We start from the raw sequence: 115,343 nt of genomic DNA on the forward strand, positions 1-115,343 counted from the left end.
CGAACAATGAACGAACAATGAACGAACAATGAACGAACAATGAACGAACAATGAACGAACAATGAACGAACAATGAACGAACAATGAACGAACAAATGACGGTGCGAACTGCACGGGCAGATAATGAATAAACGAGGGAAGGGTGGGGGTACGTTGAGGTTAAGAGGAGGATTAAATTAAGGTAAAGTGAAATTTTTACTTATTTATGACTCTTTTTGGAGTTTATTCACTACTTTTGCACCCGATTTTTGGATAAAATATTAGTAAGAATAAAAAGAATCTTATTAATATTCAGTGTGGTAGCGCTGTTGTTTACAACCTATGGTTGTTCGTATGTAAGCACTTACGAAGAATGTTCGACTAATAAGGTAACAGCATTAATGATAGTGAACTCGCTACCAATTATACCCTTTAAAAATAGCAAATCAGCAAATTTGTCAATTAGCAAATTAACTTTATGTCTTTACAACAAGAAATACAAAAACGCCGTACCTTCGGCATCATCTCTCACCCCGACGCGGGAAAGACAACCCTTACCGAAAAACTCTTACTCTTCGGGGGGGCTATCCAAGAAGCTGGTGCGGTGAAATCGAATAAAATAAAGAAAGGAGCTACCTCCGACTTTATGGAGATTGAACGCCAACGCGGGATTTCCGTAGCTACTTCGGTGCTGGCTTTTAACTACAAAGAGCATAAAATAAACATCTTAGATACCCCCGGGCACAAGGATTTCGCCGAGGATACCTTCCGCACTCTTACGGCTGTGGACAGTGTAATCGTGGTTATTGACGTTGCCAAAGGGGTGGAAGAGCAAACCGAAAAACTCGTTGAGGTGTGCCGTATGCGCAATATTCCTATGATTGTGTTCATTAATAAGTTAGACCGTGAAGGGAAAGACGCCTTCGACCTGTTGGACGAAGTAGAACAGAAGTTGGGCTTAAAGGTTACTCCGCTGAGTTTCCCCATAGGGATGGGGTATGATTTCAAAGGGATTTATAACATCTGGGAGAAGAATATCAACCTTTTTTCAGGCGACAGCCGTAAGAATATAGAGGAGACTATTGCCTTCAACGATATTAACAGTCCTGAATTAGAGAAGATTATATCCGAACAATCTACCGAGAACCTCCGTTCCGATTTGGAGTTAGTGTATGAAGTATATCCTAAATTCGATAGGGAAGCCTACCTCAGAGGAGACCAACAACCTGTATTTTTTGGCTCGGCATTGAATAATTTTGGGGTAAGAGAACTCTTGGATTGTTTTGTGGAAATTGCTCCTTCGCCACGCCCGAAAGCCAGTGAAGAGCGCATCGTAAACCCTGAAGAACCTACTTTTACGGGCTTCGTCTTCAAGATTCACGCAAATATGGACCCTAACCATCGCGACCGTTTGGCGTTTGTGAAAATTGTTTCGGGCACTTTTGAGCGTAACAAACCTTATTTACATACGCGTTTGGGTAAGAAGTTGAAGTTCTCCAGTCCGAATGCTTTCTTTGCCGAAAAGAAAGAAGTAGTGGATATCTCGTATGCGGGGGATATTGTAGGTTTGCACGATACGGGGAACTTTAAGATAGGCGATACACTTACCGAAGGTGAAGTATTGCACTTTAAGGGGATACCGAGCTTCTCTCCTGAGCACTTCCGCTACATTAACAATGCTGACCCACTGAAATCTAAACAATTAGAAAAAGGTATCGACCAGCTAATGGACGAAGGGGTGGCACAGCTCTTTAAGTTAGACTTCAACGGTCGCAAAGTAATTGGGACGGTAGGAGCACTCCAATACGAGGTAATTCAGTATCGATTAGAACACGAGTATGGGGCAAAGTGTAGTTATGAAAACTTCCCTATTTATAAAGCTTGTTGGGTAGAGACGCCTGAAAACCCCAAAGATGCTGAGTATCTTGATTTCTTACGCGTAAAACAGAAGTTCTTAGCACGCGATAAGCAGAATCAATTAGTCTTCTTAGCCGACTCAGCTTTCTCTATTGAGATGGTAAAACAAAAATATCCGAACTTAAAGTTGCACTTTACATCGGAGTTTGAGTAAGAAGAAGTATTGATATACATAAAGTATCAGAATAGAAAAAGTTTCCTCATATTAAAATGTAGGAAACTTTTTTTGTTTATAAAGTTTATTTGCTGTACTTTTGCACCCGCAAAAAACAAAATGATGAAATACACTTTATTTATAATGCTCTTGGCTATTGCGACACCTATTTTTCCTCAGGAGGTGGAGAATGACACATTGCAGGAACTTCCTAAGACAGGAATAAAAGCCGATAGAAGAGCCCAGTTAGAGAGGACTATTTCTAAGCTATGGGAGCTTGACCGAGAAGACCAAAGAGGTACTTTTAAATTTGTGGATTACTTACCTATGTACGTAATGCCTTTCCGTTTTACGGATAAACCTACGGAACAACCTATAAGTTTGAACCCCGACCGACCTATACCCGAATGGCGCGACTACCAGCACGTGGAGGTAAAATTTCAAGTGAGCTTAAAAGCTAAGATTATGCAAGATGCTTTTGGGAAGGGTGATGTGTGGGTAGCTTTCACTCAGCAATCGTATTGGCAGATGTACAATGGTGAGCTTTCACGTCCGTTTAGAGAAGTGAATTACGAACCTGAATTGATATTTACTTATCCGCTGAACCTCTCGGTGGGGAATTTTAAAATGAAAATGGCAGGACTATCCGTAAACCACCAATCTAATGGTAAAGAAGCGGCACATTCCCGCAGTTGGAACAGAATTATTTTATCAGGTATTTTTCAATGGAATGACTTAATGGTTAATAGCCGTTTTTGGTGGCGTTTCTCAGAAAAAGCAAAAGAAGATGACAATCCCGATATTGAGAATTATATAGGACGTTGTGAATTGGGCATTGCTTACCTCTTCCGTAAAAATGTTTTTAATTTGCGAGTGAGAAATAATTTAAATTTTAATCATAATCGCGGGCACGTGGAGCTGAACTGGGTATATCCGCTGAGTCGCGACCTGCGTATTTTGTTGCAAGCCTCTCACGGTTATGGCGATTCTCTTATCGATTACAATTACAAACAAACTATTGTGGGAGTAGGCTTTACTTTCTTGAGTCTTTAAACAGATAAGAAGTAAGAGGTAAGAGGTAATAAAGGAAACTTTTTTTGTTTATTAAGTTTTTTTGTTATACCTTTGCCCCCGAATTTAAAGATGAGAGAGATGAAAGAAGAAATCGTGAAAAGAGCCTTAAACGACTTTATACAGTATGGGTTTAAAACCTTTACTATGGATGATTTGGCTAACAAAATGGGGATATCTAAAAAGACGCTTTACGAGTATTTTCCTTCTAAAAACGACTTGGTAGAAACTACATTAGATTACGCTTTAGAGATAAGTTGTAAAAATGCAGATATTTTTGTACAAGGAGAAGGTTCGGTGATAGAAAATGTATACCGTAACCAAAAAAAAGTTCAAGAAGTTTTTAACATCAATAGCGACCGTCCTATTTGGGAATTGAAGAAATACTATCCTAAAACATACGAACGTATGAATGTAGAGACTGCCAAGGCAGATGCGATTTTTATAGATAAAGTAATGGAAAGAGGTATACAGGAGGGACTTTTTAGAGAAGATATCAATCTTGAATTCTTTAAGATTTTCTATACGGCTGTACAACGAATGAAAGCACAATCGGAGTTATTTCCTGAAACTGAGTTTTCTTTTTGGGAAACTATTTATACTATTATAGAGTATTTTTTCAGGATACTTGTCAATGAAAAAGGACTTAAAGAATTGGAACGAGTGCTTGAGGAGGTAAAAGATAAAAGATAGAAGATAGAAGGTTAATTTAATATTATAATACTAAAAATGCCAATAATACCAATCACCAGAGGTGAAAAAGTAAGGTCAGTGAGAGAAGGGTATCTGAATAAATAAAGTAAAAAGAAGTTACAACAGAATTAAAAGGACAATATAAATAAGCCTATTAATAGGCAATTGAATTATTATGAAAAAAATCATTACGAGTGCTTTGTTGTGCCTCAGTTTTATGAACTTTGCACAACAAAAAGAATTGACTTTAAAAGACGCTATTCGTTATGCTTTAGAGAATAAAGCGGACGCTGAGAAAGCGCGATTGGAAGTAACCAAAAGCGAATACAAAATACAAGAAGTACGCGCTAACGCACTGCCTAGTATTTCGGCTTCGGGCGGTATGGTGTACAATCCTAAGTTACAAGCTACTTATATTGATGCCAGCACTTTTGCTTTCCCGGGTATGCCCGCAAGTAATGAGCCTATAAAGATGGAAATGGGGCAAAAATGGTCGGCTAATGCTGAGGCTAAACTTACCCAAGTATTGTTTAATCAAACCGTGTTTATGGGCTTGAAAGCGGCTCGTACGACACGTGAGTTTTATATGCTTAACCAACAGCTTACCGAGAATGAAATCATTGAGAAAGTAGCACAAGCCTACTACCAAGTATACCAAACCCGACAAACATTAGAAAATATAGAAAGCAATTTGGCTCTTACCGAGAAAACGGCTAATGTTGTAAAAGGTTTGAACCAATCGGGGTTATCAAAGAAAATAGACGTTGACCGCACTACCGTGGCTGTAAATAATCTCAAATCGGCACGCCAACAAGCCCTTAATGGGGTACAACTATCGGAGAACGCGCTCAAATATATGATAGGTATGCCGATGAATGAAGTAATTACTTTGCCTAAAGAAGGCTTTGAAGCCAATTACGATTTGGCTTTTGAGAAAGGCAATAGCAATACTCGTATAGAGCTACAAGTGCTAGAAAAACAAAAGCAACTCCTTGACCTCAATACCAAAGTACAACGCGCAGCACTTTATCCATCATTAGCGTTGCAGGCTACTTATGGTTATTTGAGTATGGGACCTAAAACACCGATTATTTACGGCAAGAAAGATAAAGTGTACGGAGCTGACTATTCGGCTATTACATTGGGAGTGAATATACCTATATTTTCGGGTTTTGGTACACGTGCTAAGATACGCCAAGCACAGATAGAAAGTCAAGCACTTGAAGCGACCCTTAAAGACACCCGTTTGGCAATGGATTTGGCTTATGAGAATGCCCACAGTCAGCTTACTAATAACCTTCTTACTATAGATTCGCAAAAGGAGAATGTAAAGCTTGCAGAAGAGGTATTGCTCAACACCCAAAACAACTACCAACAAGGTTTGGCTTCCCTTACAGATTTATTGGAAGCAGAACGCTCTTTATCGGATGCTAAGAACAATTACACCAATGCTTTGTTGGACTACAAATTAGCAGAAATACAGTTGCTAAAATCACAAGGGAAGTTAGAGACAATGAAATAAGAAATCCCATAATATCTATATAAGAAAGAGACAGTACAATATTAAAAGTACTGTCTCTTTTATTTTGTTATTTGTATGTTACTTTTTCAAGTGCTCAGCTATAAGCTCTAACTCTTGATACCACTCTTCTCCAAACTTTCTAATAAGAGCCTCTTTTACGAATTTGTAGATAGGCACTTGTAACTTTTTACCCAAGACACAAGCATCATCGCATATAGGACTCCAACGATGGTAATTGACTGCTGTGAAGGAGCTGTACTCTTGTAATCGTATAGGATATAGGTGACACGATATAGGTTTCTTCCAGTCTATCTTTTTATCGTTATATGCTTGCTCGATAGCACAAAGAGCCCAACCTTTTTCATTGCGTACTACATAAGCACATTCACCTCCATTGATGAGAGGAGTTTCCCATTCGCCGTCTTCTCCTTTGATGTATACTCCTTGTTCCTCAATAGCTGTACGACCTTCCTCGGTAAGGTAAGGAGCTACTTCGGGATAAATGCGCTTCATCACTTTTAGTTCGCTTTCTTCTACGGGAGCTCCTGCATCACCTTCTATACAACAAGCACCTTTACAAGCATTGAGATTGCATACAAAATCGCAATCTATGATATCTTCTGAAATAATGGTATTGGCTACTTGTATCATATTTTAAACGGCTTTAATAGCTTTTTCAAAAGGAATGCGCTGAGTAATACTTCTGCCCAAAGTTACCTCATCAGTATATTCGAGTTCGCCTCCTACGGCTATGCCTCGGGCAATGGTAGAAATGGTGATATGGTAAGGCTCTACTTGTTTGTAAATATAGAAATTGGTAGTATCGCCCTCCATTGTATTGCTCAGAGCGAGGATTAACTCAGTTACTTTACCTGTCTTTACTTTTTCTATCAGTGAGGCAATGTGTAGATTGGAAGGAGCGATGCCATCAATAGGGGATATTTTGCCTCCTAAGACGTGATACTGACCAAAGAATTGTCCTGTGTTTTCTATTGCCATTACATCTCTAAAATCTTCTACAACACAAACGACTCCCGTATCACGCATAGGGTTAGCACATATCTCACACAAATCTACATCGGAGATGTTGTGGCAGTTTTTACAATACTGTATATGGGTGCGTAAAGCCACAATAGCTTGTGCCAATTGCAGTGATTGCTCTTCGGGTTGTTTGAGCAGGTGCAAGGCTAAACGCAAAGCCGTACGTTTGCCTATACTAGGCAATTGGGCTATTTCGTAGACAGCGTTTTCTAAGAGTTTAGATGAAAAGTCCATTTTAGGAGATAGTAGTTAGGGGTTAGGAGATAGTTTGTGAGCAACTTTTGTGCAAGCTTCGTCAATGAGCTGATAGACGTTTTCGAAATCAGCTTCTGTGCCGTAATAAGGGTCGGGGATTTCGTGTTGTGTCATTCCACCCAAAGCATCAGCTAAAAAATGTACTTTAGCACGCTCTTTTTCGTTCTTAGCAAGCCGGATAACGTTTTGGTAATTGCTTTTATCCATTACGAAAATATAATCGAAAAGGGCAAAATCTTTGGCTGAGAACTGACGACCTCTAAGCATAGAGATATCTACTCCGTGTTTTTTGCCAGAGGCGATAGAACGAGTGTCAGGAGCATCGCCTACGTGATAGTTGGCGGTACCAGCTGAATCTACTTCAAAGTTATCGGAAGGGAGTTTGCTCCTCATCACGCCTTCGGCTAAAGGAGAACGGCAAATATTGCCTAAGCAAACCATTAGTATTTTCGTTTTTTTCATATATTAAAAAAGAGATAAGGCTTACGCCTTAGAAATTAAACAAAGAGATTATTGGTTTTAACTTAGCCAAAGTGTGAAACTTTGGCTAAGTGTGTGACGCAAAAATGTTACTTGTTACTTGTCAATTGTTAATTAAAATAGAGTCCTAATTTATCAATATATTGCCATACTTTTTCGGGGAGGAGTGGGCGTATATTGCGTCCAGCTTTGATTTCTTCACGGATAAAGGTGGCTGAGAGTTCGATGATAGGGGCGGGTACACGGGTGATATGCGGGTGCTCAGTTAAAGATTCGGGCACTGTACCTTCTGAAATACGAGGATAGACATAAATAGGGTAATTTGCTAAAATATGCTCGTAGTTCTTCCATTTGTGAAAGCTTTTTAGGTTGTCTTCCCCCATAATTAGGGCAAAGTTAGTATTAGGGTGTTTTTCCTCTAAATAGGCTAAGGTATTAACTGTGTAATTAGGTTGTGGCAAGTGAAACTCGATGTTTGAGGCGCGTAACTTGGGATAGCTCTCTATTGCCAAATTGACCATTTCCAATCGCAAGTGGTTGTCTAATAAGGATTGTTTTTCTTTAAACGGATTTTGAGGTGTTACCACAAACCACAGTTCGTTCATTGCACTGTGCTCTACCAAATGATTGGCGATAATGAGATGCCCTATATGAATAGGGTTAAACGAGCCAAAGAATAAGCCTATTTGTTTTTTCATCGGTTGATAAAATCGGTTACTATGCGCTCAGCCTCTTGTAGGGCTTGTTGTAGATTATCGTTTTTGATAATCACATCAAACTGGTGAGCAGTTGCCATTTCTTGTTCGGCTTTGTTGAGACGCATTTGTATTTTCTCCTCTGTTTCAGTCTTACGGTTGCGCAAGCGTTCTTCTAAGGCAATAAGGCTTGGCGGTTCAACAAATACTGCTAAGGTTTGTTCTGGATATTGTTGTTTGAGACGGAGACCTCCTGCGACATCAATATCGAATATCACATTCTTCCCCATTGCCCATAGGCGTTCTACTTCTGATTTTAATGTGCCGTAATAACAACCTGTGTATACCTCTTCCCATTCCATAAATTCATTGTGCTGAACACGTTTTTTGAATTCATCAGCAGAAAGGAAATAGTATTCTTTGCCGTGTTGTTCTTCTCCACGAGGGGCACGAGAAGTAGCCGAAATAGAAAAGGCTAAGTTTAGTTTTTTGAGCGAGAGTAAATGCCTCACTATGGTAGTTTTGCCACTCCCAGAAGGAGCTGAGAAAATAATTAGTTTGTTCATTTTTTAATTATCAAATTGGTAAATTAGCAGATTATAATACATTTAATACTTGTTCTTTAATCTTTTCGAGTTCGTCTTTCATTTGGACTACTAACTGTTGCATAGGGGCGAAGTTAGCTTTTGAACCTAAGGTATTGATTTCCCTGCCTATTTCTTGTGCAATAAAACTTAATTTACGTCCGTTAGAATCTTCGCTGTGAAGGGTTTCGAGAAAATAGTCTAAGTGTTTTTTGAGTCGGATTTTTTCTTCTGTGATGTCCAATTTTTCTAAGTAGAAAATGAGTTCTTGCTCAAAGCGGTTGGCGTCTACACTCTGGATATCAGCTACCGCTTTTTCCAAGCGTTCGCGAATGAGCGCTAAGCGTTCACTATCAAGAGCTTGTACCTCTTGCAGTAAGCTATTGATGTTACTAATACGCAAAACGAAGTCTTTTTCTAAGACTTTACCTTCTTGAATGCGGAAGGTTTGCAAATCGGTAATGGCAAGGCTGATATGTTCGAAAATAGCTGAAAGTTCTTCTTCGGAAACGCTTTCGGTAGTGGTTTGTAAGGCATCGGGCATACGTACTGCCATTTTTAGCAGTTCGGTAAGGTCACCATCAACAATAGTACGCATTTGCTCGATATAGGATTTTACGATATTAGGATTGATTTTAGAGGGTGTTTGTGTGCCTGTATTTTCTACAAAGATACTAAAATCTACTTTCCCGCGTAAGAGTTGCTCGGCAATGAGTTTACGGAAATCGAGTTCTTTTTCGCGATACGCTTGTGGAATACGTGTATTGATATCAATACTCTTACTGTTTAGGGATTTGATTTCTATACTAATATGTTTATCGGTGAGAGATAGTACACTCTTGCCAAAGCCTGTCATTGACTGTATCATAATATCGTTTTTGAAAATAAGTGCAAAGGTATAAAATAATTAGTAATTGACAATATTTGTGAGGTGAGTATGTTTATAAATTTTCATCAAGACTTTTATTTCATCAATACGTTTGGTTTGTATCGGTGAATTAAGAATTGCAAATAACAAATAACGGAAATAATGCTAATGTTGGTTAGAATTAGCAATTAGCTGTTTATTAATGCGTTTTATAAGACCTGCTCCTTCGTAAATGAAACCTGTATAGAGCTGGATAAGTGAGGCTCCTGCTTCTAACTTTTCGAGGGCATCGGTTTCACTAAATATTCCTCCAACGCCAATGATGGGAAATGCGTGGTTGCTCTTTTCACTTAGAAAACGTATTACCTCAGTGGAGCGATTTTTAAGAGGTTTCCCACTAAGTCCGCCGGTTTCTTTTTGATTATCGGATACTAACCCTTCTCTACCAATCGTGGTGTTGGTAGCTATTACGCCTGCAATATGAGTTTCTTGTACGATTTCAATAATATCTAACAGTTGTTCGTCGGTAAGGTCAGGGGCGATTTTTAAGAGGATAGGCTTAGGTTTTTTATGGGTTAGGTTTGTATTTTGCAAAGTGCTTAAAAGCTGTTTTAGAGGTTCTTTTTCTTGTAATGTACGCAAATTTGGAGTATTGGGTGAACTTACATTTACTACAAAATAATCGACATAATTAAAGAGTTGTTCAAAACAAATCAGGTAGTCGTTTACCGCTTCTTCATTTGGGGTGGTTTTATTTTTACCAATATTTCCTCCTATCAGTACATTGGTATTCTTTTTAAGGCGCTTTACAGCAGCTTCAACTCCTTCGTTGTTAAAGCCCATACGGTTTATAATTCCTTGGTCTTCTATGAGTCTGAACAATCGCTTTTTGGGGTTCCCCAGTTGTGGTTTAGGGGTAATGGTTCCGATTTCGATAAAACCAAAACCTAAATTGGCTAACTCTTTGTACAATTTAGCATCTTTATCTAAACCTGCGGCTAACCCTATGGGATTTTTGAAGTGTAGCCCAAAGACTTCGCGATGTAGAGAAGGGTGTTCCACATTGTATATTTTGCGAATGAGCAAAGGCACTAAGGGGATTTTGTGAATAAACTTTAAGTATTTAAATGTAAAGTGATGAGCTTTCTCGGGGTCGAGACTGAAAAGGAATGGGCGAATGAATAGCTTATACATATCTTGGAATTTGAGAAAAAGGGTTAGATTAGGGTTGTGCCATAAAATTGCGCAAGGCTTCTATGGTTTCAGCTTCGTTCTCAATATATACTAAATGTCCGCCTGAAAGCAAGGTATAGCTTGCACCTGCTTTTTGGGCTAATGCTATCAAACTATCGGAAGGGATAAGAGCGTCTTTTTTACCCATAATGATATGCTTTTTAGCGGTTAGATGTTCGAATAGTTCAGTGCGGTCGGGGCGTTGTTTCATTCCTAAGGAAGCTGCTTTGATACCTTCGTTAGGGGTGTGCATTGCTATATCGATTAGTTTGTTGAGCGCCGGTTTCATCAGCGTTTTGTTTTCATCGCTAAATAGGTTTGTAACGGCAGTGCGCACGAAGAGTTCTTTCTCTTTATCGATTACTTTCAGCACTCGGTCTCTATTCACTTTTTTCTCTGGCGAATCGGGTAGGGTAGTGGAGTTTAACAATACTATTCCTTCTACTTTTTTGGGGAATAATTCGGCAAAAGCTAAGGCTACATACCCACCCATTGAGTGCCCCACGATGGTGCAATGTTCTATTTCTTCTTTTAGTAAGATATCGTTTACTTGGTTTGCCATCATTTCCATTGTGTGTACTGGGGCGATAGTGGGGCTCTGCCCGTGCCCTAAAAGGTCGATGGATAGTGTGAAATATTCGGTAGAGAGAGCTTTAGTAATAGGTTGCCATATAGTATGGTCTTCTAAAAAGCCGTGAAGGAAGACAACTGTCTTATTCTTTCTTTTTCCTTCTTTTTGATAAAAAGACTGTTTCATTGTGATAATTAGTTTGTTAGGTGCTTTTTTGGGTTTGTTTTGCTGTTGTTGTAAGAGCTTGATAGTTAAGGGATAGATATAGAAAGCTTATAGGAAGCTTATACGAATCTTGGACGATAGATATAGAAAAGCTATACAAATGGTATAAGGTAGTAATCCCTATTCTAATTTCGTTTTATATAAGATATATTTCGTTTTGAGAGATAAAGTGCTTTTTAGAGCTGTTTAATAGGAGGTTATTCTCTTGGAAAAGAGGTGTTTAGTAATCGTTCTTTACTCAGTACGACGCCTCCTTCGTCAGCTCCTTGTCCGCCTGCGTAGTTTACCCAATTAACGGTTTTCCAATGAGGGGTAACTGTAACGATGCGGGTAGAGCCAAAAGCCATATAGTAAGTAGTTTTAATGCCTTCGTGGCGGACGTCCATACCAGCTTGTATACCTACTTTGGCGTTGGGGGTACTTGGGTCGAGACGTATCTCTACTTGCATATACACGCCTTCGACTTTGCTGGGGGTGAACTCTCCCACAGGTTTCATAAGTTTAGAACCAAAGTGGTTTACTAATATTTTGGCATCATACCATTTGCCGTCGTATTTTCCTGATTTGGCAATAGGGATAGTGGAATAGTTTTTTTCTTGTATTACTTTAATCTTCCCATTGCCTGCTTCTGTTACGATATCTTTATAATATGTAGCCGCCCACGTGATAGGGGCTTGGTCGGTAATATCAGTTTCAGGAAAATGAACTCTCCGCCATACGTTTTCACCTTTGTAAAGCACGTAGAAGCGGAAGTTTTTTACATTTATCAAAGCGTTAGGGTTCTGATTGTTCTTTTCAGAAAATAGCACCCCCCAAAGGTTGTACAATTCAAAATATCGGTTTTCGTTGGGGTACTTGCAATAGCCTTTTTTGCCATAAAGCTCCCAATAACAACTTTTATAAATGATTTTGTCGTGATTAAGAGACGCAAAATTTAAAGCAGCCCCGATGGATATATTACCTCCTTTTTCGAACAATCTGTTGGAAGTATTACTATAACCATTGAAAATGAAGGGAGTGTTGTCACTAAAATTTGTGTCGTGCCCTGCTTCGGTATTGCGCATAGCTTGTTGTAGCATTTGTTGGGAATGCTCAGAAAGGTTATTGCTGTTGCTGTCTTTATTACAGCTTATCAGTGTAATAACCGAGAAAATGATACTATAAGAGAGAATGTTTTTCATTTGTTGTGATTATAGATTGTTGAGATATACGCGACAAAGGTACAAATAATTAATCATTTAATACTATAAGTATGATGAAAAAAATATACCTTTGCAATCTGTTAGTAATGTTGATACAAACAACGATGGGAAATATTTATTTAATACCGAACTTATTAGGGGGTGTTGCTCTTGATGTATTGCCAGCACAGGTGGCAAATGTAGTGCAATCACTTACTTATTTTGTAGTAGAAAACGAAAAGTCGGCAAGGAAGTTTATCAAGCTCGTTACTCCGGACAAGGTGCAAGCAGATTTAAAAATAGTTGTGATAGATAAGCACCATCAGGATACTGACTATCAGAGTTTTTTAACCCCTTGTATGGAAGGACACTCGATAGGGATTATTTCGGAGGCAGGTTGCCCAGGGATAGCCGACCCAGGAGCTGATATTGTGCGGGTGGCTCACCAAAAAGGACTGAAAGTGATTCCGCTGGTAGGACCTTCTTCGCTGTTATTGGCAATGATGGCGAGTGGACTTAATGGGCAGAATTTTGCTTTTAACGGATATCTCCCTATTGATAAACAAGAGCGAAAGAAGGCACTTAAAACCTTAGAGCGCAAAGCACGAGAAGGACAGTCGCAACTATTTATAGAAACGCCTTACCGCAATAAGCAGATGCTTACTGACTTGATAGAGACATTACAGGCTAATACTCTTTTATGCGTGGCTTGTGATATTACGCTTCCTACTGAAGAAATTAAAACACTCCCTGTGCATCGTTGGAAGAAAACGAATATTGATGTACAGAAGAGACCTACTATTTTTATTATAGGGAGCTGAAATGATATGTAACTTTATAGAAAAAGGCTATCTGAGATTCTTCTCAGATAGCCTTTTTTGTAAATTCTTATTGTACTGGCATTGAAGAAACAGCTGCCGCTGTTGCAAAAACAGTAGCTAAAAGAATAAGGATAACAAGCCCAATTAAAGAGAGCACAAGCCCTGCAATGGCTAATCCTTTAGGAGTTTTAGTAACACCTACACCTGAAAGAACAAGTCCTAAAAGCCAGATAATCCACCCTAAAACAGGAACCCACCCTAAGAATACAGCTATTAAAGCTAATACGAAACCAGCGGTGCCTATTCCGTTGCTCTTAGAGGAGTTTTGGATAATGATAGTTGGGTTGTTTTCTTTGGCAGTTTGCTGTTCTTGAGGAACAGATTGCTCTTGTGTTGAAGTTGTATTTTCTTCCATAAAAAACTGAAAATTAAAATTACTCCCTACTCTGTTAAAGGCTTTTCGGGGTATCGCCTTTTGCTATTTAAAATCGGTTGCAAAGATATGAAATATTATGATATGAAGGAAATTATTTTAACAAAAAATTAAGTTTTCTTTTATAACAAGTGTTTTTTCCACTCTTTCCAATGGTATTTCTTGGCGTAGATATACAATAAAAGAGGGAAGCAGAGCAATAGAGGAGCCCATATACTGAAGCCTAAAGAGGGTTCTGAGACATCACGCAAGACAGAAGGAACTTGGAAAACTGTCCAGTCGGAAGTTACTAAAAGAGCTGTAAAAAGGTTGTTGGCGGTGTGAAAACCTAAGGCTAACTCTAAGCCATCGTCCATTAAGGTAGTGATACCTAAGAACAAGCCTGTACCTATGTAATAGATAAGCAAGCTGTATCCTAATTTTTCTACCTCGGGGTTGGCAATGTGCATTAGTCCGAAGGTGATAGAGGTAAAAAGCAAAGGAAACCACGCATTACGCATTACAAGTCCTAAGCCTTGCATTAGGTAGCCCCGAAAGAATATTTCTTCAAAAGCGGTTTGCAAAGGAATGAACAGCACTACTATCACGAGCAGTTTTAAGAAAGGTATCCACTGAAAATCCCAAATATAATCATCTGGGTTAAAAAATAAGTAGTCGATACAAGTCATTGCTATAGTTACGCCTCCCCACAGCCAAAAAGCAAACCAAAAACGCTTCCAACTGATACGTGGTCGCGCCGTAATAAGTGCTACCAAAGGCTGGCGATGTATGAACTTCACCCATAGTAACAATAACCCTAAGAAGATAGCAAAGACAACTAAGTTCTCAAACAAGAATTGTAATTCTCCTTTTTGGGCAATTTCCGACTGTATAAGTGTAGTAGTATCAAAAAATTGTGCTACTAAAAAGTTCAACCCTGTAAAGGCAAAGAACAGGGTTGGAACTATAATATAAAGCCACTTAGGGCTCTGTGATAATCTTCCGTTTTTAAGATACATAACTTTATTGTGTAATAATACCTATTTCGGCATACGATACTCTATTGGTATCATCTACAGTTTTGGTAGCGGTAAGCTTGATATAACGGGCTTTCTCGGCAGGGAAAGTAATGCGTTGTTCAATAGGATTGTTCTTGATATTGCCAAATTCTCCCTCACTTAGCTTCTTCCAATGAACATTATCAGTACTCACTTCAAAAATGTAATGACTGATAGTTCCTTCAGCCCAGCGGTCCTGTGAAGGCAAATAGGTAAATCCTTTTAGGTTTAACAGCTCTCCTAAATCAATAGTAATGGCAGTTGGTGTATTGCCCTTTTCTTGAGCAAACCACGTATTAGGTTTCTCATCAATTACTTTCTGGATATCAGAGGAAGCAGAAGATAACACTTTCCACTTTGCTTTGGGGATATCCAATGCGTAAGAAGCTACTTCACTGTACAATTGCTGCTTGCCGTCATAGGCTACAAATTTTAAAGAAGTAGGCTGAGTAACAGGGAAAGGAGTTGTATAGCGTAACGACTGTTTAGTAGGCTGACTGCCGTCTAAGGTATAATAAATTTCAGTTTCAGTATCAGCGGGAGTGAGGGTTACTTGACCATTCTTATCACGAGAAAGCTGAGGAGTTACCAATAACACAGGTGCATTGTATAACCCTATATTGCTAATCAATGGTGAACCTTTAGCTTCTAAAACTGTGAAACGAACCTTAGTAGCCGTTACTGATGGGAAGCGGAGTAATCGCTTGTAGCCAATAGTTGTTTGTTCATCTATAGTTTCCCATTTGCCATCTTTTTGGTATTCTAATTTAAACTTCTTTACACGTTGCCCCAATGGGATATACTCTTGTGCCATAAAGCGGTTGAAGGTAGTAGGCTTGGTAAAGTTTAGTTCTATAGAAGCTTCTGTTACTCCTTCGTCGGTTGTCCAATAGGTGTTTTTGTCACTATCGGTAGTTTTTTCAGGTTTAAATAGCTTGTTATTTTTACGAATATTAGAAGCCGTGACAGAGGCATCAGTTACGAGGTTATGTGCAAAATCTGCCTCTATAACTTTTTTGAGTTCCATAAGTCTCTTGATGTCATTTTCGTGTACTAAGCCACGTCTATCTACGGGAAGATTCAGTAATAAGTTGTAACCGCGACCTACTGAAGCGTAGTATATGTCCACCATTTTTTCTAATGGACGCACTTGGTGGTCTTCACGAGCGTGGTAATACCAACCTGGGCGAATAGATACATCAGCTTCGGCAGGAATCCAGTTTTTACCATTTTCATCACCTTCACCCAAATGATGTAAGTGGTCTTTTCCTTGTAGAGAAGGGTTAGAGGTAAAAGGATTCCAGTTAGTAGGAGTACCGAAGCCTTTTTCATTACCTATCCAGCGAATATCCGGGCCTTCATCACCAAAGATAGTAGCATTAGGCTGCAATTCGCGTACTATGGCGAATGTTTTATCCCACTGATAATAAGTATGAGCATCAATAGTACGAGTTTCGTTAGCTCCACCGTAATAACCTGAACCACCGTTGGCACCGTCAAACCATACTTCAAATATTTCACCGTAATTGGTAAGCAATTCTCGTAGTTGGTTATGGAAATAGGTAACGTAGGCTTCTCTGCCATACTCAGCGTGGTTTCTATCCCAAGGTGATAAATATACTCCAAATTTAAGTCCCGCTTTGTGGCAGGCTTCTGAAAGCTCTTTTATAACATCGCCTTTACCATTTTTCCAAGGTGAGTTTTTTACAGAATGCTCAGTGTACTTTGATGGCCATAAGCAGAAACCATCGTGGTGCTTAGCCGTGATGATAACACCTTTCATACCAGCGTCCTTAATCACTTTCACCCACTGATTTACATCTAATTCAGTAGGGTTGAATAAAACAGGGTCTTCGCCACCTGTGCCCCATTCCATATCGGTAAAAGTGTTCATATTGAAGTGGATAAAAGCATAATATTCCATCTCGTGCCACGGCAACTGACGTGGGGAAGGAATAGCTCCCACTGACTTGGGTGCTTCAATACTTTTGCAAGCCACCATACATAAAGCGGTGGCTAATAAGACTAATTTTTTCATTGTATACAGTATTTAAACTTCTTTGTTATAAAGTTTTCATAAGTGGTGCAAAGATATAGAATATTTTCTTACTATCAAAATAAAATTCTAAAGATTGCATCTCGTACTAATATCTCAATAAAATTATTTTAACTTTTCTCTTGTGTTACTAAATAAAAAAGAGACTATTCTCTTATGAAAATAGTCTCTTAAATGTGTTTTTCTTTCCTCTTACTGATTAGAGAACTTCTGTATCGCTTCTTCTAAAACATCGTACACTCGGTCTAATTGAGCATCTGTGATGATGTAAGGGGGCAAAATGTAGATAATATTTCCCACCGGACGCAGTATTACGCCTTCTGAGATAAAGAAGTTGTACAGTTTATCCCTGAATGAGCCGTAGTAGTCAGTATTTTGAGAGGTTTTGAGGTCGAATGCCAAAATAACACCTAAGGTACGTGCATTCTCTACCGATGGATATTTCGCAATACGGGCTAAAAACTCCTGATGACGGCGTGCAATGCGTTTTAAGTTGGCTTGCATTTCGTCACTTTCCAATATGCGAATAGCTTCTAAGGCAATCGCACAGCCCGTGGGGTTTGCCGTAAAGGTATGTCCGTGGAAAAGAGCTTTGTTCACGTCTTCACTGTAAAAACCGTCGAATATCTCTTGGGTAGCAGTAGTTACCGCCAACGGAATTGTTCCTCCTGTAAGAGCTTTCGATAAGCACATAATATCGGGTTTATGAGTGAGATAGTCCGAAGCAAAAGTGCGTCCTGTACGCCCGAAGCCTGTCATTACCTCGTCGGCAATGGTAATCACACCATTTTCTTGTGCGATATGAATCAGCTTGTCTAAGGCTTCTGGTTCATAGATTTGCATTCCTGAGGCTCCTTGTACTAAGGCTTCAAATATAAAGGCGGCAGGGTGATGTTCAGCAATCACTTCTTTTAGTTTTTTAGTAGCTTCATCGCTTCCTTTTTTGGGTAACGGTATGCGCACTACTTTCAACAAGTGTTCTTTAAAAGCATCAGTAAAGAATGAAATACCCGAAGCTGCCATAGCGGCAAAGGTATCTCCGTGAAATGCATCTTCAAAAGCAACTACCGTAAAGCGCTTCTCGCCTTTATTGAAAAAGTACTGTAACGCCATCTTGATACCTACTTCCACTGCTGTCGAACCGTTGTCCGAGAAGAATACTTTCTGTTGGTTTTTAGGTAGAATACTGATGAGCTTTTCGGCAAGCTCTACCGCAGGTCGGTGTGTAAAGCCACCAAAGAGCACGTGCTCTAATTGAGTGAGTTGTTTGTAGGCAGCTTGGGCTAATCGCTCGTTGCTATGCCCATAGGGGTTCACCCACCAACTGGCAATGGCATCTATGTATTCTTTGCCGTCCTCGTCCCAAAGGAGAGCATCTTTCCCTTTCACAATTCCGATAGGTTTGGCAGCCGTTTGATGTTGGGTATACGGGTGCCACAAATGTTTTTCGTCTCGCTGTTGTAAATTCATTTTTTCGATTGTATAATGGTTTTGGTTATAATATCTTTTTCCATATTCCAGCCTCTCGCCGGACTGTATTCGCGCCCGTACAAGATGATTTGCACGTGCAGTTTGTTCCATTTTTCTTTGGGGAAGAGTCGTTTGGCATCTTTCTCTGTTTGCACTACCGAACTACCGTCGGAAAGCTTCCAGCGGTGCATCAGTCGGTGTATATGGGTATCAACGGGGAAGGTCGGAATGCCAAAGGCTTGTGCAAGAACAACGCTGGCAGTTTTATGTCCTACTGAGGGGAGAGCCTCTAAAGCCTCAAAGGTTTGAGGAACTTCACCGTTGTATTTGTCTATGAGTATTTGGGAAAGCCCGTGAATACCTTTAGATTTCATAGGGGCAAGCCCTAAGGGTCTGATAATTTCCTGTATTTCGTCTACCGAAAGTAGTACCATATCATACGGATTGTCCGCTTTGCTAAATAGAATAGGCGTGATTTGGTTCACCCGTGCATCGGTAGTTTGTGCCGATAAGAGTACGGCTATCAGTAGCGTATAAGGGTCTTTGTGTTGCAGGGGTATAGTAATTTCAGGATAGATACTTTCCAGTGTATCGATGATAAAGTTTACTTTTTCAGCTTTTTTCATTTCTCTTTTCTAATAAAACAACATTCTCTACGTGGTAGGTTTGTGGAAACATATCCACAGGCTGAACTTTGGTTACTTTATAAGTTACATCAAGCAAGGAAAGGTCTCGCGCTTGCGTTGCACTATTGCAACTTACATATACTATCTTTTTGGGGGCTATTTGAAGAATTTTAGCTACTACATCTTTGTGCATACCGTCGCGAGGAGGGTCGGTGATAATCACATCAGGGGTACCATTTTCTTCTATAAAAGTATCGTTGAAAATGTTTTTCATATCTCCCACGTAAAAAGTAACATTCTCAATACCATTGGCAAAAGCATTGTCTTTGGCATCTGTTATAGCTTCTGGTACAGCTTCTACCCCTATCACTTTTTTCGCTTTTTTGGCTACAAATTGCGCAATAGTGCCCGTCCCCGTATAAAGGTCGTACACTAATTCATCGCCCTTTAAATCGGCAAAGTTACGAGCTACTTGGTACAACTTGTACGCTTGTGCCGAGTTAGTTTGGTAAAACGACTTGGCATTGATTTTAAATCGCAACCCTTCCATTTCCTCATAAATACAGTCAGTACCTTTATAGCAAATAAGTTCTTGGTCATAAATAGCATCGTTGCCTTTGCTATTGATACAGTATTGCAAAGAGGTAATCATCGGGAATGTCTCTGCAATATGGTCGAGGAGCAGTGTAATTTTAGGGTCGTTGCGGAAGAACTGTATCACTACCATTATTTGCCCAATGGAGCTAATGCGTATCATCATAGTACGCAATAAGCCTGTTTGTTGCCTCGGACTGTAAAAAGGCATTTCGTTCGCCAAGGCAAAACGCTTTATCTCCAAGCGTATCGCGTTAGAAGGGTCGGCTTGCAAGTAACATTTGTCTATGTCCAAAATCTTGTCCCAAGCTCCTGCTATGTGAAAACCTAAGGCATTCCGATTGTCTATTTCGTCAGCTTTCTTAATTTCATCGGGAGTAAGCCAGCGCATATCCGAAAAAGAAAACTCCATTTTGTTGCGGTAGTAATAAGTCTCGTCAGAGCCTATGATAGGCATCACAGCAGGAATTTCTATCCTGCCCAACCGTACTAAGTTGTTTTCTACTTCTTTCTGCTTGTAAAATAGCTGACTTTGGTAGTTCATATCTTGCCATTTGCAACCGCCACAATAGCCGAAGTGAGAACATACGGGCGTTACTCGTTGTTCTGATAGTTGGTGATATTTAGTTACAAAACCTTCATAATAAGCCGATTTCTTCTTGGTGGTCTGCACATCTACTACATCACCAGGAATAGCGTTACTTATAAATATCACACGTCCGTCAGGGGCTTTAGCAATGCTTTTGCCTTTGGCTCCTGCATCAATCACGGTTACATTTTCAATGGTTATATGCTTATTTTTGCTCATTATGGGTGCAAAGGTACAAAATAATTGCGAATTACAAATGCTCTCATTATATTCAAACTCCCTCCAAGATTCTACAATATTCCCACTAACCTACTAATTTCCTAATAATTCCTTCTTCTTTCCGTCATACTTCCCCCTATTTATGGCCTAAGGCCTAGTGCCTCTTCCTCTTTCTTTCGCCTCGAAACCCCGTTTTTACCATTTTTTGTACCGCTGTATTATAGTATAAATCAACTATTTACATACCCTTTCTATACCAATCGTCCAAGATTCGTATAAGCTTCCTATAAGCTCTCTATAAGCTATCCCCACCCTCCTTACACCCTTTTTTCACCAAAAATCCTTCCAACTCACTTTTTATATTTTTCGTTTTCCTCCGATAACTCAGACCAGTTTTTCTCATTGGTATTATTGGCATTACCTTTCATTTATATCATCAATTACGTCCTATTGAAGTCTTTTTTGTATTTTTGCAACGCTATTTATAGAAGAAATATGTACGATAAAGTCCGAGCCATAGTTATTTCAAGTCTCAAATACAGCGATAACAGTCTTATAGTGAAGTGCTTCACTCAAACGATGGGCACTCGTAGCTATTTGTTACAAGGCGTTTTAGCACAGAAGAAAGGGAACTTAAAAACAGCCCTTTTTCAGCCTTTTATGCTGTTAGAACTGGTGGCTACCCATAAAAATAACGGTACGTTAGGACGTGTAAAAGAAGCTAAGATAGCCGTCCCTTATTACTCGTTACATACTGATATTTACAAGAGTGCTGTAAGTATGTTTCTTTCCGAAGTATGTGCTTTTGTTTGCACATCTGAAGCTCCCGATGAAGAAATGTTTTTGTTTTTAGAGCAGAAGCTCCTTTTTTTTGATAGAAACGACTTCTCTGCCAATTTTCACTTAAAGTTTCTGCTTGATATCACTCGCTATCTCGGCTTTTACCCCGATACCTCTCACGAGCATTTGCCCTCCTTTTCGTTGGAAGACGGCATTTTCAGTACTACTGATGAAAGTAAATACACCATTACAGGCGTTACCTTGTTGCTATTCAAAGCCCTCCTACACACCGATTATCCTCAGTTATCAACCGTTAAAAGCAATAAGAACGAGCGCAATGCATTGCTTTTTCAACTGCTTAAATACTACGAATGGCACTTCCCCAATTTTAGACAAATAAAATCATTAGAGGTGCTACAAACGCTCTTTTAGCACTATTCCAACATAATACAATACTGTTTTTTGCTTCCACACTTAGCTAAAGTTTTAAACTTAGCCAAAGTTAATCATAACTAACAGTCTGTTAGATTTCTTATCTCAAACTTACACTAATAAAAAAAACTCCAAGTAAAATCTTTTTTACTTGGAGTTTCTTGCGTTTATGAATTTATTGGAACAAAAATATTAAATGTCGATAGCTTCACCATAAGCAGCTGCTACTGCTTCTTTTACACCTTCGCTCATTGTAGGGTGTGGGTGCACCGCTTTGATGATTTCGTGTCCTGTAGTTTCCAACTTACGAGCTACTACCGCTTCAGCAATCATATCAGTAACGCCGGCGCCAATCATATGGCAACCTAACCATTCGCCATATTTAGCATCAAAGATTACTTTTATGAAACCTTCAGTAGTACCCGCTGCATTTGCTTTTCCTGAGGCAGTGAATGGGAACTTACCTACTTTTATTTCATAGCCTTTTTCTTTAGCTTGTTTTTCGGTCAGACCTACTGAAGCAATTTCAGGAGTGCAGTAAGTACAACCAGGGATATTACCATAGTTAAGTGGTTCTACGTGCATTCCTTTAATCTTTTCAACGCAAATAATACCTTCTGCTGAAGCTACGTGTGCTAAGGCTTGACCAGGAACTACGTCACCAATAGCGTAATAACCAGGAACATTAGTTTGGTAGAACTCGTTTACTTGAATTTTATCGCGTTCAGTTTTGATACCTACCGCTTCCAAACCGATATTTTCAATATTTGTTTTGATACCTACCGCTGAAAGCAAGATATCAGCTTCTAAAACTTCTTCGCCTTTGGCTGTTTTCACAAATGCTTTTACACCTTTGCCAGAAGTATCTACTTTGGTTACCTCAGCCGAAGTCATAATATTGATACCTGATTTTGTAAGGCTCTTTTCTAATTGTTTAGAGATATCCTCATCTTCCACAGGAACAATATTAGGCATAAACTCTACGATGGTTACTTCAGTACCCATAGCGTTATAGAAGTAAGCAAACTCAATACCGATAGCCCCACTACCTACTACAATCATTTTCTTAGGTTGCTCAGGGAGCGTAAGTGCTTGGCGGTAACCGATAATTTTCTTGCCGTCTTGAGGTAAAGCAGGCAACTCGCGTGAACGTGCTCCAGTAGCAATAATAATGTGGTCAGCACTGTATTCAGTTACTTTGCCATCTTTATCTTTTACGTCTACTTTTTTGCCAGCTTTTAGGGTACCATAGCCCATTATCACATCTATTTTGTTCTTTTTCATCAAGAACTGCACCCCTTTACTCATTGTAGCAGCTACCTCGCGGCTACGTTTGATAACCGCATAAAAATCTTTGTCAAAAGACTCTTTTTTTACGGTGATACCATAGTTCTCAGCGTGCTTTAGGTATTCAAACACTTGCGCTGATTTTAACAAAGCTTTCGTAGGAATACAACCCCAGTTCAAACAAATACCACCGAGGTTTTCTTTTTCAATAACAGCGGTTTTAAAACCTAATTGAGAAGCGCGAATGGCAGTAACATACCCACCAGGACCACTTCCTAATACAATAACGTCGTATTTACTCATTTCTTTTAAAATTTATCAAGTTTGATATTAGGCTACAAAGTTACGAATAATATTTTGAATAAAAACTATTTTAATCATTTTTTTATTTATATATAATTTTATATGTTTGAATAATAGCTATTTAAATCCTGATTGTCCGAAGTAAATCTCATTTACTTTATTGAAGTCTAAAAATCATAAAAACTCTAAAATCATTGCGTTTTTTCCAAAGTTTTATTACCTTAAAAAAGCAATTAGTATTCAGTTTTCTAAGATTATAGCTTTGTCTTAGCTTCAGTTTAGCTTCGTTCATTGTTCGTCATTTGTTCGTCATTTGTTCGTCATTTGTTCGTTCATTGTTCGTCTTTTGTTCGTTCATTGTTCGTTCATTGTTCGTCTTTTGTTCGTTCATTGTTCGTTCATTCATTATTTGTCTTTTCATTATCTGCCTGTCGTGCTACGACTGCCCGTGCGGCTCGCACCGTCTTTTGTTCGTTCAATCTTTTCCTAAAAATCGGAGTTCTTCACCATTTGTCTAATTCAAAACGAAGAGAGCAAGAGGGTTCATAGCTATATGTTTTTAGTGAGAAGTTCTACAATCTTGTTGTTCGGGAAAAATTCTTTTAACACTACCTTCAGTACCGTATAGGCGGGAATAGCCACTACCATTCCTGTTATCCCGAAAAGCGTACCACTGATAAGGGTAATGAGGAAAATCTCTAAGGCTGTAGATTTTACTGAATTAGAGAAAATAAGCGGTTGAGAGAAGAAATTATCAATAAACTGACCTATTATAAACCCTATCAACACATAGATAGTAGTAGGCAGACTTACCGTCATAAAATCGTTTTGTAGGTTGCTACTCATTGTAAGCAAAGCCATTAGTATAAAACCTATCATCGGACCTATATAAGGAATAAGGTTCAGTAAAGCACATAAAAGGGCTATGATAAAAGCATTTTCTACCCCGAAAATAAGCAATACTATGGTGTAAATTATAAAAAGAATAGTAAGCTGTAGTATTAATCCTACAAAATAACGCGACAATAGGTTGTTTATTTTGAAAATAGAGGTCTTAAGTTTGCGTTTGCGTTTAGGAGAGAAAATTGAAAGCAATGTGATAAGTATTCTGTCACCGTCTTTCATAAAGAAGAAGGTAATAAAAAGCACTGAGAAGAATCCTACTCCAAAACTACTGATAAACGAGATAAAAGAGTTTAGGAAGTTAGGAATATCGATAAAATTCAACATCTCTTGTACTCCAAAAGAGTAATCTTCTCTCTGAAGTCCGACCTTGCTAAGAGTTTGGTGGAGGAGAGCGTCGAGGTTGTCCTTTAGCAAGTCTATATTAAGACTTGAGAGGTTCTTACCTTGCGAAATAAGCAAAGGGATAAATAAACTGAATACCCCAAGGCTCAATACCACGAACAATAACATTGTAAGAACCACACATAAGGTTCGGTTTTTTATTTTCAGCTTTTTGTAAAAAAACTGTATAAGAGGTTTGCCCATTAATGTCAGTACCAGCGATACAATGAGGTAAATGATAATAGATTGCAGTAAGTAAAGGGTGTAGAGCCCTAACGCTACCAATACAATAATCCCTACGGCACGCAATATACCATTTGCTATTTCTTTTGAGTTCATTTTTTAATGATTAATTTTCAGATAAGTTAGACTTATCTGACAAGTTCAACTACTGATAACTATTATTTAACAAGTAAAAATCTAATAATACGATTGCGGTCATAGCCTCGACGATAGGTACTGCACGAGGTACTACACAAGGGTCGTGTCTTCCTTTACCTTGCATTGTTACGATGTTGCCGTGTGTATCGAGTGCGGGTTGCTCTTGCATAAGGGTAGCTACGGGCTTAAAAGCTACTCTAAAATAAATATCCATACCGTTGCTGATACCGCCTTGTATCCCTCCTGAATAGTTGGTTTGGGTAGTGCCATCAGGATTAAAAAGGTCGTTGTGCTGGCTACCGCGCATTGCAGTACCTGCAAAACCACTGCCGTATTCAAAGCCTTTAACCGCATTGATAGAGAGCATCGCTTTGCCAAGCTGTGCGTGGAGCTTATCGAATACAGGTTCACCTAAACCTACGGGTACTCCTTTTACTACACAACTTACTACCCCGCCTACTGTGTCACCCTCCTTACGAATGGCTTTGATGTAGGCTTCCATTTGTTCCGCTAAGGTAGGGTCGGGACAGCGTACGGCATTAGTTTCGGCTATTGCCAAATCGAGTTCGGTATAGGGTTTGGTAAGGGTAAGCTCACCTACACCTGATACATAAGCGGTAATTTGTACTCCTTTCAGTATCTGTTTTGCAATAGCTCCTGCTACTACCCGACAAGTTGTTTCACGCGCTGACGAGCGACCGCCTCCACGATAGTCACGTATACCATATTTCTGTTGATATACATAATCGGCGTGGCTGGGGCGGTATACCTCGGCTATATGGGCATAGTCAGCTGAATGCTGATTTTCGTTCTCAATGATAAAACCAATAGGTGTACCAGTAGTTTTGCTGTTTAAAATACCCGAAAAGAAGCGCACCTTGTCTCTCTCTTTGCGTTGCGTAACAATCGCTGATTGCCCTGGTTTTCGACGGTCAAGTTCGTGCTGTATGGCTTCAAAGTCTAAGGTTATATTAGGTGGACAGCCGTCTATAATTCCTCCTAAGGCTTCGCCGTGCGATTCGCCAAAGGTGGTGAGCCTAAAGAGTGTACCTATACTATTCCCAGCCATTATAATTCTTTCATTTTGGTTACTAAGGACTCCATAAACTTGCTGATAGGTGTCTTTACCATCATTGCCATTACGGGGTTGAAGTTACCCTCGAAGAGTAGTTGTACCTCACTCTCATTGTTCGATACTTCGGTAATATTGGCAGTAAGCTGAAAAGGAATCTTACCTTTTGCTTCACCTAATACCAACTGACTGCTGGGGGTACTACTTTTCTTTTCTAAAGAAATTTCAGGCATTCCTTTTAGGGCAAACACAAAAGATTGCTCGCTGAGCATTTGGAACTTACTAATATTATCAGGCATCAGTCGTTCAAAATTAGCTACATTTTCTAAGAGTGCAAAGAGGTCTTTAGCACTTTTCTCTACAATTGTTTTTTTACTTTCTAAGTTCAAAATAAAGATTAATGTTTAATGATAAATGGTTAATTATTTTTACTTAACTAAAACTGTTTCCCAGCCGTCGTATTCGCCGTGAGTATCGAGAGCGAGGTCTATCAAGTCCCACGTATCGGGGTCGATGTTGTCTACACTATTTACTTTACTGAGGATAAGGCGGTAACCTAAATCTTCATTAGGATCTTCACCCTCTTCGGGCTCTATTTTACCCCTGTTATATACTAAAAATCCTAAGGTTTCAGCTTTTGCAATAGCGCTATTCATATCCTTTTCAGTTTGGAAATACAACCAGTGTTCAATAGGGCGCTCTTGGTCGGTGTGGTCGCCTGCTTCTTCACAATGTTCTTGCAAATTACTATTGTGAATGCTTTGCATTTCGTAGATATTAGGGAAAAGAAACTCAAAGTAAATCTTCCAATCAGTATCGTCAGTAGTTTTGATTTGAGTGCTATAATCAGGGTGTTTAGTTACTACTGATTGCAAGCGTTTTTCTAAACCAGAAGTATTTTCGGTATAAAAATACCACGTAATAGTGCCTTGATAAGTGACAATACCCACTAAGATATCACTTTCATTAAGCAAAGGCATTACTTCTTCATCTTCTATCGTATAGAGGAAGTCACGTTCTCGGTTATTTGAAAAACCGTTTTCATCAGGTTCTTTTAGCTCAAAAGTAAGGCGTACGCTTTGAGGGTATTGGGTGATAGGAGCAATTTCCTCTAATCCTAAATTGAGGCGGAATACAGCGGGGTTATCTTCTACGCTACCGATATAGACAGTCCAGTTTTCTGGAATTTGAATATTTTGCATATCATTTGTTATTAAAAAATAGGATTTAAAGGCTCTTTACAATCTTCTGTCCCATCTATTCTTATCAAAGTTGTGTTTTTTCCAGTACAACATAATTAGGAAGCCTATGAGAGCCCCTCCTACGTGTGCAAAGTGAGCAATATTACCACCGAAAATAGTAATTCCTCCCACAAATCCCATTATTAAGTCTAAGGCTACGAGTAAAGGGATAAAATAACGAGCCGCTATAGGGTAGGGGATAAAGAACAACATCAGTTTGGCATCGGGGAAGAACATTCCAAAAGCTACTAATATACCATAAATAGCACCTGAAGCGCCTACGGTAGTAGATCTAAGTACATCATACATACTTTGGAAGGTGCTGTGATTGATGATATTGCCCCAATTAGGATTGTATTTACCTTCTGCAATAATTTCTAAAACTTCATTAGCAGGCACACCAGCTTCCGCTAAAGCATTGACAGCTTGATGTACATAGTAGTAATTTACTCCCGTATGAAGCAAAGCCGCTCCTACGCCACAAGAGAAATAGAAGAATAGAAACTTATTGCGCCCCCATATATTCTCTAAGGGAGTCCCGAATGCCCATAAGGCGTACATATTAAAGAGCAAGTGTGTAAAATCAGCGTGCATAAACATATAGCTGATATATTGCCACCAGTGAAAAAAAGGAGTTTCAAAATGGTGTAAGGCAAAAGTACCGACTATATTCACTTGAGGTAAAAATAGTCCTTTTTCATTCAATACGGTAAGTATTAATACTATCGTATTGATAATAATCAGATGTAGTACTGTTTTAGATATTCTGTCCATTTTAGTCTTTAGTTATTAGTTGTTAGAGATTGGTTAATTAGCAATGTTCACAATGCTTATATTGCCTATCCAACTCGCATTTAAAATAGGTTTTCTATTTCATTTACTGAAAGGTTGTAATAAATTCGCTTTCCAAAAGGCGAAATTAATACTTCTTGACAACTAAACAAATTATTTATCAAAGTTTCTTGTTCTTCCTCACTGAGTACCTGTCCGGTTTTTACAGCTAAGCTCTTGCATAAAGCTTTAGCAAAGGCTTCTTTCTGAGTGTTTTCGGTAGAGGGTAATGCCTCGATATGCTGTTGCAAGAGTTCGTTGAAAATATTAGGAATCTCACTATCGGTAAGGTGCAGAGGAATCCCACTTACTACAATCTTGTCGGTTTCTATGGTAAACATAAAGCCACTGCACTCAAAGAGCTCGCGCAGTTGTGCAATCACTTCCAACTCGTGTGGTGCAAAAGGCAGTTCGTAGGGGAACATCAGTTGCTGACTTGCACTATGGGTGGATTGCAGATGCTTCATAAAATCTTCGTACAAGATACGTTGGTGTGCCCTGTTGATATTGATGATGATAAGCTCTCCTTCCAAAGTAGTTATGAGGTATTTCTTTGCCAAAGCAATGATTTTCTTACCTTGGCTTCGTATAGGTTCGGTTTCAAAGAGCGAACTCACGATAGTTTCAGGAGTTGAGGTATTGATGGAAGATTCAATGCCCGTGTACAAACTCTCCCATGTAGGTGCTTTTTTGCTGTAAGAGCCGAAATTACTATGGCTATCGCTTCCACTGCTTCGGCTTACATATTCTTCTTTAAATGGGTTGAAATTGGGGTCTACTTCTATCTTAGGAAACTCTGGGGTTTTATCCTTGTAGTTATAAGGAATATCGAAAGTAGGGTCTTTGCTAAAATCGAGCGTAGGAGCAATATTAAACTGACCCAAACTGTGTTTTACTGCCGACTTCAGTAGGGCATAAATACTATGCTCTTCTTCAAACTTAATTTCGGTTTTCGTAGGGTGAATATTGATGTCGATAGTTGTGGGGTCTACTTCCAAACTGATGAAATACTCCGCCTTCTGGTCGGTGTGGATAAGACCTTCGTAAGCCGAAGCAATTGCGTGGTTGAGGTATTGATTTTTCACAAACCTATGATTGACCATCAAAAACTGCAAGTTCTTAGTCTTTGCTAAATACTCAGGTTTTACGATAAATCCGCTGATTTGCACCAAAGGTGTATCTTCGGCGATGATAGGCACTAACTTTTCATTGGTTTTGCTTCCAAAAAGATGTACAATGCGTTGGCGGAAATTGGTAGCTGGCAGGTTGAACAGCTCGTTGCCATTGTTGTACAAAAAGAAATGAATTGCAGGGTGTGCCAAGGCAACACGGTGAAACTCATCGAGTATATGACGGAATTCCACCGTGTCTGATTTTAGAAAGTTGCGACGCGCTGGAATGTTGAAAAAGAGGTTCTTCATCGCAATACTCGTACCAGTAGGGCATACGCAGGGCTCTTGGCGCGTAATCTTACTGCCTTCGATGTGTATTTCGGTACCCAACTCGTCCTCTGGGCGCTTGGTTTGCATCTCTACGTGCGCAATTGCCACTATAGAGGCAAGGGCTTCCCCTCGGAAACCTTTAGTTTGCAAATGGAAAAGGTCTTCTGCTTTTTGTATTTTGGAGGTGGCGTGACGCTCGAAAGCCATACGCGCATCGGTAGTACTCATTCCCACACCGTTGTCAATCACCTGCACTAGGGTCTTACCTGCGTCTTTGATGAGCAGTTTTATTTCGGTAGCACCGGCATCAATAGCATTCTCCATCAGCTCTTTGACTGCTGAGGCGGGACGCTGAATCACTTCGCCAGCGGCTATCTGGTTGGCTACGTGATCGGGGAGTAATTTTATAATATCTGACATTCTATCTATTTAGGTAAAAGGTAAAAGATAAAAGGTAAAAAGTGCGAGGTCGTAGCACGACGGGCAGTGTGAGCCACACAGGCAGGTGCGAGCCGCACGGGCAGTCGTAGCACGACAGGCAGATAATGAAAAGATAAACAAAAGACGAACAAAAGACGAACAAAAGACGAACAAATGACGAACAAATGACGGTGCGAGCCGCACGGGCAAATGAACGAATGACGAACGATGAACGAACAAATGACGAACAAATGACGAACAAATGACGAACGATGAACGAACAATAAGCGTATGAAAACCGAAGGAATCTTCTATTTTAGTTAAAAAAAAGAGCTACTTTTTATGCTGTAAAACAGAAAATTTTGTTTTTCACACTTCACGCATCGGTATTTAGTTTTACTTCTTATCTGGTACAAAATTTGTGCAAATATAAAAAAAGTATTACTTTTGTGGAAAATTATTTTCAATATGAAACACTTGTTTATCTCTATATTCATAGCTATCAGCTTGTTATCTTGTGCTAAAGAACCTGTTACTAATGGCAATGAGGTGTCTTTTACGGGCTCTGACTATACCGGTAACGATACCGATTTGCGCGTACGCGATTTTATTTGGAAGGGACTTAACACGTATTATTTGTGGCAAGCCGATGTGCCTAATTTGCAAAATAACCGTTTTGGTAGTTTAGCTGATACCAAAGTAGATAAAAATAAGAGTTATACTCAATTCTTAAAGAGTTTTAGCAATCCTGAAGACCTTTTCTATAAAGGGTTACTGAATAGATATGGTGAGATAGACCGCTTTAGTTATATCACTGATGATTACACGGAACTCGAAAACCAATTTAAGGGAATTACCGCCAGTGTGGGTATAAACTACGCTTTTGGTTTTGTAGACGAAACAAAAACTAGAGTTTATGCTGTAGTGCGTTATGTAGTGCCTAAATCGGAGGCAGAACAACAAGGTTTGCAACGGGGGGATTTGATAACCACTATCAACGGGCAATCACTTAACCGTTCTAATTATCTTCAACTGTTGCAAAATACGGCTGTTATTTCGTTTTCAACCTTTAGAATTGTGAATGGCAAAGCAACTTCTACAGGGAAAACCTATACTTTAAATCAAAACCAAACCCCTGAAAACCCTGTACTTATTCATAAAGTATTCAACAAGGGAGGTAAAAAAATAGCTTACCTGATGTACAATGCTTTTGTATCTGATTTTGATGAGGCACTGAACGATGCTTTTGCGGAGTTTAAAGCAGAGGGGGTTACTGACTTAATACTCGATTTGCGTTACAATGGTGGGGGAAGCGTTAATTCGGCTACTTACTTGGCATCGATGATTACAGGTCAATTTAACGGTCAGGTGTTTGCGGTAGAAAAATGGAATAGCAAGTTGCAACCTTTTAGAGGGAATGAAAGAGAGTATTTTACGTCTAATATGGTAAAAGGCAGTCGGCAGGTGGCTATCAATAGTCTGCGACTTAACAAAGTGTATGTAATTACTTCAGATAATACAGCTTCAGCCAGTGAATTGGTTATCAATGGTCTTAAAGCCTACATAGATGTAGTGCAGATAGGTGAAACCACGACGGGTAAAAATCAAGGTTCGATTACTGTTTACGACTATACGGATAGGCAAAACCAAGTGAAAAACCCTAAACACAAATGGGCGATGCAACCTTTGGTGATGAAGATAGAAAATGCTAAAGGTGTGGGTGATTACGTAAATGGCTTAGAACCTAATATCCAGATTAGTGAGATTGTAAATGATTTAGGGGTATTAGGCGACGAAACTGAACCTCTTTTGGCTCGCACTTTACAAGAGATTACAGGGAATGTTGCCGGAAGAGCTTCGCGATCAGCGTCGAAAGAAACTTTTTACTTTGAGAAGCTTGGTACTTCTACCTCTGGCTATTTTGGCTTGAATGAAATGTACAAATGAATCGGTTTTACGAACTAACTATATCTAAAATCACACAACTTACTACTTCATCGGTAATGATTACCTTTGAAGTACCTGAGTTATTGAAGAAAGTATTTCACTTCGAAGCTGGCGAATACCTTACTCTCCAGCAAACGATTGGTGGAGAAAAGGTGCGTCGTGCTTATTCTATTTGCTCTGGAGTGAACGAAGGTGAACTGAGCGTAGCCGTAAAGCGCGTGCCCAATGGTGTGTTCTCTACCTATGCGACGACCCAACTCAAAGCAGGTGATGTATTAGAAGTGATGCCACCTAAGGGTTCTTTCGTATTCTTCTACGACATCTTTGGCAACCGCGATATTATGCTCTTCTCGGCAGGAAGTGGTGTAACCCCTATGATGAGCATTGCTAAAACAGCCTTGTCTAAAACGAACATCAAGGTAGTATTTGTCTATGGTAATAAGTCTAAAGAGGAAACTTTATTTTTTGATGAAATAGAAGCCCTCCGCATTCAGTATCCCGAACGCTTTTTAGTCCACTACGTTTTCAGTCAGCAGCCTTGGGGCGACCACTATACGGGGCGCATCAACGATAGGATAGTAAACGAGATTTTTGCTAAATACAAAGATCTTAACTGGGGGCGTTACTATGCTTGTGGTCCTACGGAATTGGTGAAAAACCTCCGTGAGATACTCTTGTTAAGAGGGATAGATAAAGACCGCATTTTTACAGAGCTTTTTGAGGCATCGCCAGCTGAGATAGATTACAGCACTCTACAAGGCAATGTCGCCATTACTCTTGAACTTAACGGACAGACGCACAGTTTCGAGAGTGCGCGCAACCAAACACTTCTCAGTTCGGCACTCTTACGTGGCTACGATGCACCTTACTCTTGCCTGAACGGCGTGTGTAGTAGCTGTATCGGTAGGGTAGAGGAGGGAGAAGCCAAAATGGCGAAGAATGAAACCCTCAGCGAAGAAGAAGTATCGCAAGGCTATATCCTCACCTGCCAAGCTTATGCGATGACCGATACAATAAAGGTACGTTTTTAGTACAATGTTAATCAATTACTCATTTTAGTTTTTGAAGTTGTTATTCTTTAAAGAAAGAATCTACGAACTCATATTTGTTAAAAATTTGTAAGTCGTCTATACCTTCTCCTACTCCTATGTATTTTACAGGAATCTGAAATTGGTCAGAGATGCCTATTACCACCCCCCCCTTGGCGGTACCGTCTAATTTAGTAACAGCCAAAGCGGTTACTTCAGTGGCTTTGGTAAATTCTTTAGCTTGCTCAAAGGCATTTTGTCCAGTAGAACCATCGAGTACTAACAGCACTTCGTGAGGAGCATCAGGAATCACTTTTTGCATCACGCGCTTGATTTTAGAAAGCTCGTTCATTAGATTGATTTTGTTGTGCAAGCGTCCTGCCGTATCAATAATTACTACATCAGCATTTTGTTTTACCGCCGAACTAAGGGTGTCATAGGCTACCGAAGCAGGGTCGCTACCTAACTGCTGTTTAATCATTGGCACTCCGGTACGGTCTGCCCACACTTGTAGCTGGTCAATCGCAGCGGCTCGGAAAGTATCAGCAGCACCTAATACTACTTTCAAGCCTTTTTTAGTAAACTGACTTGCTAGCTTTCCGATAGTAGTGGTCTTTCCAGCTCCGTTGACCCCTACTACCATCATCACATAAGGCTTTTTGTCAGTAGGTAAAGTAAAGTCTGTTGCTTCTCCTGTATGGGTTTCTGATAGAAGTCCTGCTATTTCTTCACGAAGGATAGTATTCAGTTCAGAAGTATTTAAGTACTTGTCTTTAGCCACACGACCCTCTATACGATCAATGATTTTAAGAGTAGTATTCACCCCTACATCACTGGCAATAAGCACTTCTTCAAGGTCATCGAGCACCTCTTCATCTACTTTCGATTTCCCAACGAGAGCCTTTCCTAAGCGGTCAAAAAAGCTGTTTTTAGATTTCTCTAAGCCTTTATCTAAGGTTTCTTTCTTTTCTTTTGAAAAGATATTTTTCAGAAATTGCAATGCCATAGCTTATTGTATATTTTAGGATATGAGTGCAAAGGTAGTAAAAAAGTTCATATATGCAAAAAAGCCGTCTCACGACAGCTTTTTTAAATATGATAAAAATAGAGAAAATTTAATTATTTCTTCTTCAAAAATTCATCAACGAGCTCAGGAGCCATTACGCTTTCTACGAAAGTATAAGCACCTGTTTTAGGTGATTTCACCATTTTGATAGCTTTAGTATGCTTCTTAGATTTACCTTGTAGGGTTGCTACTGTTTTCTTTGCCATAATGTTTTAATTATTTAATTTCTTTATGAACAGTTACTTTCTTTAGGATAGGGTTGAACTTCTTAAGCTCTAATCTATCTGGAGTATTTTTTTTGTTTTTGGTAGTGATGTAACGTGAAGTTCCTGGTAAACCAGACTCTTTGTGCTCAGTGCACTCCAAAATAACCTGAATTCTATTTCCTTTTTTAGCCATTTTAGTATTCTTTTAAATTAGTTAATATATCCGTTACGTTCTACTTCTTTAAGCACTGCATAGATACCTTTCTTGTCGATAGTTTTAATTGCAGTTGCCGATACTTTTAGGGTAATCCAACGATTCTCTTCCGGAATGAAGAAACGTTTTGTACGGAGGTTTACATTGAATTTACGTTTTGTTTTGTTCATTGCGTGTGACACGTTATTGCCCACCAATGCTTTTTTGCCTGTTAAATCACAAACTCTTGCCATTTTTTCTCTATTTATTAATGTGTTATTTATATTCAGGGCGCAAAGGTATAACTATTTTTTGAAACAGCAAAACTTTTTTCTCTTTTTTCAGATTATTTTTGTGTATACTAATTTATTATATACTGTATTCCAGTCGTTTAATTAATTTGAAATTATTATTTAAATATCTGAAAACTACTGTTTTTTGCACATAAAACAACCCCATCTTCATATACCCTTCGCCGTTGCAGTATGAATTCTACTAATAACCTTCTTCTTATTTCCACCTTAGCTTTATCTTTTCTTCATTCATTGTTCGTCATTTGTTCATTTGCCCGTGCGGCTCGCACCGTTATTTGTTCGTCATTTGTTCGTCATTTGTTCGTCTTTTGTTCGTCTTTTCTATAAGCTCTCTATAAGCTTCTCCCAAATTAATCATTAACCATTAATCATTAAATAAGGCTTTCATCTACATTATTTTATTCTCCCGCCCCCATTTGCTAATTTGCTTATTGACTCAATTACTAATTTTATCCGCCTGTGTGGCTCACACCCGCCTGTGTGGCTCACACCATCATTTGTCATTAATTTGGTATTATTGGCATTTCTGGTATTATTAATATTATTTGCCATTTTGCTAATTATTTGTACTTTTGTGCCCTATAATCATTTAAACAACAGTATATTCAATGAAAATAAACGATTTACTAAACATAGCACATACTTACGGTAGCCCTGTATATGTATATGATGCCCAGAAGATTGCTTCTCAATATAACCGACTTACCAATGCCTTTGCCTCAGTACCCAAGTTGCGCATCAACTATGCAATGAAAGCCCTTTCTAATATCTCTATCTTGAAATTGATGAAGGATTTAGGTGCTGGTCTCGATACCGTTTCTATTCAGGAAGTACAGTTAGGATTGCTGGCGGGTTTTGACCCTCAGCAAATTATTTTTACGCCTAATGGTGTCTCAATGGACGAAATTGAGGAGGCTATGCGCTTAGGAGTACAGCTCAACATCGATAATCTTTCGTTCTTGGAACAGTTTGGCACACAACACCCTGAGATACCCGTGTGTATTCGTATCAATCCACACGTGATGGCAGGCGGTAATAGCAATATTTCGGTAGGACATATCGATAGTAAGTTTGGTATTAGCATTCACCAAATACCGCATATCTTGCGCATCGTCCAGAATACAAAGATGCACATCAACGGTATTCATATGCACACAGGTAGTGATATTTTAGATATTGATGTGTTCCTATATGCTGCCGAAATACTCTTTGAAACCGCTAAACACTTTAAGGATTTACAATTTATCGACTTTGGTAGTGGCTTTAAAGTTCCTTATAAAGAGGGAGATATACAAACCAATATAGAAGAGTTGGGCGAACGTCTCAGCAGTCGCTTTGCTGATTTCTGCAAGGAGTACGGTCGCAACCTTACATTAGCTTTCGAACCTGGTAAGTTTTTGGTAAGTGAAGCAGGCTACTTTTTAGTAAAGGTGAATGTAGTAAAGCAAACCACTTCTACCGTATTTGCAGGCATCGACTCTGGTTTTAATCATCTTATCCGACCAATGTTCTACGGGGCTAATCATTATATCGAAAACATTTCTAACCCCGAAGGTAAGAAGCGTTTCTATTCAATAGTTGGGTATATATGCGAGACCGATACTTTTGCCTCTAACCGACAAATAGCTGAGATTACTGAGGGCGATATATTGTGCTTTCACAATGCAGGTGCCTATTGCTACACTATGGCGAGCAACTACAATTCACGCTTGCGTCCAGCAGAAGTATTGTGGCAGAATGGGGAAGCTAAACTTATCAGAAAGGCAGAAACCTTCGAAGACTTACTAAGAGGACAGATATATTAACAATAAAAAAGGCTGTCCGAAAAGTCTTAAAATCGCATTTGCGTCGCTACACTTTGCCAAAGTTTCAGATTTTAGCAAAGTTGATTACCTTGATAATCAAATTCTTTTAGTTACATTGTAGGGGCGATTGGCAAATTGCCTTCACAAAGCAAAACTTTTTGGACAGGCTCTTCATACTTCTTTTTGCCTGTGTGGCTCGCACTTATTGCCTGTGCGGCTCGCACTGTGGCTCGCACTATAAAAACCGGTTGTGCCAGCTGTCTTCCAAAGGCACTTCCCAATTCTCTTCATATTCTATTTTAGTATTCACCAAATTGTTGAACACTATAGTTTGTGCCGATACTGCTTTTTCTTTTACCATCTTCTTAAAATCGGCAAGGTTTTTATAGGCGATGTGTTCACCTTGACGGTAACTCACATTCATACGGTCAAGCAATGTAACGTTGTATTGGGCTTCAAGCTCTTGAATAAAGTGCGCTAAAGCATCAAGAGAACAGCCTCCTACACCGTGGGCATCGGGTAATGCTCCTATAACTATAAATCGGTTATAGCGCAATTCAAATGATGATAGCAAATCCTTGCCGTGCACCATCCAGTGATTTATAAATTCTTCTAATTGTGTATGCAGTTGCTTTTGCTCATCTTCTGTAAAGCTACGGTTGCATTGGTATACCCACACACGGGCATCATCGGGGAGTTCTTTAAAATCTCTATACACTTATCTAATGATTAATTGTTAATGATTAATTCACAGTTTTCCCTCTCCTTGGGAGAGGGGAATGGGGTGAGGACTTACTTCTTCATTAGCCTATCCAAGTTTCTCTTGTTATCACGGTCTTTAATAGTTTCGCGTTTATCGTACAATTTCTTACCGCGTACTAAGGCTATATCCATTTTAGCCAATCCCTTTTCGTTAATAAAGAGTTTGAGAGGTACGATAGTAAGCCCGCTATTTTTCACTTCTTTATTGAGTTTGCGAAGTTCTTTTTTCTGCAAAAGCAGTTTGCGTTCGCTTTTGGGGCGGTGATTGTAATAGGTGCCAAAGTCATATGCTTCAATGGTAGAGTTAATTACGAAAAGCTCTCCTTTATCGTTAAACTCGCAAAAACTCTCAGCTATTGAGGCTTTTCCTAACCTGATAGACTTTATCTCGGTACCCACAAGTACAATCCCCGCCGTGTATTTGTCGAGGATTTCATATTCAAATTTCGCCCGTTTGTTGAGTATTTGTACTGTTTTCTGAATCATAGCACAAAAGTAGTAAATTTGTTACATATAGCAAGCTTTTTTTAAGTTTTTTTGTACTTTTGCCGAAAATCACTCTTATGAAATACCTCTTACAACTTTTTACATTATTATCAGTGTCCTCACTTTTAGCGCAGCAGAATGATTTTGTGCTTCTCAGAAGCCTTTCTAATGACTTTGTATTCGATATGAAATATGCCACCCCCGATAATTTTTTCAAACAAGCAGTATATGATTGTGGAGAATGCTATCTCCGCAAGAGTACTGCAAAGGCTTTGGTAAAAGCTAATGAAGAGTTTAAATCGTTGGGATACCGCATTAAATTGTTCGACTGCTACCGACCGCTTTCGGTGCAGAAAAAGATGTGGAAGATACTTCCAGGTACCCACTACGTAGCAAACCCCGCGAAAGGTTCTAAACACAATCGCGGGGCTGCTGTCGATCTTACCCTTGTAGATGCACAAGGCAAGGAATTAGATATGGGTACTCCTTTTGATTTTTTTGGTAAAAAAGCACATCACACTTGCACGACCCTCCCTAAAAAGGTACTTGAGAATCGCAAGTTGTTGAAGGATGTACTCAACAAATATAACTTTAAATCTATTTTCTCAGAGTGGTGGCACTATGAGTACCGTCCCGAAATGCAATCTAAAGTCGAAGACTTCCAATGGCAATGTAAATAAAAAGTCTCTTCTGTCGTGCTACGACTCTTCACACACTTTGCTAAAGTTTCTAATTGCTTGTCGTGTTACGACTATTTTAAGTTTTGAGGTACTTCCAAAATCTCTATACTTTTTACTCTCATAGCGTTTTGCACCAAGTGTCTCGTATATTCAGGATAAGGAAGTCCCGCTGCGGGAGCTCCCATATTACATTCACCGTCAGAGCCACCTCCTCCGTTAATCCACAAATAAGCATCGGCGTATGGGCCTGTGGTTTTGGTAGTGCTACGCGGGCCTAAAGCTGCATTAAAGTTATTGCAAGAGTTATAAGGAGGGTGTGCATTCTGGTGTTTAGGTCTATTGATACCACTGCGCCCTGTGTCAATCACGTAATGCACATCTTTAAAACCTTTGGAAGCTAAGTATTTTACAAAAGCCTCAGCTCCGGCTTGTTCTTCAGCAGTGCCTCCTAAACCCGAAACATTCAGTGCAAAACCACGCATATATTTTAAACCTCCATCTATAATAGCATTGGCAACAGCTTCAGAGTGTTGTGTAACCAAAGGTCCATTTCCAGCGTGAATATAGCTCGCTACATTAGGGTTGTTCTTATTTAGTTTTTCAGCAGCGTAACTAAGCAGTTCAGCACGTTCATTGTATTTAGCTGAGCCTCTTGGGTGACCGCAGTAGTTAATAGCATCTGGTTCAATAATAACCACCGCACGGCGTTGTCCAATAATGGCACTTACGCGGTTTATCCACGCTTTGTAAGAAGCGGCATTAGGATGTCCACCTTTTGAAAACGAGCCACAATCACGATTGGGGATACCGTAAAGCACTACAATAGGCGTTTTGCGGGCGCGTTCAGCTCCTTCAACGAAGTTTTTAAGCCAACGGTCATTTTTCTCGCTATTAGGACTCACACCGTCATACCAACCTCCGCAGGGCGTACCATACACTTGGTAATACAGCTTTTTCAACTCGGCATTTTTTTCTTTTTTTACTACGTCTAACCGAGAGGGCTCCAAGTAAAAATCCCAGTCATAAGCTACCGGCTTTTTACCTTGTGGTGGGTTAGGTGGAATAGGAGGAGTAACTGGAGGCGTAATAGGAGGTGTAGTAGGGGTCTGAGTAGTAGGAGTTTGTGTAGTAGAGGTTTGCGTTGTTGGAGTCTGTGTAGAGGGGTCGGTATCTTCCCCTGACTTTTCACAGGCAGTCATTACCCATAAAAAAGCTACTAAGGATAGTAATTTATTCATAATCTTTAATCTTATTTATTTGTATTATTCTTATCTTTGCAATGATAAAGGTTATTTTATAATTGCCTGTCGTGTTACGACTATTTTAAGTTTTGAGGTACTTCCAAAATCTCTATACTTTTTACTCTCATAGCGTTTTGCACCAAGCGTCTCGTATATTCAGGGTAAGGCTGTCCCGCTTTTGGGGCTCCCATATTACATTCACCGTCAGAGCCACCTCCTCCGTTAATCCATAAATAAGCATCGGCGTGTGGACCTGTGGTTTTGGTAGTGCTACGCGGACCTAAAGCTGCATTAAAGTTATTGCAAGAGTTATAAGGAGCATTTGCATTTTGGTGTTTAGGTCTATTGATACCACTGCGCCCTGTGTCAATCACGTAATGCACATCTTTAAAACCTTTAGAAACTAAGTAAGTTACAAATGTTTCAGCTGCTGCTTGTTCTTCAGCAGTGCCTCCTAAGCCCGAAACATTCAATGCGAAACCACGCATATATTTTAAACCAGCATCAATAATGGCAGTAGCCATTGCTTCAGAATTATTGGTCACCAAAGGCCCATTCCCGGCGTGGATATAGCTCGCTACATTCGGGTTGTTGTTCTTCAGTTTCTCAGCAACATAGCGTAATAATTTAGCACGTTCCTCGTACTCAGCCGAGCCCTTTTTATGTCCACAGTAGTTAATAGCATCGGGTTCGATAATTACTACTGCACGGCGTTTTCCAATAATGGCACTTACGCGATCTATCCACGCTCTGTAAGAAGCAGCATTAGGATGTCCACCTTTTGAAAACGAGCCACAATCACGATTGGGGATACCGTAAATCACCACAATAGGCGTTTTGCGAGCGTGTTCAGCACCTTCAACAAAATTCTTTAGGTAGCGGTCGCTATCCTTACTGTTGGGGTTAATTCCATCATACCAATCTCCGCAGGGCGTACCATACACTTGGTAATACAGTTTTTTCAATTCGGCATTTTTTTCATTTTTTACTGCATACAACCGAGAAGGCTTCAAATAAAAATCCCAATCATAAGGTATTTGAGTTTGCGTATTTTGGGGCGTATCTTCCCCTGATTTTTCACAGGCAGTCATTACCCATAAAAAAGCTATTAAGGCTAGTAATTTCTTCATAATCTTTAATCTTATTTATGTGTTAATTTGGCAAAGATAGAAATTTATTTTCATTTACCCAAAATTATTTTCTAATTTATTTTTCCAGTCATTTTCCTCCGTTTGCTCTCCGCTTTTTCACCACCTTGTCTCTACTTTTCCTTTGTTCATTGTCTATCTGCCGTGTGGCTCGCACCGTCATTTATTCGTTTATATGTACGAACTTTGCCAAAGTTTCAAAATTTGCCAAAGTTGAAATCTACTAATAACCCTCTTTTTATTTCTATCTTAGCTTTAACTTACCTTCATTTTTTCTTCTTCATTTGTTCGTTCATTGTTCGTTCATTGTTCGTCTTTTCTTCGTCTTTTGTTCGTTCTTTGTTCGTTCTTTGTTCGTCTTTTGTTCGTCTTTTGTTCGTCTTTTCATTATCTGCCCGTGCGGCTCGCACCGTCTTTTGTTCGTCTTTTGTTCGTTCATTGTTCGTCTTTCCTATAAGCTCTTTATATCTACATTATTTTATTCTCCCGTCCCCATTTGCTAATTGACTCATTTACTAATTTACTAATTTTATCTGTCTGTTGCGCTACGAGCTCACACTTTACCTTTTACCTTTTATCTTTTATCTTTTACCTTCAACAATTGGCATTGTGGTATTAATAGCACATTTGCTAATTTCAAATAAATACTGTACCTTTGCCAAAGTTTTTTTGATAGCTTGTCGTATAACGACTTTGGGCAATGCTCAAAATAATATGAAAGTTATAGTAATTACTAACGTCTGAAAAAACTAACAACCGATGAAAGGAATTATATTAGCAGGCGGTTCAGGTACACGCCTTTACCCCATTACTAAAGGAGTTTCTAAACAATTGCTCCCTATTTACGATAAACCAATGATTTACTACCCATTATCGGTGCTGATGCTTTCGGGTATTCGCGAGATATTGGTAATTTCTACTCCTCAGGACTTACCAGGTTTTGAGCGCCTCTTAGGTGACGGTTCCGACTTCGGTATTCACCTTAGCTATGCCGAGCAACCCAGTCCCGATGGCTTGGCTCAAGCTTTTATCATAGGCGAAGAGTTTATAGGTGATGACGATGTATGCCTGGTATTAGGAGATAATATTTTCTACGGACAGAGTTTCTCGAAAATGCTCGCTCAAGCGGTAGAGAATGTAAAGAAAGAACGCAAAGCTACTGTCTTTGGTTATTACGTAAAAGACCCTGAACGCTATGGAGTAGCTGAGTTTGACACCGAGGGCAATGTGCTTAGCATTGAGGAAAAACCCACACAGCCTAAATCTAACTATGCGGTAGTAGGACTCTATTTTTACCCCAATAAAGTAGTGAAAGTAGCCAAAAGTATCAAACCCTCAACACGAGGTGAATTGGAGATTACTACTGTGAATCAAGAGTTTCTAAACGACGGCGAATTAAAAGTACAACTTTTAGGACGCGGTTTTGCGTGGCTTGATACCGGCACCCACGATTCGCTTAGCGAAGCATCAAACTTCGTAGAAACCTTAGAGAAACGTCAAGGACTCAAAATCTCTTGTTTGGAAGAAATAGCCTATCGTAAGGGTTGGATTACTGCTGAAAAGTTGCAAGAGTTAGCAAAACCAATGCTCAAAAACCAATACGGGCAATACCTTTTGCAATTAACGATGAACAATAGATAATTTGCTTTTCCAAATAATTTAACGGTAAAACCTAATCTATGCTGGCGCGAGCTTGTAGCTCGTGCCTCCTAATATCTAACCTCCTAAAAAATGGCAAAACTAAAAACAGCATATTTCTGTCAGAATTGCGGAGCACAATACAGCAAATGGCAAGGACAGTGTTACGTCTGCAAGCAGTGGAATACCATTGTGGAAGAAGTCGTACAGAAAGACACTGCTCCTGCTTGGCAAGAGAAAGAATCACCTATCAAGAGTAAAGCTCCTAAGTATATCTCTATTTCGCAAATCGATACACAACAGGAGGCGCGCCTCAACAGCAACAACCACGAATTGAATAACGTCTTGGGTGGGGGAATTGTACCCGGTTCGGTTACTCTTTTAGGGGGGGAACCTGGTATAGGTAAGAGTACGCTATTGTTGCAAATAGCTCTTAACTTGCCTTATCGTACGCTCTACGTATCGGGGGAGGAAAGTGAGAAACAGATAAAAATGCGCGCCGACCGTATTCCGCATAAGCTCGATAATTGTTTTATCCTCACAGAAACTAAGACACAAAATATCTTTCAACAGATAAAAGAACTCTTACCCGAAATCGTGATTATCGACTCTATTCAAACCCTTCAATCCGATTATATAGAGGCATCAGCAGGGAGCATTTCTCAAATTAGGGAATGTACCTCCGAACTGATTAAGTTTGCTAAAACTACTCACACTCCTGTAATACTCATTGGGCATATCACTAAGGACGGACAAATAGCAGGACCTAAGATATTAGAGCATATGGTTGATACTGTTCTGCAGTTTGAAGGCGATCGCAACCACGTGTACCGTATCTTGCGTTCACTGAAAAACCGCTTTGGCTCTACTTCCGAACTAGGTATTTACGAGATGCTTAGCAACGGATTGCGTGAGGTAAATAATCCTTCGGAGATTCTCATTTCCAAAACCGATGAGACGATTAGCGGTACCTCCATAGCTGCCACTTTGGAAGGTATGCGTCCGCTGATGATCGAAATACAAGCACTCGTAAGTACAGCGGTATATGGTACACCACAACGCAGTACTACGGGCTTCAATGCCAAACGACTCAATATGCTTTTGGCAGTGCTTGAGAAACGCGCAGGATTCCGCTTAGGTGCTAAGGACGTCTTCCTTAATATTACCGGAGGCATTACTATCGACGACCCCGCCACTGACTTAGGAGTGGCGATGGCTATCCTATCTTCTAACGAAGATATAGCGATTGAAAAGGACGTCTGTTTTGCCGGCGAAGTAGGATTAGGCGGTGAAATACGCCCTGTACAACGCGTAGAGCAACGCATTACTGAAGCTGAGAAATTAGGCTTCAACACTATTTTTGTTTCTAAATATAACAAAATAGCCCTTAAAAATACTAAAATTAGGATTGTAAAAGTCGCCAAGATAGAAGATGCAATACAAGAACTATTTGGATAATAAAAACGCCTTATGTTAAGAAAACTTTTTAAAGATACCATTATCTACGGCATTGCTACTGTACTCCCTCGTGTGCTTACCCTATTGCTCACAAGGCTGTACGTGAATAAACTCGATACTGCCGATTTTGGTATCTATTCAGGGTTGTTTGTCTATCTTATCTTGGGGAACGTACTGCTATCATACGGTATGGAAACAGCTTTCTTCCGCTTTATGAACAAAGGCGAACGGAAGAAGAAGGTACAATCTACTGCACTTACTTCTCTTACAGTCAGTTCTTTGTTTTTCCTGCTGATTGCCTACTTATTGCGACACTTTATTGCCTCCTGGCTGAACTATGATGTACAGTATATTGTCTTTGCCATTTATATATTAGTACTCGATGCCTTAGTGGTCATTCCGTTTGCGTGGCTCAGGAACAAAAGCAAAGCCAAACTTTATGCTATTGTTAAAATAGGGAATACAGCAGTGAATTTAGCACTTAATATCTACTACCTGAACTATTTACCTGCTGAAACCCTTGCTACCAATGGTGGTGTATATTATATCTTTTTAGCCAACGTAATAGCGAGTTTAGCGACTTTCATTGTCTTACTGCCCATCTATTTCAAAATACATTTCCGTTTTGATTATCGACTTTGGAAAGAGATGATGGTTTATGCTTTCCCTGTATTATTGGCAGGTATTGCTTTTGCCGTAAATGAAGGTTTTGACCGAGTGTTCTTGCGTATGCTCCTTCCCGCTGATACTGCCGATGGAACTATAGGTATTTATTCTGCTTGTTACAAAATGGGGGTATTTATGAACCTTTTTGTTACTGCTTATAAACTTGGTATAGAACCTTTCTTTTTTAGCAGTGCACAGGATAAGAATGCGCCTAAAACTTATGCTCGTATCACTGAATATTTCATTGTGTGCGGAGGCTTTATTTTGCTCTTTATTACCGTATTCACTGATGTTTTTAAACTTATTTTGATACCTAACAAAGCTTATTGGGAAGCCCTTTGGATTGTACCTATTATCTTGTTAGCTAACCTTTGTTTGGGTATTTACCACAGTCTTTCGGTATGGTACAAAGTAACCGACCGCACCAGCTTTGGGGCTATCGTATCCTTAGTAGGAATGGCTATTATGGTAGTGTTTAATTTTGCGCTTATTCCTTGGCTCAGTTATAAAGGGGCGGCGTTAGCAACACTCATCACCTATGGAGCGATGATGTTTATTTCGTATTACTATGGACAAAAATACTATCCGATACCCTATAAAAAAAGGAAGATAAAAATCTTCCTCGGAATGAGTGTTCTTTTCTCGTTTGTAAATTTCTATGCTTTTGACAATAGTATCTACATAGGAACCTTACTTTTGCTTATTTATGGTTATTTAGCGAGTTTTACTATAAAGCTCAAATCTACTCTTCCTAAATAACCGTAAAAAGGTTCATCTTTTCTTCTTCCTTGTTGCGCATTAGCGCACTGTCTTCGGGTGTTTTATCCTTATAACCACAAAGATGTAACAAGCCGTGTGCCAATACCCGCAAGAGTTCTTTTTGGAACGGTACTTTAAAGATGTTAGCGTTCTCCTTTACGCGTTCTACCGAAATATAAATATCCGAATGGAGCACTTTGCCCTCAGAATAATCAAAGGTGATGATATCGGTAAGGGTGTCGTGTTGCAAGTACTCTACATTTATTTTATGCAAATACTCATCATCGCAAAAAATATAGTTGATATTGCCCACCTCTTTACCTTCGGATTGGGCTACGCGTTTCACCCAACGTTTTACTTCGTTTTTCTTAAAAGGAAAGACAAAGGGAGTTTCGTTAAAAAAAGAAGTCATAATAATTATTTTTCTTTAGGCTTATGGCTTATAGGTACTGATACCTAAAAGTGCGTAAATGGGTGAGAAATTAATGAGAATGGTTACCAAAAGCAATATAGAAACGCCTGATAACACGGAAGCAATGGTAATAGAAAACTCGTTAAAATAACCCAATATTGCAGTGATAACGATAATGAGCAAACGGATATTCTTGTCCAAAGTGCTAATATTTCTTTTCATATAGTCACATTTTTTAATTTGTGGCAAATGTACTTCTTTATTTTGAATAAAACAAAGATTTTAAATAATTATACACTTACTTTTGCACTATCTCAAATTATTTATGCAAACTTCATAGATTTAGTAGGTGATATTTTGGTAATCACATAGGTAGGAATGAGTAGCATTAGCAAGCACAATAGCAAAACGCCTATATTGAGCAATAACACCCACAGAGGAGTGAAAGCAATCGGTACTTCGGTTACGTAATAGGTGGCAGGGTCTAACTTGATAAGGCTGTAACGCTGTTGTAACCAGAGCAATAAGAATCCTAAAACATTCCCCCATAAGAGTCCCAAGCCTATGATATAGGTAGCATTATACAAAAATATCTTGCGGATACTGCGGTCAGAGGCACCTAAGCTCTTTAAAGTACCTATCATTGGTGTTTTCTCCAATATGAGCACGAGAATAGCCGTAATCATATTAAATCCACCTACCACTATCATTATCCCGATGATGAGGTAAATATTGAAATCGAACATACCAAGCCATTCGAAGATAAAAGGAAACTTCTGAATGATAGTTTGCGAATCGAGGAATGAACCTACCTTGCCGTACACTTGTTTGCCTACTTCTTCTATACGGTCAAAATCTTTGATAAAAAGCTCGAAATTGCCTATTTGGTCAGGTTGCCATTTATTGATTTTCTGAATATGACGTATATCAGAGAAGATGTATGACGCATCAAATTCTTGAAAGCCACTATTGTAAAGCCCTACGATTTTAAAACTACGTTGGTTAGGAGCTTGGGCAGCTTCGTCTTTTAGAAAGATAGCTTGGCAACGGTCACCCAGTTTTAGGTGCAATCTGTTGGCTAAATGGGTAGACATTAGCACCTCATCGGTTACTTCTTCACTCGCTACATTAGGGGTACGCCCTTCGGTAATAAAATCGCGAATAAGCGACCAATTGTAGTCTTTCCCCACACCTTTAGCGAGAATCGATTCATAAGTGGTTTCAGTACGGATGATACCACCTTTGGTAGCTACTGCTTGAATATGGGTAACTTCGGGTACTGCTGAAAAAGTAGGGTAAAAATCTTGTTTTATAGCAATAGGTTTAGTAGTAACTTGTGACGCATTACTGCTATAATCAAAAATCTGAATGTGCCCGTGAAAGACTACCAACTTCTCCCTAATCTTGCGTTGCAAGCCAATACCCGTAGCAATGGCAATGAGCATCATCACCATACCCACAGCAATGGCAGCTATTGCCATTTTGATAATTGGGGAAGAAATTGTACCTTTGTCCCCTTTCGAAAAAATAACTCTTTTTGCTATGAAATATTCAACATTCAAAACAATAATGCCTTTTAGAAGTGCCAAAGTTACACTTTTTTTCTTATGTACGCTTATATCGTGCAAAAATAATGGACAGACACAAGGTAATGCTTCTGTGCAAAACACTGAAAAACAGACGAAAGAAGTGGTGATGGGCGCTAACCGAATGTATCTTTACATTAAGGATTTACGCGCTAAAAATATAGCTATCGTTACGAATCAGACTGGGATTGTGAAAGCCGAAAAAGGGAATTATGTGCATTTGGTGGATACGTTATTAAAGAAGAAAGTATCTATCAGTAAGGTTTTTGCTCCTGAACACGGATTCAGAGGGGAAGCCGATGCAGGTGAAGTAGTGAAAGACGGCAAGGACTCTAAAACGGGCTTGCCTATTGTATCGCTCTATGGTAAAAACAAAAAACCTACTGCTGAGCAACTGAAAGGTGTAGACCTTGTACTCTTTGATTTGCAAGATGTAGGGGTACGCTTTTACACTTATATTTCTACTTTGCATTATGTGATGGAGGCTTGTGCTGAACAGCATATTCCTGTAATAGTACTCGACCGTCCGAATCCTAATGCGCATTACATTGATGGAGCGGTGTTGCAACCTGCTTTTAAGAGTTTTATTGGGATGCACCCTGTACCCGTGGTTTATGGAATGACTATTGGCGAATATGCTCAGATGATAAATGGTGAAAAGTGGTTGCAAGCAGGCGTTACTGCTGACCTTAAAGTGATTCCTCTTGCCTATTATACACATCAAACGTCTTATAGCTTACCGGTAAAACCTTCGCCTAACTTACCTAATGATGTATCGGTGAACTTGTACCCAAGTTTGTGTTTTTTTGAAGGGACAAATGTGAGTATGGGGCGCGGTACCGATATGCAGTTTCAGATTTATGGCTCTCCTTATTTTGATAAGACGACTTTTGGCTTTACGCCACACCCTAATGCAGGCGACAAGAATCCGAAGTTTAACGGTGAGCTATGTTACGGTGAGGACTTGAGAAAAACACCTCGTTTGGATAAACTAAATCTCACTTGGCTTAAAAAAGCTTTTGAGCAAGGTAAAGGAGTGAAAACACCTTTCTTTACTTCATCGTTCAATAAGATTGCTGGTAATGATATACTAAAGAAGCAAATAAGCGAAGGAAAGACCGAAGACGAAATACGCCAATCGTGGCAAAAGGATATAGAGCAGTTTAAGGAGATGAGAAAGAAATATTTACTATATCCGTAATTAATACTATAATGCCAATAATGCCAATTGTTGAAGGTAAAGTGTGAGCTCGTAGGACGACAGACAGTCGTAGCACGACGGGCAGATAAGCAAAAGACGGCACGAGCCGTACGCGCAGATAAAGAAATGACGAAGAGAAGGTGAGTCTAAGGTGAAGAGTAATTAAGGTTGTTTAAAAAATAAGAAAGGGTTTAAGTGATTTATAAATCACTTAAACCCTATTTCTAATTAACTAATATTCCTATTTTCTAAAAACGCACTCCTACGCCCAATTGTATTTGTTGGGTAGTTGCTTTTTCTTTAAGGGCGTTACTAATATCACTGTAACCCCATACATAGCGACCGTAAGCAAAAAGAGGACCTAAATTTACTTCGGCACCAGCAACTAATGAGAAGTCGGTATCTTTGAAAAGTTTTTTTCCGTTTTCCCAAGTACTATCGTCTTTATTGGCAAGGAAACTAAATTGAGGTCCTGCGTGTAGTGAAATCAATCCGTTAGGGTTGTATTTCAAGAGTACTGGTACACTTACGTAGTTCAGTGTTTTTTTCTTTTCGAACTTGTCGTCCCAAACAGATTGGTAGCTATCGCGGAGCTTTGTATTGGTTTGACTAAAAAGTACTTCACCCTGTAGCCCCCAGCTATCATTGAAATCAAATTCGACGAAACCACCTAATTGATAGCCCAATTTAAAGTTTTTGTCATAGGCTACACCTTCTACTTTAGCTAAGTTGGCACCTGCTTTTGCTCCTAAGTGAAACTCTTGAGCATAGGTAGCGGTGGTGAGTAGCATTATCGCAATAAAAGCTGTTAATTTAGTGATTTTGTTTTTCATACGCTTAATTATTGTTTAATGATTCAGTATAGTTATTCCAAATAGTGTGCCAAAAAAATAATTTACCAAATTGCAAATTTGTAAATTAGCAAATTATATACTACTTTTGTGGCGTGAAAATATAAAGCTAACAGACCAATGATCATACATCATTTAGGCGAAGAGCCTTCCGTATTAAACCGATTTATCGCCCAGTTGCGTGATGTAAATATTCAAGCAGACCGTATGCGATTCCGTAAAAATTTGGAACGAATAGGGGAGGTATTGTGTTACGAGATGAGTAAGTTTCTACACTATAAAACGGAAACAATTACTACACCTTTGGGCGAAAAGAAGGTACAACTTCCGAAAGACGAGATAGTAATTTGCTCTATTTTGCGTGCTGGTTTGGCATTGCATCAAGGCTTGATGAACTACTTTGATAATGCTGATAATGCTTTTATCTCGGCTTATCGCAAACACACTTCTGAGACTGATTTTGATATAATGGTGGAGTATCTGGCTTCGCCGTCCTTAGAAGGTAAAATCTTATTCTTAGCTGACCCAATGCTGGCTACAGGACGTTCGTTTGCTAATGTATTCAATGCGCTGAAACCTTTAGGGACACCTAAAGAGATACATTTGTTTGCTGTTATAGGGGCACAGCAGGGGATAGAATACTTGGAAGATAAGTTTCCTGAGACTACTCATTTATGGATTGCTACCATAGATGCTCACCTTAACGACCACGGCTATATAGTACCAGGTTTAGGTGATGCGGGTGATTTAGCTTTTGGTAATAAAATGGAGTAGAAGCCCTATGGCAGGCATAGATAATAGTGACCATAGTACGATTTCTTTTAGCCACCATACGCGTATTTTCTCTACATAAAGAGCAAAGAGAATGGCAATAGGGGCAAAGGTGTATATCACTTCTTTGGAAAGGAATACTACTATAAGTCCTATCCAGAGGAATTGTATTACTACTAATGAGCTGATACTGTGATAAACACTTCTGAAATAGTATACTGCTAATGCCACTAAAAGAAGGAGTGCTAAACTACATACTGCTATTGTTGTAGCAATGGAATGAGAGGAAAAGTTTAGAAGATTATTTATATCTGAAGTGATGAGATTTGTAAAATCATCAATAGGAAAAGGCTCTTGAAGTATTAATAAAATAGCCCCTAATAAGATGCTAACAGTAATGATTGCTAAAAGAGGTATAAACCAATAACGGCGTTTTTCAGCTCCGTAAAAGAGTAGAGAAATCCATACATTTAGCAGAAATATTAAAGCCCAAGGGTGCAACAAGCCTGCACAAATGATTAGTAGAGAAGTATCGAATAGTTTTTGTGGAATGCCTTCACCTGTTTTAAGAGTAAGTACACGCCACAAGGCTACAATGATGAGTAAGTTAGCACCTACTAATTTCACTTTATCAAAAAGGGTAGGGAAGAGCACTACGAAAATACTAAAGAAGGCTATAGAGTAGCAGTTTTTGGTATCAGTAAGTTCATTCCACCGGTCTATTTGGTGAAGTAATAATAAAGAAAGAAAAAGTAATACAAAAGTACTCATTAAAACAGTGAGATGAGACACGTCACTGAGAGGTAGTTGTAGTATTTTAAATTGAAATAGCCCATCACCTATCAATAGTGCTAATAGCACAATGATAAAAGTGATGGGCTTTGTATTTTCAAAACGTACTGATAGCATTAGTTACTAATAGTTAAAATATTACCAGCTACTGAAACATTATAATTTAGTAAAGGATAAGGTTTGGCAATTTGCCCAATAGCAATAGGAGCCCCTGATATTAAATTGTAAACTGTTTTACCACAAGAACATTTGGCAAAAGTATAGTCGTGACCAGTTTCTTCATAGCTATTGTCATCTTTTATAGCCTTTATGCCAAACAGGCGACTATGACATTCTTGTAAATTATGATTAGGACAAGCAGCTTCCCAAGCACGATATCCTCCATTACTATAACAAGTCACAAAAAATCCTTTAATACCTCCGTAGGGAACAAATACAGTATTCATAGGTGTTTTTAAGCTGTTATAGAGAGGTAAACTTAAGTTGATAGTATAAGTGAAATGTACTTCTCCTAAGTTAGGGTTGCGCGTTTGTCGCTCTTTCTCACAAGAAAGTAGTCCAACCAAAAATATTACATATATCAATCTATACATCTTGTTACCTATTATTTAGCTTAAAATTGATAACCCACTCCCATTGAGAGTGTTCTATTTTTAAAGTCGTAAGAATTAGCAATGCCCGTACTTATGAGGCTTGCCTCATCGCCTTCAAAAATATTAGTGAGTCCTTGTACCCAACGTATTTCGAAAAACCAACCTGCATCAGTAGTGTAACCTATCCCTGCAGTCATAGCTACATCTATAATGTCTATGGCATCTGATTTTACACGAGTTACGGGTTCTGTACCATTGAAGTAGAAATTAGGCTGGTCAATGCGATACTCTATCTGAGGACCTACGTGCAGATTAATACCCTTTCCTACATTGAATCGTGCCATTACAGGAGCCGAAAGATAATCAAGAGCCAAAGTAGCATTCCCATATCTATCAGATTTTATTTGTGCACCACGACGATTGTAGATACCTTCTATCTGTAAAGAGAACAATTTAGATAGGGGGAACTCTAAAGTAACCCCAGCATAATAACCGTGATATGGTTTAAAACTTGCCTCACTACTTACATCTCCTTTTAAGGTAGCATAATTGTACCCTGCTTTCACTCCTATGTATTGTGCTTTTACATTGTAAAAAGCAAACAAACATATGGCTAATAATACTATTTTTCTCATTGTTTATTATTTTTAGATGTTAGTCGTTTGTTGTTAATACTATAATTTTTTGGTAGAGATAATCTTCACGGGGCAGGCTTTTTGTGCTTTCTCACAATCCTCAAAAATACTATCGTCATAACTTTTTAGGGTGAAGAAGCCTTTCTTTTCAGTGGAACGTAATAATACGCTCTTACCATCTTTTTTCGACATCTGGAACTGCTCAGGAGCCATCTCTACGCAGTAGTTACAGCCTATGCATTTTTCACGCTGTAAGGTTACTATTACCATATTAAACTAAATCTGCTAATTGATATTTGTTTTTACTATTTTATACAGTTTATCTGATAACCTTATTCTGAAATTGGTTTTGATAGTACAAGAATCACCTTTCTTAGCTCTTTCAGCAGGACTATCGTTTACCATCATTGAGGTGAGCTCTATTTCTTGAACGCCTGTTGAAGGTCCAGTGATGAGCAACTTGTCGCCTATCTTTATATCAAAGGCTTCAATAACAAACTCTGCTATACCAGTTTTAGGAAAATAGTGTTTGCCTTGCCCAATGTATACTTTCTTTTGGGTAGCATTAGAGCCTGGGTTCTCACTCCATTCACCGAGCTTTTGCCCTAAATAATATCCACTCCAGAAACCGCGATTGTACACCGTTTTGAGGGCTTCTATCCAGCCTTCAATTTTTTCTTTACTGTATGTGCTTGCATAATAAGCATCTATTGCTTCTCGGTAGGTGCGAATAACGGTAGCCACATACTCAGGAGCGCGCCCACGTCCTTCAATCTTTAACACCTTTGCCCCTGTGTCGATTACTTGGTCTAGGAAGTCAATCGTGCAGAGGTCTTTAGGCGACATCATATACTCGTTGTCTAATTCTATTTCAAAACCGCTTTCTTGGTCGATTACAGTGTATTTCTTGCGGCAGTTTTGCTTGCAAGCTCCGCGATTGGCTGATGAATTGTGCGAGTGCAAACTCAGGTAGCACTTGCCCGATACCGCCATACAAAGCGCCCCGTGTCCAAATATTTCTATTTCTACCAAATTGCCCGAAGGTCCTTTGATTTGCTCTTTTTCTATCTGCTCACATATCTTCTTGATTTGTCGCAAGCTCAGTTCACGGCTCATTACCATTGTATCAGCAAACATCGCATAGAAGCGCACGGTTTCAATATTAGTGATATTGATTTGGGTAGAGATATGCACCTCCATTCCTATTTGTCGAGCATAAGCTATGACTGCCTGATCCATAGCTATCACAGCTGTAAGACCTGCTTTTTTAGCAGCGTCTAATAGTGTTTTGATGATAGATAAGTCGTGGTCATAAATAATAGTATTAAGGGTGAGATAAGTGCGAATACCCTTAGGAGCACAACGACGCGCTATTTCATCAAGGTCGTCAATCGTAAAGTTGATACTTGCCCTTGCGCGCATATTCAGCTGGTCTACCCCAAAGTACACTGAGTCGGCACCATTGTCTATTGCCGCTTGTAGGGACTCAAAATTACCAGCTGGTGCCATTAGTTCAATTTTTCCTGAATGAGTCATTATATAGTGAGTGAGGGGGCAAAGATACGAAAATAAAGTAGAATTTGAAAATTGTAATGTATAAAATTAAGTAAATAGCGAAAATATGCTTAATATGCTAACTTGTCAGTGAAGTAAAATATTAATGTTCTTCTAGCTTTTCCATTAGTTCAAACCAGCGTTCGGTCTTTTCCTCTATGGCAGTAAGTGTCTCTTGCAAGGCTACTGATTGTTCTTGTATTTCATTACTACTAAGACTTCCTTCGGCAAAAGTAGCTTCTATAGCAGTTTTTTTCTCTTCTAACTGCGCTATTTCTTTTTCCAATCGGTTGTATTCCTTCTGCTCGTTGAACGATAAACCTTTCATTCCGTCCTTGCGCCAAGTGTTTTTGGTGGCTTCTTTCTTTGGAGTATCGTCTGTCGGAGGAACGCTCTCTTCGTACACGCGGTAATCGGTGTAGTTACCAGGGAAATCCTCTACTTCGCCATTGCCTTTAAAGACAAAAAGGTGGTCTACTATTTTATCCATAAAATAGCGGTCGTGCGATACTACCACCAAGCACCCTGGATAGTCTAATAAAAAGTCTTCTAAGACGTTCAGAGTAACAATATCGAGGTCGTTCGTAGGCTCATCTAAAATCAAAAAATTGGGGTTTTGAATGAGTACAGTACATAGGTATAAGCGTTTGAGTTCCCCTCCGCTGAGTTTCTCTACATAGTCGTATTGCTTTTTACGGTCGAAGAGAAAGCGCTCCAATAGCTGTCCTGCTGAGAGAGTGCGCCCTTTAAGTAGGGGAATGTAATCACCATACTTTTGTATCACTTCTATTACCTTTTGTCCTTGTTGTACCTCAATGCCATCTTGGGTATAGTACCCGAACTTAATAGTGTCTCCCACTACTATTTTACCACTATCAGGTGTGATAGACGAGGTGAGCAAGTTGAGAAAGGTGGATTTGCCTGTGCCGTTCTTACCTATAATTCCCACTCGTTCGCCCCGCAAGAAATTATAATTGAACTTATTGAGCACGCGCAAGTCTCCGAAGCTCTTGCTCACATTGTGAAACTCCACCGTCTTGCTTCCCAATCGCTCCATATTGATTTCGAGCTGTACCGAGTGCTCCTTCCGACGCTTGTGGGCTGCCTCCTTTATCTTATAAAAATCGTCTATACGCGATTTCGATTTGGTAGTCCGTGCCTTAGGTTGCCTACGCATCCAGTCGAGTTCCTTTACATAAAGGTTTTTAGCCTTCTCTACCGATGCCTGCTCTTGTGCCAATCGCTGTTCTTTTTTCTCTAAGAAATAAGAGTAGTTCCCTTTGTAGCTGAATAGTTCGCCATTGTCCAATTCCAGGATTTCATTGCACACGCGTTCCAAGAAATAACGATCGTGTGTAACGATGAAGAGTGTGAGGTTTTCTTTGGTAAAGTACTGTTCTAACCATTCAATCATTTCTAAGTCTAGGTGGTTCGTAGGTTCGTCCAATATCAGCAAGTCAGGTTTGCTAATAAGTACATTGGCTAAGGCGAGACGCTTTTTCTGTCCTCCTGAAAGGTTTTTTACTTTCTGTTGAAGGTTGTCTAATTTTAGGCGGAAGAGTATTTGTTTGTATTGTGTTTCAAAATCCCAGGCATTATGGCGTTCCATCTGTTCAAAAGCCTTTTGATAAGCCATTTCGTTTTCAGGGTGCTGTAAAGCGTGTTCGTACTCCTGAATCAATCGTAAAATAGGATTGTCGGTTGCAAAAATAGTCTCTTCTACCGTTAGTTCTTCGTTAAAAGAGGGATTTTGTGAGAGAAAACCTATATGTATGCCCTTACGGAATACTACTTGTCCGCTATCGGGTTGGTCTTTGCCTGCAATAATATTGAGTAAAGTAGTCTTCCCTGTACCATTTTTAGCGATAAAGGCTATTTTTTGGTCTTTATTGATGCCAAAAGAGATGTTTTCAAGGATTATGCGTTCGCCAAAGGCTTTTGATATATTTTCTACGGATAGTAAGTTCATTTAATTTAGATAATAAATTAAAATTAATTTGTGATGTTTCTATCTGCTTGGCTATACGCCCAAGGGGCTCCGTTGTTCTCTATATTAGTCATCATCACATTGAGTTCGGTAGGGGCTGCCGATTCTTCCATTACCAAATACTGCCTCATATCCATAATAATAGATAACGGACTGATACTCACAGGGCATACCTCCACACAAGCATTGCAAGTGGTACAAGCCCATAGTTCTTCAGGAGTAATGTAGTCGCCTAAAAGTTGTTTACCATCGGGTTCAAAAGTACCGTGTTTGTCGATATTGCGCCCTACCTCTTCTAAGCGGTCACGTGTTTTCATCATAATCGCGCGAGGAGAAAGCTTTTTACCAGTGAGATTCGCCGGACATTCATCGGTACAACGCCCGCACTCGGTACAAGTATAGGCGTTCATCAGCTGTAACCAAGTGAGGTCGGTCACGTCCGAAGCTCCAAACTTATCAGGAGGGGCTGTGTCTTGTGGTGTTGCAAAAGGATCGGCATTGGGGTCTAACATTAGTTTCACCTCTTGTGTTACCGCTGGATTTACCTTAGAAGCTCCTAACGGACGAATAGGTGCGTAGTACGTATTAGGGAAAGCTAACAGTATGTGTAGGTGTTTGGAGTAATACAAGTAGTTTAAAAAGCATAAAACCCCGGTAATGTGTAACCACCAACAACTGCGTTCTACAACGATAAGAGTGCTTACCGAAGCGTTTCCTAACAAGGGGCGTAACCATTCGCTCACAGGAAAAGAACCTGCTTGCACGTAGTGGGGTACGTGTAATGCTTGTAGCTGAGCATCGGCAGCGTTCATCAGTAGGAAAAGACTCATCATTACCATTTCGGCATAAAGGATATTGCTTGCATCTTTTTTTGCCCACCCTCTGATTTCTGCCTTGCGAAAGCGTGGTAATTTTAGTACGTTTCTCCTTATCCAAAATACGGTTACTGCTACAATCACTAAGAGAGCCAACACCTCAAAAGAAGCTATCAAGAAGTTGTAAAACGCCCCTAAGAAGGCAAATATGCGGTGGGTTCCTATGATACCGTCAGTAATAATCTCTAAAAGTTCGATGTTGATAATCAAGAAACCTGCATATACAATAATATGCAACACACCTACTATGGGGCGTACCAACATTTTTCGTTGCCCTAAAGCGAGCCACAACATATTTTTGAGTCGCTCTTTGCGGTTGCCAGAAGTGTCTTCCGGCTTGCCTAAACGGATATTCCTAATGAGTTTCCGTAGATTATAAATAAAAAAGCCTCCTCCTATACAGAGAAGTATTATAAATACTATGTTAGGAAAGAAGCTCATCAATACAGTTTATTCTCCTTTTTCTTCGTCTTGAGGCTCGTATGTTTTAGCTTTTTTACCAAAAACGGAGAAATGAAGATAACGCTTAGGATTTAAACGAAGGTCTTGCAAGAGCAATTCGAGCTGTTTAGCCGATTTGTCTAAATCTTTATAGAGCGTTTCGTCTTTTAGTAATTTTCCAATAGTACCCTTGCCTCCTTCTACTTCAGCCAAAAGAGTATTGAGGTTGTTAAGAGTTGTTTGTGCATTGGCAATTACTTTATTAAGTTCAGCTTCCGAAAGCTGTCCTGATACTTTTGATAGATCAGTAGTGATTTTATTAGCATTGCTTAAAGTAGCATTCAAATTGGCTTGATTAGCTACCAACATCTTATTGAGGTTTACTGATGCCTGATTTAGGTTGTGCATTGTCGCGCTCAGTTCGGCAATGGCAATTTTTAAATTGTTAGTAGTTTTAGCATCTAAAACACTGTTCACCCCTGTAAGAGTGGTATCGGCTTGTCCTAAAAGGCGATTGAGTTTGTCTTGTGTAGGTTTGATTGACGAAGAGATAGAGGCGAGCATATCTTCTTGTACGCGTGCTTCTAATACATCTCCCGATACGGCTATAGGAGCATTATCGAAGGCGGGAATAATTTGCAGTCCTGCACCTCCAAGCAAACTGTTGTAAAGCTCAGCTACACTATTCTTAGAGAACTTAAAATCGTCTGAACACTCCATCGTGATTTTTATCTTGGCACTTTTCTCTTCTAAGTCCACTGCTTCCACACTCCCTACTTTCACCCCATTTACAGTGATTTGTGTACCTGTTTTTAATCCTCCTGAATGAGGAAAATAAGCGTAATAAGTATTCGTTTTATTAAATAATGATTTAGACTTCAAGAAGTTAAAGCCTATATAAAAAGCGGCAATACCCGCCACAACTATAATAGCTGTTTTTATTTCTCTGGATAGTTTCATCAGTTTCTATTTGAATAAGTTTACTTTTCTATTTGTTTAGCTCTTTCTACTGTAATGCGTTTCTTTTGGTAAAAAGCTACGATATAAGCATCTTTATACCCTTTTTTTTTTGCTTTGTTCAGTAGCTCAAGGGCTTCTCTGTGCTTCGAAGTATCTCCATAGTAATACACATATACACGCCCATCTTTTTCAACCGATATAGGCGAGAGTCCTTTGAAGTTAAAAGCCTTTGTTTCTAAATTTTTAGGGCTTGATGATATCTGTACTTTATAGCTCAAATCGCTGTTGTTGATAGTGCTATTACTTGTACTTTGTCTTGGGGTATTACTTTTTTCTCTTACTTGTGAAATACTGTCGTCAGGGGTAGTATAAGAACTTTTGTCTTCTATCCATTTCTTGTAAGCGAGTATCGCCTCAGCAATGTTCTCTGCAAACTCTTCTTGCCCCTTAGCCGAGGTGAGGAATTTGCGTTCCTCGTTGTTAGTAAGGAATGCTGTTTCTATAAGGATACTCGGCATATAGGTTTGGTGCAAGACGATAAATCCTGCTTGGCGTACGCCTCTGTTAGTGCGTTTCATCACTCCTGTGAGTTGGTTTTGCACTAACTTAGCTAGCTGAATGCTCTGCTCCAAAAACTCTTCTTGCATAATAGATAGCCCTATTACCGATTCAGGTGAGTTGATATTGTACTTGGCGTATTTCTTTTTGTAATCATCTTCCAAGTAGATTACTGAGTTTTCGGCTTTGGCAACCTCAAAGTTCTGCTGGTTGGCGTGTAGCCCTAATACATATGTTTCCGCACCGTCTACTTGTGTTTCGTGAGCGTTGCAGTGAACTGAAACGAATACATCGGCTTTGTTCCTGTTGGCAATAGCTCCACGCTCATAAAGGTCAATTAGCACATCGGTTTTGCGAGTGTAAATCACCTTTATATCAGGGTAAGCCTCTAACTTTTTGCCTACTAATAATACTATTTTCAGCACCACATCTTTCTCAAAGATGTTTTTCTGTACTACTTTACCAGGGTCTTTACCTCCGTGACCCGCATCTAAAACTACTTTAAACACAGGGTTCTTCTGTCCATAAAACAGACTAAAAGTACTACTGCATAGTGAAAAAAGAAGAATGTATATAAATTTCATTAATATATGTTCTGCTTAAAATTGGTGCAAAGGTAATTATTTTACTCGAATATACAAAAAGCGTGACGTTAAAGTTTCATTTTTAAAGGAATAAAGGAGGTTATCTGCAATAAATAACCTCCTTCTTCTATCAATATATCAAGCAAAATTTATTTTGATTTACCTTGATTTGCCACGCTGTTGATAGCGGCTGCAATAGCTTCTTGGTCGCCTAAATAATAATGTTTGATAGGTTTTAAATTAGCATCGAGTTCATATACCAAAGGTACTCCCGTTGGGATATTGAGCTTTAAGATTTCTTCTTTTGAAAGCCCGTCGAGATATTGTACCAAAGAACGCAAACTGTTACCGTGTGCTGCAATAATCACACTCTTACCTGCTTTAATGTCTGGTGCAATCTCGTTAAACCATATAGGCAACATACGGTCATAACAATCTTTCAAACTTTCGCCTGCTGTTTTTTCTTCTTTGGTAAGTGAAGCGTAACGACGGTCGTGTGAAGGGTGACGTTCGTCTGATTCTTCAATAAGTGGAGGACGAACATCGTAAGAGCGTCTCCACAAAAGTACTTGGTCTTCACCGTATTTAGCAGCAGTTTCAGCTTTGTTCAAACCTTGTAGCGCCCCGTAACTCTTTTCATTGAGTCTCCAGCTTTTGTGTGTAGGCACCCAAAGGTCGCCCATCGCCTCCAAAGCATTGTTCAAGGTTTTGATAGCTCTTTTGAGCACTGAAGTATAGGCAACATCAAATTTGAAGCCTTCTTCTTTCATTACGCGTCCTGCTTCACGTGCTTCTTGTACGCCTTGCTCTGTTAAATCTACATCTTGCCACCCTGTGAATAAGTTGAGCTTGTTCCATTCACTTTGCCCGTGGCGTAAAAGTACTACTTTATACATATATATTTAATTAATTTTATTTTTATTCTTCTCCTTCTTTTTTACCCAACCCTCTGAGGAAATTGCCTATTTGTTTTTTGGCTTCTTTTTTAGCCTCTTCTTTGGCTTTCTCTTTCACTTTAGTCATTGTGCTGTCTTTGTTCTTCATCAGCCCTCCCACGGTTTTGGTTATTTCGCCTGCTGTACCCGAACTTGTTTTACCTCCTAAAGCCTTTTGTAGTGCGTCAGTGCCTTTAGCGGTAAGGTTGCTAATTTGGTTTTTAGCTATTTGGGTAGCCAAATTTTTTACTACGGCTTTAGCATCGGTGCTTACTTGTGGTTTTTTGAAAGTTCCACCTACCGTTGCTACCACAGGCAGATTGTTTATTTTTTTCTGGTTTTCAGGAGTCAGTTTTGCTAACAAACCTTCTGCTTCTTTACCCAACATTTGAGGCGGTACATTAAAGGTGAGCTTGTAATTCATCTGTTGGTCAAATCCGTGAGAACCTGCTACCTCTATGGCTACATCTTTATATTTGATAGTAAAAGGCTTGATTTTCACTTTTCCATCTTCAAAATCAACCGCTGCTTTCACATCTTTTAGGTTGAGATTGGCTAAATTTAAACCTGTAAATTGGCTGTCTAAAGCTGAGAGTAGGGGAGAACCGTGGCTGTCAATCTTAGAGTCGATAAGTGCTGCAAATAGGTCGCCCGAGATACTGTTAATTTGAGGAGTTAAATCGTTTTTCAAATTACCTTTTACGTTGATAACCGTATTCACTTTCCCTTGTACAACTTTCGCAATAGGCGCTATCTTTTCGAGCATAGTAATTTGCGTAAAAGCATCGGATATGTTAAGGCGGTTGAGGTTCAAATCTACGTCAAAGGTAGGTACTTTTTCTTTGGTCGATACATCTCCTGTAAGAGCTATATTTCCTCCAAAAATATCCGATTTTAAGTTCTCTAAGGTTACTTTTTGGTCTTTTATAATCAGTTTACCCGATACATTACTTAATTTCAAATTGTCGTATAACACCGTATTGGCTTTTGCAGTAAGCGCACAATCTAAGAAAGCAGGTACTTTTATAGCCGCTTCTTTTGTAGAGGTCTTATTAGCTTTAGGTGCTTCTTTGGTTTCTTGTTTCGCAGGAGCAGACGATTCTGTTGCGGGTTGCATAAAATCGTTTACTACTAACTTGTTCGAAGATAGATTAAAGTTTCCTTTGAGGATTTCTTTTCTGAAAGCAAAACCGTACAGATTATCTATCGTTCCAGTAAGGTGTAAGTCGCTATCACCTGTGCGAGCATCAAATTTTGAAAGCCCAATGTGCGACGGATTAAAGGCTACGTTTAAGTTATCAATATGGAAAGGTTTTACAAACTCCTCACCTGCATATACAAACTGAGAAAGCGACAAATTACCTTGTGCTTTAATTTTTTGATAATTCTTAGCCTCTACCGATTTCATATCCAATTGTGTCGCTATATCAGCACGTAAGATTCCTGCCAACTTCTTGTTTAACGAAATAGGGTATGCTTGCGATAAGTTTGCCAAGTTGATAGTCCCTTTTACTGCCATATCCACAAACGGGTTTACTACCACATTGCTCACATTGGCACGAGCCGAAAAATGGTCTTGGTCGATACTCATCGTAAATTTGTTGAGGTTCACTTTGGTATCGTTGGTAATACCCGTAGCGTTGTTTACTTTTAGGTCGATAGTGATATCACGCACCGTTTTAGGCAGGTTCGGATATTTAAAAGAAGCATTGTCTGCATACATTTCAAGTCCGAAAGTAGGGATTTTATCACCTACCATATCACCTTTGGCAAAACCTTTCAGGGTCAGATCTCCTGTGGTTTTTACATTCTCAATGCTTTTAGAGTACTCTTCGGGAATGAGCGCTAAAAAGTTTTGAAATGAATTGGTAGGGGTGCTAAAAGTAAGGTCGTAATGTTGTCCTTCCTCCAATAACTGAATAAAACCATCGAATACCAAATCCAAACGATTTACAGTAGCTTTGTTTTGTTTGAAAGTATATTTCTGATTTTTGAGGTCGATGCCCAAAATAGCCTGCAAGGTGATAGGCACTCGCTTCATAAAAGTACTCTTACCCATTGCAAAAGTTAGGTTGGCTTTCGTCTGAGTGTCTAAGTCCAATACCTCTTCGGCAAAGTTTCCTTTCCCGCTGTGGTAAATATCGGCTACTTCCATAAAGAGGTTGCCGTCGTCCATTTTGAAAGTAAATTTCAGATTTTCTACATTGTACCCCTGAATATCTAGCTTGATAGGTGCTGACTCTTCCTCAGGTTTATCCGAAGGAATAGCGATATCATAGTTGCCTTCTCCCTCCTTGTTAAGGTGTATATACACCGAAGCATCTTTCACATTAGCTCCTAACAAATTGTAGTTGCCCGCTAATAAATCTTTGATGCTAAGCGTTACATCTATGTGTTTAGCAGCAAAAAGTGTATCACCTACGAAAGGCTCTTTGTTTACCAAAACAAAATCGTTGAGGGTAACGTGTGCCTTAGGAAAGTTCTTAAACAGACTAATATCAACATCTTGCAATCCGATGTTCGCCTTTAAGTTTTCATTTGCCATCTCAATAACCTTTTCCTTGATAGTATCTTTAAAGAAAAAAGGAATAGCAATCATTGCGATGATGAGGAGCAATAGGGTTATACCTCCCCATTTCAGTATTTTTTTAGCTATTTTCATTCGTGTTTTAGCAATTATGTTTTCTGAGTGCAAAGATACGAAATAATTAACAATTAGCAATAAATTCTGAAATAATTATTTTGTTCTTTGTTTTTGTAGTCTACCAGAATTGGTCTGCAAATTTTCATCTTGCACTTTACCAAAGTTGAAATCCACCGATATCTTCTTTTTTAACTCTCTCTTAGCTTTAACTTTCCTTTGCTTTAGCGCTACTCTTCCTTCGTCATTTGTTCGTCTTTTCTTCGTTATTTGTTTATCTGCCCGTGCGGCTCGCACCGTCTTTTGTTCGTTCATTGTTCGTCTTTTGTTCGTCTTTTGTTCGTCTTTTGTTCGTCTTTTGTTCGTCTTTTGTTCGTCTTTTGTTCGTCTTTTGTTCGTCTTTTGTTCGTCTTTTGTTTGTCATTCGTTCGTCTTACTTTTTCCGTTATTACACTCCCTCTCCTTGGGAGAAGTCTCCGAATAGGAGAGTATGTGATTGGGGAGAGGATATTATCTTCGTCTTACTTTTTCCGTTATTACACTCCCTCTCCTTGGGAGTAGCTTCCGAATAGGAGAGTATGTGACTGGGGAGAGGATATTCTGTCCGCTCATTCTTCATTAGAGGTTTAGAGGAAATTTTATTAATCATTTTTGTTCAAATTCTACACTTAAGCTATACTGCTTTTACTTCACTAATTTAGTGTGTTTTATCTAATATGCTAATTTTCAAATTTGCTAATTTGCTAATTTCTCTCTATTTTTGCATTCTTATAAAGTCTTATAACGAAAAAATGGAGCAGATAAGTGTATTCGATATGCTAAAAATAGGGGTAGGTCCTTCCAGCTCTCACACTTTGGGTCCTTGGCGTGCTGCTGAGGCTTTCCTCAAAGAATTGAGAGAGAAGCACCTCCTAACCCGCACAACCAAAGTGCACGTAGATTTATACGGCTCACTCTCCCTCACAGGCAAAGGTCACGCTACCGATTTGGCAGTAATGTTAGGTCTCAGTGGTGCCGACCCTGAGTATGTGCCTATCGAGAGTTTAGATGTGATTATTACGGCTATTACTAATAATCAAGAGCTCTATTTAGGTAATGAGAGCATCATTAGCTTCAATCCTAAGGAAGACATTATTTTCAATAGAGATTTTTTGCCTTTTCACCCTAATGGTCTTACTTTTACAGCTGAAGGCGAGGGGTTCAGTTATGTTTCTACTTTCTACTCAGTAGGGGGTGGTTTTATAGTAAAAGAAGGAGAACAAGCAACAGTCAAGGAAGATACTCAGCGAAACTTCCCTTTCCCTATTGATAAAGCTGAGCAACTGATTAGCTATTGTTGCCAAGAAGGAAAGAAAATATCCGAAATCGTCTATGAAAACGAAAAAGCCTTGCGCACCGAAGAGCAAATCCATAGCGAACTGATGCGTATATGGCATACAATGTTGGAATGTACTTATATAGGTTGTCATACCGAGGGTGTACTCCCTGGCGGTTTACACGTGCGCCGTCGTGCTTATGATATCCACAAGAACCTCATAGGGGTAGTCACCTACGATAGTCCAGAGAATTGGCTGAACTCTATCAAGAAAACGAATATCAAATTTCGCGAAATCCTTAAATGGGTAAGTTGTTTTTCGCTGGCAGTTAATGAAGTGAATGCTTCGTTGGGGCGTGTAGTTACGGCACCTACCAATGGTAGTGCAGGGGTGATTCCCGCCGTGTTACTCTACTACATAACCATCGAAAACCAACAAGCTACCGAGGAGCAAATTCAGCAATTTCTATTGGTAGCGGGTGAAATAGGCAGTCTCTTCAAAAAAGGAGCAACCATTTCAGCAGCTATGGGCGGTTGTCAAGCTGAAATAGGTGTATCTTCCGCAATGGCGGCAGGTGCGCTCTGCGAACTCTTGGGTGGTTCTCCGGAGCAGGTGCTCATCGCTGCCGAAATAGCAATGGAACACCACTTGGGGCTTACTTGCGACCCTATTGGCGGATTGGTGCAAATCCCTTGTATCGAGCGCAATGCTATGGGGGCAATCAAAGCAATTAACGCTGCCGAATTGGCTATCGAAACCGACCCTAAGAATGCGAAAGTACCCTTAGACAAGGTTATCAATACTATGTGGCAAACTGCCAAAGATATGAACTCTAAATACAAAGAAACCTCAGAAGGGGGCTTAGCGGTAGCTGTAAATATGGCTGACTGCTAATCTAACAACTAATAACTAACAATTAATGACAATAAACTGTAAAGGAGAACTCCTCTCTATGGATACCCCGCGAGTGATGGGAATCCTTAATCATACCCCCGACTCTTTCTACGAAGGAAGTCGTGTAACCGAAAAAACGCTCTTACAACGCGCAGAAACAATGCTTGCTCACGGCGCAGATTTTATTGATGTGGGTGGTTATAGCACCCGCCCCAATGCCCCCGAAGTCTCACAAGCCGAAGAACTCAGTAGGGTAGTGCCCGTAGTGCGCTCTTTGGTGCAACATTTCCCCGAGATACGTATCTCGGTAGATACTTTCCGCAGTGAGGTAGCACGCCAATCGCTCTTAGAAGGGGCTTGTATTATCAACGATATTTCTGCCGGACTCTTAGATGAGCAGATGTTGGCTACAGTAGCGCAATTTCAGGTGCCTTATATTGCGATGCACCTCGTAGGTACACCCCAAACAATGCAACAGCACACTGATTATAAGGATATCATCAGTGATATGCGCTACTATTTTTCTGAGCGCAAAGCTAAAGCCTTGCAAGCGGGGATTAACGATTTTATAGTAGATGTAGGCTTTGGTTTCTCTAAAACCTTAGACCAGAATTATGAAGTGTTGAAGCACTTAGAGCTATTCCATAGCTTTGGTTGTCCGCTATTGGTAGGCTTTTCCCGCAAATCGATGTTGTACAAATTGTTAAACACTGACCCTGCTGGTGCGCTGAATGCTACGACAGTAGTCAATACCATAGCCCTGATGAAAGGGGCACACATTTTGCGGGTACACGATGTAAAAGAAGCTAAAGAATGTGTAACACTCTTTGAAAAAATACAATGAAACTATTCGATATTTTAGACTTTACAATCGTCGATGCGATTGACATAGTGCTGTTTGCAGCCCTCTTGTACTACCTCTACCGATTGATTCGAGGCACGGTAGCCATTAATATTTTTATGGGTATTGTGATTATTTATCTGATATGGAAGATTACCGAAGCTTTGCAAATGCAGTTGCTCAGTAGTATATTAGGTCAGTTCATTGGGGTAGGAGTCTTCGCACTGATAGTTGTATTCCAGCAGGAAATACGTCGCTTCTTGCTCACCATTGGTTCTACCAATATCACTGCGCGCAACAAGCTACATCGTGCTTTTCACTTCTTCAAAGAGAAGGAAATTCTGCTTAATATTGAGAGTTTGATAAATGTATGTCAGAAGTTAGCCAGTACCAATACAGGGGCACTTATTGTTTTGGAACACAATATGCCTCTCGACTTTGTAACCCAAACTGGTGACAAGGTGAATATAGAGTTCTCCGAGCCTATTATCGAAAGTATATTTTATAAGAATAGTCCGCTACACGATGGAGCCATCGTGATAAAGGGTGACCACATCGTAGCTACAAGGGTAATACTGCCTGTTGCAAGTGAAATCAACTTGCCTAAACGCTATGGTTTGCGTCATCGTGCTGCCATTTCTATCACCGAGAAAACAGACGCTACTGCCTTAGTCGTTTCTGAAGAAACCGGACACATTTCCTACTTCAAGAATGGCGCCTTTGTAAAGTTCAAGAATAACGATGAACTCATCAAAGCTGTACAATCCGATTTTTAATTGCTTGTCGCGCTACAACCTTTTTCAGATAGTGAGCTTCAAGCATTCACTGTCTTTGGGGCTTCTATGGCTAATCGTTAAATTTGCTAATTTCCAAATCATCTAATTTTCAAACTAAATCCTTTCTCTCCCCCTAAAAATCCCTCTAACACATCACCTGCTGCTACTCTCCCTGCACCTTTAGGTGTTCCCGTAAAGATAAGGTCGCCTTTGCGAAGGGTAAAGTACTGCGATACCTCCGAGATGATAACGTCAAAGTCCCTAAGCATTTGTATCGTATTGCCCTCTTGTACAGTAGTACCATTTTTATCTAAGTGAAACTGAATAGAGGAAGAACTCTCAAAAGTTTCTTTAGAGACAAACTTCCCTACGATAGCTGAGCCATCAAAAGCCTTCGCTAGCTCCCACGGTAGTCCTTTTTGGCTCAAATCCGCTTGCAGGTCGCAAGCGGTAAAGTCAATGCCCACCGCAATTTCGTCGTAATACTTATGCGCAAATTTTTCCGAAATACACTTTCCATTCTGGTTGATTTTCAGTACTAATTCTATTTCGTAGTGCAAATCCTGTGTAAAATCAGGAAGGTAGTAAGGAATTTCGAGGTTATGAATAGCCGTATCAGGCTTCATAAATACCACTATGGGCTGAACCGTTGTTTTATCAAATTTTTCGATAGTCTCGTGGTAATTTTTACCTATACAAATAATTTTCATATTTATTTTAATGTGAGTTTGATATAAAAATACTATTTTTCAATCGCTTTTACGTTGTTACAATTCCTTCTTATAGGAATAAGGTCTATGAGGCAAAAAGCACCTTTCTTTATAATTTATAATTTGGTTTTCTTTCCTTTGGGAAAGGTTTTATTTTATAAAATCTGTGAGAGGTTTTAAAGTAACAAAACACCTATTTGTTCAATTAAAAAAATAGTTTATCGTGATAAGAATATGCTTCATATGCAATGATTTCCCATTACTGAAATACAGCTTATAGATTGCAAAGGTAAAAATAAAAACTGTATTATGTTTGTAAATTAAAAAAAAAGTAATACATTTGCCCGAGTTTTTTGTAACAAAACAAAAATGATTATGAAATAAAACAAATATTATTTTAATAAGATATAACCAATGAAAAAAGAAGATATTTTAGAAGACTATGGCATCGCTGTTCTCAGTAGAGAATGTAGCTTGATGGGAAGAAAAGAAGTGCTTACTGGTAAAGCAAAATTTGGTATTTTTGGTGATGGGAAAGAAGTCCCCCAAGTAGCAATGGCGAGAGCCTTTCAGTATGGAGACTTTCGGAGTGGTTATTATCGAGACCAAACCCTTATGATGGCTCTTGGGGTACATACAGTTGAAAATTTCTTTGCTGGACTGTATGCTCACGCTGATATAAAAGCAGATCCTACCAGTGCCGGACGCCAAATGGGTGGACACTTTGCTACTCATAGTTTAGATGAAGAGGGAAATTGGAAAGATTTATTAAAACAAAAGAATAGTAGTAGCGATATATCGTGTACTGCAGGGCAGATGCCTCGTTTATTAGGTTTAGCGCAAGCCTCTAAAGTATATCGTGAGTTACCGAATGCTGAAAGTAAAGGCTTCTCAAATCACGGTAATGAAGTAGCTTGGGGTACTATTGGTAATGCAAGCACCAGTGAAGGACACTTTTTTGAAACTCTCAATGCTGCGGGCGTAATGCAAGTACCAATGGTAATTTCGGTTTGGGACGACGAATATGGTATTTCAGTTCCTAAGGAATACCACACTACCAAAGAGAGTATCTCTGAAGTGATGAAAGGCTTTCAACGAGATGCTAACCACAAAGGCTTTGAGATATTCGTTGCTAAAGGTTGGGATTATCCCACTTTGTACGATATTTATCAGAAAGCAGCTAAAATTGCTCGTAAAGAGCACGTGCCTGTGTTGGTACACGTAAAAGAACTTACACAACCCCAAGGACACTCTACCTCAGGCTCTCACGAACGTTATAAAAGTGCTGAACGTTTGCAATGGGAAAAGGATTTTGACTGTATTACCAAAATGCGTGAATGGATATTAGCGAAAGGATATGCTACTGAAGAGGAATTGCAGACAATAGAAGAAGCAGCTAAAAAGCGTGTACGTGATGGCAAGAAAAAAGCTTGGGAAGCGTATATGAAACCTATGGAAACAGAACGCAAGGAACTTTTGCAATTACTCAATAGCATACAACCTAAAAGTATCTTTGCTACTGAACTATCTCAGATTCCAACTCTTTCTCGTAAGGTAATAATGAATGTAGCACGTAAAGCATTGCGACAGTTCTTAAAAGAGAATAAAGAAGTATCGAACTTGCGTACTTGGATAACTAACTATATAACAACTAATGAACCTAAGTATAGCAAACACTTGTATACTGAAGGAACTCATAATGTTATGAAAATAGCAGAAGTAGCTCCTATATATGAATCAGATGCTAAACTTGTTGATGCAAGACTGATCTTACGTGAGAACTTTGATGCATTACTTACCAAGTACCCTAACCTTTTGATATTTGGCGAAGATGTAGGTAATATAGGCGATGTAAACCAAGGTTTGGAAGGTTTACAAAAGAAACACGGAGCTATAAAAGTAGCTGATACAGGTATTCGTGAATCGACTATCGTAGGACAAGGAATAGGCTTGGCTATGCGTGGTTTACGTCCTATTGCTGAAATTCAGTACTTAGATTATATTCTCTACGGTCTTCAAACTCTTAGTGATGATTTAGCTACCTTACATTATCGTACCTTTGGTAGACAATCAGCCCCTTTGATTGTTAGAACACGAGGACACCGTTTAGAAGGAATATGGCACGCTGGTTCACCTATGGGGATTCTTTTACACGCTCTTCGTGGTGTGTGTATTCTTACTCCTCGCAATATGGTGAAGGCAGCAGGGTTCTACAATACACTCTTAGAAGGTAATCAACCTGCGGTAGTGGTGGAATGTCTTAATGGTTACCGCCTGAAAGAACCAATGCCTACGAATCTCACCGAGTTCAAAACGCCTATTGGAGTAGTCGAAACACTTCGTGAAGGAAAAGACATTACAGTTGTATCTTATGGCTCTACTTTGCGCATCGTGTGTGAAGTTGCCGATGAATTAGCCTCTATGAGTATTGATATAGAGATTATAGATGCACAATCCTTAGCACCATTCGATGTGCGTCACGATATAGTGAAAAGTATACAGAAAACCAATCGACTGTTGGTTGTAGATGAAGATATGCCTGGGGCTACTTCGGCATATATTTTGCAGAAGATTGTAGAAGAGCAAAATGTTTATCAGTATTTGGATAGTGCGCCACAAACCTTAGCAGCAGGTAATCACCGCCCTGCATACGCAACCGATGGTGATTATTTCTCTAAACCTAATGCCGATAGCATTATCGAGAAGATATACAGTATAATGCACGAAGCTAATCCTGAAAAATATCCAACCTTGCTATAATTCATTATCTTCTTGAAAGTCATTCAAGAGATTATCAATAGCACGGCGGTCTTTTTTAGTAGGGCGACCCTCGCCTTTCTCACGATAATAGTCTTGCGCAAGTTTTTGTATTTCGGCTTGTTCAAAAGCCTCAGGAGGCGTGTTGTCTTGGCGATAAAGGTCTACTAACTTAGCCCCCACACGGCTCTCAGGGATATCTAAGACCTCTATTTGGTAGTTGATTTGGTTCTTACGCACTACTATTTGGTCGTTTTTGTAAATTTCCCTTGAGGGTTTTGCAGTCTCACCATTCACTTTGATGTGTCCTTTTTTGCAGGCTTCAGTAGCTATATTACGTGTTTTGAAGTAACGCACACACCATAAATACTTATCAATTCGCATTCTTTTGTGATTTTAGAAAAATAATAAGTGCAAAAATAATAAATAATTGTATCTTATATTAAGAAATAAAGAAATTTTATATGATGAATAAATTTATATTTGCTATTAGCACAATAGGTTTGCTATTTGCTATTTCGTGTAAGAAAAATGAAAACTCAAATGTAACACCTCCACGTGATGTTACAGAGGTGAGAAATGAGAATAATCAAAGTATTGAAACATTCTTGAAAACGCATACTTACACTTTTTCAGCAACAACTACTATTTCTGAAACGGTTACCTTTGCAACAACCTCTAATACTACAGCGTCTATCTTCAATGATAGCAAGCTAAAACGATTGGAATTAGATGTCTATGATGCTAATAATACTCTTGTACGTCATACGCTTTACTATCTTATTTTGCAAGAGGGGACAGGAACTACCACTACTATTGCTGATTCAGTATATGTGAATTATAAAGGACAATTATTAGATTTAAGTGTATTTGATGAAACAACAACACAATCTACTTCTAATTGGATGGATCTTATAGGTAATATTGTTACCAACAAGCCTTCAGGTACTATTAGAGGTTTTAGGGAGGGTGTTGCTCAATTAAGAGCATCGGCTACAGGACTTACAAACAATAGCGATGGTACTCTAAATGCTCCTACTGATGGAGGAATTGGAGTTTTCTTTATTCCTTCAGGTTTAGGCTATTTCAATAACAGACAAGCTAAAATACCTGCTTATTCACCTTTAATTTTTACGGTAAGACTTATTGCTACACGTCGTGCCGACCACGATCACGATGGTAAACCTTCTATAAATGAGATTGTGCGTAATGAATATGGCGTGGTAACTTATCCTGATTGTGATGCTAATAAGGATACTTCATACCTTCCAGATTATTTAGATGCCGATTGTAAGTAGAATGAAGAAATATATTCCTAATCTTATTACTTTATCCAATCTCCTTTGCGGAACAGTAGCAATTGTCTTTGCCGTAAGAGGAACGATTGATTGGGCTGCTTTATTTGTAGCAATAGGTATCTTCCTCGATTTTTTTGATGGTTTTTTTGCTCGTTTGCTACACGTAAAATCCGAAATGGGCTTACAGTTAGATTCCTTAGCCGATATGGTTACTTCTGGAGTAGTTCCTGGCATTGTGATGTTTCAGCTGTTGAATAATAGTACCTATGTATTACAAACTGAGGGGACTTTTGCTATGTTGTTGCCTTATGTTGGTTTCCTTATTACTTTAGCTTCCGCCTATCGATTGGCGAATTTTAATATAGATACACGGCAGACTTCTGGCTTTATAGGGCTTCCTACCCCAGCTAATACAATGTTTATTCTTTCTTTGCCTCTTATATTACAATATCAGCCTACTGAGTTATTCGATAGCTTATTGCATAATATGTGGGTCTTGTTAGGGATTACTTTGTTGAGTGCTTACTTGTTGAATGCTGAAATAGCACTCTTTGCGTTGAAGTTTAGCGATTATTCTTTTAAGAATAATGCGTTGAAATATATATTCTTAGCGCTTTGCATCATTTTACTTCTAAGTTTAAAAATAATCGTTATTCCGCTAATTATTTTATTGTACATTATTCTTTCCTTACTACCTAAGCGATAATCTCGCTTCATTCTATCCAAATTGATTTTAGGTTTCTGTAAGAAGATAACACTATCAATAACTACTTGCTTGGATTTCGGGTATACCCCTAAACTATCCATTAGCAAGTAGTTTTTTTGTTTGAAACGCAATATATAAGGCATCTTCTTAAGCTCGATATTGCTGATACCTTTATTTTTTATGTAGTTCATTACTACAGGATCAAGAGAAATTGTATCTGTTTGATAGATACTTAGTTTATCACCTTGTCTAATAGTGATTACTTTCTGTTTATATTTGCTGAAAACTAGCATTCCTTCAGTAGTTTCTAATTGATATTTGTAATAGAAAAGTACCCCTTGAAATAAAATAACAGATAAGAGAAGTGCTACCAATACTTTGTATTTCCTATAATGTACAAAAACAATGAGTATGAACACCGTCAATAAGGAAGAAAGAAGTAGGGGAGTAGTAAAAGGTATGTTTCGTATGATAAACATTTCTTGATGGGCTATAAATGCTACCAAAAAGTTCATCAAAGCGATTAATTTTTCTAAGACGAAAACTATGGCATAAGGCAGAATACCAAAACTTCCCAAACATAAGGCAATGATACCTCCTATGAGTATAGGTTGTAATAAAGGTACTACTACCAAGTTAGAAACGAAAAACAATATAGGAAACTGGTGAAAATAGTACAAACTGATAGGTAAAACTACTATTTGAGCAGATAATCCTACCAAAAATAGTGACCATATCCATTGTAAGTATTTATTCTCAGGTTGCCACCATTTGCGCATCACAGGGTAGAATTTCATTATAGAAAATACCGCTGCATAACTCAGCTGAAAGCCTACATCATACAAATAGTAAGGATTGATAAGCAACAGAAATAACATTGAGAGCATTAACGCATCAAACCTGCCTTGTTTCCTGCGTATAAGAGTACTCAATCCTACAAAGCTGAACATTACAGTAGCCCTCAGTACCGAAGGAGAGGCGCCTGCTATGAAAGCAAAAGTCCATAAGCCTGCTAATAGTATAAAGTATCGCAATGGACGATAAAAACCTAAATTAGGCATCTTTTGCAGTAATAAAAGGAGTATAGCAGTAATAATCCCTACGTGTAATCCCGAAATAGCTAAGATATGCACCGCTCCCGCATCAACATAATGTTGATAGACTTCGTTATCTAAATCAGTGCGTTTTCCTAAGAGTAGTGTTTTTAACAGAGCAGAAGACTCTTGATTAAAATGTTTGTCTATTACAATAGCTAAATGAGAGCGTGTTCTCGCAATACTCCCCATAAAACCTGTTGTATTATTTTTAACAACAGAAAAAGCAACTACTTCTGTTCGCCCATATACACCTTTTCGCTCCATATACCGTTTATAGTTGAATTGATATGGATTTTTAGGAGGAGATATAGGAGTATATTTGCCTACAAAAACCAATCTATCCGTTGGAACTAATGTTTTCAAATCATCGGTAATTGTTTTAGAAGGGAAAAAGCACAGAATTTTTCCTTCTGTACTTGTATGGTTAGCCGTTAAGAGTTCAGCTTTAAAGGTAGTGCCGTAATCTGTTTGTGAAGTTTGCTCTATTATGTCAGCTTCTAAAGTGTAATATTCATTGGCATTTAGTTTTTGTGTGTAATGCTTAGGGTTATAGGTGGGGGTATGAAGGATAGTTATCAGTATACCCACTGCTACAGAAGTGAGACCTACGTGTATTACAATTCCGTGACGAAAAGTATATCGTTTGGTAGCTAAAAACTGATGTATTGCCAAAGTGAGCAGTAAGCATATACAACTACTTATTGCAAATAAAAAAGAGGGAGCTATTACATCAGTAATAGCAATCCCTCCTATGAGTCCTAATAAGATAGTTAATATGGGAGTATTTACAAATCTCACATTACACGTTTTGCCATACGAAATGTTTTCTTGTAATATTCATCACTTAATGAAGAAATCACAACTCCTCTTTTAGAGGAAGAGTGTATGAATTTAATATCTCCATCTATATCTACTACCATACCTACGTGTGATATTCTGCTTTTCCTAGTCGTTCTGAAGAAAAGTAAATCGCCTACTTTTACATCTTCCAAGTCAATTTTAGTTCCTTGTGTAGCCATTTCTTGTGAGGAGCGAGATAATGGCACTGAAATAGATTTGAAAGTAGTACTTACAAAACCAGAACAATCCATACCATTACGGGTAACACCTCCGTGTCTGTAAGGAGTTCCTAAATATGAGAAAGCTGTATCTAATAATACTTTCTGTTGTTTGGTATCTGCTTTACTTTTAGAGAGTGCAGTAAGCGCTATATCGGTAGTTTCATAGCTCTCAGGTTCCTCAAATAGTTCTTCGTCTTCTAAGTCGTCTTCCAATTCAGTGTCTGCGAGAGTATTCTCAGCGTATTGTTTTAGGGCTTTATTGCCGGTGTGTTTTTTAGGAGCATATCTCTTACTCTTAGCAACAGCTATATCTGCTTTTACAGGCTTTTTCTTTTTATCAGTTATAGCTATAGCTCTCTTAACAGGAGCTTTTTTTACAGACTTTTTAGCAGAATGATGAGCTACACTGCGTTTAGGAGGTAACTTATGACGTTTTTTAGCTGTTGTAGCCACTCTGGTGGTAGCTTTTTTCCCTTTCTTAGGAGGAGAAAATGTTTTCTTTTTAGGCTTGCTCTTATTTTCCACAGCCTTTGTGGTAGCTGTATTTACAACTACACTCTTTTCGGTATTCTTTACTGCCTCTGAAAAGGAAGATAAGCTGAGTAGTAGTGTAAATAAACCTAAAATTCTTAATACGTACATAGTAATTTGAGCGTTTAAATTCTGAACTTTGAGGGAACACCTAAAAGTTCAAAAGGTTGATGTTATTAAATAAGTTCTTTTTGCGTTATTATGAGGTTTTCTCCTTTCTCATCTAAATCAAAGTGAATGCTATCGCCTTCGTGCACTTGGTTAGATACTATTTCTTCGGCTAATATGTCTTCTACATATTTCTGAATAGCGCGTTTCAAAGGTCGAGCACCATATTGTTTGTCATAGCCTTTATCTGCAATGAATTCTTTTGCTTTCTGGCTGAGTTGTACTCCATAGCCTAAATCGTTGATACGTGAGTATAGTTTAGAAAGTTCAATATCAATAATTTTAAAGATATCTTCTTTACTAAGAGGATTGAAAGTAATCACATCGTCAATACGGTTTAGAAACTCAGGAGCAAATACCTTTTTCAAAGCATTTTCGACAATAGATTTCTCATTAGCTTCAGATTGGGCTATTCTTGCTGAAGTGCCAAAACCAACACCTTGCCCAAAATCTTTTACTTGACGAGCTCCTATATTAGAGGTCATAATGATGATAGTATTTCTAAAATCAATCTTTCGTCCTAAACTATCAGTTAAGAAACCATCGTCAAGCACTTGTAAAAGCATATTGAAAACATCGGGGTGTGCTTTTTCTATCTCATCTAAAAGCACCACAGAATAAGGTTTGCGACGTATTTTCTCGGTGAGCTGACCGCCTTCTTCATAACCTACATACCCTGGAGGAGCTCCTATGAGACGAGAAACTGAGAACTTCTCCATATACTCACTCATATCAATGCGTACCATTGTTTCTTCTGAATCGAAAAGTTCTTTGGCAAGCACTTTAGCGAGTTGTGTTTTCCCAACTCCTGTTTGTCCTAAAAAGATGAAAGAGCCTATAGGTTTATTCGGGTCTTTTAAGCCTGTACGATTGCGTTTGATAGATTTTACTACCTTTTCTACCGCTTCATCTTGACCAATGATTTTGGATTTCATTATCTCGGATAAACCTGAGAGCTTGCTCATTTCAGTTTGAGCAATTCTGTTTACAGGTACGCCGCTCATCATTGAGACTACATCGGCAATATGGTCGGCAGTTACTACATCACGGTGTTGTTTAGATTCTTCGTCCCATTTCTTATTCATTTCGACTAATGAATTTTCGATAATTTTCTCGTTATCGCGCAAACGGGCAGCTTCTTCAAACTGCTGACGTGAAACAGCTCTGTTTTTGGCTTTAGTAGCTTGTTCTAAACGTTCTTCCAATTCCACGATATATTGTGGAACTTTTACTTGCATAATATGTATTCTTGCACCAGCTTCGTCTAAGGCGTCAAGAGCTTTATCGGGCAAATAACGGTCGGTAAGATAACGATTAGTGAGCTTTACACAAGCCTCAATAGCCTCATCGGTATAGGTTACGTTGTGATGTTCTTCGTATTTTCCTTTTATATTGCGAAGGATTTGTATGGTTTCATCTACACTTGTTGGTTCGATGATTACTTTTTGGAAACGGCGTTCTAAGGCGCCATCTTTTTCAATAGATTGGCGATATTCATCTAAGGTAGTAGCTCCAATACATTGTATTTCACCACGTGCTAAGGCAGGTTTAAACATATTAGAGGCATCTAAGCTACCTGAGGCACCACCAGCTCCCACTAAGGTGTGAATTTCATCAATAAAAAGAATGATATCTTTATTCTTTTCGAGTTCACTCATTATGGCTTTAAGGCGTTCTTCAAATTGTCCGCGATATTTAGTTCCAGCCACTAACGAAGCTAAATCGAGTGTTACCACACGTTTGTTATACAATACTCGTGCCACTTTTTTCTGAATAATGCGCAAAGCTAATCCTTCGGCGATGGCACTTTTACCAACACCAGGTTCACCGATGAGTATTGGGTTATTCTTCTTACGGCGACTCAATATTTGGGATACGCGTTCTATTTCCTTCTCGCGACCTACTACGGGGTCTAAACTACCTTGTTCGGCTAAAGCAGTTAAATCTCTACCAAAATTATCTAACACAGTGAGTTTTCGTTGCCCATATTGCCCCCCTTGATTGGGTTGCTGACTTTTGTAACTCGATTTGTTTTCGTGAGGTAAACTATAGTCTCGGTCGTATTCGTCAACTTCATCGGTGGGTGATGAGACTTGATAATTATCGTCGCGTATGGGTTGGAATTTATCTCTTGCTACTTCATAATTTACGCCTAGCTTGTTGAAAACTTTAGTAGTAGGGTCGTTTTCGTTACGCAAAATGCTTAGTAATAGATGAGCTGTATTAATCATATCATTCTGGGAGCGTTTTGCTTCTAAGTAAGTAGCCTGCATTGCTCTTTCGGCTTGTACGGTGAAATGAACGGCATTGAAGTTAGGAGGGTTGAGACCACGTGCAGAAGTGAGCGTGTGGATGTTTTGGCGCAGTCTTTCCATATCGATATTTAAACTGTGCATTAAATCGATTGCACTACCTTCACCTTCTTGCAATATGGCTAACACAAAGTGCTCAGTGCCTACCGTAGATTGCCCTAAGCGAATGGCTTCTTCTTTGCTATATGTGAATATCCTTTTAACTCTTGGTGAAAAGTTATCGTTCATAAAATCTCCTCTTGTTTTGTATTAAATAGTTGGGTAGTAACAAAAACTATTCCATTTCTCCCTATCAGGAAAAAAGGCAGTCTTCTACACTGCGGGCAAAGGTACGAAAAAAAATATTAATACGAAAGAAAAATATAAAAATATTTTGTTGTAACCATAGAAAAGCATAAATTTGCGCCATTATTATTAAAAGAATTTCAAATGAAAAATTTTATCTTAATTGCAATGTCTATAGGACTATTTTCTATCGGACAAGCTCAAAAAATCAATTTAGGGAAAGCCACAAGTGCCGTTACAAAAGGAGCACAAGCTTTATCATTTACTAATGAAGATGCTAAAAGGCTTTCAAAGGAATCAGTAGACTGGATGGATGCTCATAATCCGGTAGCAGGCAAAAACAGTCCGTATACTAAACGCTTGAATCGTGTGTTTGGGAAACACCAAAATGAGGACGGTTTGAAGCTCAATTACAAAGTGTATCTGGTAACCGATATCAATGCGTTTGCTTGTGCTGATGGGAGTGTGCGTGTGTTTTCATCGTTGATGGATTTGATGACTGATGATGAATTATTGGCAGTTATCGGTCACGAAATAGGTCACGTGAAGAATGAGGACACTAAAGATGCTATCAAATCTGCTTATATGCGTGCTGCTGCACAAGATGCTGCAAGCTCGGCTTCGGGGGTTGTAAGAAAACTAAGCGACACTGAATTGGGTGAAATGGCTAATGCTATCCTTGATGCTAAACACAGCAAAAAACAAGAATCACAAGCCGATGAATATTCTTACAATTTTATGAAGAAACACGGCTATAATGTGGTGGCTGTTTATACAGCATTTAAGAAATTGGCTTTGCTTTCAGGTGGAGCAACCCAAAGTAAATTCCAAAAGATGATGAGTTCACACCCTGATAGCGAGAAACGTGCTGAAGCGGCTAAAAAAAGAGCTATCAAAGATGGGCTTTGGAAAGACCCAGGAGAAGTTACCTTGCCTAAAACGCCTATCAAATAAACTGTTTTATTAGTAAAAAGTACGATAAAAATAAGAATACCTCCAAAAAGCGAATAGCTTTTTGGAGGTATTTAATTAGTGATTAATGATTAGTGGTTAATGGTTAATTAGGTGAGGGCTTATACAAAGCATATAGGATAAACGAACGATGGGTGGGTCTATGGTGGGTCTACAGTGGGTCTACAGTGGGTCTACAGTGGGTCTACAGTGGGTCTACAGTGGGTCTATAGTGGATCTATAATGGTTTAAGAATGAACAAAAGACAAATTCAAAATAAGGATATAATGGAGGTAAGAAAGAGACTATTAGGAGTTTTCAACTTTGCCAAAAATACCAAATCAATGACGAGTGACAGTGTGGCGAAAGCCTCCGAACCCCCGAAGGGGGACAAGCTTTAAAAGAAAACCGATGCGAGGTCGTAGCACGATAGGCAGTGCGATCCGCACGGGCAGTCGTAGCACGACAGACAGATAATGAAAAGACGAACAAAAGACGGTGCGAGTCGCACAGGCAGATAATGAAAAGACGAACAAAAGACGGTGCGAGCCGCACGGGCAGATAAACAAAAGACGAACAAAGAACGAAGAAAACCTCCCCCTAACCCCCTCCAAAGGGGGAATCACAGCGACGTAAAGACGAAGAAAAGACGAAGAAAAGACGAAGAAAAGACGAACAATCAGCGAAGGTAAGTTAGAGTTGAAATAGAGATAAAAAGAAGGTTAGTGGAAGGCTTCAACTTTGCTAAAGCTTCAAATTTTGGTAAAATTCATAACACTAAAGCGAAGAAAGAATGGGGTAAATGCGAAAGCTGAGGGGGAAAGGGTAGATTTTGATTTTTCAGATGATTTTTTGAAGCAGTTTGCAATAAAAATAGTACCTTTGCACTTTCAGAATAAAATTGTTTAACAAATGAAAAGAATATTATACCTATGTATGGCAATCGTTTTTATAGCTTGCCATAAAAACAATGACGAAGTTCCCCAACCAGACCCTAATAAACCTACCCCTGATAAGCCAATTCCAGATAAACCCAAGCCTGATAACCCCAAACCTAATACCCCTACGAATGCCTATTTGTATGGCATTACTATAGACGACAGTTGGGAGGAAACCGGAGTTACTGTTCAGCAGATTGTAAGTGCTATCAAGGCGATGCCTGTAAAGCCTACGGTGCGCATTGTGATGTCCAAGGGTACAGCGATAGCTAATTACAAACCGCTTTTTTCGGCTGTTCATCAAGTAGCTTATGTGATGGCAACACCTGCCGATTCCGAAGATATGAAAAAATACACTAACGTAGATAGTTATGTAAAGAGATTTCAAGATTCGTATAAAGAACTCTCGGCATATACGGATTTTTGGGAAGTAGGCAATGAAATTAACGGAGAAGGTTGGATGGGTGACAACCCTCAGTTTATTGCCGATAAAGCTTATGGTGCTTATAAGTTTATCCGCAGTAAAAATGCGAAAACAGTGCTTGTGAGCTACTATTTTAAACCAGGTGACCAAAAGGTGACGATGGAGGATTGGCTAAAAAGATATATCCCCGAAGATATGAAAAAGCAGTTGGATTACGTGTTAGTAAGCTATTACGAAGATGATAACGGCAATTACCAGCCTAATTGGCAAGAGGTATTTAACAATTTAGAGTCTATTTTTCCGAGTGTTAAATTGGGCATAGGGGAGTGTGGCAATAACGATTATAAGAAGTACTCTGTACAGAGTAAAGTGAAAAGAGCTAAGCACTATTATTCGATGCCTAAATATGTAAAGAACTACGTGGGCGGTTATTTTTGGTGGTATTGGGTACAGGACTGTGTGCCTCATCAAAACAGTGAAGTTTTTAAGGCTATCAACAGCAGTATTAAGCAAACGCTTAAATAATATTGCTTTTTGTGAAGATTTGCGTACCTTTGCACCAAATTAGAACGAGAAATGAAAAAGTTTATCATATCAGGAGGAGGTACAGGCGGGCATATTTTTCCTGCTATCGCTATTGCCGATGAATTGAAAAGACGTATTCCAGATGCCGACATTCTGTTTGTGGGCGCCAAAGATCGTATGGAGATGCAAAAGGTACCACAGGCGGGTTATCCTATTGAAGGGCTTTGGATTTCGGGCATTCAGCGTAAAATTACCTTGCAGAACCTGCTATTTCCCTTAAAATTCATCAGTAGCTTGCTGAAATCTCGGAGAATTATCAAGCGTTTTAAACCCGATGCCGTAATAGGTACCGGAGGTTTTGCTAGCGGTGCTGTGGTGAAGGTAGCAGGTGGAATGGGTATTCCTACTTTCATTCAAGAACAGAATTCGTATGCGGGTATTACCAACAAAATGCTTTCCAAAAAGGCAAAAAAAATATGTGTGGCTTACGATGCAATGGAACAGTTCTTCCCCAAAGAGAAAATCGTAAAAACAGGTAATCCTATTCGCGGTGGGCTCTTGGATATAGCAAAGCACTGCACAGAAGGACTGACATATTTTCAGCTGAACCCTGAGCAAAAAACGTTATTGGTATTAGGGGGTAGTTTGGGAGCCAGGCGTATCAATCAGCTGGTAGAAGAGCAGTTGCCTTTATTTGAAAAACTTGGGGTGCAAGTGTTATGGCAGTGTGGCAAACTGTATTATGAAGAGTACAAGAAATATGAAAGCGAGCGAGTGAAAGTTTTAGCTTTTATTGACAAAATGGAGTTGGCTTATGCTGTTGCCGATGTAATTATCTCTCGCGCAGGAGCCAGCTCGGTGAGCGAATTGTGTGTAGTGGGAAAACCTGTGATATTTATTCCTTCGCCCAATGTGGCAGAAGACCACCAGACCAAAAATGCACGAGCTATTGAGCAAAAACAGGCTGCTATTTTGATACGCGAAACTGATTTAGGCACTACTTTTGCTACTACTTTTACCGAACTCATAAACGACGAGGCAAAACAGCAGCGCCTGTCGCAACACATTAAGACGTTGGCTTTGCCTAATGCTACTGAGGAAATAGTAAATATTATCTTAGAAAATAAGAATTAGAACAGATGAAGAGACTTTTTACATTTATAGCACTGGGGTGTGCCGCATTTACTTTTGCGCAAAACCAATTGGGAAAACAGTTTTTTATAGATACTAAAAGCGATGAATTTAAAAGAGGCATCGTGGAAGTGAAGGAATACGTGAATTACGACGCATATTTGCAGTTACAAAGAAACCTTAAATCGGGCAATTCGGCAGGTATTAATAGCGATATGATTCGCCAAGCATATATGACACGAAAGGTAGCTCTGCCGAAAGGGAATTACGTTATTGACAACGATGAACAGCGCTTTGAATTCGAGATAGGCAACAACGGGCAGTTTGTAGGTGAAGGGCAGTTTGAAAACAAGGAAAAAAACCTAAAATCTACCTATATCTTCGCCAATGGGAAGCTCTCGGAAATACACATATTCAATACCGAAGGTAGATTGCGCAAGAAAAACATCTTCAAAGGGAACATTATTGAAGGACACGTGTTTGACCACGCTGGTAAGCTCGCCCAAAAGATAGAAATACACACCAACTTGAAGGAAGGAGCCGACCAGGTAGTTACTACTTACCACAAGAATGGCAACCCCAGCAAAGAAGTGAATACAATCAAGAGTACTACAAAGGAATTTTACCAAAACGGGAAGCTGAAGTTAGACCAAGTGGATAGCAAAATCACTACTAAATATGACCCAACTGGGAAAATTACTGAAAAATGGTATGTTACTGAAAACGGCAATTGTCGTGAAACTTATGACAAAGGAGTAATTAGCCAAAAAACTTGTGAAGACCGCAGTACAAAAGAGACTACTGTTTCCATCTACAAGAATGGAAAATTAGACAATTACACTGTAACTGATACTAAGAAAAAGGAAGTTCGCAAATACGATGCTTCAAAAAAGCTAATAGAAACTAAAAAATTATGAGGTAATTGAGTGAAGAATTAAAAACTCTTACCTCTTACTTCGCATTTTATACAAATGGATTTACAACCTATACAGAACGTTTATTTTATAGGCATAGGGGGCATAGGGATGTCTGCCCTTGCTCGTTATTTTAATGCCAATGGCAAAAAGGTGTGTGGTTATGACCGTACCCCCACTGAAATTACTGAAATGCTCGAAAAAGAAGGTATAAAAGTACATTTTACCGATGATGTAAATGCTATTCCCGCCTCTTTTAAAGACAAGCGCACTACGCTGGTAGTATATACACCTGCCGTACCCAAAGACCATAAGGAATTAAACTATTTTCAGCAAAATGGCTACAAAGTAGTAAAACGCTCGGAAGTATTAGGGTTTATCACCAAAAATACATTCTGCCTTGCGGTGGCAGGTACGCACGGTAAAACCACTACTTCAAGTATTCTCGCCCATTTATTAGTGGAAGCAGGAGCCTCAGTAAGTGCGTTTTTAGGAGGGATTGCTGAAAACTTCAACAGCAACTTAGTACTGAAAGGCAGTGAGTACACTGTGGCAGAAGCCGATGAGTTCGACCGTTCCTTCTTGCGACTCTCGCCCAATATAGCTTGTATCACCTCTATGGATGCCGACCATCTCGACATTTATGGCGATAAAGAACACTTGATAGAAGGTTTTAGAGAGTTTGCAGGTAAGATAAAACCAGGTGGAAGTCTTATAGTGCGCAATGGTTTAGATATAGAAGGTGAGACCTATGGATTGGAAGATAATGCCGATTATACTTTCCAAAATATAACGGTAAAGAATGGTATTTACCATTTTGATTTTCATTATAAAGGAGGCGTCTATAAAGACTATACTTTATTGAAGCCAGGAAGACACAATCTACTCAATGCCTTAGCAGCCGTATCGATGGCGGTAAAAGCAGGATTTGCCCCTGAAAAGTTACTCCCTCATTTGGCTACATTCAAAGGTGTGAAAAGGCGTTTCTCATATATTATCAAGGAAGACAACTTTGCCTTTATAGACGATTATGCACATCACCCTTCGGAAATTAATGCGTTGTTCCAAGCGGTAGAGGAGATGTACCCACACACTCCTAAAACTATTGTCTTTCAACCTCATTTGTTCACCCGTACACGTGACTTTTTAGACGATTTTGCAAAAAGCCTATCACAGTTTGACGATGTAGTTCTATTGGACATTTACCCAGCTCGAGAGCTGCCTATTGAAGGTATTACTTCACAAGTATTGTTAGACAAAGTGACGGCTAAACAGAAAATATTGGTGAGTAAAGCAGAATTGATACCTTTATTGCTTAAAAAACAACCAAAATTATTACTTGCTGTAGGAGCAGGCGATATAGGAGCTGAAGTAGAGAAAATTAAAGAAGCTTTTACCGTCGGTCATTAAAATGGCACAGTTGTTGCCTAATCGTTTTACGATATAAAACAAATTAGTAAAACAAAGAATATGATGAAAAATTATGCAACAATGATAGCTGCTGCCTTCCTCGGCGGAGCTATGACCTTAGGAGGGTATAAACTCTTTATAGATAAACACGATGCCAAACAAGAGGCGCTTGATTTGCTCTCACGTCCCGCTTTGGTGCAAACTAATCACACTACTCCTGAAAGAACGGTAGCAGGTGAAACCAACTTTGTGGAAGCAGCTAACAAAACGGTGAATAGCGTAGTGCACGTGAAGAACACTGTAAAATCGCAAGGAGGCGTTACCTCTATCTTCGACCTTTTTTACGGTAATGGAGGTGGCGAGCAAACACAAGTAGGTACAGGTTCTGGGGTTATCATTACTCCCGATGGTTATATAGTAACCAATAACCACGTGATTGCCAATGCTACTACTTTGGAGGTTACCCTCAACAACAATAAAACTTATACTGCTAAACTCATAGGCACAGATGCTTCTTCGGATATTGCCCTACTGAAAATAGAAGCCGACGAAAAACTACCTTTCCTCACCTTTGCGGACTCCGATAATACGCAAGTAGGCGAATGGGTACTTGCAGTAGGGAATCCTTTTAACTTAAATTCTACTGTTACTGCGGGAATCATTAGTGCAAAAGCACGTAACATCAGCGAGCGTGGTAGCGATAAAATAGAATCATTCATACAAACCGATGCCGTGGTGAATATGGGGAATAGTGGGGGAGCTTTAGTAAACCTCAATGGTGATCTCATTGGTATCAATACTGCTATCTCATCTACTACGGGTGTGTATATGGGCTACTCGTTTGCTGTGCCTAGCAATATCGCTAAGAAAGTGGTAGAGGATTTGATAGAATACGGAAATGTACAACGCGGAGTAATGGGTGTACGCGGACAAGGATTAGACTCTGAAGTAGCCAAAAAACTCAACGTCAAAGAAACTGAAGGATTCTATGTGGATTCTGTAGATGATGACTCAGGAGCAGGAGCTGTCGGTCTTAAAAAAGGTGACATTATCAAACAAATCGATAATGTGAAGATACATAAATACTCTGACCTTAGCGGTCACATCGCTTCTAAACGTCCTGGTGATATGCTAAAAGTAACTTATGTACGCGAAGGTAAAGAACGCACTGCTAATATCACACTTAAGAAAAATACTACTTATGTAATACAATCCTTAGGTTTGGAAGTGAAAAACCTTTCAGATACCGACCACAAGCGATTTAAAACTAAAAACGGAGTGAAGGTTACCGCTGCGGGTCAGTTCTATGAGTACAATAATATCAATATAGTGGGGAAAGTGTTGCTTTCAGTGAATGGAAAGACCATTAAAGATGTAGATGAATTGAAAAATATAATGTCTACTCTTTCTTCACGCAATCGCAACTCGTTAGAAATCTTGAACGAAAAAGGAGAAAAAGAAAGATTCTTTTTCTAATATGGTTAAATGGTAAAGGGTATGCTGATACCCTGTAATTGGTTATGTTAATACCCTATACTTTACGGAATGTAAAGTGTAGGGTATTTTTTAATATACAATTACCTTTTAGAATAATAAAACTTTTTATGACTGTAAAGCAAATATTTGCCATCTATATATCGGTAGAGTTTTTGTTCACTGAGGGCTTTTTTGCCTATTCTTCCCGCCGAATTGCTTAAAAATCCTTTATCTAAAATATCCTTAAATAAAATAGAGGATAGCGTATTTTCAATAAGGTCAGTAGGTTGCCATTCTTGCACTGATGAAGTGCGTTTATATCTCGTTTCTTTCAGCAGATTGTCTTCGTTGTCATACTCAAAAATGCTTCTCCCTTCTTCTTCGTTTGGTTTGATGAATAAATACTCAATAAGCTCATTGTTTTTGTTGTAGCGGTACTTATTAGTGTAGTATATCTCGTATGTTTGGGTCTTTTTATTCCAATTCTCTGAAGTAATAGAGGTACTCTGGTTGTTTTCGCCCAATATATTAGTGAGTCTACTCTGATTCTGCCATTTGTTTTGCTCTTTATCCCAAACTTGTACTATATTAGTGAAAATTCTGTTTGTCTTATCTTCTGTATAAGTGATTTTTTGCGTAGGTAGCCACCCATCCTCTCTATAAACATACTGTATAGAGGTTCTTTCATTCTCATTAGGGTGAATATACTCTGTTTTTTCGTCTTCATACCACTCATTATTTCCAAAAGTATAAGTAATCTCCTCTTTAAGGAGCGTATCATTCTCAAACTTTCGTACAATTTTCTTGTCGCCTTGCCACTGCTGGACGTCACTATCCCAAATTTCATCAACAGAAAGCACTGTACGTCCTTTTTCATTCTCGGTATAAGTATTGCGAGTATCTCTAAGCCAACGCTTATTGAGATATTTGTAATACACAGTTTTGGTGATGTGACCTGTTGTATTGCTAACGCGTTTGCTACTGGGGGATAACTTTTTGCCATTTTCATTGAGGTAACTAATATTGATGAGTTTATTTTTCTTTCTCTTAGTTTCATCTTTCTGTATTGCTTTCCATTTTTTACTCAAAGAATCTTGGCGGTAAAAAACATTATAAATCTCATTGTCTTCTTTGTCATTCTTAATAACAGTTTTGGTAGCATAACGCTGGGGAAAAATGTGGTTATTGCCTACTACTAATAAATGTTTTTTAGCGTTATAATGTTGCCAATCTGTAACTTGATAGGCACTACTGAGCGAATCTACCCTATAACCTATATGGTTTATACTATCCAATTGATATTGCTGAGCTTGCACTGAGAATATCCCAAGTATTAGCCCGAAAATAAATGCTTTCATAATAGTTCAATTTTAAATGTTATTTGTATCTCTTGTCTCTATTGGTATTATTAAAATCTCCCGTCGGGAAAGGATATCACCCTGTTGTTTTGCTCCTCCACAGGTGGGAATAATAGTTGCAACTTCCTGAAATAAATCATTGTACGATAATATCGAGGGATATTACCAAAATTTGCTTCATATTCCTCGCCGTTTTCGTCTTCGTTGATGAGTAGCACGCAATTTCTTTCTGCGTCCCACTGATAATGAAAGTACAGATAAGCAACAGAACCGTCCTCGTTGTATTTGCTGTGCTCACCGAGGCTAATTCTCGCAGAAGTTGTCTCTTCGTTACTTACTTTTAGTATGAAATCATCTTTTTGAAGCGTTACGTAGCCATCAGTATTCTTTCCTTTTTGTGCGTAGAAATCTTGAAGTCTTCCATTGGCTAAAAGCGACTTGAAGTTTGCTTCGTTCACTTTTGAAAGATAGTAGATGCGACTGTTGATGAGCTCTTCATAACGCCTGCAAAAATAAGCAAACTCTTTTTCTAAGAACGCAAAATGTGCGGGATGTGATGTTGCAGTCATATCAATCACTCCCTCATCAGTAAAAGTATTGATTGAGGTGTGCAACTCGCCTTTATATACTTGGGCAAGCACACCATATTCTTCATTGTTTTGAATAAAAACAGAATGAGCATCGTAATCAGGGTCGTAAAGGACGCGGTAAAATACATCATTGTCGTCCCACATTTCAAAACGCGGGTGATTGTTTTTGTCAGGTTTACATACAAGCGAGAAGAGGGGCGGATAGGTAAAACGAAGTAAATTCTCTATCGAAATATCGGTATTAGGGAACAGATGTACTTGTTTTTTACTAATTTCATCGCGACGTTTTTGTGTTTCTTCAGGGCTTACGAATATAGTTTCACCTTTGGCTAAAGCAGGGAATATATCATCGTTTATCCAGCATTTCCAGCTCCAAGGGATATAATCTATCTTTAAAATATCGTCTAACGCAAAAGAAAATTCGGGTTTTAAGTACGAAACGAGCTTTTCCCCTAACAAAAGCCCTTCGTAATCATCATCGGTGAGGTATTCGGTAATATCGGCATTGCGTCTTTCTTCAAAACGCTTGTTATCGTGGTTGTAATCAGTTTCCAAGAACACGTAAATGCTGATATGCCCCATCACGGTAAGGCTTCCGTGATTATAATCGCCCCAATAGAATCCCGAAACGCGCAAATCACCGCCTACGAAAATCTCTTGCCCACCGACCACTATATTTTCGGCAGTGAGATTGCCCAAAACCACTAATCCGCAAGAGCCGCAGATTTCGCCATTGTAGATATTGGTGGCCTGCATATTGCCTTTTACGAGGATAAAAAGGGGCAGAGAATCGTAGTCATCGGGGTTGTAGTAAGGAGAAAGCTCATCGACAGCGTCTAAATCCAAAGGTTCGTCCAAAATCCAGTCGCCGTCAATCACGATTACGCGATTTTGCCAACGAGTGTCGTAATGCTCTTTGTAGAGAGACGACTCAGGTAGCTCATCGGCAATCTCGTCATAAGAAGTAGTTCGATAGGGAAGGTTAGAGAGGTTCATAACAAATTATTTTTTATAAGTATCTACGCTGATAAGTGGATTTTCTCCGTTTTTTACCAACTGAAAGAAACGATTGACAGAAAAATAAGAGAAAAGCTCATTTTCTTCCCAAACTTCTGGTCTGAGGAGTTTCCAGCTCTCTTCCAAATAGCCTGTTTCAGGGTCGTGAAGATAGCAATCCTCTTGTTCTGTTTCGTTTTCGGCTTCTACGAATATAAACTCAGTAACCTTACTTTTGTCGGGCATATAGTGTCCAACTTCTACGAAATACGGCGCATTGGTATTGCCTAATACATCAAGCATACCATCATTATACTCGCCATACAGACCAAAGGTAGTATAAAGGTCTTTCATTATGAAGATAGCACCGTTATAGGTGAAGAGATAATCGCAAATCACGTTGCCCGATACCCTTAGATGCAAGTAATTATCATCTAAAATATCACCTGCAACGGTAAGATTTCCATCGATAAAGATACCATAAGCATCGCCTTCCCAGTGTAAGCCTTCCATAAGGTCTTCCGTCCATTGGCGGGTGATGTTGCCTTTTACCAGCACATCGCCTTTGAGGAGCAATAGTTTGTCGTCATCATTCAGATAGATAGGAATTTTAAATTTTTCCTTCGCTTGCTTTACAGTGATAAATTCCTTTTCGGGGATTACGGTTTCGCTCACCTGCGGACGCTGAGCCATACGTGCGGGCATCGCATTGTTGATACGTTGTGCCTTTTCTAATAGGGTTATTACTGACATATCAAATTGTTTTTACAAAGTTACGAATAAATTATTGATAAGTAAAATTAATATTGCTTCCTCCCTTCTTTGGTAGGAATTAAGGAAAGTAAGTTTTTCCCTAATCCATTACTTTTTATAATAATAATGTTCGTTATTATTTGTTACTTTTATGGTATTCCCTCCGTCTATCAGCTCAAAAGCGATGTTGGTAGTGGCTTTTTTGTTGTCATCTGCCTGATAATATTTTCCACCGATATTTATCCACTGGCGAGTGTCATCAATTTCGCGACAACCGCCTGTTTGTGCATTAGGAAATGCAAAATGAGTGGAGATTCTAAAACGGTCTATTCGCAAAAAGCCTTTTTTATAACAATCGTCGCGAGAGGCGTCAATAGTTTTTCCGTGTGTCTCTACTCTCTTTAAAAACCATTTGCCTACGGCGGGGTCGTGAGTATCTTTTCGCCTATATACATAGGTATCTTTCTTCCCATTGGCGTTAGCACTTGGGTAGGAGAGAGAAAGTACGTTGTTTTTGATATGAAACTCCATACTGCCCTTTTGATTATTCTCCTTATTGACATAATTAATTACGTTGCCTTCGGTAGTATAGGTGTGGTTAGTGATATTCCTATCACAATTGCCATTGGATAGCAGACTCACAGCCAGATGTGTGTAGTCGGTTTCAGAGAATGCTACTTCGCTGTCTTGTGCGCATTTATTAGCGAGGTAATGGTCGGTATCCTTAACGGTGAGTGAGACAAAATACCACGTACCTAAAAGGGAACGACTGTCTTCCTCTTCGTTATCTTTCCCACAAGAGGAAACAAATAGAACTGTGGCAATAAGTGCCGAAAAGATAAGTTTTTTCATAATAGATTATTTTTAATTAAATAAAATTTGAATTTACTGTTTTTATTATAGGAAACCTTACCCTTCTTTTCTTCCCTACGCTCCCCCTCTGTGAGAGGGGGCAGGAGGAAGGTTTTACACTACTTCCCTTCCTCTTTTGGTGGTTCGGAGAGAACTTTCCCTCCTGCCTTACGGCGTGCCAATACATCGGCGTAGTATTTACGGCTGTTGTTGAGTACCTCGAGGGTTTTTACGAAAAACTCATCGGATTTTACTTGTGCATTGGCATTGATGTAAGCCGAAAGTTTTTGGTAAATATCGGTGAGCTCTTTTCGCAATCCTTTTACGCTATACACTTCTTTTTGAAGGTCTTTGAGCGAACGATGAGAGAAAAGCTCATTGAATGTCGTGTTAGAAGTTTCCAGCTCACTCAGAAACTCGCCTATCTTCAGAGTCTCTACCTGCGCCTGATATTGTGCCGATTTGAGCGTGCTGATAAGCGTTTTCACGCGGTTGGTTTCCTCTTCGTAAGTGTCCTTTATCACATCTTTATAACCGTCCAAAACCAATTTAATAGCGTGATAGGCTTTTTGTTTAGCCTCTGTTTTGGCGTTGCGATAAGGCTTGATACTGTCTTTCAGGGCTTGCACATCGGCATCACGCACCTTGTCGAGTTCTGATATTTTTTTAGACTCTTCTTTGGCGCGCACTTGTTCAAGCGCCTTGTTATAGACCGGTATTTTGGTGTTGAGACTTTCGTACAGCTCTTTAAACGTAGCGTCTGCCTCCAATGAAATACCTGAGCCCGCAAAATCTTCAAAAAAGCGGGCAATAAACTGACTAAATTCTGCGTTGTGTAGGTTTGCGGTGTGCAACACTACTAATTTGGGTGTTTTCATATCTTACTAATATAAATATTGAATTGATTTTACACGACTATTTTTGGCAAAGGTAATAAAAAAATATCATTCTGTTTCATTTTGTAATGTAAAAATTTCAAAATTATTTTGTTTTTTTTCGCTATCGATTGTGACGGCTTAAAGTAGTTTTGCTTTTGTTCTTCACCAATGCCGACGATGTAAAGCCATTTTGCTTTTTGTTTTCACCATATGTGATGAATTAAAATAGTTTTGCTTTTCGTTTTCACCGTATGTGATGAGTTAAAATAGTTTTGCTTTTCGTTTTCACAGCGTGTGACGGCTTGAAGTGATATTTTTGTAATATAAGAAAAAATATTACCTTTGTGCCATTATAGTTAAAGCCATAATATATGAGTAGAGCTTCTGAATTAAAAAGAATTCAACACCTTAATCTTCCTGATTCTTATAAGGAAGTTCTTACGCAATTTGAGTTTTTTTGTTTATATGAATATGAAGGTAGAGAAATAGAGCTTTGGAGCTTTGCTAATTTGTTTTCTTATATAAACAGAGATTATTATCAATGGGAATTGCTTGAGTATTTTTCGGCTCCTAATGCTGAACATACTTTTACTTTTGGCAGCTCGCACGATGACGCCCGATTGTATTTTGACCTTACTGACTTTTCGGTATGGGAATATTGGCTTGATGATGACTCTACTGATAAAGTGGTAGATAGTTTTGATGAAATTATTTCAAAGGCAAAACTTATAGATAAAGAATAATAAAAGATTTAAGCGATGATACATTATTTAAAAGCAGATGCTACGGTGCCACAAGCCGAAGGAAACATTGTTATCGCCCATATTTGTAATGATATAGGCGCTTGGGGGAAGGGATTTGTGTTAGCACTTTCCAAACGCTGGAAATACCCCGAAAAACAATACAAACAATGGTATAAAGAAGGTGAAGATTTTGCCTTGGGAGAGGTACAATTTGTGTCGGTAGAAGAGAAGATATGGGTTGCAAATCTCATTGGGCAACACAACATATATAAAGATGAAAACGGTGACCCGCCTATTCGTTATGAGGCAGTGAAAAAAGGTTTGCAACAAATAGCCGATTTTGCTTATGAAATAAATGCCAAAGTGCAAATGCCTCGCATAGGTTGCGGATTGGCAGGAGGCTCTTGGGGCAGAATTGAGAAACTTATAAGGCAAACACTTTTAAGGAAAAACATCGAAGTATTTGTTTGTGATTTATAACCTTATTTTTATTTTTTACCTTTTAGCTTTTATCCTGAAAAATAATGAACATCAAACTTCTCGCGGTGGGCAAGACCGATAATCCTGCTTTGCAACAGCTCATTGATATGTATGAAAAACGACTTTCGTATTACATCAATTTTGAATTGCAACTCTTGCCCGATATTAAGAAAAGCAAATCACTATCGGAAGAGCAACAAAAAGCAAAAGAAGGGGAGCTTATCCTCGGCAATGTAGCTTCGTCTCATCATCTGATACTCTTAGACGAACGTGGCAAAGAGTTTACTTCAGTAGCTTTTGCCGATGAATTACAAAAGAAAATGAATGCCGGCATCAAGCAACTCACCTTTGTGATTGGGGGACCTTATGGTTTTTCAAAAGAAGTATACGACCGTGCTAATGGCAAGTTATCACTTTCCAAACTCACCTTTTCACACCAAATGATACGCCTATTTTTTGTAGAACAACTCTACCGTGCTTTTACGATTCTCCGTAATGAGCCCTATCATCATCAGTAATTAAGGTTGTGGTGTTGTTACTGTTTTAGGAGCTTCTTCACCATCTAATTTCTTAACTTTAAGGAATGATTCGTGTTGTTCGATAGCCATTTCTATTTTAGCTACAATTTCTTCAACCGTATCATTTTCGTAATCTATTTGCAAAGGCGATTTGATAATCATCGATTGTTGCACTCCTTTCTTTTTGATGTTTATTCCCTTTTTATCAAACGAGCGACGGAATCCATCGATTACGATGGGCACCACCACAGGTTTGTATTGCTTGATGAGGTGTGCAGTACCCTTGCGGATAGGTTTCCACGGCGAGGTAGTGCCCTGTGGGAAGGTAATCACCCAACCATCGGCAAGGGCGATACCTATGTTTTCCACGTCGGCTTGGCGGACTTCGCGATGTATTTCTTTCCCTTTTTCGCGCCAAGTTCTGTTCACCGGTATAGCTCCTGCGTAACCTAATATTTTGGGCAGAATCCCTGATTTCATAGTCTCGGAAGCCGCCACGTAATAAATGTTGAGTTTTGGGTTCCACAGATAGCCCATATTATCCAAGGTATCTTTACGACCTTTAAGACTTGCGTTGAACACGTGAAACATAGCTGTTACGTCGGCGAAATAAGTCTGGTGATTTGAAATGAACATCACATTCTGTGGTGGCAATTCGCGAATAACGTCCGAACCCTCAATCTTCAGTTGGTTAAAACCATCATACCTGCTGTGAGTAAGGATACCAAAAACGCGGATGAGCCATCGTTTTACGAAAAGTGTATGTCCGAAAGGGTCTTTTTTAAATAAAGGCATTGTTCAATTTTTTGATTAGGTGATGAGCTAAAAAGTCAATTACTATAGTAACAAATTAACCCATTAACTCATCAGTTTAGTTTATTGAAAAGTCTCTCTTGCCATCTGCATAGTATTCTTTGTATTTGTTGTAAATCTTCACAGTTTCTTGGGCATTTCCCAGCCGTGAAAAGTTATTACAAATATTAAAGTTTAGCTTTTAGTTTTTCTATAAGCTTGGGAACAACTTCAAAAGCATCGCCTACCACGCCGTAATCGGCAGCTTTAAAGAAAGGAGCCTCGGCATCGGTGTTGATAACCAGCTTTACTTTTGAGGCATTAACCCCCGCCAAGTGTTGTATAGCCCCTGAAATGCCAATGGCAATATACAAGTTAGGCGCAACGGGTTTCCCTGTTTGTCCTACGTGCTCAGCGTGTGGACGCCAACCCATATCGGCAACAGGCTTAGAACAAGCGGTGGCAGCGCCGAGTACTTCGGCAAGATCTTCGATTATGTGCCAATTCTCGGCGGCTCTTAGTCCGCGTCCTCCTGATACCACAATAGAGGCATCGTCTAACGGTACTTTTCCTGTAGCCTTCTCGGTAGCGATTATCTTTATATCGAAATCACTATCTGAAAGGGTAGGGGAGAAGGGTTCTACAATTGCCGGAGTAGGATTTTCTTTTACTCCGAAGGCATTAGGAGCTAATCCTACTATTTTTATAGCTGTTGTGATTTTGTTTAAACTTACGGCTTTGTTAGAAAAGGCATTACTCTTAATAGTAAAATCGTTTTCAGGGAGTGAAATGGCGTTAGGTACATAACCTGCTTGTAAAGAAGTGGCTAATAAAGGGGCAATATTCTTGGCTTGCGACGAGGCGCTGAAAAGCACCGTTGTACTCCCTTCTTTCTTCACTACCTGTTGTAATATTTGTGCTACAGCCTTCGCCGAAAAGTGTTGTAGCTTTTCATCGGCTACGTTCAATACTTTATCAATACCATAAGTGCCTAACATTTCAGGATTATCAATGTTGATAGTTACTGCTACTATTTTGGTATTTTGTTTCTGAGCAAGAGTTTTGGCATAAGTAGCCACTTCATAACTACTTTTCTTTACTTTTCCGTTTTCGGAATCTATATATATGAGTATGGACATTTTTTATTAAATTACTTTAGCTTCGTTGTGTAATAAATCGATAAGAGTATCTAAATCATCAGCCGATACCATTTTTACAGGTTTTTTGGCAGGAAGTTTCTCAAAACCTATGGTTGTTACTCTCGTATCTGTATTTTCAGCAGGCAACACGGTAATTACTTTAGTGCGAGCTGCCATTAGGTTGCGCATATTTGGTATACGAAGGTCTTTCTCTTGGGTGAGTCCTTTTTGTCCTGCAATTACTAACGGAAGAGTTGCGGAGAGTTTTTCCTTACCGCCGTCTATTTCTCGTTCAGCTGTTACTTCTGTCCCATTGATATCTAAACCTATGCATTTGTTGATAAAGGGTAGATTTAGTAATCCTGCCAAAAATCCTCCCACCATTCCGCCGTTATAATCAATAGACTCCTTTCCTGTAATGATAAGGTCGTAATTTCCCTCTTTAGCTACCTTAGCCAACTGAGTAGCTACAAAAAAAGCATCAGTAGGAGTGGCATCAATACGGATAATATCGTCAGCACCAATGGCGGAAGCCTTGCGCAATACGGGTTCTGTTTCTTGGGTGCCTACATTCACAAGGGTGATAGTAGCGCCTAACTTTTCTTTAAGTAAGATTGCCTTAGTGAGGCAGAATTCATCGTTAGGATTGATGATAAACTGCACTCCTGTAGGGTCAAACTTCTTATTTTCATCAGTAAATTTTATTTTCGAAGTAGTGTCGGGGACGCTACTGATACATACTAATATCTTCATAATCTTATAGATAATATAATTAAAATGATATATTAATAACCAAAAGGTGGTTATTTTTGAAGCGGTAAAAGTACTTCCTTTTGTATAACTGTGCAAACTATTATGCGAAAAAAATGTACCTTTGCCGTCTAACTATTTGAAATACTAAATAGAAATAATGAATCCTCCAGTAACCGATATGCAACTTTTAGGGCAGTTATTGCGTTGCCCCAGCGGAATATATGCAAAAGAAGTAGGTGAATATGCTTTCTTTTCCAATCGCACTATGATTTTCAATACTATTGATTGTTTATCACTTTTGCCCAATAGCAATGTTTTAGAAATTGGCTTCGGCAATGCCAGCCATTTACCTTATTTATTTGAAAAAGAGCCAACCATTCACTATACAGGAGTAGAAACTTCTGCGGAAATGATAACTGAGGCTGCTGTAAGCAATCCCGAATTGGTAGCGCAACAATCTGTTTCTTTTCTGCAAGTACAACCCGATGAGAGACTTGAGTTTAATATACTTTTTGATGTTTGCTTTTCAGTCAATACACTTTACTTTCTCAAAAGCCCTACTCGCTATTATCGCAATATTTATCAGTTGCTCAAGCCTATGGGAAAGGTAGTGATTACTTTTATTGACAAGTCAGTAGGTGAGAAAGCTCCTTTTGCACAAGTGGGATTTAAGTTTTATACCGTTCTTGAAATGCGAAAAATACTATCACGCATAGGGTTTAAGAATATCAAAGAGTATACTTTTGAAGAAACACTTGTTTCTAAGAGTGGCAAGAAAATACGTCGTCCTTATTGCATAATGATGGGAGAAAAATAAAAACCTCTCTGCTTTTTATTCTTCATTCCATATTTCCCACGCTTTTTCAGCTTGAAGTTCTAACATTAGTTGCCCATTACAAATAATAGCTCCCTGCTTTTCTCCTCTGTGTAGAAATATAGTTTGTGAAGGATTATAAATAAGGTCATAAAGTAAGTGCTCAGGAGTGAGATACTGATAAGGAATAGGAGGACAGTCGTTAATATTAGGAAATGTACCTAAAGGAGTACAGTTAATAATAAGGTGATAATTTTCTATAATCTCTTTGGTAAGTTCTGCGTAAGTAAACTGATTTATCTGTGGTGTGCGGGATACAAAACGATAATCAATATTTAGTTGCTTGAGTGCATAAGCAACAGCACTCGATGCACCTCCCGTGCCTAAGATAAGAGCGTGAGTATGCTCTGGTTGCAATAAGAGAGATAATGATTTGCTAAAGCCATAGTAGTCGGTATTATAACCGACGAGTCCATCAGGGGTAACTTTTATAGTATTCACAGCTCCAATGGCTTGTGCAGTAGCATCAACGGTAGTAAGTAGCTTTATTACTTCTCGCTTATACGGAATGGTAACATTCATTCCTCGTAAATTGGGAGTGCTTTTTAAGAGAGCGGGTAATTCATTGAGATCTTGTATATCAAAATTGATATATTCACAATCATTAATACCTTCTCGTTTAAATTTCTCAGTGAAATATTTTTGAGAAAAAGAATAGCCAATATTACGACCCACAAGAGCAAAAGTTGTCATAAGAAAACGCTTTTTTTAATAGATAAACTATACATATTATCTATACTGAATGTTATCTCTTACCTAACTTAAATTTTCCTATCAATCACGTAATTTACCATTAGGGTTAAGGCTTCTTTATAAGGTGAGACTGGGAATTCATCCAATATATTTAGGGCTTTTTGTTGGAACTCTTTCATTTTAGTCGTAGCGTATTCTAGCCCTTTATGATTCTTTACAAATTCAATTACTTCCTTTACGCGTTTTTTGTCTTTGTTGTATTTTTTTACCGAATTGATAAGCCATTGTTTTTCTTCTTCGGAACAAATATTAAGTACATAAATAAGTGGTAGGGTCATTTTTTGTTCTTTAATATCTATACCCGTAGGTTTGCCAATTGCGTCTTCAGTATAATCAAAGAGGTCGTCTTTTATTTGGAAAGCCATTCCTATGTATTCGCCAAAGAGTCGCATTTTATCTATCACTTCGGTTTGTTCTGGCTGTACCGAACAAGCTCCCATCGCACAACAAGCGGCTATAAGCGTCGCGGTTTTCTGACGGATAATCTCGTAGTACACCTCTTCTACAATATCTAACCGGCGAGCTTTTTCTATCTGCAAGAGTTCACCTTCACTCATTTCACGTACGGCTACCGAGATAATGCGCAATAAGTCGAAATCACCATTGTCTATAGAGAGTAGTAAGCCTTTAGAAAGTAGGTAATCACCTACCAATACAGCTATTTTGTTTTTCCATAAGGCATTGATTGAGAAGAACCCTCGGCGCTTGTTGCTGTCGTCCACTACATCATCGTGTACAAGGGTAGCAGTGTGTATGAGCTCTATTACCGATGCTCCCCGATAGGTGCGTTCGCTCACCTTACCTCCCGATACCATCTTGGCTACTAAGAACACAAACATCGGTCGCATTTGCTTGCCTTTGCGGTTTACAATATAGTAGGTAATACGATTCAGCAAGGCAACCTTAGACGACATCGAGCTACGGAACTTCTGTTCAAAAAGTTCCATTTCTTCACGGATAGGTTCTTTTATTTGAGCTGTTATCTTCATTGCTCGAAGTTATCAATTTCTACTTTTAGATTATTGATGATAAACTCTTGACGGTCAGGAGTGTTTTTGCCCATATAGAATTCCAAGAGCTGTTCAGTATGGATAGTTTTGTCCATCATTACAGGGTCTAAGCGTATATCTTCTCCTATAAAATCTTTAAACTCATCGGGAGAAATTTCTCCCAATCCTTTAAAACGAGTAATCTCAGGTTTGCCCTTTAACTTGTCTATGGCTGCTTCCTTTTCTTCTTCGCTGTAACAATATATTTTTTGTGTTTTGTTGCGCACACGGAATAGAGGTGTTTGCAGTATATATAAGTGCCCTTCTTTGATGATTTCGGGGAAGAACTGTAAAAAGAAAGTGATAAGCAAAAGACGAATGTGCATACCGTCTACATCAGCATCGGTGGCTACCACGATGTTATTGTAGCGAAGGTCGTCCATAGAGTCTTCAATATTTAGGGCGGCTTGTAATAGGTTGAACTCTTCATTTTCATATACTATTTTCTTACTCATTCCGTAGGTATTCAAAGGTTTACCACGTAGTGAGAAAACGGCTTGTGTGGTTACATCACGCGATTTGGTAATAGATCCCGAAGCTGAATCTCCCTCAGTAATGAACAAGGTACTTTGTAGGGCACGATCGTCTTTGGTATCGGTGAGGTGCACGCGACAGTCGCGTAGTTTACGGTTGTGTAAGCTTGCTTTTTTAGCTCTTTCTTTGGCTAATTTACGAATACCTGCCAAGTCTTCACGTTCGCGTTGTGCCTGCATAATCTTCCGTTGTAGCGCATCGGATATCTCAGGGTTTTTATGTAGGAAATCATCTAAGTGGCGACTGATGAAATCATTGATATAGGTGCGTACGGAAGGCATTCCTTCTCCCATTTCGGTAGAGCCGAGCTTGGTTTTCGTCTGGCTCTCAAACACAGGTTCCATCACTTTGATTGAGAGACCCGCGATGATAGACTTACGGACATCGGAGGCATCATAGTTCTTTTTATAGAAGTCGCGAATGGTCTTTACATAAGCCTCTTTGAAAGCGTTGAGGTGCGTACCCCCTTGTGTAGTGTTCTGACCGTTTACAAAAGAGTAATACTCTTCGCTGTACTGAGTTTTGCTGTGAGATATGGCAATCTCAATATCTTCACCTCTAAGGTGAATGATAGGGTAAAGAAAATCCTCTTCATTGTTGTTTTCGGTGAGGAGGTCTTTGAGTCCGTTTTCAGAATAGTACTTTTCACCATTGTAGTTGATAGTAAGTCCTGGGTTGAGGTATACGTAGTTTTTGAGCATACGTACCACATACTCATTACGGAACTTGAAGTTCTTAAAGATAGTGTCGTCTGGAATAAAAGTTACGCTGGTACCGCGCCTTTTCTGGCTTTCCTCAATGGCGCTTTCTTCTTTTAGCAGACCTCTCTCAAAAATAGCCGATTTGCATTGACCATCGCGCACCGATTCCACTTTGAAGTAGGTAGAAAGAGCATTCACAGCTTTTGTACCCACCCCATTGAGTCCGATAGATTTCTTAAAAGCTCGAGAGTCGTACTTACCTCCCGTATTCATTTTCGATACTACATCTACTACCTTTCCTAAGGGGATACCGCGCCCATAGTCGCGTACTTCTACTTGGTTATCGGTGATTTTTACGTCGATGGTCTTACCAGCTCCCATCACGAACTCGTCTATACAGTTATCGATGACCTCTTTGAGAAGAATGTAAATACCGTCGTCGGCTGAAGAGCCATCGCCCAGCTTCCCGATATACATACCAGGGCGCGTGCGAATGTGTTCTTGCCAGTCCAAAGAGCGGATACTATCCTCGTCATATCTAATTTCTTCCATAAAGTTTACTTTCGTTTTTAGATGTGTAAAAGTATTAAAAATTATTCATATCCAAAAAATAAATATCTGTCTCCTTTGCTTACAATTGTTTTGAAAAACAATTATAACATAAAGGTGTCGCTACCGTTACTTTCTTCTCCTCTCCACAGCAATGGCAGTACTTCTCTTCGTAGAAACGGTTGCCGAACTTCACCCACGCTTCATAACAGCTGTCGCACAAAGGCTTCGAAGGGTCAAAAGGAATAGCGGTATTACAACGGATACAGTGCCCTTTTTTCTCTTCTTGTACGGCATTTTCCTGAGGTGTTTCGGTTTCTATAGCTCTTTCAGGGGAAGGCTCGCGTTCTGCAAGTGGTCTGTTCTCAGCATTTACGTAGTTTTCGGGCACAAAAGAGGAGTAGCGGATAGGCTTCACCTCTCTGTTGGACAATACATCGTCTACCAAATCCAAATGCACGGTAGAGCCTACATAGTCTTTCGCCAGACCTAAAAACTTCTTGTTGTAGTTAGGACGTTTGGCAAAGATAGTGTAACCGCTGTCGAGTACACTCATAATGGTGTTTTTGGAAGTCTCGAAGAAGTTGTTTTTGTTTACAAGGTCGGTGAGGGCTTTTTCGGCGAGTACGCCAAACTCTACCTTGTTTTCCAGCGAGTAATCCAAAAGGTTCATAGAGGTAATTACCGATTGCTTTTCGTTGGCATAATATTGTCCGTGTAACTGTGGAATATACACCATTGTGATATTCGGGAACCCCAAGAAGTACTCAATATCTTCACGCTTACAATTTTCTTCTCCATTAGAGGTACTTTTGCCAAACCCAATGAGTATATGCAGTTTGGTGTTGTTTAAAAGCTGTTTAAAAACATTGTCTTTGAGGTAATCTCCCAGCTGAATATAAGGCGAAATGATAATAAGCTCCTTTTCCGCCTTAAAAAGGGTATCGTAAATAGTGTCGGATAGTGTTTTTCCTGTTAAAAAGTCCATAAGTATATTGTTATTTTTTCTGCAAAATTACGAATAAAAAGCAAAACTACAAAAAATAATGTAATTAGCTCATACAAAGAGGATTAATTTTTTGACAGGAAGATAAGAGAAGACAGAGTCTTAGATGTTTTAGATAGGTTTTTTCAAAATTAGGTTTCTAAATCGTTACCTACCATACTGAAAAATATTTTTTATTAATAGGTTATATTTCAGTGTTTTACACCTTTTTTCATATTGTACAGTAACTTGATAAAAAGTACTTTCGCAAATTAAAAAATTAGAGTATGAAAAAAGTAAAACGCTCAACCTTTAAGGTATTGTTTTACCTTAAAAAGAATGCCCCAAAGAAGAACGGTAAGGTTGCTATTATGGGGCGTATTACCATTGACAATCAGGTAGCTCAGTTTAGTACCAAACTTGAAATCCTTCCACAGAAATGGGATTTGAAGTACGGAAGGGTAACAGGTAAAACAGAAGAAGCTACCCAACTTAATCGCAAGCTGGAAGAGATTCGCTCACGTATCATTACTCATTATGAGGAGTTGATGAAGTACGAGGGAGTGGTTACTGCTCAGAAGCTAAAAGCTACTTTTCTAGGCATAGGAGTAATGGAAGATTCCTTGCTAAAAGTCTATGAGAAGTTCAAAGAAGACTTTGCCCTGATGGTAGAAAAAGGTGTTAGAAGTTACAGTACGCTTAACAAATACGAAAATGTATACACTCATTTGAGCGAGTTTATCCAGTACAAATACCACAGAAGTGATATTTCTTTCAAAGAGCTTACAGAAGACTTTATCAACGATTTTGACTTCTATCTTAGAGTTAATAAAAGTCTTACTCACAACACAATATGGGTTTATATGATGCCCCTTTGTAAAATGGTAGAAATAGCCATAGACAAGGGTATCATCTATCGTAATCCTTTTAAGAATTATATAAGTTCTATGGAGGAGAAAGACAGAGGCTATTTGCTTAGAGAGGAAGTAGAAGCTCTTCTGCAATATCACCCTAAGAGTGCTTCTGTTGAATTAGTACGAGACCTATTTGTTTTTAGTTGCTTTACAGGCTTCTCTTACATTGACATCAAGCAGCTCAAGAAAAGTCACTTACAATCGTTCTTTGACGGCAACAAATGGCTTATCAAACGCCGTCAGAAATCCGATGTGCCCTGTAATGTACGTCTGTTAGATATAGCCGAGAAAATTATTGAAAAATATGAGGGTACGACTCGTACAGAGGCACTATTTCCTACACCCTCCAATGCTAATTGCAACCTCCTGATTAAAAAGATGATGAAAGATTGCAACATCATTCGTGAAAAACCCATTTCATTTCACTGGGCACGCCATACCTTTGGTACTCTGTTCTTAACAGAAGGGGTTCCCTTGGAAAGTGTTAGCAAGATGATGGGACATAAGAATATCAAAACCACCCAGATTTATGCTAAAATCACCAATGAAAAAATCAGCAAGGATATGGAAATTGCTGCCGAACGATTAAAAAACTTAAAGATAGGATAGCTTCTCAGTGTCTTTTAAAAATTAGAAATCCATTGATAACATTTCAAAAAGAGATGTGTCAATGGATTTTTTTGTTGCCTTACAGAAAGCTATCTGACAAAGATAAGAGTGTTATTAAGGCTTACCTATTTTCCCTGTTTTAAACACTTAAGGCACGTAATGGCGGTTCGTTGTTCGAGTGCAAAGGTATTTCTGTGTTCTTAACGCTTCTTGCAAGGTCAAGCCCGATGGGTTTTCAAAAAAATCTCCAGCCCTTGTCCGTTGTCCTGCGGGTAGTATTTTTTTGAAAAACCTTGCAGAAGCTAAACACAGACCTTTTATGGCACTCGAAACGAAACCAGCTCATTCCGACCTTTAAGCGAATAAAAAAAATGTCAAATATGAGAAAAATGCCGCTTCTTACAGATTGTTTTTTGAAACGAATACCGCTTTTCCTCCCATTGTCGAATAAAAATTTCAAACTATGTAGCTACCTAATTACGTTTTTACCTTCGTACATACTTGCTTGCTTTGATGCGTGAATGCAAAGTAATGTACAAATATACATATAGCTTTACATAGAATTGTAAATAACTCTGTAAGTAAGTGATTAAATATATTGCTAATATGCCCTAAATCACTTTATGAGCTTGTAGTATTTATCTTCTTTTCTTATGGTTAATTAAAATTTGACCTTTAGGGAGAATTTTCTGTTCACCGGAACAGAGCAAGTTGTGTTTTGAGGCACGCATTAGGCGTGTAGGCACCTCAAAACCACTTGCCCTTGCAGGGATTAAAACACACTCCGAAGTCGTGGTTTTTTACTTTTATATTTTTATTGTATTTCTAATGTAATAAAATTTTAATAATATATCCGATACATTACCAATTCTAATCACTATCTTTTCCAGCATTTACTAAGGTTGCGTTGATAAAGAATGCTCCTTTGGTGGCAATAGTCTGTTCGGGGGCTATAGGTTTTACAGGGGCAATGGCAGTATACCCACTTTCGGAAGCTCCTTTTACTACCTCCACTTTCTCAAAAGAGGTTTCTTTATCCGAAGTTTGGGTTACCAGAAAAATGTAGGATTTACCAGCATCCTCTACGATAGCCTCGTTAGGTACAGCAGGGGTCGTTTGTTTGTCAAGACTGATAACCCCTGTTACATTCATTCCATTGATGAGCCCTTGTTTGTCACCCTCTACGTGGCAATGTACAATGATGCTTTTGCTTTCGTTTTCAAACGAAGCCGCAATGTTATACACTTGGGCATCATATTCGCGAGAGGTGTTATTGGTAGGGTTGAAGTGCACTTGTTGTCCTACCTTAATGTAAGGCAAGTCACGCTCATACACTTGCAAGTGCAGGTGTAGCGAACTGTTGTCGATGATTTCCACAATAGGGGTGGAGGCATCTATATAAGCCCCTTTGTTAGTATATACCGCACTGATATTCCCACTAATAGGAGCCACTATCGCCAAAGTAGATTGCATTCCCTTATCGGTGAGTGTTTGAGGGTTTAAGCCCATTAGGCGTATTTGTTCTTCAAGCGAAGCTTTTTCGGTACGGAGAGTGCGTAGCTGAGTAGTAGCGGCTTGTAGGTTCTTACCAGTACCAGCATTCCCTTCATAGAGGGTTTGCTGACGGTCAAGTTCTTGTTTAGCAAGTTCTATCTGACCATTAACGGTGAGCAAGCGCTGTTGTTGTTGCAAGAATTCTGGGTTAGAAACAGTAGCGATTACTTGCCCTTTTTGCACATAACTGCCTATCTCTACCTTTACGCTCTTGATAATCCCCGCATATACAGTCGATACCTTCGCCTGATGGTCGGCAGGCACGCTCAGTATTCCATTGGCTTTGAGGGTAGCGGCAAGAGCTTTTTCTTCTATATGTCCCAAACGAATATCTACAGTTTGGATTTGAGCTTGGGTAAGGGTGGTGAGGTTGCCTCCTTCTTCGTGGTGTTCTTCGCGCTCTTCGAGCTTTTGATTATTGGTAGTTGTAGGAGTGCCATTGCAGGCTGATAGACTAATTCCTATAAGGATAAAAGCGATTTTTATACCATATTTTTTCATTTGTTTTACTGGTTTAAAAGGGATTGTATTTCTATTACTTTTTGATTAAGCGCCTCGATACTCTCAAGGTATGCCAAGCGGGTATCTACGGCTGTCTGTAGGGTGTAAAGGTACTCCACATAGCTTATTTCACCTGCGCTATACCCTAACTGATTGGCTCGGATAATGCGCTCGGCTTCAGGTAGCGCTTCTTGTTTGTAAAACTGATATTTTTGCAAATTCAGTTGGTATTCCTCTTGCAGATTTATCCATTGAGTTTTAAGCTGTTTTTCTGTTTGTTGAGCTGCTTCTATAGCTGCTTCTTTCTGATATTTATAAGCTTTCACCTTGGCACGGATAGCGGTAAAAATAGGAACTGAAAGCCCTATGGTGGCAAAGTGAAAACGTTTACTTCTATCAGTATAGGTCTCTACCCCTCCAATGGTTTGCATTCCTATAAGAGACTGATTGGTATAGCCCAATGTAAGGTCGGGCAGGGCTTGGGCACGCTCTAGACGTTTGTTGTGCTCAGCTATGTTTGCTTCTTGATAGCTGAGTTGTACCAAAGGGTGCTGAGAGAGTTGTACATCCGAAGGCTCACTGAGTAACAAAGGCTCATACACGGGCGGCTTGGTAATGGTAAATGCTTCTTCTGTTTGCATTAACGTACGCAAGTTGCGATAGGTAGCTTGTTGTATAGTTTTGTTCTGTTGAAGTAACAAACTTATTTCTCCTTTCTTCACTTGGGCAGTGTTAATATCTATCTTCTTGGTATCCCCTGCTTTATAGCGTACTTCAGCAATGCGAATAAAATTATTGTAGAGACTATCAAGCTGCAAGAGCTGTTCCTCTTTAAAAGTCAAATATTGCAATTGCTGATATGCGTTGCGCACTTGCCGCTTCAGTTCATTCTGCTGAAGGGCTAATTGCCCTTGTTGTAATTGTGTCTCTGCTTGATAGAGCTTTTTGCGAGCAGCAAATACTGTAGGCAAAGGAATAGATTGTGATACACCTACTGAAAGGTCTTTTTCAGCACTGCTGTACTGCCCGTATTGCCCTGTAAAGTCTGTTTTAGCCAATTCAAAAGAGGTTCGCTCTTTAGCACTTGCTCCTTGTAGCTTGAGTTGTGCTGCCTTAATCACTCCATTGTTCTTAAGGGCTATTTGCTCTATTTCTTGTAGCGAGTAAGACTGCTGAGCGTGTAGCGCTATAGGACTGATAAGCAATAGGGCTATCGTGAGTACTTTAGCTGAAGGACGGCGCCAAGAAAAGGTACTATTGAAAGCGATGTAAAGCAACGGAAGCACGAAGAGGGTGAGGAAGGTAGCCGATACTAACCCCCCAATAACCACTGTAGCTAAGGGGCGTTGTACTTCTGCTCCTGCTCCTTGACTGAGTGCCATAGGTAGGAAACCTAAGCTCGCCACCATAGCCGTCATTAGCACAGGGCGTAAACGCATTTCGGTACCCGTAATCACGCGATGCAAAAGGTTGGTCATTCCTTCTTTTTTCAGCTGGTTGAAAGTGCCAATAAGCACTATACCGTTGAGCACTGCTACCCCAAAGAGCGCGATAAAACCAATACCCGCACTAATACTAAAAGGCATTCCCCGAAGAAGCAAGGCAAATACGCCCCCAATGGCACTCATCGGGATAGCGCTAAAGATGAGCAATGATTGTTTTATAGAGTGGAAAGCAAGGTATAACAAGAAAAATATTAAAAGTAGGGCTACAGGCACGGCTATGAGCAGTCGGTCGGTGGCTTGTTGTAGGTTCTCAAACTGACCGCCATAGGTAAAGTAATAGCCCGTAGGGAGCTTTACGCCCTTTAATTTTTGTTCTATATCACTCACCACACTCTGCACATCGCGCCCTTGCACGTTGAAGCCAATGACGATACGGCGCTTGCCTGCTTCACGGCTTACTTGTGCGGGGCCTAATTCATATTTGATAGTGGCCAATTGGCTCATCGGCACCTGCCCATTTTCGGTAGCTACCATCATATGCTGTACATCGTCAATTCCGGTACGATGGAGGCTATCGAGGCGTACCACAAGGTCGAACCTTCGTTCGTTCTCGAAGACAACCCCAGCCTTCTTACCAGCAAAGGCGGTACTGAGTACCTCATTGACCTCTTGCACCGAAAGTCCGTAGTTGGCCAAGCGTACCCGATCGTAAGTAACATTGATTTGCGGAAGTCCGCTTACTTTTTCGACCTGTGGGGCGGTAGCACCTTCTGTTTTCTGGATAAGTTGGCTTACTCTTTGGGCGTAGTGGGCGAGGGTATCCATGTTTTCTCCAAAGATTTTTATCGTTACATCCTGTCTGACACCTGTCATCAATTCGTTGAAATGCATTTGTATAGGCTGGCTTTTCTCAAAGAAGACCCCAGGAATATCCTTGAGCCGCTCAATGATGGCATCTCCTAATTCCTCATAGGAGCGACCACTTTTCCATTGGTCTTGGCTCTTGAGTACGATCACAATATCGGAGGCTTCCAGCGGCATAGGGTCGGTAGGTATTTCGGCAGAACCTGTTTTGCCTATCACCATTTTCACCTCGTCGAACTCACGAATCAGGCGAGAGGCCTGCATGGAAGTCTCCAAGCTCTGCTTCAGGGAAGTGCCCGGTGGCAGAATACATTCAAAAACAAAATCGCCTTCTTGTAGTTGTGGAATAAACTCACCTCCCATACGGCTGAAAATGCCTACCGCAAGAACGAACAGTACCACGGTACTGCCTATTATCCATCCCCTAAGGCGGATAGAACGGACAAAGAGCGGTTGGTAGTGACGGTAGAGCCAGCTTATCATTCGCTCGGCAAAACTGCGCTTGTCACTTACTGTTTTAGGTAGGAGCAAAGCGCTCATGGCAGGGATATAAGTCAGGGAAAGGATCAGGGCACCCAAAATAGCAAAGACGACGGTTTGTGCCATAGGGCGGAACATCTTGCCCTCTACTCCTACCAAGGTAAGAATGGGAATATACACCATCAGGATGATAATCTCTCCGAAGGCGGCACTACTGCGTATTTTGGAAGCGGAATGGAATACCTCCTCATCCATTTGTGCTTGGGTAAGTCGTTGGTGGTTCTTTCGGATCGCCAAGTGGTGCATCACTGCTTCTACCACGATAACCGATCCATCTACGATAATTCCGAAATCTATCGCTCCCAAGCTCATCAGGTTGGCACTTACTCCAAAGAGGTTCATCATTCCTAAGGCAAAGAGCAAGGAGAGCGGAATGGCCGTGGCAACAATCAGTCCGGCACGCAGGTTCCCTAAGAAAAGTACTAAGATGAAGATGACAATCAGCGCCCCCTCTAAGAGGTTTTTCTCTACTGTATGGATGGCGCGTTGTACCAAGTCCGTGCGGTCTAAGAATGGCTCTATCACTACATCTTCAGGTAGGGATTGCTGTATGGTGGGCAGTTTTTCTTTGATACGACTGACTACCTCGTGGCTGTTTTCGCCCTTGAGCATCATCACTACCCCACCTACGGCATCCACCTCGCCATTATAGCTAAGGGCACCATAGCGGAGGGCACTGCCCAAGCGTACCTCGGCTACATGCTTGATAAAGAGGGGAGGAGTGTGCTTGCCTACGGCTATATTGCCTATGTCTTCAAGGGAGCGAGCCATGCCTATTCCTCGGATAAAGTAGGCATTGGGGCGCTTGTCGATATAGGCACCTCCTGTATTTTGGTTGTTCTGCTCCAAAGCAGTGAAAATATCACTGACACTCACCCCCATGGCACGGAGGCGATCGGGGTCTATAACCACCTCATACTGCTTGAGTTCGCCTCCAAAGCTGTTGATTTCGGCTATTCCTTTGGTACCATAGAGTTGGCGAGCCACGATCCAGTCCTGCATGGTGCGGAGGTCTTTGGCGGAATATTTGTTTTTGCTCTGTTCCGTAGGGCGAATGATATACTGATATACCTCCCCCAGTCCGGTACTCACGGGTGAGAGTTCGGGCGAGCCTATGCCTTGAGGGATTTGCTCCTGTGCCTCCTTGAGCTTTTCATTGACTAGCTGGCGGGCAAAGTAGATGTCCATATCCTCGCTAAAGACGGCTGTGATGACCGAGAGGCCAAAGCGGGAAATACTGCGTGTTTCCTCCAGCCCAGGAATATTGGCGATGGCTTGCTCAATAGGAAAAGTAACCAGTTGCTCTACCTCTTGTGAGGCCAAAGTAGGGGTAGAGGTGATGATTTGTACTTGGTTGTTAGTAATATCTGGAACGGCATCAATGGGGAGCCTTGTAGCACTCCATACGCCCCAAAAAATAAGCATAAGGGTCATGAATCCTACAAATAGCTTATTTTTGATGCTAAATAGTATGATTTTGTCTAACATTTCTAATAAGAATTAATGATTAGTTAATGACTAATGATGGGTGAGATGACTAATGAACAATCACTTGAGATGAAGAAAGAAAAGACTATATCTTGGGAGGAGTCCAGATATTCCCATAGTAGTTCGAAGACCATACGGTCAGGGGATAGCTATAGGAGGGAATGGTTGCGGTGGCTTGAGCAATGGTTAAGGCCTCATAAGTAGTGGGCGTGCTGATTACCATTTGGCAGCAAGTGCAAATGCAGAAAGGTGAACAGCTATCCAAATGAAAATGAGAGTCTTCCCCAGTTGGGGCTGTTACAAATTCATAAGAAGCTGAAGACTCCTCACCTTCAAGCATATCCGTACAAGGCAGCCCAGTGAGTGCCAACAGATATAAGCTAAGTATGAAGGTGAAAAATCTCATATTGGGAGCAAAGATACATTTTTTTTTCAATCTGATAAAATTTTTTGATTTTGTCGCATTCTACTACATAATTAAAAATAACACATCTGACACATTACCAGCTCCACGCAGACGTGCGTTGCTGCACGTCTGCGGGTGCAAAGGTAAATTTTTTTGGTTATATTGTCAAGATGTTGTACCTTTGCACCTAGAAGTTACTGAGAAAATAGGTATAATCAAATGAAATAAGAGCTATTACTAAATCATTACCTAATCTTCTTGTAATTCCTGTATCTTCTTTATTTAAAATAGATTATAAAAGTAGTTTCAATTTTGGCGCAAAATTATAACTATTCTCCTAAAAAAGCAATACTTCCTTCAGTGTTTTTTATAATATGCGCTAACAGTTGCAAAAATACTTTTCTATCAAAATTATTGTTTAGAATAGTGCTACCTACAGTGTTGTACCACCATTGTTCCTCAATAGCTATTTGCGTTGCTTTGAGTTGTGTTACAATAGTTTCGGCAGAGAGTCCTACAAGTGCCTTGTGGATATCCTCAGGCATAAACGAAAACGCCTGAATACCACAACACTCCCTAACACATTCTACCTCTAACTTATCAAAAAATGTATTTAGCGGTGCAATATAAGGGTCGAGATCTAACAGTTTCCCATTGTAATCTACTGGGAGTTCTTTGATAAAGAGGTTATTGCCGATGAGGATGGACATAAGATTACTTTACAAAAATCTTTTTATAGTTAGAAAACTTAAAAAAATGAAAAGTATTATCTATGTACAAGTTGTTTTTATCAATAAAAATTCTATTTACAGAACTCCAACTTATTTGAGTATAAGAATTAGGTTGAGAAAGTTTTACTCTCAATAAGTTGGTGATTAAAGTACGTCCTTCTGCTGTAATTTCCTCTTTAGTATCATCTATAAAATATTGAAGTAAGGTATTATTAGTAGGGTCAAACTTATATACTTTATCTGATAATACTAAAAGATTATTATCTTCATCTGAAAAAATATCTCTAAGATTTTGGGGGAAATTAGCAATAAGAGTGGTTACATTATAAGAATCTGAAGCGGCATCATACACTATTTTTCGTAAGTTCTTATCTGTATCAACTACATATATCACCTTATTGATGATTACGACATTATCTATTCTACCAAAAGAAGCTTCATTACCTTTTCCATCTTTTATACCTCTTGTAGCAGCAGTACCTGCTATATAAGTACAAGATTTACTTTTGGACTCAAATAATAAAAGTCGAGATTCTCTATCTCCTACTAAGATATACTTATCTTCATCTAATTGTTTTATATTTGTTAACATTTGAGAAGGAGTAGTATATTCTTTTTCTCTATTAGAATTAAAAGGTAGTGCATACACATTACGTCCTACAGAAGTGGGGGTATCAGTAACAAGATATATAGAATCCTTTTGAGGAGATAACGCCATACCCATATTATTGAAAAATAAGTGTTCTATTCTGCTTAATATAGTAACTTCCCCTTTCTTATTTATTTTCTTTATAGATGGATCAAAATCGCCATATCTATCTCCAGAATAGAGAGTATAAACTTCTCCATCTTTTACAAGGAAGTCTTTGCAAAAACCTAAAGGTATTGCATATTCAGCTATTATAGCATCTTCACCATATTTCTTTTGGTGATTTTCTTCCTTTTTACAAGAAATATAGCTTGTGATAGCTATCAATAATATAATTATTTTTTTCATATTTGTTAATATTTATAAGATTTGTAAAATAAATATTGACTTTGACAAAGCTTGTGGTGCTAATCATTCAACTTCAACACCGCCATAAACGCACTCTGTGGTATCTCTACGTTCCCCACTTGGCGCATACGTTTTTTACCGGCTTTCTGCTTTTCTAAGAGCTTGCGCTTACGCGAGATATCACCCCCGTAACACTTGGCAGTAACGTCTTTGCGGAGCGCTTTGATAGTCTCACGAGAGATGATTTTAGCCCCAATAGCTGCCTGAATAGGAATATCAAACTGCTGACGCGGGATCAGCTCACGTAGTTTCTCGCACATCTTCTTGCCTATATTATAAGCATTATCGGCGTGGATAAGGGCAGAGAGCGCATCTACCGACTGCGAGTTGATAAGGATATCCACCTTCACAAGGTTAGAAGCGCGCATCCCAATAGGCGAATAGTCAAATGAAGCATACCCCTTGCTCACTGTTTTAAGTCGGTCGTAAAAGTCGAACACGATTTCGGCAAGAGGCATATCAAAGTTCAGCTCTACACGCTCAGGGGTGAGGTAGTGCTGGTTAGTTATCTGTCCGCGTTTCTCAATACAGAGCGACATCACCTGTCCTATAAAATCGGACTTGGTAATGATGCTCGCCTTGATATATGGCTCTTCCACGCGGTCTAATTTCGACGGGTCGGGTAGGTCAGAAGGGTTATTTACGATAATCGCTTTTTCGGGTTCTTTTTTGGTATAGGCGTGGTAACTTACGTTGGGCACGGTGGTAATCACGGTCATACCAAACTCGCGTTCCAAGCGTTCTTGCACGATTTCTAAGTGTAGCATTCCTAAGAATCCACAGCGAAAGCCAAAGCCCAAAGCAGCAGAACTTTCGGGGGTAAACACCAGCGAGGCATCGTTCAGTTGGAGTTTTTCCATCGAGGTGCGTAGCTCTTCGTAATCTTCGGTGTCTACCGGATAAATACCTGCAAATACCATTGGTTTCACGTTCTCAAAGCCGTCAATAGCTTCTTTGCAACCATCTACTGCTGAGGTAATGGTATCACCTACCTTCACCTCACGTGCGTCCTTAATACCGGTGATAAGGTACCCCACATCGCCAGTACTAATAACCTGCTTGGGCACTTGGTTGAGTTTAAGCGTACCCACCTCGTCGGCATCATAGATTTTGCCGTTGGACATAAACTTGATTTTCTGCCCTTTGCGTATTTCACCGTTCATCACCCGGAAGTAAGTCTCCACCCCGCGAAAAGAGTTGTATACCGAGTCGAATATCAACGCTTGTAGTGGTGCCTTAGGGTCGCCAGTAGGGGCAGGAATACGCTCTATAATAGCCTCTAAAATTGCCTCTACGCCCAAACCTGTTTTACCACTGGCAGGGATAATCTCATCGGGCGAACAACCTAATAGGTCTACAATGTCGTCTTTCACCTCTTCGGGATTAGCGCTGGGTAGGTCTATTTTGTTGAGTACGGGAATGATTTCAAGGTCGTTTTCGAGAGCTAAGTAGAGGTTAGAAATCGTTTGTGCTTGTATGCTTTGGGCAGCATCTACGATCAGGAGAGCCCCCTCGCAAGCAGCGATGGAACGCGATACTTCATAAGAGAAATCCACGTGACCGGGGGTATCGATAAGGTTGAGAATATACGTTTCGCCTTTGTACACATATTCCATTTGTATCGCGTGGCTCTTGATAGTGATACCGCGCTCACGCTCCAAGTCCATATTGTCGAGCAATTGGTCTTGTTTTTCGCGTTCGGTTACGGTTTGGGTAAAGTCGAGCAAACGGTCGGCTAAGGTACTCTTCCCGTGGTCGATATGTGCAATAATGCAGAAATTACGTATGTTCTTCATTTGTTTCTTAGTGTTTAGTTTTTAGTGATGAGTTGTGAGTTGTCTGTACCGAGAGACAACGAACTAATAATTAAAGGTGCAAAGATAGAAAATAATTGTCAATTCACAAATTGAAAGTTCTATCGTGCTTCAAAGAGGTTCTCATTTGTAGTCTGTCGGATTATTTGGAATATTTTTTTGATTGTAAATTTACTTTTTCAAAAGAAAAAGTTGCTAAATCAAAATTATTGTTTATATTTGCGACCAAATTAGAAAAAGAAAACAATATCTATTTCTTTAAAAGTATTAAGATTATCAATTTAAAAAACTTATCCAAATGAGAGATTTAACTAAAATGACAAACATTGAGGACTTGCGTGTGGTGTGTAAACGCAACGTCCCTAAGATGTTCTATGAGTATGTAGACACCGGCTCTTGGACTGAATCAACTTACAGAGAAAATGTTTCCGATTTTAATCCTATTAAATTCCGTCAACGCATATTAGTGGATATGGATAACCGTACCCTCGAAAGTACTCTTTTAGGGCAAAAGGTAAAGTTTCCCGCTATGACGGCTCCTGTTGGCTTTATGGGAATGATGTGGGCTGATGGTGAAATCCATATGGCAAAAGCCGCTCAAAAATTTGGAATCCCCTTTACGCTTTCTACGATGTCTATTTGCTCTATCGAAGATTTGGTAGAAGCAGGAGTAGAGCCCTTTTGGTTTCAGTTGTATGTAATGCGCGACCGCGATTTTATGAAAGACCTTATTCGTCGTGCTAAAGATGCTAAATGCTCTGCTTTAATGATAACCGTAGATTTGCAGGTGCTCGGCAATCGTCATCGCGATATCAAGAATGGACTTTCCACCCCTCCTAAGTTCACCATCCCTAATATGATTAACCTCTCTACTAAAATTCCTTGGGGGTTGCGCTATGTGTTTGGCAACCGCCGTTGGACATTCCGCAATATTGCAGGTCACGCGAAAAGCGTATCCGACCTCTCTTCACTTTCCTCTTGGACAAAAGAACAGTTCGACCCAAGTCTTAGTTGGAAAGATATCGCCGAAATTAAAGAATTGTGGGGGGGACCTATCATCTTAAAGGGTATTATGACTCCTGAAGATGCTATCGAAGCTGTGAAATATGGTGCCGATGCGATTATTGTGTCTAACCACGGTGGTCGCCAAATGGACGATACTATTTCCACTATCAAAGCACTCCCCGATATTGTAAGCGCCGTAGGTAGCCAAACCGAAGTATGGATAGACTCTGGTTTCTATACAGGGCAAAATATGCTCAAAGCGTGGGCGTTAGGTGCCAAAGGTATTATGCTTGGTCGTGCTCCTGTATATGGGCTTGGTGCTTATGGCGAAGAAGGCGTAACACGTGCTTTGCAAATATTATATGACGAAATGGATACTACTATGGCTTTTTCAGGTCATCGTAACCTCCAAGATGTAGATAGTAGTATTTTAGTAGAGGGTACTTATCCTCTACCAAGCAATAATTTCCGAGTTTAGTTTAACTTTCATTGTAAAAAGAAAGAGCTTAATACGAATGATGTATTAAGCTCTTTCACTTTTTATTACAAACTATTAAAATTTTAACCACTTATCCTTCATTATAAATGCTCCTTACAATCCCGTCGGCAAGACCAATGCGGGGTACGTGTACAATTTCTGCTCCTGACCATTTCATCGCATTGATGAACACTGTAAGTGCATACAAAATTACGTCGGCACGGTCGGGATTAAAGCCTAAGAGCCTGATGCGTTCATCGTAAGTAAATCCCGATACATAGTTAAGGTAATCGGTGAGGTACTGATAGCTCAGTGGTTCTCCTTCTCTGCTGTTGGAGTTCTTGTGTATCTTGTTGATGTTCCCTCCTGAACCAATGGCTTCTATATGCTCACAGTCTTTCGTATGCTTTTTTATCCAGTGTTCTACTTCTTCCCACGTTTTATTGCTTACTTTGTTGTCTAATAAACGTACTGTACCTATGGGGAACGAACGCGACTTCTTTACCTTCCCCTTCGAGAAGACCGTAAACTCGGTACTACCCCCGCCTACGTCTATGTATAGGTAATCTTTATCTTTTTGTATTAAACTTGAAATATCGGTAGAGGCAATAATGCTCGCCTCTTCGGCGCCATCTATAATATCTATGCGCACTCCTGTACGTTTGTATACCTCATCGGCTACTTGTTGCCCATTGGTGGATTCTCGCATTGCCGAGGTCGCACAAGCGCGATACTTTTCTACTTGGTTTACTTTCATCAGCAAACTGAACGCTTGCATCGTGTCTGCCAATCTATCGGTGTTTTCTTCTGAGATGAGCCCGTCTAAAAACACATCAGCTCCCAAACGGATAGGCACGCGCACCAAGCTGGCTTTGGTAAATTTCGGAGCTTCGTTAGGCTCTTCCAATACGTTCGAAATGAGCAATCTCACCCCGTTCGACCCTATGTCTATCGCTCCTAATTTTTTGATATTCATATCGTAATTATTTGTCTTTGTCCATTTCTAAAGAGCGCACTTTTAGCGGGTTTTTAATCAGTTCAGCGTACTCTTCACGGTTTCTAAACACATCTAAAGCAGTGAAAATAGCGTGACGGAACGACTCAGGGTCGGCAATGCCCTTGCCGGCTATTTCGTAAGCCGTACCGTGGTCGGGCGAAGTGCGTACTTTGCTAAGTCCTGCTGTATAGTTCACACCACTACCAAAGGCAATGGTTTTGAACGCGATAAGCCCTTGGTCGTGGTAAGGTGCTAATACCGCATCGTAGTTCCGGTAGGTTTGTGAACCGAAGAAACTATCGGCAGCAAAAGGTCCAAATACCAATATATTCTCATCAAAATACAGCTTTTTCAAGGCTGGGCGTAACACTTCGTCATCTTCGTTACCTATCACGCCTTTGTCTCCGCAATGTGGATTAATGCCCAATACGGCTATTTTAGGGCGTTGTAAGCGGAAGTCCTTAATGAGTGATTCGTTCATCAGGCGCGCTTTCTCCATAATGAGGGCTTCTGTAATAAGAGAAGAAACCTCTTTCAAAGGTACGTGGTCAGTAAGTAA

Annotated in this window: 105 protein-coding genes and 1 pseudogene (1 of these 106 only partly in view); 33 read left to right on the forward strand and 73 right to left on the reverse strand. The window is 39.5% G+C overall.

Features of this window, described 5'->3' with window-relative positions:
• The first annotated feature begins 457 nt into the window (after window positions 1-457).
• The 4 genes from HMPREF1528_RS08180 (at window position 458) to HMPREF1528_RS08195 (ending at window position 5,336) form a co-directional block, all read left to right on the forward strand.
• Complete coding sequence (locus HMPREF1528_RS08180) at window positions 458-2,050, forward strand: peptide chain release factor 3 (protein ID WP_016479378.1); 1,593 nt, start codon at window positions 458-460, stop codon at window positions 2,048-2,050.
• Window positions 2,051-2,170: 120 nt separating this feature from the next.
• Window positions 2,171-3,103, forward strand: coding sequence for a phospholipase A (locus HMPREF1528_RS08185; RefSeq protein WP_016479379.1), 933 nt, complete (start codon window positions 2,171-2,173; stop codon window positions 3,101-3,103).
• Between the two features lie 99 nt (window positions 3,104-3,202).
• A complete protein-coding gene (locus tag HMPREF1528_RS08190) occupies window positions 3,203-3,814 on the forward strand; it encodes a TetR/AcrR family transcriptional regulator (protein ID WP_016479380.1) in 612 nt (203 codons plus the stop codon).
• Window positions 3,815-3,989: 175 nt separating this feature from the next.
• Entirely contained in the window at window positions 3,990-5,336 is a 1,347-nt protein-coding gene (locus tag HMPREF1528_RS08195) for a TolC family protein (protein ID WP_016479381.1), read from the forward strand.
• 78 nt (window positions 5,337-5,414) lie between these two features.
• On the opposite strand, the gene HMPREF1528_RS08200 is transcribed toward HMPREF1528_RS08195, so the two are convergent.
• The 9 genes from HMPREF1528_RS08200 to HMPREF1528_RS08240 form a co-directional block, all read right to left on the reverse strand.
• Entirely contained in the window at window positions 5,415-5,987 is a 573-nt protein-coding gene (locus HMPREF1528_RS08200) for a DUF3109 family protein (protein ID WP_009410352.1), read from the reverse strand.
• Between the two features lie 3 nt (window positions 5,988-5,990).
• Window positions 5,991-6,611, reverse strand: a complete 621-nt coding sequence (gene recR / locus HMPREF1528_RS08205) for a recombination mediator RecR (protein WP_009419002.1) — start codon at window positions 6,609-6,611, stop codon at window positions 5,991-5,993.
• Window positions 6,612-6,626: 15 nt separating this feature from the next.
• Window positions 6,627-7,094, reverse strand: a complete 468-nt coding sequence (locus tag HMPREF1528_RS08210; protein WP_009417840.1) for a low molecular weight protein-tyrosine-phosphatase — start codon at window positions 7,092-7,094, stop codon at window positions 6,627-6,629.
• Window positions 7,095-7,222: 128 nt separating this feature from the next.
• A complete protein-coding gene (gene nadD / locus HMPREF1528_RS08215; RefSeq protein ID WP_016479382.1) occupies window positions 7,223-7,810 on the reverse strand; it encodes a nicotinate (nicotinamide) nucleotide adenylyltransferase in 588 nt (195 codons plus the stop codon).
• Window positions 7,807-8,373 (reverse strand): guanylate kinase, encoded by a 567-nt coding sequence (gene gmk, locus HMPREF1528_RS08220; RefSeq protein WP_016479383.1) that lies wholly within the window; start codon window positions 8,371-8,373, stop codon window positions 7,807-7,809. The genes nadD and gmk overlap by 4 nt, the downstream gene beginning before the upstream one ends.
• Before the next feature lie 31 nt (window positions 8,374-8,404).
• Entirely contained in the window at window positions 8,405-9,259 is an 855-nt protein-coding gene (locus HMPREF1528_RS08225; protein ID WP_016479384.1) for a YicC/YloC family endoribonuclease, read from the reverse strand.
• A gap of 165 nt (window positions 9,260-9,424) precedes the next feature.
• Window positions 9,425-10,453 carry a quinone-dependent dihydroorotate dehydrogenase gene (locus tag HMPREF1528_RS08230; protein ID WP_016479385.1) on the reverse strand — a complete coding sequence of 343 codons (1,029 nt, stop codon included), beginning with the start codon at window positions 10,451-10,453 and terminating at the stop codon, window positions 9,425-9,427.
• 28 nt (window positions 10,454-10,481) lie between these two features.
• The gene (locus HMPREF1528_RS08235) at window positions 10,482-11,249 is read right to left on the reverse strand and encodes an alpha/beta fold hydrolase (RefSeq protein ID WP_016479386.1); all 768 of its coding nucleotides are present in this window, start codon (window positions 11,247-11,249) and stop codon (window positions 10,482-10,484) included.
• A gap of 236 nt (window positions 11,250-11,485) precedes the next feature.
• The gene (locus HMPREF1528_RS08240; protein WP_016479387.1) at window positions 11,486-12,469 is read right to left on the reverse strand and encodes a hypothetical protein; all 984 of its coding nucleotides are present in this window, start codon (window positions 12,467-12,469) and stop codon (window positions 11,486-11,488) included.
• Between the two features lie 71 nt (window positions 12,470-12,540).
• On the opposite strand from HMPREF1528_RS08240, the gene HMPREF1528_RS08245 reads away from it, so the two are divergent.
• Window positions 12,541-13,290 (forward strand): SAM-dependent methyltransferase, encoded by a 750-nt coding sequence (locus HMPREF1528_RS08245; protein WP_009410360.1) that lies wholly within the window; start codon window positions 12,541-12,543, stop codon window positions 13,288-13,290.
• Window positions 13,291-13,357: 67 nt separating this feature from the next.
• On the opposite strand, the gene HMPREF1528_RS08250 is transcribed toward HMPREF1528_RS08245, so the two are convergent.
• The 6 genes from HMPREF1528_RS08250 to rlmD form a co-directional block, all read right to left on the reverse strand.
• On the reverse strand, window positions 13,358-13,705 hold the full coding sequence (locus HMPREF1528_RS08250; protein ID WP_016479388.1) for a hypothetical protein: 348 nt from the start codon (window positions 13,703-13,705) through the stop codon (window positions 13,358-13,360).
• 140 nt (window positions 13,706-13,845) lie between these two features.
• Entirely contained in the window at window positions 13,846-14,721 is an 876-nt protein-coding gene (locus HMPREF1528_RS08255; RefSeq protein ID WP_016479389.1) for a CPBP family intramembrane glutamic endopeptidase, read from the reverse strand.
• A gap of 4 nt (window positions 14,722-14,725) precedes the next feature.
• On the reverse strand, window positions 14,726-16,798 hold the full coding sequence (locus tag HMPREF1528_RS08260) for an alpha-L-fucosidase (protein WP_016479390.1): 2,073 nt from the start codon (window positions 16,796-16,798) through the stop codon (window positions 14,726-14,728).
• 210 nt (window positions 16,799-17,008) lie between these two features.
• Window positions 17,009-18,286, reverse strand: coding sequence for an adenosylmethionine--8-amino-7-oxononanoate transaminase (gene bioA, locus HMPREF1528_RS08265; protein WP_016479391.1), 1,278 nt, complete (start codon window positions 18,284-18,286; stop codon window positions 17,009-17,011).
• Complete coding sequence (locus tag HMPREF1528_RS08270) at window positions 18,283-18,912, reverse strand: endonuclease III domain-containing protein (RefSeq protein WP_009417867.1); 630 nt, start codon at window positions 18,910-18,912, stop codon at window positions 18,283-18,285. Before HMPREF1528_RS08270 ends, bioA begins: the two co-directional genes overlap by 4 nt.
• A complete protein-coding gene (gene rlmD, locus HMPREF1528_RS08275; protein WP_016479392.1) occupies window positions 18,899-20,314 on the reverse strand; it encodes a 23S rRNA (uracil(1939)-C(5))-methyltransferase RlmD in 1,416 nt (471 codons plus the stop codon). The genes HMPREF1528_RS08270 and rlmD overlap by 14 nt, the downstream gene beginning before the upstream one ends.
• A gap of 495 nt (window positions 20,315-20,809) precedes the next feature.
• Here rlmD and recO point away from each other — a divergent pair, with 495 nt between their 5' ends.
• Window positions 20,810-21,526: a DNA repair protein RecO gene (gene recO, locus HMPREF1528_RS08280; protein WP_016479393.1), complete on the forward strand. Its 717-nt coding sequence runs from the start codon at window positions 20,810-20,812 to the stop codon at window positions 21,524-21,526.
• A 192-nt stretch (window positions 21,527-21,718) separates the two neighbouring features.
• On the opposite strand, the gene lpdA is transcribed toward recO, so the two are convergent.
• The 8 genes from lpdA to mutL all read right to left on the reverse strand — a co-directional run bounded on the left by lpdA (window position 21,719) and on the right by mutL (window position 29,790).
• Window positions 21,719-23,116: a dihydrolipoyl dehydrogenase gene (gene lpdA, locus HMPREF1528_RS08285; RefSeq protein ID WP_002672574.1), complete on the reverse strand. Its 1,398-nt coding sequence runs from the start codon at window positions 23,114-23,116 to the stop codon at window positions 21,719-21,721.
• A gap of 298 nt (window positions 23,117-23,414) precedes the next feature.
• A complete protein-coding gene (locus tag HMPREF1528_RS13095) occupies window positions 23,415-23,537 on the reverse strand; it encodes a hypothetical protein (RefSeq protein WP_255348475.1) in 123 nt (40 codons plus the stop codon).
• 128 nt (window positions 23,538-23,665) lie between these two features.
• Window positions 23,666-24,742, reverse strand: a complete 1,077-nt coding sequence (locus tag HMPREF1528_RS08290) for an AI-2E family transporter (RefSeq protein ID WP_016479395.1) — start codon at window positions 24,740-24,742, stop codon at window positions 23,666-23,668.
• A gap of 49 nt (window positions 24,743-24,791) precedes the next feature.
• Entirely contained in the window at window positions 24,792-25,853 is a 1,062-nt protein-coding gene (gene aroC, locus HMPREF1528_RS08295; RefSeq protein ID WP_016479396.1) for a chorismate synthase, read from the reverse strand.
• On the reverse strand, window positions 25,853-26,245 hold the full coding sequence (locus HMPREF1528_RS08300; RefSeq protein ID WP_016479397.1) for a hypothetical protein: 393 nt from the start codon (window positions 26,243-26,245) through the stop codon (window positions 25,853-25,855). Before HMPREF1528_RS08300 ends, aroC begins: the two co-directional genes overlap by 1 nt.
• A 39-nt stretch (window positions 26,246-26,284) precedes the next feature.
• Complete coding sequence (locus HMPREF1528_RS08305) at window positions 26,285-27,058, reverse strand: DUF695 domain-containing protein (protein ID WP_016479398.1); 774 nt, start codon at window positions 27,056-27,058, stop codon at window positions 26,285-26,287.
• 36 nt (window positions 27,059-27,094) lie between these two features.
• On the reverse strand, window positions 27,095-27,871 hold the full coding sequence (locus HMPREF1528_RS08310; RefSeq protein WP_016479399.1) for a rhomboid family intramembrane serine protease: 777 nt from the start codon (window positions 27,869-27,871) through the stop codon (window positions 27,095-27,097).
• An 80-nt stretch (window positions 27,872-27,951) separates the two neighbouring features.
• Window positions 27,952-29,790: a DNA mismatch repair endonuclease MutL gene (gene mutL, locus HMPREF1528_RS08315; RefSeq protein WP_016479400.1), complete on the reverse strand. Its 1,839-nt coding sequence runs from the start codon at window positions 29,788-29,790 to the stop codon at window positions 27,952-27,954.
• A 468-nt stretch (window positions 29,791-30,258) separates the two neighbouring features.
• On the opposite strand from mutL, the gene HMPREF1528_RS08320 reads away from it, so the two are divergent.
• Window positions 30,259-31,737 carry a S41 family peptidase gene (locus tag HMPREF1528_RS08320; RefSeq protein WP_034567987.1) on the forward strand — a complete coding sequence of 493 codons (1,479 nt, stop codon included), beginning with the start codon at window positions 30,259-30,261 and terminating at the stop codon, window positions 31,735-31,737.
• Window positions 31,734-32,768 (forward strand): ferredoxin--NADP reductase, encoded by a 1,035-nt coding sequence (locus tag HMPREF1528_RS08325; RefSeq protein ID WP_016479402.1) that lies wholly within the window; start codon window positions 31,734-31,736, stop codon window positions 32,766-32,768. The genes HMPREF1528_RS08320 and HMPREF1528_RS08325 overlap by 4 nt, the downstream gene beginning before the upstream one ends.
• A gap of 40 nt (window positions 32,769-32,808) precedes the next feature.
• Here the strand turns inward: HMPREF1528_RS08325 and ftsY are convergent, their stop codons facing one another.
• The 4 genes from ftsY to rpmB all read right to left on the reverse strand — a co-directional run bounded on the left by ftsY (window position 32,809) and on the right by rpmB (window position 34,484).
• On the reverse strand, window positions 32,809-33,771 hold the full coding sequence (ftsY, locus tag HMPREF1528_RS08330) for a signal recognition particle-docking protein FtsY (RefSeq protein WP_016479403.1): 963 nt from the start codon (window positions 33,769-33,771) through the stop codon (window positions 32,809-32,811).
• Window positions 33,772-33,884: 113 nt separating this feature from the next.
• Window positions 33,885-34,037 carry a DUF4295 domain-containing protein gene (locus HMPREF1528_RS12385; protein WP_002672546.1) on the reverse strand — a complete coding sequence of 51 codons (153 nt, stop codon included), beginning with the start codon at window positions 34,035-34,037 and terminating at the stop codon, window positions 33,885-33,887.
• Between the two features lie 10 nt (window positions 34,038-34,047).
• On the reverse strand, window positions 34,048-34,230 hold the full coding sequence (rpmG, locus tag HMPREF1528_RS08335) for a 50S ribosomal protein L33 (RefSeq protein WP_002672545.1): 183 nt from the start codon (window positions 34,228-34,230) through the stop codon (window positions 34,048-34,050).
• A gap of 17 nt (window positions 34,231-34,247) precedes the next feature.
• On the reverse strand, window positions 34,248-34,484 hold the full coding sequence (rpmB, locus tag HMPREF1528_RS08340) for a 50S ribosomal protein L28 (RefSeq protein WP_002672544.1): 237 nt from the start codon (window positions 34,482-34,484) through the stop codon (window positions 34,248-34,250).
• Between the two features lie 668 nt (window positions 34,485-35,152).
• On the opposite strand from rpmB, the gene lysA reads away from it, so the two are divergent.
• Window positions 35,153-36,349, forward strand: coding sequence for a diaminopimelate decarboxylase (lysA, locus tag HMPREF1528_RS08345; protein ID WP_016479404.1), 1,197 nt, complete (start codon window positions 35,153-35,155; stop codon window positions 36,347-36,349).
• A gap of 235 nt (window positions 36,350-36,584) precedes the next feature.
• Here the strand turns inward: lysA and HMPREF1528_RS08350 are convergent, their stop codons facing one another.
• Both HMPREF1528_RS08350 and smpB read right to left on the reverse strand, forming a co-directional pair.
• Window positions 36,585-37,067 (reverse strand): hypothetical protein, encoded by a 483-nt coding sequence (locus HMPREF1528_RS08350; protein WP_009421343.1) that lies wholly within the window; start codon window positions 37,065-37,067, stop codon window positions 36,585-36,587.
• A 74-nt stretch (window positions 37,068-37,141) separates the two neighbouring features.
• Window positions 37,142-37,597 (reverse strand): SsrA-binding protein SmpB, encoded by a 456-nt coding sequence (gene smpB, locus HMPREF1528_RS08355; protein WP_009417836.1) that lies wholly within the window; start codon window positions 37,595-37,597, stop codon window positions 37,142-37,144.
• A gap of 77 nt (window positions 37,598-37,674) precedes the next feature.
• On the opposite strand from smpB, the gene HMPREF1528_RS08360 reads away from it, so the two are divergent.
• Complete coding sequence (locus HMPREF1528_RS08360) at window positions 37,675-38,277, forward strand: M15 family metallopeptidase (protein WP_016479405.1); 603 nt, start codon at window positions 37,675-37,677, stop codon at window positions 38,275-38,277.
• Window positions 38,278-38,348: 71 nt separating this feature from the next.
• Here the strand turns inward: HMPREF1528_RS08360 and HMPREF1528_RS08365 are convergent, their stop codons facing one another.
• Together HMPREF1528_RS08365 and HMPREF1528_RS08370 are read right to left on the reverse strand one after the other, a co-directional pair.
• The gene (locus HMPREF1528_RS08365) at window positions 38,349-39,515 is read right to left on the reverse strand and encodes a glycoside hydrolase family 6 protein (protein WP_016479406.1); all 1,167 of its coding nucleotides are present in this window, start codon (window positions 39,513-39,515) and stop codon (window positions 38,349-38,351) included.
• An 80-nt stretch (window positions 39,516-39,595) separates the two neighbouring features.
• Window positions 39,596-40,648, reverse strand: a complete 1,053-nt coding sequence (locus HMPREF1528_RS08370; protein ID WP_016479407.1) for a glycoside hydrolase family 6 protein — start codon at window positions 40,646-40,648, stop codon at window positions 39,596-39,598.
• Window positions 40,649-41,425: 777 nt separating this feature from the next.
• Between HMPREF1528_RS08370 and rfbA the strand changes: the two genes are divergently transcribed.
• The 3 genes from rfbA to HMPREF1528_RS08385 all read left to right on the forward strand — a co-directional run bounded on the left by rfbA (window position 41,426) and on the right by HMPREF1528_RS08385 (window position 45,187).
• Complete coding sequence (gene rfbA, locus HMPREF1528_RS08375; protein WP_016479408.1) at window positions 41,426-42,307, forward strand: glucose-1-phosphate thymidylyltransferase RfbA; 882 nt, start codon at window positions 41,426-41,428, stop codon at window positions 42,305-42,307.
• A 90-nt stretch (window positions 42,308-42,397) separates the two neighbouring features.
• The gene (gene radA, locus HMPREF1528_RS08380; protein ID WP_016479409.1) at window positions 42,398-43,762 is read left to right on the forward strand and encodes a DNA repair protein RadA; all 1,365 of its coding nucleotides are present in this window, start codon (window positions 42,398-42,400) and stop codon (window positions 43,760-43,762) included.
• A gap of 12 nt (window positions 43,763-43,774) precedes the next feature.
• Window positions 43,775-45,187 carry a lipopolysaccharide biosynthesis protein gene (locus HMPREF1528_RS08385; protein ID WP_016479410.1) on the forward strand — a complete coding sequence of 471 codons (1,413 nt, stop codon included), beginning with the start codon at window positions 43,775-43,777 and terminating at the stop codon, window positions 45,185-45,187.
• Here the strand turns inward: HMPREF1528_RS08385 and ybeY are convergent.
• From ybeY to HMPREF1528_RS08400, 3 genes are all read right to left on the reverse strand, one after another.
• Window positions 45,180-45,599: an rRNA maturation RNase YbeY gene (gene ybeY, locus HMPREF1528_RS08390; protein WP_002672529.1), complete on the reverse strand. Its 420-nt coding sequence runs from the start codon at window positions 45,597-45,599 to the stop codon at window positions 45,180-45,182. The genes HMPREF1528_RS08385 and ybeY overlap by 8 nt on opposite strands.
• A gap of 21 nt (window positions 45,600-45,620) precedes the next feature.
• Window positions 45,621-45,821, reverse strand: coding sequence for a DUF2892 domain-containing protein (locus HMPREF1528_RS08395; protein WP_034567989.1), 201 nt, complete (start codon window positions 45,819-45,821; stop codon window positions 45,621-45,623).
• 101 nt (window positions 45,822-45,922) lie between these two features.
• The gene (locus tag HMPREF1528_RS08400) at window positions 45,923-47,080 is read right to left on the reverse strand and encodes an ABC transporter permease (RefSeq protein ID WP_016479412.1); all 1,158 of its coding nucleotides are present in this window, start codon (window positions 47,078-47,080) and stop codon (window positions 45,923-45,925) included.
• On the opposite strand from HMPREF1528_RS08400, the gene HMPREF1528_RS08405 reads away from it, so the two are divergent.
• Entirely contained in the window at window positions 47,064-48,386 is a 1,323-nt protein-coding gene (locus HMPREF1528_RS08405; protein ID WP_034568021.1) for an exo-beta-N-acetylmuramidase NamZ domain-containing protein, read from the forward strand. The genes HMPREF1528_RS08400 and HMPREF1528_RS08405 overlap by 17 nt on opposite strands.
• Window positions 48,387-48,634: 248 nt before the next feature.
• Here the strand turns inward: HMPREF1528_RS08405 and HMPREF1528_RS08410 are convergent, their stop codons facing one another.
• Entirely contained in the window at window positions 48,635-49,219 is a 585-nt protein-coding gene (locus tag HMPREF1528_RS08410) for a porin family protein (RefSeq protein ID WP_016479414.1), read from the reverse strand.
• Window positions 49,220-49,357: 138 nt separating this feature from the next.
• Between HMPREF1528_RS08410 and upp the strand changes: the two genes are divergently transcribed.
• Complete coding sequence (gene upp, locus HMPREF1528_RS08415; RefSeq protein WP_002672507.1) at window positions 49,358-50,011, forward strand: uracil phosphoribosyltransferase; 654 nt, start codon at window positions 49,358-49,360, stop codon at window positions 50,009-50,011.
• Here the strand turns inward: upp and HMPREF1528_RS08420 are convergent.
• The 13 genes from HMPREF1528_RS08420 to HMPREF1528_RS12650 all read right to left on the reverse strand — a co-directional run bounded on the left by HMPREF1528_RS08420 (window position 49,985) and on the right by HMPREF1528_RS12650 (window position 62,987).
• Window positions 49,985-50,917: a hypothetical protein gene (locus HMPREF1528_RS08420; RefSeq protein ID WP_016479415.1), complete on the reverse strand. Its 933-nt coding sequence runs from the start codon at window positions 50,915-50,917 to the stop codon at window positions 49,985-49,987. The genes upp and HMPREF1528_RS08420 overlap by 27 nt on opposite strands.
• Window positions 50,917-51,393 (reverse strand): hypothetical protein, encoded by a 477-nt coding sequence (locus HMPREF1528_RS08425; protein ID WP_016479416.1) that lies wholly within the window; start codon window positions 51,391-51,393, stop codon window positions 50,917-50,919. The genes HMPREF1528_RS08420 and HMPREF1528_RS08425 overlap by 1 nt, the downstream gene beginning before the upstream one ends.
• Window positions 51,394-51,413: 20 nt before the next feature.
• Window positions 51,414-52,028 carry a porin family protein gene (locus tag HMPREF1528_RS08430; protein ID WP_002672504.1) on the reverse strand — a complete coding sequence of 205 codons (615 nt, stop codon included), beginning with the start codon at window positions 52,026-52,028 and terminating at the stop codon, window positions 51,414-51,416.
• Window positions 52,029-52,067: 39 nt separating this feature from the next.
• Window positions 52,068-52,298 carry a ferredoxin gene (locus tag HMPREF1528_RS08435; RefSeq protein WP_002672503.1) on the reverse strand — a complete coding sequence of 77 codons (231 nt, stop codon included), beginning with the start codon at window positions 52,296-52,298 and terminating at the stop codon, window positions 52,068-52,070.
• A gap of 15 nt (window positions 52,299-52,313) precedes the next feature.
• The gene (locus HMPREF1528_RS08440) at window positions 52,314-53,564 is read right to left on the reverse strand and encodes a peptidase U32 family protein (RefSeq protein WP_016479417.1); all 1,251 of its coding nucleotides are present in this window, start codon (window positions 53,562-53,564) and stop codon (window positions 52,314-52,316) included.
• A 121-nt stretch (window positions 53,565-53,685) separates the two neighbouring features.
• A complete protein-coding gene (locus tag HMPREF1528_RS08445; RefSeq protein ID WP_016479418.1) occupies window positions 53,686-55,551 on the reverse strand; it encodes an ABC-F family ATP-binding cassette domain-containing protein in 1,866 nt (621 codons plus the stop codon).
• A 23-nt stretch (window positions 55,552-55,574) separates the two neighbouring features.
• Window positions 55,575-56,885, reverse strand: a complete 1,311-nt coding sequence (locus tag HMPREF1528_RS08450) for a (Fe-S)-binding protein (RefSeq protein WP_016479419.1) — start codon at window positions 56,883-56,885, stop codon at window positions 55,575-55,577.
• Between the two features lie 9 nt (window positions 56,886-56,894).
• A complete protein-coding gene (locus HMPREF1528_RS08455; RefSeq protein WP_009411846.1) occupies window positions 56,895-57,845 on the reverse strand; it encodes an MlaD family protein in 951 nt (316 codons plus the stop codon).
• Window positions 57,846-57,865: 20 nt separating this feature from the next.
• On the reverse strand, window positions 57,866-58,987 hold the full coding sequence (locus tag HMPREF1528_RS08460) for an N-acetylmuramoyl-L-alanine amidase (RefSeq protein ID WP_009411845.1): 1,122 nt from the start codon (window positions 58,985-58,987) through the stop codon (window positions 57,866-57,868).
• 149 nt (window positions 58,988-59,136) lie between these two features.
• On the reverse strand, window positions 59,137-59,883 hold the full coding sequence (gene gpmA, locus HMPREF1528_RS08465; protein ID WP_002672496.1) for a 2,3-diphosphoglycerate-dependent phosphoglycerate mutase: 747 nt from the start codon (window positions 59,881-59,883) through the stop codon (window positions 59,137-59,139).
• Window positions 59,884-59,905: 22 nt separating this feature from the next.
• Entirely contained in the window at window positions 59,906-62,584 is a 2,679-nt protein-coding gene (locus HMPREF1528_RS08470; protein WP_016479420.1) for an AsmA-like C-terminal region-containing protein, read from the reverse strand.
• Window positions 62,585-62,659: 75 nt separating this feature from the next.
• Complete coding sequence (locus HMPREF1528_RS12740; protein WP_034567991.1) at window positions 62,660-62,878, reverse strand: hypothetical protein; 219 nt, start codon at window positions 62,876-62,878, stop codon at window positions 62,660-62,662.
• On the reverse strand, window positions 62,838-62,987 hold the full coding sequence (locus HMPREF1528_RS12650) for a hypothetical protein (RefSeq protein WP_157464899.1): 150 nt from the start codon (window positions 62,985-62,987) through the stop codon (window positions 62,838-62,840). The genes HMPREF1528_RS12740 and HMPREF1528_RS12650 overlap by 41 nt, the downstream gene beginning before the upstream one ends.
• 367 nt (window positions 62,988-63,354) lie before the next feature.
• On the opposite strand from HMPREF1528_RS12650, the gene HMPREF1528_RS08480 reads away from it, so the two are divergent.
• Genes HMPREF1528_RS08480 through HMPREF1528_RS08490 form a run of 3 tightly spaced genes read left to right on the forward strand, consistent with a single transcriptional unit; the run spans window position 63,355 to window position 66,390 of the window.
• Window positions 63,355-64,773 carry an L-serine ammonia-lyase gene (locus HMPREF1528_RS08480; RefSeq protein ID WP_016479421.1) on the forward strand — a complete coding sequence of 473 codons (1,419 nt, stop codon included), beginning with the start codon at window positions 63,355-63,357 and terminating at the stop codon, window positions 64,771-64,773.
• A gap of 25 nt (window positions 64,774-64,798) precedes the next feature.
• Window positions 64,799-65,617 carry a dihydropteroate synthase gene (gene folP, locus HMPREF1528_RS08485; RefSeq protein ID WP_016479422.1) on the forward strand — a complete coding sequence of 273 codons (819 nt, stop codon included), beginning with the start codon at window positions 64,799-64,801 and terminating at the stop codon, window positions 65,615-65,617.
• Window positions 65,614-66,390, forward strand: a complete 777-nt coding sequence (locus tag HMPREF1528_RS08490) for a diadenylate cyclase (protein WP_009417337.1) — start codon at window positions 65,614-65,616, stop codon at window positions 66,388-66,390. Before folP ends, HMPREF1528_RS08490 begins: the two co-directional genes overlap by 4 nt.
• A gap of 98 nt (window positions 66,391-66,488) precedes the next feature.
• On the opposite strand, the gene HMPREF1528_RS08495 is transcribed toward HMPREF1528_RS08490, so the two are convergent.
• The gene (locus tag HMPREF1528_RS08495; protein ID WP_016479423.1) at window positions 66,489-67,100 is read right to left on the reverse strand and encodes a fumarylacetoacetate hydrolase family protein; all 612 of its coding nucleotides are present in this window, start codon (window positions 67,098-67,100) and stop codon (window positions 66,489-66,491) included.
• Between the two features lie 414 nt (window positions 67,101-67,514).
• On the opposite strand from HMPREF1528_RS08495, the gene HMPREF1528_RS08500 reads away from it, so the two are divergent.
• On the forward strand, window positions 67,515-69,860 hold the full coding sequence (locus HMPREF1528_RS08500; RefSeq protein ID WP_016479424.1) for a thiamine pyrophosphate-dependent enzyme: 2,346 nt from the start codon (window positions 67,515-67,517) through the stop codon (window positions 69,858-69,860).
• Here the strand turns inward: HMPREF1528_RS08500 and HMPREF1528_RS08505 are convergent.
• A complete protein-coding gene (locus HMPREF1528_RS08505) occupies window positions 69,855-70,241 on the reverse strand; it encodes an RNA-binding S4 domain-containing protein (RefSeq protein WP_002672472.1) in 387 nt (128 codons plus the stop codon). The two genes, HMPREF1528_RS08500 and HMPREF1528_RS08505, sit on opposite strands and share 6 nt — an antisense overlap.
• A gap of 80 nt (window positions 70,242-70,321) precedes the next feature.
• On the opposite strand from HMPREF1528_RS08505, the gene HMPREF1528_RS08510 reads away from it, so the two are divergent.
• Window positions 70,322-71,155 (forward strand): FKBP-type peptidyl-prolyl cis-trans isomerase, encoded by an 834-nt coding sequence (locus HMPREF1528_RS08510; RefSeq protein ID WP_016479425.1) that lies wholly within the window; start codon window positions 70,322-70,324, stop codon window positions 71,153-71,155.
• Window position 71,156: 1 nt separating this feature from the next.
• Window positions 71,157-71,861, forward strand: coding sequence for a CDP-alcohol phosphatidyltransferase family protein (locus HMPREF1528_RS12395; RefSeq protein WP_016479426.1), 705 nt, complete (start codon window positions 71,157-71,159; stop codon window positions 71,859-71,861).
• Here the strand turns inward: HMPREF1528_RS12395 and HMPREF1528_RS08515 are convergent.
• The 3 genes and pseudogenes from HMPREF1528_RS08515 to HMPREF1528_RS08525 all read right to left on the reverse strand — a co-directional run.
• Window positions 71,852-73,756 (reverse strand): annotated as a pseudogene (locus tag HMPREF1528_RS08515) (ComEC/Rec2 family competence protein); the annotation flags it as partial. The gene HMPREF1528_RS12395 and the pseudogene HMPREF1528_RS08515 sit on opposite strands and share 10 nt — an antisense overlap.
• On the reverse strand, window positions 73,753-74,661 hold the full coding sequence (locus tag HMPREF1528_RS08520) for a C40 family peptidase (protein WP_016479428.1): 909 nt from the start codon (window positions 74,659-74,661) through the stop codon (window positions 73,753-73,755). The gene HMPREF1528_RS08520 and the pseudogene HMPREF1528_RS08515, both read right to left, overlap by 4 nt.
• A gap of 65 nt (window positions 74,662-74,726) precedes the next feature.
• Window positions 74,727-77,258, reverse strand: a complete 2,532-nt coding sequence (locus HMPREF1528_RS08525; RefSeq protein ID WP_016479429.1) for an ATP-dependent Clp protease ATP-binding subunit — start codon at window positions 77,256-77,258, stop codon at window positions 74,727-74,729.
• A 201-nt stretch (window positions 77,259-77,459) separates the two neighbouring features.
• On the opposite strand from HMPREF1528_RS08525, the gene HMPREF1528_RS08530 reads away from it, so the two are divergent.
• The 6 genes from HMPREF1528_RS08530 to HMPREF1528_RS08555 all read left to right on the forward strand — a co-directional run bounded on the left by HMPREF1528_RS08530 (window position 77,460) and on the right by HMPREF1528_RS08555 (window position 85,084).
• On the forward strand, window positions 77,460-78,269 hold the full coding sequence (locus HMPREF1528_RS08530) for a M48 family metallopeptidase (RefSeq protein ID WP_016479430.1): 810 nt from the start codon (window positions 77,460-77,462) through the stop codon (window positions 78,267-78,269).
• Window positions 78,270-79,202: 933 nt separating this feature from the next.
• A complete protein-coding gene (locus HMPREF1528_RS08535) occupies window positions 79,203-80,153 on the forward strand; it encodes a hypothetical protein (RefSeq protein ID WP_034568022.1) in 951 nt (316 codons plus the stop codon).
• A gap of 51 nt (window positions 80,154-80,204) precedes the next feature.
• Window positions 80,205-81,287, forward strand: coding sequence for an undecaprenyldiphospho-muramoylpentapeptide beta-N-acetylglucosaminyltransferase (gene murG / locus HMPREF1528_RS08540; protein ID WP_016479432.1), 1,083 nt, complete (start codon window positions 80,205-80,207; stop codon window positions 81,285-81,287).
• A 5-nt stretch (window positions 81,288-81,292) separates the two neighbouring features.
• Window positions 81,293-82,201, forward strand: coding sequence for a hypothetical protein (locus HMPREF1528_RS08545; RefSeq protein ID WP_016479433.1), 909 nt, complete (start codon window positions 81,293-81,295; stop codon window positions 82,199-82,201).
• A gap of 54 nt (window positions 82,202-82,255) precedes the next feature.
• Entirely contained in the window at window positions 82,256-83,608 is a 1,353-nt protein-coding gene (gene murC, locus HMPREF1528_RS08550; protein WP_016479434.1) for a UDP-N-acetylmuramate--L-alanine ligase, read from the forward strand.
• Between the two features lie 60 nt (window positions 83,609-83,668).
• Window positions 83,669-85,084: a S1C family serine protease gene (locus HMPREF1528_RS08555; protein ID WP_016479435.1), complete on the forward strand. Its 1,416-nt coding sequence runs from the start codon at window positions 83,669-83,671 to the stop codon at window positions 85,082-85,084.
• A 101-nt stretch (window positions 85,085-85,185) separates the two neighbouring features.
• Here the strand turns inward: HMPREF1528_RS08555 and HMPREF1528_RS08560 are convergent, their stop codons facing one another.
• From HMPREF1528_RS08560 to HMPREF1528_RS08580, 5 genes are all read right to left on the reverse strand, one after another.
• The gene (locus HMPREF1528_RS08560) at window positions 85,186-86,442 is read right to left on the reverse strand and encodes a hypothetical protein (protein WP_016479436.1); all 1,257 of its coding nucleotides are present in this window, start codon (window positions 86,440-86,442) and stop codon (window positions 85,186-85,188) included.
• Window positions 86,443-86,492: 50 nt separating this feature from the next.
• A complete protein-coding gene (locus HMPREF1528_RS08565) occupies window positions 86,493-88,028 on the reverse strand; it encodes a hypothetical protein (protein ID WP_016479437.1) in 1,536 nt (511 codons plus the stop codon).
• A gap of 6 nt (window positions 88,029-88,034) precedes the next feature.
• Window positions 88,035-88,781, reverse strand: coding sequence for a hypothetical protein (locus HMPREF1528_RS08570; protein WP_016479438.1), 747 nt, complete (start codon window positions 88,779-88,781; stop codon window positions 88,035-88,037).
• Window positions 88,782-88,889: 108 nt separating this feature from the next.
• A complete protein-coding gene (locus HMPREF1528_RS08575) occupies window positions 88,890-89,633 on the reverse strand; it encodes a lipocalin family protein (RefSeq protein WP_016479439.1) in 744 nt (247 codons plus the stop codon).
• 119 nt (window positions 89,634-89,752) lie between these two features.
• Window positions 89,753-90,511 (reverse strand): DUF6261 family protein, encoded by a 759-nt coding sequence (locus HMPREF1528_RS08580; protein WP_016479440.1) that lies wholly within the window; start codon window positions 90,509-90,511, stop codon window positions 89,753-89,755.
• Window positions 90,512-90,882: 371 nt separating this feature from the next.
• Here HMPREF1528_RS08580 and HMPREF1528_RS08585 point away from each other — a divergent pair, with 371 nt between their 5' ends.
• The 3 genes from HMPREF1528_RS08585 to rlmH are packed head-to-tail and all read left to right on the forward strand — an operon-like array spanning window position 90,883 to window position 92,252.
• The gene (locus HMPREF1528_RS08585; protein WP_016479441.1) at window positions 90,883-91,254 is read left to right on the forward strand and encodes an SMI1/KNR4 family protein; all 372 of its coding nucleotides are present in this window, start codon (window positions 90,883-90,885) and stop codon (window positions 91,252-91,254) included.
• A gap of 15 nt (window positions 91,255-91,269) precedes the next feature.
• Complete coding sequence (locus HMPREF1528_RS08590) at window positions 91,270-91,734, forward strand: macro domain-containing protein (protein WP_016479442.1); 465 nt, start codon at window positions 91,270-91,272, stop codon at window positions 91,732-91,734.
• A 44-nt stretch (window positions 91,735-91,778) separates the two neighbouring features.
• Window positions 91,779-92,252 (forward strand): 23S rRNA (pseudouridine(1915)-N(3))-methyltransferase RlmH, encoded by a 474-nt coding sequence (gene rlmH / locus HMPREF1528_RS08595; protein WP_016479443.1) that lies wholly within the window; start codon window positions 91,779-91,781, stop codon window positions 92,250-92,252.
• On the opposite strand, the gene HMPREF1528_RS08600 is transcribed toward rlmH, so the two are convergent.
• From HMPREF1528_RS08600 to HMPREF1528_RS08610, 3 genes are all read right to left on the reverse strand, one after another.
• A complete protein-coding gene (locus HMPREF1528_RS08600; protein WP_009410140.1) occupies window positions 92,253-93,047 on the reverse strand; it encodes a lysophospholipid acyltransferase family protein in 795 nt (264 codons plus the stop codon).
• 185 nt (window positions 93,048-93,232) lie between these two features.
• Entirely contained in the window at window positions 93,233-94,183 is a 951-nt protein-coding gene (locus HMPREF1528_RS08605) for an electron transfer flavoprotein subunit alpha/FixB family protein (RefSeq protein WP_016479444.1), read from the reverse strand.
• Window positions 94,184-94,189: 6 nt separating this feature from the next.
• Complete coding sequence (locus HMPREF1528_RS08610) at window positions 94,190-94,936, reverse strand: electron transfer flavoprotein subunit beta/FixA family protein (protein WP_016479445.1); 747 nt, start codon at window positions 94,934-94,936, stop codon at window positions 94,190-94,192.
• 157 nt (window positions 94,937-95,093) lie between these two features.
• On the opposite strand from HMPREF1528_RS08610, the gene HMPREF1528_RS08615 reads away from it, so the two are divergent.
• Window positions 95,094-95,753, forward strand: a complete 660-nt coding sequence (locus HMPREF1528_RS08615) for a class I SAM-dependent methyltransferase (RefSeq protein WP_016479446.1) — start codon at window positions 95,094-95,096, stop codon at window positions 95,751-95,753.
• A gap of 15 nt (window positions 95,754-95,768) precedes the next feature.
• Here the strand turns inward: HMPREF1528_RS08615 and HMPREF1528_RS08620 are convergent, their stop codons facing one another.
• The 4 genes from HMPREF1528_RS08620 to HMPREF1528_RS08635 all read right to left on the reverse strand — a co-directional run bounded on the left by HMPREF1528_RS08620 (window position 95,769) and on the right by HMPREF1528_RS08635 (window position 100,384).
• Window positions 95,769-96,503, reverse strand: a complete 735-nt coding sequence (locus HMPREF1528_RS08620) for a shikimate dehydrogenase family protein (protein ID WP_016479447.1) — start codon at window positions 96,501-96,503, stop codon at window positions 95,769-95,771.
• Between the two features lie 68 nt (window positions 96,504-96,571).
• Entirely contained in the window at window positions 96,572-97,552 is a 981-nt protein-coding gene (locus tag HMPREF1528_RS08625; protein WP_016479448.1) for a polyprenyl synthetase family protein, read from the reverse strand.
• On the reverse strand, window positions 97,549-99,399 hold the full coding sequence (locus tag HMPREF1528_RS08630) for a DNA topoisomerase IV subunit B (RefSeq protein WP_016479449.1): 1,851 nt from the start codon (window positions 99,397-99,399) through the stop codon (window positions 97,549-97,551). Before HMPREF1528_RS08630 ends, HMPREF1528_RS08625 begins: the two co-directional genes overlap by 4 nt.
• A gap of 79 nt (window positions 99,400-99,478) precedes the next feature.
• Window positions 99,479-100,384 (reverse strand): hypothetical protein, encoded by a 906-nt coding sequence (locus HMPREF1528_RS08635; protein WP_016479450.1) that lies wholly within the window; start codon window positions 100,382-100,384, stop codon window positions 99,479-99,481.
• Window positions 100,385-100,668: 284 nt separating this feature from the next.
• Between HMPREF1528_RS08635 and HMPREF1528_RS08640 the strand changes: the two genes are divergently transcribed.
• On the forward strand, window positions 100,669-101,904 hold the full coding sequence (locus HMPREF1528_RS08640; RefSeq protein ID WP_016479451.1) for a site-specific integrase: 1,236 nt from the start codon (window positions 100,669-100,671) through the stop codon (window positions 101,902-101,904).
• Window positions 101,905-102,774: 870 nt separating this feature from the next.
• Here the strand turns inward: HMPREF1528_RS08640 and HMPREF1528_RS08645 are convergent.
• From HMPREF1528_RS08645 to lepA, 6 genes are all read right to left on the reverse strand, one after another.
• Window positions 102,775-103,959 carry an efflux RND transporter periplasmic adaptor subunit gene (locus HMPREF1528_RS08645; RefSeq protein WP_009411030.1) on the reverse strand — a complete coding sequence of 395 codons (1,185 nt, stop codon included), beginning with the start codon at window positions 103,957-103,959 and terminating at the stop codon, window positions 102,775-102,777.
• 5 nt (window positions 103,960-103,964) lie between these two features.
• Window positions 103,965-108,296 (reverse strand): CusA/CzcA family heavy metal efflux RND transporter, encoded by a 4,332-nt coding sequence (locus tag HMPREF1528_RS08650; protein ID WP_016479452.1) that lies wholly within the window; start codon window positions 108,294-108,296, stop codon window positions 103,965-103,967.
• Window positions 108,297-108,381: 85 nt separating this feature from the next.
• A complete protein-coding gene (locus HMPREF1528_RS13160) occupies window positions 108,382-108,702 on the reverse strand; it encodes a DUF6660 family protein (protein WP_084667263.1) in 321 nt (106 codons plus the stop codon).
• Between the two features lie 329 nt (window positions 108,703-109,031).
• On the reverse strand, window positions 109,032-109,412 hold the full coding sequence (locus HMPREF1528_RS08655) for a DUF6331 family protein (protein ID WP_016479453.1): 381 nt from the start codon (window positions 109,410-109,412) through the stop codon (window positions 109,032-109,034).
• A 4-nt stretch (window positions 109,413-109,416) separates the two neighbouring features.
• Window positions 109,417-110,430, reverse strand: a complete 1,014-nt coding sequence (locus HMPREF1528_RS08660) for a hypothetical protein (protein WP_016479454.1) — start codon at window positions 110,428-110,430, stop codon at window positions 109,417-109,419.
• 59 nt (window positions 110,431-110,489) lie between these two features.
• Window positions 110,490-112,286, reverse strand: a complete 1,797-nt coding sequence (gene lepA, locus HMPREF1528_RS08665) for a translation elongation factor 4 (protein WP_016479455.1) — start codon at window positions 112,284-112,286, stop codon at window positions 110,490-110,492.
• A 316-nt stretch (window positions 112,287-112,602) separates the two neighbouring features.
• Here lepA and HMPREF1528_RS08670 point away from each other — a divergent pair, with 316 nt between their 5' ends.
• The gene (locus tag HMPREF1528_RS08670) at window positions 112,603-113,787 is read left to right on the forward strand and encodes an alpha-hydroxy acid oxidase (protein ID WP_009417310.1); all 1,185 of its coding nucleotides are present in this window, start codon (window positions 112,603-112,605) and stop codon (window positions 113,785-113,787) included.
• 91 nt (window positions 113,788-113,878) lie between these two features.
• Here the strand turns inward: HMPREF1528_RS08670 and HMPREF1528_RS08675 are convergent, their stop codons facing one another.
• Window positions 113,879-114,763 (reverse strand): Ppx/GppA phosphatase family protein, encoded by an 885-nt coding sequence (locus HMPREF1528_RS08675; protein ID WP_009419548.1) that lies wholly within the window; start codon window positions 114,761-114,763, stop codon window positions 113,879-113,881.
• A 7-nt stretch (window positions 114,764-114,770) separates the two neighbouring features.
• Window positions 114,771-115,343, reverse strand: the 3' portion of a protein-coding gene (gene pdxA / locus HMPREF1528_RS08680) for a 4-hydroxythreonine-4-phosphate dehydrogenase PdxA (protein ID WP_016479456.1). It continues 486 nt past the right edge of the window; 573 of the gene's 1,059 nt are visible here — the last part of the coding sequence; its start codon lies off the right edge, out of view — the gene reads right to left on this strand; its stop codon occupies window positions 114,771-114,773.

Source organism: Capnocytophaga sp. oral taxon 336 str. F0502 (assembly GCF_000411575.1).
In the GTDB taxonomy this organism is placed as follows: domain Bacteria; phylum Bacteroidota; class Bacteroidia; order Flavobacteriales; family Flavobacteriaceae; genus Capnocytophaga; species Capnocytophaga ochracea.

What these genes read in the sequence shown, in the direction of transcription:
- HMPREF1528_RS08180 (WP_016479378.1), top strand. Translation starts at nt 458, where the DNA reads ATGTCTTTACAACAAGAAATACAAAAACGCCGTACCTTCGGCATCATC.
- HMPREF1528_RS08185 (WP_016479379.1), top strand. Translation starts at nt 2,171, where the DNA reads ATGATGAAATACACTTTATTTATAATGCTCTTGGCTATTGCGACACCT.
- HMPREF1528_RS08190 (WP_016479380.1), top strand. Translation starts at nt 3,203, where the DNA reads ATGAAAGAAGAAATCGTGAAAAGAGCCTTAAACGACTTTATACAGTAT.
- HMPREF1528_RS08195 (WP_016479381.1), top strand. Translation starts at nt 3,990, where the DNA reads ATGAAAAAAATCATTACGAGTGCTTTGTTGTGCCTCAGTTTTATGAAC.
- HMPREF1528_RS08200 (WP_009410352.1), bottom strand. Translation starts at nt 5,987, where the DNA reads ATGATACAAGTAGCCAATACCATTATTTCAGAAGATATCATAGATTGC.
- recR (WP_009419002.1), bottom strand. Translation starts at nt 6,611, where the DNA reads ATGGACTTTTCATCTAAACTCTTAGAAAACGCTGTCTACGAAATAGCC.
- HMPREF1528_RS08210 (WP_009417840.1), bottom strand. Translation starts at nt 7,094, where the DNA reads ATGAAAAAAACGAAAATACTAATGGTTTGCTTAGGCAATATTTGCCGT.
- nadD (WP_016479382.1), bottom strand. Translation starts at nt 7,810, where the DNA reads ATGAAAAAACAAATAGGCTTATTCTTTGGCTCGTTTAACCCTATTCAT.
- gmk (WP_016479383.1), bottom strand. Translation starts at nt 8,373, where the DNA reads ATGAACAAACTAATTATTTTCTCAGCTCCTTCTGGGAGTGGCAAAACT.
- HMPREF1528_RS08225 (WP_016479384.1), bottom strand. Translation starts at nt 9,259, where the DNA reads ATGATACAGTCAATGACAGGCTTTGGCAAGAGTGTACTATCTCTCACC.
- HMPREF1528_RS08230 (WP_016479385.1), bottom strand. Translation starts at nt 10,453, where the DNA reads ATGTATAAGCTATTCATTCGCCCATTCCTTTTCAGTCTCGACCCCGAG.
- HMPREF1528_RS08235 (WP_016479386.1), bottom strand. Translation starts at nt 11,249, where the DNA reads ATGAAACAGTCTTTTTATCAAAAAGAAGGAAAAAGAAAGAATAAGACA.
- HMPREF1528_RS08240 (WP_016479387.1), bottom strand. Translation starts at nt 12,469, where the DNA reads ATGAAAAACATTCTCTCTTATAGTATCATTTTCTCGGTTATTACACTG.
- HMPREF1528_RS08245 (WP_009410360.1), top strand. Translation starts at nt 12,541, where the DNA reads ATGATGAAAAAAATATACCTTTGCAATCTGTTAGTAATGTTGATACAA.
- HMPREF1528_RS08250 (WP_016479388.1), bottom strand. Translation starts at nt 13,705, where the DNA reads ATGGAAGAAAATACAACTTCAACACAAGAGCAATCTGTTCCTCAAGAA.
- HMPREF1528_RS08255 (WP_016479389.1), bottom strand. Translation starts at nt 14,721, where the DNA reads ATGTATCTTAAAAACGGAAGATTATCACAGAGCCCTAAGTGGCTTTAT.
- HMPREF1528_RS08260 (WP_016479390.1), bottom strand. Translation starts at nt 16,798, where the DNA reads ATGAAAAAATTAGTCTTATTAGCCACCGCTTTATGTATGGTGGCTTGC.
- bioA (WP_016479391.1), bottom strand. Translation starts at nt 18,286, where the DNA reads ATGAATTTACAACAGCGAGACGAAAAACATTTGTGGCACCCGTATACC.
- HMPREF1528_RS08270 (WP_009417867.1), bottom strand. Translation starts at nt 18,912, where the DNA reads ATGAAAAAAGCTGAAAAAGTAAACTTTATCATCGATACACTGGAAAGT.
- rlmD (WP_016479392.1), bottom strand. Translation starts at nt 20,314, where the DNA reads ATGAGCAAAAATAAGCATATAACCATTGAAAATGTAACCGTGATTGAT.
- recO (WP_016479393.1), top strand. Translation starts at nt 20,810, where the DNA reads ATGTACGATAAAGTCCGAGCCATAGTTATTTCAAGTCTCAAATACAGC.
- lpdA (WP_002672574.1), bottom strand. Translation starts at nt 23,116, where the DNA reads ATGAGTAAATACGACGTTATTGTATTAGGAAGTGGTCCTGGTGGGTAT.
- HMPREF1528_RS13095 (WP_255348475.1), bottom strand. Translation starts at nt 23,537, where the DNA reads ATGAAAAGACAAATAATGAATGAACGAACAATGAACGAACAAAAGACG.
- HMPREF1528_RS08290 (WP_016479395.1), bottom strand. Translation starts at nt 24,742, where the DNA reads ATGAACTCAAAAGAAATAGCAAATGGTATATTGCGTGCCGTAGGGATT.
- aroC (WP_016479396.1), bottom strand. Translation starts at nt 25,853, where the DNA reads ATGGCTGGGAATAGTATAGGTACACTCTTTAGGCTCACCACCTTTGGC.
- HMPREF1528_RS08305 (WP_016479398.1), bottom strand. Translation starts at nt 27,058, where the DNA reads ATGCAAAATATTCAAATTCCAGAAAACTGGACTGTCTATATCGGTAGC.
- HMPREF1528_RS08310 (WP_016479399.1), bottom strand. Translation starts at nt 27,871, where the DNA reads ATGGACAGAATATCTAAAACAGTACTACATCTGATTATTATCAATACG.
- mutL (WP_016479400.1), bottom strand. Translation starts at nt 29,790, where the DNA reads ATGTCAGATATTATAAAATTACTCCCCGATCACGTAGCCAACCAGATA.
- HMPREF1528_RS08320 (WP_034567987.1), top strand. Translation starts at nt 30,259, where the DNA reads ATGAAACACTTGTTTATCTCTATATTCATAGCTATCAGCTTGTTATCT.
- HMPREF1528_RS08325 (WP_016479402.1), top strand. Translation starts at nt 31,734, where the DNA reads ATGAATCGGTTTTACGAACTAACTATATCTAAAATCACACAACTTACT.
- ftsY (WP_016479403.1), bottom strand. Translation starts at nt 33,771, where the DNA reads ATGGCATTGCAATTTCTGAAAAATATCTTTTCAAAAGAAAAGAAAGAA.
- HMPREF1528_RS12385 (WP_002672546.1), bottom strand. Translation starts at nt 34,037, where the DNA reads ATGGCAAAGAAAACAGTAGCAACCCTACAAGGTAAATCTAAGAAGCAT.
- rpmG (WP_002672545.1), bottom strand. Translation starts at nt 34,230, where the DNA reads ATGGCTAAAAAAGGAAATAGAATTCAGGTTATTTTGGAGTGCACTGAG.
- rpmB (WP_002672544.1), bottom strand. Translation starts at nt 34,484, where the DNA reads ATGGCAAGAGTTTGTGATTTAACAGGCAAAAAAGCATTGGTGGGCAAT.
- lysA (WP_016479404.1), top strand. Translation starts at nt 35,153, where the DNA reads ATGAAAATAAACGATTTACTAAACATAGCACATACTTACGGTAGCCCT.
- smpB (WP_009417836.1), bottom strand. Translation starts at nt 37,597, where the DNA reads ATGATTCAGAAAACAGTACAAATACTCAACAAACGGGCGAAATTTGAA.
- HMPREF1528_RS08360 (WP_016479405.1), top strand. Translation starts at nt 37,675, where the DNA reads ATGAAATACCTCTTACAACTTTTTACATTATTATCAGTGTCCTCACTT.
- HMPREF1528_RS08365 (WP_016479406.1), bottom strand. Translation starts at nt 39,515, where the DNA reads ATGAATAAATTACTATCCTTAGTAGCTTTTTTATGGGTAATGACTGCC.
- HMPREF1528_RS08370 (WP_016479407.1), bottom strand. Translation starts at nt 40,648, where the DNA reads ATGAAGAAATTACTAGCCTTAATAGCTTTTTTATGGGTAATGACTGCC.
- rfbA (WP_016479408.1), top strand. Translation starts at nt 41,426, where the DNA reads ATGAAAGGAATTATATTAGCAGGCGGTTCAGGTACACGCCTTTACCCC.
- radA (WP_016479409.1), top strand. Translation starts at nt 42,398, where the DNA reads ATGGCAAAACTAAAAACAGCATATTTCTGTCAGAATTGCGGAGCACAA.
- HMPREF1528_RS08385 (WP_016479410.1), top strand. Translation starts at nt 43,775, where the DNA reads ATGTTAAGAAAACTTTTTAAAGATACCATTATCTACGGCATTGCTACT.
- ybeY (WP_002672529.1), bottom strand. Translation starts at nt 45,599, where the DNA reads ATGACTTCTTTTTTTAACGAAACTCCCTTTGTCTTTCCTTTTAAGAAA.
- HMPREF1528_RS08395 (WP_034567989.1), bottom strand. Translation starts at nt 45,821, where the DNA reads ATGAAAAGAAATATTAGCACTTTGGACAAGAATATCCGTTTGCTCATT.
- HMPREF1528_RS08405 (WP_034568021.1), top strand. Translation starts at nt 47,064, where the DNA reads ATGGCAGCTATTGCCATTTTGATAATTGGGGAAGAAATTGTACCTTTG.
- HMPREF1528_RS08400 (WP_016479412.1), bottom strand. Translation starts at nt 47,080, where the DNA reads ATGGCAATAGCTGCCATTGCTGTGGGTATGGTGATGATGCTCATTGCC.
- HMPREF1528_RS08410 (WP_016479414.1), bottom strand. Translation starts at nt 49,219, where the DNA reads ATGAAAAACAAAATCACTAAATTAACAGCTTTTATTGCGATAATGCTA.
- upp (WP_002672507.1), top strand. Translation starts at nt 49,358, where the DNA reads ATGATCATACATCATTTAGGCGAAGAGCCTTCCGTATTAAACCGATTT.
- HMPREF1528_RS08420 (WP_016479415.1), bottom strand. Translation starts at nt 50,917, where the DNA reads ATGCTATCAGTACGTTTTGAAAATACAAAGCCCATCACTTTTATCATT.
- HMPREF1528_RS08425 (WP_016479416.1), bottom strand. Translation starts at nt 51,393, where the DNA reads ATGTATAGATTGATATATGTAATATTTTTGGTTGGACTACTTTCTTGT.
- HMPREF1528_RS08430 (WP_002672504.1), bottom strand. Translation starts at nt 52,028, where the DNA reads ATGAGAAAAATAGTATTATTAGCCATATGTTTGTTTGCTTTTTACAAT.
- HMPREF1528_RS08435 (WP_002672503.1), bottom strand. Translation starts at nt 52,298, where the DNA reads ATGGTAATAGTAACCTTACAGCGTGAAAAATGCATAGGCTGTAACTAC.
- HMPREF1528_RS08440 (WP_016479417.1), bottom strand. Translation starts at nt 53,564, where the DNA reads ATGACTCATTCAGGAAAAATTGAACTAATGGCACCAGCTGGTAATTTT.
- HMPREF1528_RS08445 (WP_016479418.1), bottom strand. Translation starts at nt 55,551, where the DNA reads ATGAACTTACTATCCGTAGAAAATATATCAAAAGCCTTTGGCGAACGC.
- HMPREF1528_RS08450 (WP_016479419.1), bottom strand. Translation starts at nt 56,885, where the DNA reads ATGAGCTTCTTTCCTAACATAGTATTTATAATACTTCTCTGTATAGGA.
- HMPREF1528_RS08455 (WP_009411846.1), bottom strand. Translation starts at nt 57,845, where the DNA reads ATGAAACTATCCAGAGAAATAAAAACAGCTATTATAGTTGTGGCGGGT.
- HMPREF1528_RS08460 (WP_009411845.1), bottom strand. Translation starts at nt 58,987, where the DNA reads ATGAAATTTATATACATTCTTCTTTTTTCACTATGCAGTAGTACTTTT.
- gpmA (WP_002672496.1), bottom strand. Translation starts at nt 59,883, where the DNA reads ATGTATAAAGTAGTACTTTTACGCCACGGGCAAAGTGAATGGAACAAG.
- HMPREF1528_RS08470 (WP_016479420.1), bottom strand. Translation starts at nt 62,584, where the DNA reads ATGAAAATAGCTAAAAAAATACTGAAATGGGGAGGTATAACCCTATTG.
- HMPREF1528_RS12740 (WP_034567991.1), bottom strand. Translation starts at nt 62,878, where the DNA reads ATGAACGAACAAAAGACGGTGCGAGCCGCACGGGCAGATAAACAAATA.
- HMPREF1528_RS12650 (WP_157464899.1), bottom strand. Translation starts at nt 62,987, where the DNA reads ATGACAAACAAAAGACGAACAAAAGACGAACAAAAGACGAACAAAAGA.
- HMPREF1528_RS08480 (WP_016479421.1), top strand. Translation starts at nt 63,355, where the DNA reads ATGGAGCAGATAAGTGTATTCGATATGCTAAAAATAGGGGTAGGTCCT.
- folP (WP_016479422.1), top strand. Translation starts at nt 64,799, where the DNA reads ATGACAATAAACTGTAAAGGAGAACTCCTCTCTATGGATACCCCGCGA.
- HMPREF1528_RS08490 (WP_009417337.1), top strand. Translation starts at nt 65,614, where the DNA reads ATGAAACTATTCGATATTTTAGACTTTACAATCGTCGATGCGATTGAC.
- HMPREF1528_RS08495 (WP_016479423.1), bottom strand. Translation starts at nt 67,100, where the DNA reads ATGAAAATTATTTGTATAGGTAAAAATTACCACGAGACTATCGAAAAA.
- HMPREF1528_RS08500 (WP_016479424.1), top strand. Translation starts at nt 67,515, where the DNA reads ATGAAAAAAGAAGATATTTTAGAAGACTATGGCATCGCTGTTCTCAGT.
- HMPREF1528_RS08505 (WP_002672472.1), bottom strand. Translation starts at nt 70,241, where the DNA reads ATGCGAATTGATAAGTATTTATGGTGTGTGCGTTACTTCAAAACACGT.
- HMPREF1528_RS08510 (WP_016479425.1), top strand. Translation starts at nt 70,322, where the DNA reads ATGATGAATAAATTTATATTTGCTATTAGCACAATAGGTTTGCTATTT.
- HMPREF1528_RS12395 (WP_016479426.1), top strand. Translation starts at nt 71,157, where the DNA reads ATGAAGAAATATATTCCTAATCTTATTACTTTATCCAATCTCCTTTGC.
- HMPREF1528_RS08520 (WP_016479428.1), bottom strand. Translation starts at nt 74,661, where the DNA reads ATGTACGTATTAAGAATTTTAGGTTTATTTACACTACTACTCAGCTTA.
- HMPREF1528_RS08525 (WP_016479429.1), bottom strand. Translation starts at nt 77,258, where the DNA reads ATGAACGATAACTTTTCACCAAGAGTTAAAAGGATATTCACATATAGC.
- HMPREF1528_RS08530 (WP_016479430.1), top strand. Translation starts at nt 77,460, where the DNA reads ATGAAAAATTTTATCTTAATTGCAATGTCTATAGGACTATTTTCTATC.
- HMPREF1528_RS08535 (WP_034568022.1), top strand. Translation starts at nt 79,203, where the DNA reads ATGGCAATCGTTTTTATAGCTTGCCATAAAAACAATGACGAAGTTCCC.
- murG (WP_016479432.1), top strand. Translation starts at nt 80,205, where the DNA reads ATGAAAAAGTTTATCATATCAGGAGGAGGTACAGGCGGGCATATTTTT.
- HMPREF1528_RS08545 (WP_016479433.1), top strand. Translation starts at nt 81,293, where the DNA reads ATGAAGAGACTTTTTACATTTATAGCACTGGGGTGTGCCGCATTTACT.
- murC (WP_016479434.1), top strand. Translation starts at nt 82,256, where the DNA reads ATGGATTTACAACCTATACAGAACGTTTATTTTATAGGCATAGGGGGC.
- HMPREF1528_RS08555 (WP_016479435.1), top strand. Translation starts at nt 83,669, where the DNA reads ATGATGAAAAATTATGCAACAATGATAGCTGCTGCCTTCCTCGGCGGA.
- HMPREF1528_RS08560 (WP_016479436.1), bottom strand. Translation starts at nt 86,442, where the DNA reads ATGAAAGCATTTATTTTCGGGCTAATACTTGGGATATTCTCAGTGCAA.
- HMPREF1528_RS08565 (WP_016479437.1), bottom strand. Translation starts at nt 88,028, where the DNA reads ATGAACCTCTCTAACCTTCCCTATCGAACTACTTCTTATGACGAGATT.
- HMPREF1528_RS08570 (WP_016479438.1), bottom strand. Translation starts at nt 88,781, where the DNA reads ATGTCAGTAATAACCCTATTAGAAAAGGCACAACGTATCAACAATGCG.
- HMPREF1528_RS08575 (WP_016479439.1), bottom strand. Translation starts at nt 89,633, where the DNA reads ATGAAAAAACTTATCTTTTCGGCACTTATTGCCACAGTTCTATTTGTT.
- HMPREF1528_RS08580 (WP_016479440.1), bottom strand. Translation starts at nt 90,511, where the DNA reads ATGAAAACACCCAAATTAGTAGTGTTGCACACCGCAAACCTACACAAC.
- HMPREF1528_RS08585 (WP_016479441.1), top strand. Translation starts at nt 90,883, where the DNA reads ATGAGTAGAGCTTCTGAATTAAAAAGAATTCAACACCTTAATCTTCCT.
- HMPREF1528_RS08590 (WP_016479442.1), top strand. Translation starts at nt 91,270, where the DNA reads ATGATACATTATTTAAAAGCAGATGCTACGGTGCCACAAGCCGAAGGA.
- rlmH (WP_016479443.1), top strand. Translation starts at nt 91,779, where the DNA reads ATGAACATCAAACTTCTCGCGGTGGGCAAGACCGATAATCCTGCTTTG.
- HMPREF1528_RS08600 (WP_009410140.1), bottom strand. Translation starts at nt 93,047, where the DNA reads ATGCCTTTATTTAAAAAAGACCCTTTCGGACATACACTTTTCGTAAAA.
- HMPREF1528_RS08605 (WP_016479444.1), bottom strand. Translation starts at nt 94,183, where the DNA reads ATGTCCATACTCATATATATAGATTCCGAAAACGGAAAAGTAAAGAAA.
- HMPREF1528_RS08610 (WP_016479445.1), bottom strand. Translation starts at nt 94,936, where the DNA reads ATGAAGATATTAGTATGTATCAGTAGCGTCCCCGACACTACTTCGAAA.
- HMPREF1528_RS08615 (WP_016479446.1), top strand. Translation starts at nt 95,094, where the DNA reads ATGAATCCTCCAGTAACCGATATGCAACTTTTAGGGCAGTTATTGCGT.
- HMPREF1528_RS08620 (WP_016479447.1), bottom strand. Translation starts at nt 96,503, where the DNA reads ATGACAACTTTTGCTCTTGTGGGTCGTAATATTGGCTATTCTTTTTCT.
- HMPREF1528_RS08625 (WP_016479448.1), bottom strand. Translation starts at nt 97,552, where the DNA reads ATGAAGATAACAGCTCAAATAAAAGAACCTATCCGTGAAGAAATGGAA.
- HMPREF1528_RS08630 (WP_016479449.1), bottom strand. Translation starts at nt 99,399, where the DNA reads ATGGAAGAAATTAGATATGACGAGGATAGTATCCGCTCTTTGGACTGG.
- HMPREF1528_RS08635 (WP_016479450.1), bottom strand. Translation starts at nt 100,384, where the DNA reads ATGGACTTTTTAACAGGAAAAACACTATCCGACACTATTTACGATACC.
- HMPREF1528_RS08640 (WP_016479451.1), top strand. Translation starts at nt 100,669, where the DNA reads ATGAAAAAAGTAAAACGCTCAACCTTTAAGGTATTGTTTTACCTTAAA.
- HMPREF1528_RS08645 (WP_009411030.1), bottom strand. Translation starts at nt 103,959, where the DNA reads ATGAAAAAATATGGTATAAAAATCGCTTTTATCCTTATAGGAATTAGT.
- HMPREF1528_RS08650 (WP_016479452.1), bottom strand. Translation starts at nt 108,296, where the DNA reads ATGTTAGACAAAATCATACTATTTAGCATCAAAAATAAGCTATTTGTA.
- HMPREF1528_RS13160 (WP_084667263.1), bottom strand. Translation starts at nt 108,702, where the DNA reads ATGAGATTTTTCACCTTCATACTTAGCTTATATCTGTTGGCACTCACT.
- HMPREF1528_RS08655 (WP_016479453.1), bottom strand. Translation starts at nt 109,412, where the DNA reads ATGTCCATCCTCATCGGCAATAACCTCTTTATCAAAGAACTCCCAGTA.
- HMPREF1528_RS08660 (WP_016479454.1), bottom strand. Translation starts at nt 110,430, where the DNA reads ATGAAAAAAATAATTATATTATTGATAGCTATCACAAGCTATATTTCT.
- lepA (WP_016479455.1), bottom strand. Translation starts at nt 112,286, where the DNA reads ATGAAGAACATACGTAATTTCTGCATTATTGCACATATCGACCACGGG.
- HMPREF1528_RS08670 (WP_009417310.1), top strand. Translation starts at nt 112,603, where the DNA reads ATGAGAGATTTAACTAAAATGACAAACATTGAGGACTTGCGTGTGGTG.
- HMPREF1528_RS08675 (WP_009419548.1), bottom strand. Translation starts at nt 114,763, where the DNA reads ATGAATATCAAAAAATTAGGAGCGATAGACATAGGGTCGAACGGGGTG.